A 112,860-nucleotide genomic window follows, 5' to 3' on the forward strand; every position below is an offset into this window, starting at 1 on the left:
TCTTCATGGACGGCGGGGTTATCGTGGAGTCTGGTTCTCCGGAACAGGTCATCGGGGATCCGAAGCATGAACGGACGAAGTCGTTCTTGGCTCGGGTGCTGAGTCCGAACGCTTGAGTTTTGCGGGAGGCCGCCCGGAGATTCTCCGGGCGGCCTTTTTACTGCCCTGAGCGCAGCTCGCTCTCCAGCTGCTGCACCTTATTCGCCATCTCCTGCGGCCCAGCGCCGGCCAGACTGATCCATCCGGACTTGTCCACGCCGAACAGCCTCGTTGCGCCGACGCTTCCCGCGACTGTCCCGGACCGCGATGTACAGCCGCCCAAAGTACGTATGCGGCTTATCAAGCCACTGCAGCACCTGCTTAGCGTCTCGAATACTCGGACTCGTCCGTCCGGACGGCTGTGAAGAATCCAGGTAATCGACCGTTCCGCGGAGAAATTCGTTGTACGCGGTGGTGGCGCGGTCCGCGGCCTTCGAGTATTCGGTCGTGACGGTGTCTGAACCCGGCTGGCCGAGCTGCGCGAACTGAAGTGCGATGGTCCGGGCCTTCGCGTACTCGTTGTCCAAGCTGTCCTCGAGCTGCCGGATGACCTTGTCCATCGCCTCCGGGTTGAATTCCCAGCCGCCGTTGGACGCAGCCGCCGCGAAGTCCGCCTTGGCCTGACCCGACCCGAGTGCTCCGAAATTCGGCGGAGGCGGCGGTTGAGGCGGCGGCACCGCCGCGTTGCCTCCCCGCACGGGCCGCGGTTCCTGGGTGCAGCCTACCCTCTGTTCTTGATCAGCTTCGCCGCGTGACCATAGCAGGCACGAACCGCCCAAGAAGGTGCTTATCGGAAGATCGTCCGGACAAGTGGATCACTTCGGTAGCCAACCACGCGCGTTCAGTAGCCACCGCGAAGGACGGTCGCGCACTACTCCACCAGGCCCCTTGCTCATCCGCCCTTGATCCGATTCCCTGAGGGCCGAACGATCGTGGGGAGAAGGGGCTCGTGCCGACCGATACGTCCTTGCCGCCGCTTGATCCGTTTGCCGGGGTTCCCGACAAGCGGTACGAGGTGAAAGCCGCGGACCTGCTGAAACCTGGCAGCAGCGGCCTCCTGCGCTGGAGACGGCAGGCCACCAACGCGCCGATCGTGCAGGTCGAGGACGCCTACATCACCGGCACGCTCGATCTTCGCGCCGCTGACCTCAATTTTCTTTTCCAATTCGAACGCTGCCGGTTCGAGCATCCGCCGGACGTGCGCGAGGCGACTCTTCTCGGGCTCGTTTTCCGGAAATGCTGGCTACCCGGGCTGCGGGCAAGAAATCTGCGCAGCCGGAATGACGTCCGGTTGATTCGCAGCGTTATCGAAGTGGCCGCGGACTCGTTCGAGCTCGAGACCACGACCGTGCAGCGCGGGGATGATCGCGAGCGCGGGATGCCGAACGCCGCGGTCAACCTCACCGACGCGGTGATCGACGGGTCGGTCGTGCTCACGAGGACCACGATCAGCCATCCGCACGGGAAGGCGATTCAGGGCGACCGGCTGGTGATCACCGGTGCCCTGCTGGCCTATCGCATGGTCGCGAAGGGCGAAGTACGGCTGCCGGGCATGCGGACCGGCGGTAACGTCAACTTCTCCGGCGCTACGTTCGACAACCCGGATGGCTTCGCGTTCAACGGGAACGGGTTGCACATCGGCGGCAGTCTGCTGTGCGAGGTCGACAACTACGGACCGGCCAGTGAGCGGAAACGGTTCTCCGCCAAGGGGGTCCTCTATCTCCCCAGCGCCACTGTGGACAGTGACATCGTCATGCGCGAGGCGCGGCTTCAGGTAGACCAGCGCGGGCCGATCGCCGTGGACGCCTGGAAATCCGGCGATCCGTACCTCGATCCGCGGCCGGCGTTGGTCGCGGACCGGCTGAAGGTCGACGGCAATCTCGAGTTGTCCGACGGGCTCCGGGCGTTCGGCACGCTCCGCATGGTCAACGCGCGCATCGGCGGGTCGCTCAGGCTCGCCGGCGCGGAGATCACCATGGTGCGCGGCCGCGCGACGCCGTATTACGACCGGGCGCTGCACCTTGACGGGTCCACGATCGGCGGCGACATCGAGGCGACCAACCTTCGCGTGCCGGTCGGGCAGCTGAGGCTCGCGGACGTCACGGTCGGCGGCAACTTCCTCGCCTGGAACTCGATGTTCCTCCACCCGGGGCGGGACGCCTTTTCCGCGCGGAGGGCCAAAATCTCCGGGAACTTCCAGCTGACCGACGCCACGCTGCAGGGCACGCTCCGGCTCCAGGGCGCGGAAATCGGCGGCAGCGTGAACATGTTCGGCACGTTGCTGACCGAGCCGGGCCAACGGAAATCAAGCAGCTTCTCCCTCGACATCCGCACTGCGCGGATCGGGCGTGACTTGGTGCTGACCGAGGACAAAGACCGGCCGTTCCTGGCTGAGGGCGGCGTAAACCTCGATGGCGCGCAGATCGCGCGCAGGTTGGACATGAACGGCGCGAAGCTGGGATCCCTTCCCCCGCACGGGATCGCGCTCGACGCCAGCGATGTCACGGCGGACGAATTCGTGCTGTCTCCCGCGGAACCGCCGACTGGGTCGGTACGGCTGCGCAGGGCGCATTGCGGTGCGCTGGACGACAACGAGGAGATCTGGAACGCCACCGACGGCCTGGAACTCGAGGATTTCCGTTACGACGCCTTGAAACACGGCATCGCGCTCGACGACGACAAAGCGCTGGACCATCGGATCGAGCTGCTCCGCAAGGCAATGCGCGGTTACCGCCCTGGCCCGTACGACCAGCTCGCCGCGACCCTGCGCGCAGCCGGAAACGAAGAGCACGCCTCGACGGTCGCTCTGAGAAAGCAGCAGTTCCGCTACGAAGCACTCGCCAAGGGCTTCAAGTTCTTCGGCCCCGGCGTCCGCGTCTGGAGCTGGCTGCAGCGATCGATGGTCGGCTACGGCTTCCGGCCGGTGCGCGCGCTCGGCTGGCTGTTGACGCTGCTGGTGCTCGGCAGCCTGTGGTTCGGGCTCGGCAAGGACGACTGCGTCAACGACCACACCGGCCGCTATATGACGAGCGGTCCGCGCTGCCTGGTCAACCAGCAGGACTCCGGCCTCCAGTGGAACCCGGTCATCTACACCGCCGACCTGCTGGTGCCGATCGTCGACTTCGGCAACAAGTCGCGCTGGTACATGCACGGGGCGGACAACTGGGTGGCGGCCGGTTTCACCGCGTCCGGCTGGGTCCTCGCGACGACCGTCGCGGCGGGCGTGAGCCGGATGCTGCGCCGGGAGTCCTGATCGCATACTCTGGGTATGTGAATCCTGATGCGACGGGGCAGATCGAGGTCAGCGCCGCTCCGGCGAAGGTGTACGCGCTGGTCAGCGACCCGGGCGCGCTGGCGGGGGCGGCCACCGAGTACTGCGGCCACCGCTGGCTCGGCGGTGCGACCGCCCCGGCGGTGGGTGCGAAATTTCGTGGCCGCAATCGCCGTGGCGTGCGGCGTTGGTCGACCACCACCGTGATCACGGCCGCGGACGAGGGACGCCGATTCGCCTTCGACGTCAAGCTCGGGCCGATCCCGGTCTCTCGCTGGGAGTACCTGATCGAACCCGCCGGCGACGGCTGCGTGGTCACCGAGAGCATGTGGGACCGGCGGCCCGGCTGGTTCACGCCGTTGACCGTGGTGGCCACCGGGGTCAAGGACCGTTCGGCGACCAACCGCGTCAACATCGAGGAGACGCTCGCGCGGATCAAGAGCGCCGCCGAGTAGCACTCACTCCACGAACCGCGACCAGAACTCCACGACCCGGACGTTCGCCGGTTGCTCCCCGAGCGGCTCCCCGCCGAACTCGTGCCGCAGGTAACTGCGCAGGTCCCAGCCGTAATAGACGACATCGGTCTGGTACACCGACAGCACCGGATACCCGGATTCCCCGGCCGCCGCGGGCAGATACCGGTGCCCGCACACCGGCACCAGTTGCGGCACCGTCGCCAGGTGCCGTCGCGCGACCGCCAGCGCGTTGCACATCGACCGCGGCCGGTTGCCCCATTCGGCAAGCCACAGGTCGTTGTTCTCGACGTCGTACAGGACACCGTCGACGGGCCAGTCCAGGCGTTTGCGCAGCTGGTCCGGGTCGCCGTGGCGCCAGTCCGGCCAGCGGTCGCCGACCGGCACGCCCGCGGTGAGGAAAATCCGGTGATCTTCGGAAAACGTGAACCCGAACTGGTCCTCGACGTCGCTCAGTTCGGCGGGCGTGAGGCCAGGCCGCAAGGGCTCGCCGAGATTCTGCTGCAGGACGCGGGCCTCCTCCACGGTGAAGGCTCCGGCCGGCTGAACGTGTGTCATGCCCGAAGCGTACGGAGCGCCAGGCCGCGTCCGCGCGTCCTTTTTCGCTGGAATGGGCTCCCTCGCCGGGGTGAGGTTCTTCTCTCCAGCCGTGGTTGACGGAACACTGCGTGACCGGATGTAGTTCACTCTCCCCGTGACTTCCTCACCGCAAGCCCGGCAAGCCCGCGTGCGCGCGCCCGAGCTGACCGGCGACGTCTGGCTCAACACCGGCGGCCGCCGGCTTTCCCTGGCGCAGCTGCGCGGACGCGTGGTGCTGCTGGACTTCTGGACCAGCGGCTGCATCAACTGTCTCCACGTGCTGGACGAACTGCGTCCGCTGGAACAGGAATTCGCCGACGTCCTGGTCACTGTCGGGGTGCACTCGCCGAAGTTCAGCCATGAGGGCGAGCGCGCGTCGATCGAGGCCGCGGTGCGCCGGTACGAGGTGCAGCATCCGGTGGTCAACGACCCGAAGATGGAGCTGTGGTCCCAGTACGCCGTGCGGGCCTGGCCGACGCTGGTCGTCGTCGACCCCGAGGGCTACGTCGTGCACGTCGCGGCCGGGGAAGGGCACGGGGAAGCGCTACGCCGCGTGATCGCCGACCTCGTCGCCAAGCACGAGGCGAAGGGCACGCTCCGGCGCGGCGGCAACCCGTACGTGCCGGTTGAGGAGCAGCGCACGGAACTGCGTTTCCCCAGCAAGGCCGTGGTCACCGCGGGCGGGCGGATTCTGGTGGCGGACACCGGACATCACTCGATCGTCGAGTTCGCTTCGGACGGCGAGACGGTCATCCGCCGCTTCGGCAGCGGGGTCCGCGGGACGCAGGACGGGCCGTTCGACCTGGCCCAGTTCGCCGAACCGTCCGGAATCGCCTTGCTGCCCAACGAAGTCGCGCAGCGTGCCGGCTACCACGCCGTGGTCGCGGACACCTCCGGACACCGCCTGCGCGGCCTCGACCTCAACACCGGCGAGGTGAAAACCATTGCCGGCACCGGAAAACAGTGGCGCGACGGTACCGACACCGGCAAGGCCCTGGACATCGACCTCACCAGCCCGTGGGACGTCACGTGGTGGGCTCCCGCGGGCGGCGTGGTGGTCGCGATGGCCGGAAACCACACGCTGAGCGTGTTCGACCCGGTCTCCGGCGACATCCGCCGGTTCGCCGGCACCACCGTCGAGGGCCTGCGCGACGGCGACGCGCACGAAGCGTTCTTCGCGCAGCCGTCCGGATTCGCCGTGGACGGCCAGAAACTGTGGTTCGTCGACGCGGAAACCTCGGCCCTGCGCTGGATCGAACCGGCGGGCGAGTCGTTCACCGTGCACACCGCGGTCGGCACGGACCTGTTCACCTTCGGCCACGCGGACGGCCCGTCCGATCAGGCGCTGCTGCAGCATCCGCTCGGCCTCGCGGTCCTGCCCGACGGCCGGGTCGCGATCGCCGACACCTACAACGGCGCGATCCGCCGCTACGACCCGTTCACCCGCGACGTCACGACGCTCGCCACCGGGTTCGCCGAACCGCAGGGCCTGGTGCGCCACGACGGCGAGCTGTACGTCGTGGAGTCGGCCGGCAACCGGGTTACCCCGCTCGGGGGCAATGGCCAGGCGACCGCCGTCGCGGGCAAGCGGCAAGCCGTACAGCGTCCGCCGACCGTGCTCGCTCCCGGCGAGGTCGAGTTCTCCGTCGTCTTCACGCCGCCGCCGGGCGAAAAGCTCGACGAGCGCTACGGACCTTCGACGCGGCTGGAGATCACCGCGTCGCCGCCGGAACTGCTCGCCGACGGAGCCGGGGTCGGCACCGACCTGGTGCGGCGGATCAAGTTCGCCGCGGGCGCGACCGAAGGGGTTCTGCAGGTCGTGGCACAGGCCGCGAGCTGCGACGACGGCGGCGAGCACCCGGCGTGCCGGATCACCCGGCAGGACTGGGGCGTCCCGGTGCGGTTCGAGGACGGAGGAGGCAAGGCGCTGAGCCTGATGATGGCGGGCGAGCCCAAGGCCCCGGCAACCGGTCAGTAGCATGGCGGGCGTGCCGGACACGCCGAAGCTCGAGATCCAGATGCTGCACGACCGCGTTCTCGTGCGGTTGTCGCAGGAGGAAGGCGAGCGCCGCAGCAGCGGCGGCATCGTGATTCCCGCCACCGCGCAAGTCGCGCGCAGGCTGCTGTGGGGTGATGTACTGGGTGTCGGCAACAGCGTGCGGAACGTCAAGCAGGGAGACCGGGTGCTCTTCAACCCGGAGGACCAGCTCGAGGTCGAGATCCAGGGCGAAGGCCATCTGGTGATGCGAGAGCGCGACATCCACGCGGTGGCCACGGAGCGGACCGAACACGGCACGGGGCTGTACCTGTAGCTCCCGTACCAGGGGAGGCAGGCGTTGCGTGAGGAAGACCGTTCGTCGGCGTCTTTCGCCGACGACCTGCTGAGCGACGAGCTGCTGAACGACCCCGCCCTGGTCAGCGAGCCGGATCTGGCCACGGAAATCTTCGCGGTGGCCGACGCGCCTCCGCCGCCGGACACGCCTTTCCGCCGCTTCCGCAAACGCGTCGGCCGCACGTTCATGATCGTCGGCTGTCTGCTCGGACTCTTCGTGCTGCTCTACAGCATCGACCTGATGACCAGCGCCGGCGACGTGCCGCGCGGCGTGCGGGTGGCCGGGATCGACGTCGGCGGCCTTTCCTACGCCGATGCAGAAGCCAAGCTGCACACCGAACTCCAGCCGCGGCTGACCCGTCCGGTGCCGATCCACGCCGGCGACGTCACCGCGACGCTCGTTCCCGCGGATTCCGGGCTCGGCCTCGACTGGCCGGGCACGCTCGCCCAGGCCGGACACCAGCCGTGGAGCCCGGTCACGCGGCTGCTGTCGTTCTTCACCACCCGCGAGGTGGGCGTCGTGACGCGCAGCGACCAGCTCGAGGTGGCAGACGCGGTCCAGCAGCTCGCCGGAAAGCAGCTCAACCATCCGCTGGTCGAGGGCAGCATCGGGTTCACGCCGAAGGGCTCCGACGGCGTGACCGCGTATGCGGTCGAGCCACGGCAGGGCCAGGAGCTGACCGACGTCCAAGCCGCGGTGCAATCCGTCGTCGCGGACTGGCTTTCGCCGCGCGGCGTGACGCTGAAGATGGCGGTGACGCCGCCCCAAACCACTTCCGCCGACGTGCACCGGCTGCTGGACACCGTGGTCGCGCCCGCGGTCTCCGCTCCGGTCGTGCTGCACGGACAAGGCAAGGACAGCACTCTGGAGCCGTCCGCGATCGCGTCGTCGTTCCAGTTCCAGCCCAACGGAGGCGGCGGTCTCGAACTGCGGATCGATCAGGAGAAGCTGCGCGCGGCCGTCCAGCCGGATCTGGCGTCCACCGAGGCGGACAGCAAGGACGCGCAGATCAGTCTCGACTCCGGCGTACCGACGGTCACGCCCTCCGAGGACGGGCGAAAGATCAACTGGGCCACCACTTTCAAGTCCCTCACCGACGTGCTCGCGAAGCCGGCCGGCCGCGATCTGCCGGTCGCCTACGACCAGAAGCATCCGACGCTGACCACCGACGGCGCGAATGCGCTGGGCGTCAAGGAGGTCATGGGCGAGTACACCACCGGCGGGCTCAGCGGTCCGGCCGCGGCGAACGTCGCCACACTCGCCGGACGCATCAACGGCGTCCTCGTGAAACCGGGAGACTCGTTCAGCCTCAACGACCATCGGGGCGACGGCTACGCGTCCGCGCCGGTTGACGAGGACGGCACCGGCCCGGCGGTGACCGGCGGCGGACTGTCGCAGCTTTCGTCCACTTTGTACAACGCGGCCTACCTGGCCGGCCTCGGCGACGGCGGCCACGCGGCGCACGACCATTTCATCAACCGCTATCCGGCGGGCCGCGACGCGGTGGCGGTGGACAGCTCGGGCAACGCCGTGGATCTCAAGCTGGCCAACACCGATCCGACCGGCTTCGTGATCCAGGCGAGTGTCAGCGGCGACTCGGTGACGGTGAAGATCTGGGGTACCAAGCACTATCGCGTCGAAGGCCGCAGCGGTGCGCCGTCGAACCAGGTGCCGCCGCCGGTGCAGGTCGGGCCTGGTCCGGACGGTCAGTGCCACGCCTCGCCGGGCGCGTCGGGGTTCACCGTCAGCGACACGCGGGTGTTCTACGACCTGGCCAGCGGCAGCGAGGTCCGCGAGGAAAGCCGCAGCACGACCTACTCGCCGCAGCCGATCGTCATGTGCTGAGCCGCGCCGGGGCTTTCGCCCGCCAGGACTCAGTGAGCAGTTCCCGCAGCTGCTGCGGATCGACGCGGTCGAGGTGCACGAGAATCGAGCCGTGGCCGTCGTAATGCGGCGTGGTGAAGAAGGCTGGATCGCCCGACGCGAGCAGCGCGGCCTTCTCGTCCAGACCGACGAACAGCACCAGCCCGCCTTCGGCCTCGGTGCGCAGCCGCGCGTACCCCTTGCCCGCCACCTTCAGCGCGGGCGTGCGGTACCAGGTCGCCACCTCGGTTTCCGGCAGCTCTGCCTGTGCCCACGCGGTGACGTCGTCCCAGGTCATCGTCATGCCGCCTATCGTGCCCTGCTTGTCCGCACGCGGTCTTGGAGAAACGAGAGGAGCCCTCGCCTGGTGGACGAGGGCTCCTCGGTGCTGCTGAGTTGCTGAGCTACGGACTTACGGAGTCGCGGTGATCCGGTCCGCGGGCGGCGGAGCGATGCCCGGGTGCGCGCCGAGATACGCGATGAACGCGTCCAGGTCCACCGGCCCGCCCGTGAGGTCGGTGCCCTTGGTGAACTCAGTGAACCCGTCGCCGCCGGCGGCGAGGAAGTTGTTCACCGACACCCGGTACTTGGCGGCCGGGTCGACCGGCGTGCCGTTGACCGTGATGTTCGAAACCCGCGAGCCGACCGGCGCGGACGCCGAGTACGTGTAGTGCAGGCTCTTCGAGATCTGCAGGATCTTGGTGCCGCCGGTCTGGCCCCACTGCTGTTCCAGCACGTTCTTCAGGTTCGCGCCGGTGAGCGTGATCGTCTGCATGATGTTCGAGAACGGCTGGACGCTGAACGCCTCGCCGTAGGTGACGACGCCGTCGCCTTCCCCGGCCGGCGACGACTTGTACGTCAGGTCGGCGCGGATGCCGCCCGGGTTCGTCATCGCGATCACGGCGTTGTTGGACTTGGTCGCTTCGAGCTGGCCGTCGGCGATCACGTCGCCGAGCGGCGATTCACCGGACGGCCCGCCCGCCGCGGGCAGGTCCGCGGTGATGGTGCCGACCTGCTTGTTCGCGATCGGCGCGGCCTTCGTCCTGGCCTCGTCGACGAGCTTCGTCACGGCCGGGTCCGGCGTGACGTCGCGGGTGACGATCTCGTTGTGCGCCTTGGTCTGCGACCGGACCACGTCACGCGTGCGGCGGTCGATCTTCAGGTCCACGACCGACAGCAGACGGCCGAAGGACGCGCCCTGGATCACCGGCCTCGGCTGGCCGGCCGGGTCGTTGATCACGCAGTTGTACTGCTGGTGGCTGTGCGCGGTGAAGATGGCGTCGACCTTCGGCGTGACGTTCTTCGCGATGGTCGCGGCCGCACCGTTCGGCTGCACCTTGCAGTCGTTCGGACCCGCGCCGGGCAGTGCTTCGTCGCCCTGGTGCAGCAGCACGACCTGGGCCTTCACCCCGAGCCGGTCGAGGATGTCCGCGGTGCGGTTGATCGCCTCGACCTCGTCGCCGAACTTGAGGCCCTTGATGGCTTCCGGCGTCACGACCGACGGCAGGTCCTTGAGCGTCGCGCCGATGACGCCGACCGGAACGCCGCCGGAGAACTGGATGCTGAACGGCAGCAGCGCGGGCAGTCCGTTGTCGAAGTACACATTGGACCCGAGCAGCGGGAAACGCGCGCCGTCGTAGGTCTTGCGGAACTGGCAGCCGTCGGTCTTGTTGCAGCCGCCGAACTGCATGCGCAGCAGTTCCTGGTAGCCCTCGTCGAACTCGTGGTTGCCCACCACGGACGCCTTCACGCCGAGTTCGTTGAGGAAGTCCATGGTCGGCTCGTCGTGGAACAGCGCCGAGATCACCGGCGACGCGCCGATGTTGTCGCCCGAGGACAGCACCATCGAATTGCGCACCTGCGCCTCGAGCTGCTTGACGTGCGTCGCCAGGTAAGCCGCGCCGCCCGCGTCCACCTTGGTCCCGTCCGAGAGCGTGATCCGGCCGCTCGATCCGGACGGCGGTTCGAGGTTCCCGTGCAGATCGTTGAGCGCGATGATCCGGACGTCGGTGGTCTGTGCGGCCTCGGCTGGCGCGCTCGTGACGGCCACGGTGGCCAGTGCGGCCGCGGCGGTGGCCGCGAGCCGGGTGAAGAGCTTCATTTTTCCTCCGGTGTTCGCGCCCGCCTGACCCCTGATGCGGACGCCCGGCGAAGGAGTCTGCCCAAATCGGACGGTACTGACCAGGGCAGAACGGCTAGTACCGGAGGAAATTTCGGTAACGTTCGGCCGCGCCTCGCCGATTTTGTGCGTGGGGCCGCCGAGGGAGGCAAATGGAACTGCAACTCGTCGTGCTGGTGCTCGGCGTGGTCGGTTTGCTGATCGGCGGCACCGTCTTCGCGGCCTGGCGCTCGGAGCGGGTGGACCGGGACGACGAACCGCCTTCAGGCGACGGCTGACCGATCGGTCGGCGGCTGCTCGGCCATCTGGCCGACCCGTGGTCCAGACCCTCCGGCTCTTCGACCGAAGTGCTCGAGCGGCAAGATCAATAGCGTTCGTGGCATGACGAACGCACAGGTCACCGCCCTGCAGTACGGGTTCATCGGGTTCCTCGCCGTCTGGGCGACGATCCTGATCCCGCAGCTCGTGCTCCAGTTCGCGCGGCACGGCCGCCTGCGGCCGCGCAGCCTGGCGACCACGGCGGCGGTCGTGTTGTACGCGTGCATGGCGCTGGCGGTCGTCTTCCTGCCGCTGCCCGGCCCGAACAGCAGGCGGCTGGAGCAGACCGTGCAGCTGGAGCCGTTCCAGTGGATCGCGGACATCCACACCGAGCTGGTGAAACACGGCCTTCCGGCGGCGGACTGGTTCACCACGCAGACGTTCCAGCAGGCCGCGATGAACGTGCTCCTGTTCGTCCCGCTCGGTTTCTTCGCCCGGGTTCTGTGGCGGCGGGGGCTGGTGGGCGCTCTGGCGATCGGCTTCGCGGCCTCATTGGCCGTCGAGATCACCCAGCTCACCGCGAACTTCGGGACCGCGCCGTTCGCCTACCGGATTTTCGACGTCGACGACCTCATGACCAACACCTTCGGGTCCGGTCTCGGCTGGCTGGCCGGGGCGCTGCTGCTCGCTCTCCGGCCGATCTCTTCAACCCTCCGCGTGGAGCCTGCCCGGAGCGAGCGGATCGACCTCGCCCAGACGCGCTAACCGGGCTCGTCTCGCGATCGCGGCTTGGCGCGCCGCGCGGCGGTCTTCCAGGATCACGATCAGCGAAGCTATGGCGATGATCAGTGCTACCAGGCCGAGCACTAGCCACAGTTGCATGTGCTCTCCTCATCGACGCCGTTGTGCGAGAGATCACACAGGCTACCGACCGGGGCGCCGAGTTGGCTACCCCGCGTCCGAAGGTCGTGCGGAGAACCAATCCCGGTCAGCGGTGACCCAGCGCTCGAACCTCAGCCCGGCCTGTTCGAGCGCGGGTTCGAGGGAGAAGTTTTCGCAGGTGAAGGGCTGTTTCCAGGTTCGGCCGCCGAGGGAGTAGACGACGGTGGCGGAGAGCCGGGCACCGTCACGGCGCACGTCTTCAAGAGCGATGCGCACGTCGCCCAGCCGACCGCCGGAACCGTCCGCGACCTGGTCGAACCAGGCGGGCGGATGCCATTCGACCAGCAGTTGCCCGTCAGCAGTCAGATGCCGCCGCACAGCCGCCAGCAGCTCCTTCCGGTCGGGCCCGTTGACCAGATGGCTGCCGAGCACGACGACTGGGAACCGCCGGTCCAGGTGAAGCTCGTCGATCCGGGCGCAGACGGTCTCCGCGCCTCGGACGTGAGCGAGCATCTCCGCCGATTCATCGACCGCGACCACCGGATGTCCGAGCGCGAGCAGCGGATGCGTCACGCGCCCGGTCCCGCAGCCGAGTTCGAGCACCTCCGCGCCCGGCGGAATCGCACCGTGAATCACCTCCGGCTCGCCGGCGGCGGGCAGCTCCAGATAGAGGTCGACCGGGCAGCCGTCAGGCGTCACGCTCATGCCGCCCAGAGTGCCGGAAACTGGACCCATGCCCGCGAAACCCACCAAGGCCGAACAAGCCGCCGCGCACGGGACCACCATCCCGGACGTCCTGGCCCCCAACCTGAACGTGCTCTTCTGCGGGATCAACCCCGGCCTCTACTCCGGCGCGCTCGGCCTGCACTTCGCTCGTCCCGGCAACCGCTTCTGGCCCGCCCTCCACGCCAGCGGCTTCACCCCGCGCCTGCTGGACCCGAGCGAACAGGACGAACTCCTCGACCTCGGCCTCGGCATCACCAACGTCGTAGCCCGGACCACCGCCCGCGCCGACGAACTGACCGACGACGAACTTCGCGAGGGCGGCCAGATCCTGGCCAAGAAGGTCGAGAAGTACCGCCCGCGCTGGCTGGCAGTGGTCGGAATCACCGCCTACCGCGTCGCGTTCGGCGATCGCCGCGCCGCGGTCGGGCCGCAGGACCGGACAATCGGGACGACTCGGGTCTGGCTTCTGCCCAATCCGAGCGGTTTGAACGCTCACTGGACCCCGAAAACGCTCGCCGAGGAGTTCGGTCGGCTGCGCGTACGGGCGGTCACCGGAGATTCACCCGAGCAGTTAAACCCTCAGTAGAGCTAACCCGAGCGGGCGGACCCTCGCTGCGCCGTCCAACCGCACCTCGAAGCCAATTTTCTACTCAGAGTTTGCTGCGACCAGCCGTTACGGCCATGAGGGGGAAACCGCGTCACAAGCTGCTCTCGGCGGAGTCGAACCAGGGACAAGGTGTCGTTCCCGTCCGGTTCCGGCAGGGGGGACCGGCGGGCACGCCGAGGGGGCGTGCCGGTCACCGGGAGCGACCATCGAGGACGGAGGCCCGAGATGCGTGGCATCGAGCCCCACCGAACGCCCATGTCGGCCGGTCAGCCAGCCGGCGGTCGAAGCCTGGGGGTCGCGGTCGTCGACCCGATCCCGATTTTCCGCGAGGGCATCGCGGCGATGGTGCACCGCACGCTGGGCCTGCACTGGTCCGGCCAGGCGGCGAGCCACCACGCGGCGATGCAGTTGTGCGAGCAGGTCCGCCCGGACGTCGTGATCCTCGACTCCGCGCTCGACCCCAACTGCCATCTCGCGAAGCTGCTCAACGCGGGCGACCCGGCACTCGTGCTGGTCACCCTCGTGCGCGACACCAATCGCACCCAGCAGTACCTCGCCGCGGCCATCGGCGCGGGCGCGCACGCCATCGTTCCGCGCGCGGTCGATTCCCGGCGGCTCGCCGAGGCGGTCCGGCGCGCGCACAACGACCGGCGCTACATCGACCCGGCGCTGTCCGCGCTCACCGCGCGGCCCAAACGCGAACCGTCGCCAAGAGCCGCTCCGGTCGACGGGCACCTCGTGCAGCCCAAGGGCGCCATGCCGCTTTCCCGCCGCGAGTACCAGGTTTTGCAGCTCGTTGCCGAAGGGCTGGAGAACTCCGGGATCGCGAAACTGCTCTTCCTGTCCGTGGAAACCGTGCGGACCCACGTGAAGAGCATTCTCCGCAAGCTTTCCGCCCGCGACCGGACACACGCGGTGACCATCGCGTTCCGCAGTGGCATCCTGGTCCCCCAGCTCGACGACAGTGCTGGTCCGCCGGCGGTGCAGGAGGCCGTGGCGCGCGGCACCCGGTGAGCCTGATCCCCTGGTTGTCCTGTCATTCCGAGCGAATTGCCACCCCTGGAAGGGCGGATTCGCTTGCTCTGGTTACTCGTAGGTAATATCCTGATGTTACCGGCGAGTAAGGGAACTGGTGCCCGGCCGGAAAGCCGAACACGACACGGAGTGACGACATGGGCCACTACAAGAGCAACGTCCGAGACCTGGAGTTCAACCTCTTCGAGGTACTCGGCGTGCAAGAACGGCTCGGCAAGGGCGTACTCGCCGAGTCGGACGAGGAGACCGCCCGCGGCGTGCTGTCGGAGCTGAACAACCTCGCCACCGGCCCGCTCGCCGAGTCCTACGCCGACGCGGACCGCAACCCGCCGGTGTACGACCCCAAGACGTTCAGCGTGACGATCCCCGATTCGTTCAAGAAGAGCTATCAAGCGCTCGTCGACGGCGAATGGTGGCGGCTGGGCCTCACCAACGAGCTGGGCGGCTTCGGTCTGCCCCCGACGGTGCAGTGGGCCGCGGCCGAGCTCATCCTCGGCGCGAACGCTCCGCTGTTCATGTACCTGGCGGGTCCGAACTTCGCCATGATCGTGGACAAGAACGGCACCGAAGAGCAGAAGCACTGGGCTCAGCTGATGATCGACCGCGGCTGGGGAGCCACCATGGTGCTCACCGAGCCGGACGCCGGTTCGGACGTCGGCGCGGGCCGCACCAAGGCGGTCAAGCAGGAGGACGGCTCCTGGCACATCGATGGCGTGAAGCGGTTCATCACGTCGGCCGAGAACGACATGGTCGAGAACATCATGCACCTGGTGCTGGCCCGTCCCGAGGGTCCCGGCATCGAGACCAAGCCGGGTACCAAGGGTCTGTCGCTGTTCCTCGTCCCGAAGTTCCACTTCGATTCGAAGACCGGCGAGCTGGGCGAGCGCAACGGCGCCTTCGTCACCAACATCGAGCACAAGATGGGCATCAAGGTGTCCACCACGTGCGAGCTGACCTTCGGCCAGCACGGCACCCCGGCCAAGGGCTGGCTGCTCGGCGAGGTGCACGACGGCATCGCGCAGATGTTCCAGGTCATCGAGTACGCCCGGATGATGGTCGGCACCAAGGCGATCGCCACGCTGTCCACCGGCTACCTGAACGCGCTGGAGTACGCCAAGGAGCGCGTGCAGGGCGCTGACCTGCCGAACATGCTGAACAAGACCGCGCCGCGCGTCACGATCACGCACCACCCCGACGTGCGTCGTTCGCTGATGCTGCAGAAGGCGTACGCCGAGGGCCTGCGCGCGATCTACCTGTACACCGCGTCGTTCCAGGACCAGCTGTGGACCGGCGAGGGCGACGAAGCTTCGCTGAGGCTGGCGCACGCCGTCAACGACCTGCTGCTGCCGATCGTCAAGGGCGTCGGCTCCGAGCGCGCCACCGAGCAGCTCGTGCAGTCGCTGCAGACGCTCGGCGGTTCCGGCTTCCTGCAGGACTACCCGATCGAGCAGTACATCCGCGACGCGAAGATCGACTCGCTGTACGAGGGCACCACAGCGATCCAGTCGCTGGACTTCTTCTTCCGCAAGATCGTCCGGGACAAGGGCCAGGCGCTCGCGTTCGTCGCGGGCGAGATCACCAAGTTCATCGAGTCCGAGGCGGGCAACGGCCGGCTCAAGAACGAGCGCGCGCTGCTCAAGCAGGCGCTCGAGGACACCCAGGGCATGCTGGGCTCGCTGATCGGCTACCTGACCTCGTCGCAGGAAGACCCGCAGAACATCAACAAGGTCGGCCAGCACACCGTGCGGCTGCTGATGTCGGTCGGCGACCTGCTGGTCGGCTGGAAGCTGCTGCAGGCTGCCGAGGTCGCGCTGGAGAAGCTCGACAACGGCGCGTCGGCCAAGGACAAGCCGTTCTACGAGGGCAAGCTGGCGGTGGCGTCCTTCTTCGCGAAGACCGTGCTGCCGGAGCTGACCTCGCGCCGCGCCATCGTGGAGGCCGCGGACAACGCGCTGATGGACGTGGACGAAGCCGCGTTCTGATCGCACTCGCTGGAAAAAATGCCCCGATCCGGACCCCGGACCGGGGCATTTTCCGTACTTCCAGTGGCGGTTACCCCAGTCGGGCGGTAAGCCGGGTTTGGCCCCCCGGGTTCCGGGCTAAACCGGTCGAGCCCGGTCCTCTCGGCAGAAGGAGTGTCGCCATGGCGGTTTCCGGCATTATCAGCGCGATCGTGATCGGCCTGATCCTCGGCTTGCTCGGCAAGCTGGTCGCACCTGGAAAGCAACCGATCCCGATCTGGCTGACGATCATCGTGGGCATCATCGCCGCGTTCGTCGGCACCGCGATCGCACGCGGGCTCGGCTATGCCAACACCAAGGGCATCGACTGGCTGGAGATCATCACCCAGGTCGTGCTGGCAGCGATCGGCGTGAGCATCGCCGCCGGCATGTACGGCAAGCGGAAGGTCAAGGGCTAGCTCAGTCGTTCAGCTCCGGCTCGAGCAGGCTCATCAGGTACATGTCGTGGTACTGGCCGTCCGGCCCGCGATGGCATTCGCGGTGCCTGCCGTCCTCCACGAACCCGACCTTGCGGTAGACGTGCCGGGCGCGCTCGTTCTCGGCGACCACCCAGAGCGCGATCAGGTGCAGCCGCATGACGTTGAATCCGTAGCGGCACATGAGTTTCAACGCCTCGGTGCCGTACCCGCCGTCCCAGTGATCGGTCTCGCCGATGTAGATGTCGAGCTCGGCGCGGCCGATCTCTGGGCGGGCGTCGCGCAGGTCGACGACGCCGATCAGCTTGCCCGCTTCGATCGACTCGATCCCGAGCACGACGTTTTCGTACTTGTTCACCGGGCGCTCTTCGCCCCACTTGCGCAGTTGCGCGAGCGAGCGCGGATGGTCGCCGGTCATGTACCGGCCGACCTCCGGGTCGTGGATCCACCGGTAGATCGATTCCGCGTCCGACGGTTCGATCGCCCGCAGCCGCACCAGCTTCCCCGTGAGCATCGCGCCCCTTATTCTCGTTTCAGCACAAGGAAATCCGTGACGCCGACCAGCCCGAGGAACTGCCGCACCCCCGGCGGCATCGGCCGGCGTGACTCATCATGCACGAGTTCCGGGTCCCGCACGCGGTATTTATGGCCGCGGGTGATCACCTCGGCCTCGCCCGCGGCGCGGACGTTGCGGACCCAGTCGGCGTCCGGTCCGTAGGTGAGCGCGACGACGAATCCGTCGTCGGTGCGGAAGATGTTGAGCGGGGTGCGGAACTCGCGGCCGGACTTGCGGCCGCGGTGCACGATCACCCCGAATCCGGGCAGTTTGTCGGCGAAGGGTTTCGTGACCCGGTTGGTGACCACGCGGTTGAACCGGGCGAGACGTTCGGGCAGCACCATGCGTCAAGCCTAATCCAACGTACGTGGAATTTCCTGCCGGAGACGCGCTGTGCACCTGAGCGAGCGGGTCTGGTGGGATGGGCCCGCAGCCGTACGCGAGGTGGGGAGCGGGCATGTCCGAGGAATGGCTCATGCGGCAGGAACCGCACGCGGCGGTGCTCGTCGCGCGGGGCCTGGTCGAGCATCCGGAGCGGCTGGATCACGTGCTGCTCGACGACGAAGAAGGCTGGTTCGTCAGCGACGGTTCGGAGTTCGGCGAGGACCCGGAGCTGGACGAGGAGCAGTTCGCCTCGATGTGCCTGCACGACGTGGTCGAACTGATGCCGCAGTTGACCGCGCTGGCGAAGCTGCCCGCCGGGATGGGCGCGGACTGGGACACCGGCGGCTCGACGTGGGTGCTGATTTCGCCGCTGGTCCCCAGCGACGACGAGGAAGCGCGCGCGTACCGGGAGGCCCGGATCGCCGCTTGGCCGCATGCCGGGTCGCCGATGGACGAGGTCAACCTCAGCCTCGGGCTGATGGAGATCAGCACGGCCCCGGACGCTCCGGCCCGCGGCGTGCGGTACGTCAGCCGGGAAGAGGACGGCACGTGGATGTTCGTCGGGTTCGAGGTCGCCGATCCGGACGAGGAGACCGAGGTCGAGGTCGACACGCTGGAGCTCGGGCACGTGGCGGAGCTGTACCCGGACGTGGTCGACCTCCTGGACGCGGAACCGGGCGAGGTGTTCTTCCGCGAGGCACCGGATGCCGAGTGGTTGCAGGTAATCGACGACGGGGAGTGAGCATGTCCGAACAATGGCCGCTGCGACAGGACCCGGAATCCCCGGTGATCATCGCGCACGAACTGGTCGAGCATCCGGAGAAACTGGCCTTCGTCGTCCTCGACGATGACGACGACTGGTTCATCAGCGACGGCGCCGAGTTCGAAGAGGACATGGAGGTCAACCGCCAGCTGTTCGGCGCGATGCCCCTGCGCGAGGCGGTGGCCCTGCTGCCGCACCTGGTCGCGCTGGCCGACGTGCCCGCCGGGATGGCCGCGGACTGGGATCCGGAGCGGCTCGCCTGGCTGCTCAGCTCGGTGTCGGATTCCGATGACGTGGACGAGGACCTCGCCCACCGCGACGCCCGGATCGCCGCCTGGACGCATCCCGGTTCGCCGCTGGAAGAAGTCCAGCTGAGCACCGGCCTGACCGAAATCGGAACGACCGCCGACGCTCCGGCGCGCGCGGTCCGCCAGGTCGTCCGGGAGCAGGACGGGACGTGGCTGTTCGTCGGCTTCGAGGTCCCGGAAGCGGAGGACTTCGAGGTGGAAGGCCTGGAACTGGAACACGTCGTGCAGCTGTACCCGGACGTCGTGCCGGCCTTGCTGGCCGCTCCGGGCCAGGTGTTCGACCGCGCCGAGCCGGGTGCGCCGTGGGAACTGGTGGAAGGCTGACGTCCTTTGTAGACCGTCTGAAATCGCAGACGCTTTCCCGTCGTCGTCGGTTGGGCGGCCGAGGGCGGATCGGTTCTACTGTGCCGACCCGCTCGCGCGCCGATGCGCGGCGGGCCGCCGATTTCGGGAGGTGCCGTCGATGACGACGAAGTCCGGGGATGGTTTGAGCCGCCGGTTGAACGGCAGGCACATCCGGTTCATCGCCTTGGGTTCGGCGATCGGCACCGGATTGTTCTACGGCTCCTCGGACACGATCGCCAAAGCCGGTCCGTCGGTGCTGCTCGCGTATCTCGTCGGCGGTGCGGCGATTTTCTTCGTCCTGCGCGCTTTGGGCGAGATGGCCGTCAACGATCCCGCGCCCGGTTCGTTCGGCGAATACGCGCGGAAGCACCTGGGTCCCCTGGCAGGCTTCCTGACCGGCTGGACCTACGCGTTCGAGATGGTGATCGTCTGCGTGGCCGACGTCACGGCTTTGGCTGTGTATATGGGTTTCTGGTTCCCCGATGTGCCACGCTGGATCTGGGTAGTGCTGACGATCCTCGTTATCGCGGCCGCGAACCTGGTCAGCGTACGGGTTTACGGTGAACTGGAATTCTGGTTCACGCTGGTCAAGGTAGTAGCCATCGTCGCGATGATCCTCGGCGGCGCGGCAATCCTTCTCTTCGGCACCGGCAGCTCTTCCGGTGGGGTATCCAACCTGTGGTCCCATGGTGGCTGGTTCCCCAACGGCATCGGCGGTTTCCTGGGATCGTTCGCCCTGGTGATGTTCGCCTTCGGCGGTACCGAGATTCTGGGCCTGACCGCGGCTGAGTCCGAAGACCCGCGCACCGCGATGCCCAAGGCGGTCAACACGGTCCCGGTTCGCGTTCTGCTTTTCTACGTGGCGACCCTGGCGATCATCATGATGCTGAACCCGTGGAACACGATCAGCACTTCGGGAAGCCCCTTCGTCCAAATCTTCGCCGGTCTTGGATTGCACTCCGCCGCAACGGTTTTGAACATCGTCGTGGTGACCGCCGCGTTGTCCGCGATCAACAGCGACATCTTCGGCGCCGGACGAATGATCTACGGCCTGGCTCGCCGCGGCCAAGCTCCTGCGGTGATGGCCCGGGTTACGCGCAATGGGATTCCGTGGATGACCGTTCTGGTGGTCGCTGCCGCTCTGAGTCTTGCTGTGGTGCTGAACTATCTGTTGCCGGACAGCGCTTTCCTGCTGATCGCGTCGGTAGGCACCTTCGCGACGGTGTGGGTCTGGTTCATGATCCTGCTTACGCACTACCGCTCTCGACGTCAGTTGTCTGCCTCGGATCTGGCTGGTCGTGAGTTCCCGGTGCCGTTTTGGCCGGTGGGCCAGGTTTTGACGATGGTGTTCATGGTGTTCATCTTCGTGGTGATGGCGTTCGCCGAGGACACCCGCCTGGCACTGATCGTCGGAGTGGCATGGCTGGCATTGCTGTGCGGCTTGTTCTGGTTCCACCGGAGGGCACGTTCATCGGCACCGAAGGAAGACGCGATGAGCGAGGCGCGATAGCCCACGTCGGTGCTGATCGTCGATAGTGTCGAGAAGCACCGAGCCAGGCCGCGCCGCTGGACAAGTCGATGCCCATCCTCGGCGGTGCGCAACCACATAGCGTCCATAGTGGACACCCCCTTCCGATTCCCGTGGCATACTCAACGAATGGCGCAACGCCGATCGCGGCTGCTGCAGTGGCTGCGTGCCGACCTGGCCAAGGCACCCGGCCTCCGAGGTGCCGCCCGCTCGATCCGGTCCGCTCCCGAGTTGCTCCTGTGGCTGCTTCTCTACCTGGTACTCGCCTACGGAGCCCTGACCGCGATCCTCGCTCTGACCGGCCAGTGGGCTGCTTTCCCGCACTGGTCGGCCTACCCCGGTCTGATCGCGGGCGGACTGCTCGGCGCTCGGCTCCCCCGAGAACGGAAATAGAGCTGCCGAATGGCGCCGCAGAAAAGCAGTAGGGGCGCTTCCCATTCCGGAAAGCGCCCCTACCGAGCTGCTAAAAACAGCCAAGAGAGCGGATGACGGGAATCGAACCCGCGTATTCAGCTCGGGAACCAGTCGTTAGGGCCTGAAAAGTGCCTCTGACCTGCTGCCCGGGTATGCGCCAGGCCCCCTGTGGACCGGGGCAAGTTGCCGGGAATTACCCCTAGCGACCCCGGGGCTGAGGCGATCTCTTCGGTGCCTTCCCCCTGACCTCCGAAGCGGTGCCTGGTCCAGGGCAGCGCCGTGCTCGCCGGAGGCATCTCACCCGCGCAGCTGATGTTGGAAGTCGCAGGCGGTTTGGTGAATCCGCGTCCGGAGGCTGTCGAGTTGCTGGTTGGCGTTCGCGACGTCGTCGGGGTTGACCGCGTGCCCGTTCATGGGATGGATGACCAGGTCGTTGAAGCTGCCCGGGCCGCCGTAGACGCCCAAAATCCGGGAGAGGCAGTGTGCATCGCCGTTCGCGATATCCGTCCGCACGGCCCTGGCCCAGCGTGCCCAGTGCTGCTCGTCGACGCGCTCGAAGAGAGCTAGCAGCGCGTCGATGTCGGTGGCGAGCTCGCCGATCGGGTCGGATGCCATGGACTTACGGTGGCACAGACCGTCCTGTGTACGCGGAGCGCAGGTGGTACCGAGTCCCGGAGATGCCGAGCATTTGCGCCGGACTGGCTGCGGCGTCATGCCGAGCTCGACGCAGCCCGGGACTGGTCGGACCGGCCGTGCGAGTGAAAATCGACGCCGGGTGTAACGGGAGCCTCATTTGATCGACTTCAGGATGAGCAGATCTGGGAGGCCAGGGTGGGGTTTCGGTACCGGAAGTCGTTCAAGCTGGCCCCGGGCGTGCGCATGAACGTCTCAAAGAGCGGCGTCGGCTACTCAGTCGGAGGCAAGGGCGTGCGGATGACCAAACGTGCGCGTGGCGGGGTCCAGACGACGGTGAACCTGCCGGGAACGGGCCTCGGCTACACGACTGGCAACGGCGGGCCGGCACCCGCCCGGCGGAAGCCGGGGCGCCGAGAAGCAGTCGCGTCCAGGCAGGCCGCTCGCAAAGCGGCTGTTGCGGAGGCGGAGCCGCAGAATGGCCAGCCGGTTTCTGTCCGCGCTCCTGGGAAACGTTGGGTTGCGGGCTCGTGGTACTACGTCGTGTTGGTTGGGACGGCGGGTACGTTCGCGTGGTTACCGTTCCTGCACGCGGCTATCCGCTTGAAGACGGCCAAAGCGCGGCGACTCGCCCTGATCTTCGGTGGCCTCGACTTGCTGGTTTACGTGCTCCTGGCCTTGACCCCCCAGAACAGCCAAGGCCAGGTAACCGACAGCCCGATCAGCACCATCGGCGGTTTGCTCGCGGCGGGAATCATCATTGGCGGTTGCATCGCGCTGACGCCGCTGCGGCGCATGGTGTACGGGGGTATGCCGGTCGAGGAACCAAGCCAGCAGCTTAGTGCCGACCCGGCCATTAACGCAGTACTGGTGGCACGTGCCCGACGGGACGAAGCCAGGAGCTTGGCGGCAGCCGATCCGCTGCTTGCACGCGAGCTGTGCGTCGGTCGGCCCGACCTGGCCCGCTCTTACGATGACGGCGGCTTGGTCGATCTCAACAGCGCGCCGGCTGAGGTCATCGCCGGGCTGTGCGGGGTTTCATCCGACGTGGCTGCCACTGTCGTTGCGGTTCGTGACCGTCGGGGCGTGCCGTTCGCCAACGTAGACGAACTGTTCGTGATGGCTGACATTCCGGTGGACGTGTGGGACCGCATCCGAGATCGGGCAGTGCTGATCCCATGACTTGGCGTCGACAGGGCCTTGGTCCGATAGAGCCAAGTTCGGCAGGAGTGCGATGTCGGTTGCTTGAACGGGCAGTTCGCCGATAGGTCCTCGAACCGTCGTGCCCCGCGCCTCGTCTGCTAGCACCTCAGTCGTCGACTGCCGTTAGTCGGCCATGTTGAGGAGTGACTAATGGCAATGAACTGGCAACCGAGACATCTTCGGGGTAGTTCATAGTTCCAGCCGTCCCGGGGCGAATCCAGCCACGTCGGCGATGCGCCAGCGCCCACCCTCCTTTGGAACAAGAAGGACACCAAAGGCAAACTTGCCTCATTCAGGGAGACAAACTCATACTTCGGGTGCTGCAGCTCGATCGCCAACTGGAGTTCCTGCCGGTACTTTCGGGCAAGAGTGGTGGTGCTGGGCGATCGAGTGATGCTGTTGGAAAGGTCCGCAGAATGCCAGTAGGGGCGCTTCCCATTCCGGAAAGCGCCCCTACCGAGCTGCTAAAACAGCCAAGAGAGCGGATGACGGGAATCGAACCCGCGTATTCAGCTTGGGAAGCTGATGTTCTACCATTGAACTACATCCGCAGTACTCCGCCAGCATACACAACCACGGCACCCCCACGTCCAGCGGGGGCATGCCTTGACGCTCCGCCAGCAAAGTGACAACACTTGTTGTCGAACCACGGTGCGGAGGTGCGCGATGGACGACCCCGAGATGTCTCCCGAGATGTTCCGGCAGGGCGGGTTTCGGCTGGCGGCCCGGACGCGGGGCGCCACCGCCGACGAGGGCCAGATCAAGCGGCTCCGGAGCTTCGCGCAGCAGGAGGACGCCTTGGCGGACGCGGTCGTCGAGTGGCTGCACCGGGAACCCCACAACCGGGACCTCGTCGACCAGGCGCTGGCCGGGAAACAAGGACCGCCGGAGATCGAAGCTTTCCGAGCGCACGTCGAAGCCACCCCGTACTGGGTCGATCACCGGCGGCTCGTCAGCGGCGCGAAGGCGATCACCCGGGCTGGGCTGCTGGGGCTCTTCCCGCTCGGCGACATGTCGCTCATGGGCGGCTACCTGGCCTCGCGGGCGACGAAATCGCTGGTCGGCACCGGGGAGATCGAACATCGGGCACCGCGGCGGCTGGTGGAGACCGCGGCGTGGTGGATTGACGTCACGACTCCGGGGGCGCTCGAGAAGCATGGCACGGGATACCAAGCCGCCTTGAAGATCCGGCTGGTGCACGCGCACGTCCGGCGTGCGATGAACAGCAGGCCGGACTGGGATTACGACCGGTGGGACCGGCCGGTCAACCAGGTCCAGACCGCGGGCACTCTCCTCCTCTTCTCGCTCGTCTATCTGTTCGGCACGCAGCTGCTCGGCCTCCGCTACACCGCCCGCGAGAAGGCCGACATCCTGCATCTTTGGCGCTACGTCGGCTGGCTGATGGGCGTCGACGACGAGCTGCTGCCCGCCGATGAGGACGACGCCTGGCGGTTGCTCTGGATGCTGGCCGCCACCGAGTTCATCCCGGACGACGACTCCAAGCGGCTCGCCCGCGCCCTCGTCGACGCGCACGCGGCGATCGGCGAGGGGCGCGGGGTCGCCGGGAAGGTGCTCGCGCAGGTGAACGTCGGCGTGCACTCCGCGATCAGCCGGCTCGTGCTCGGGCGCGACAACGCCGACTTTCTCGGGCTGCCGGACAACCCGGTCGCGCAGGCCGCGGTGCTCGCCGCCGCTGGGGTGAATTACGCGGCGGAGACGGTCCGGCAACTCGTGCCCGGCGCGACTGCGCTGCAGGAAGCGGTCGGCGCGTTCGGCCGCCGGCGGTACCTCAAGCGGATGGACGCGGTGTTCGGACGGAGGGGCGCCCCGGCCGCGCCTGCCCGCCCGATAGGCTGCATCCGTGCTGCTCAGTGACCGTGACCTCCGCAAAGAGCTCGACGCCGGCCGTCTCGGCATCGACCCCTTCGACCCTGCCATGGTCCAGCCGTCCAGCATCGACGTCCGGCTCGACCGGTACTTCCGGGTCTTCGACAACAGCAAATACACCCACATCGACCCGCAGCTGCAGCAGGACGAGCTGACCTCGCTGGTCGAAAAAGAGGGCGACGAGCCGTTCGTGCTGCACCCCGGCGAGTTCGTGCTCGGGTCCACGTTCGAGCAGGTCCGGCTCGCCGACGACCTCGCCGGACGGCTCGAGGGCAAATCCTCCCTCGGCCGCCTCGGGCTGCTCACCCACTCCACCGCGGGCTTCATCGACCCCGGCTTCTCCGGGCACATCACGCTCGAGCTGTCGAACGTCGCGAATCTGCCGATCACGCTGTGGCCGGGCATGAAAATCGGTCAGCTGTGCATTTTCCGGCTGTCCAGTTCGGCGGAATTCCCGTACGGCTCCAGCGAGGCCGGCTCCCGCTACCAGGGGCAGCGCGGGCCGACGCCGAGCCGGGCGTACAAGAACTTCCACCGCGTCGACACCTGGCGCTAGCCGCTCACGCGACCGGGGCCGCCCAGTCGATCCGGTGGTCCCACATGAACCGGTTCGGGTCGTCGGTGGCCGGTTTGCGCATCGCGCGCGTGAGGAAGAAGTCCCGCAGCACCCGGCCGACCGGACCGGGGGCTTTGGCGTCGCCGTTGCGTTTGCCTTGCGCGACAACGGCTTCCACCCGCCCCCGGCGCAACGTCTCGAAGGTCGTCAACGCGGCCGCCGGATCGGAGACGTCGCGCAGGCACATCGCGAGCGTCACCGCGTCCTCGATCGCCATCGCCGCGCCCTGACCAGCCGCCGGTGAGGTCGCGTGCGCGGCGTCGCCAATGAGGCCGATCCGGCCGCGGTGCCAGACCGGGACCGTCGGGAAGTCGTACGTCGCCCACGGTTCGTAGATGTTTTCGCTGGCCTCGATGATCGCGGTCGCCGGAGTGCGATCGGGGCGGACCAGGTCGAGCAGCCGCTTCCGCCAGCCGGGGCCGCGCATCGCGGCGAGCTCGGACTCCGTCGGCTCGCTGGCGTGCGGCACGTTCGCGAACCACCAGACCGCGCCGTCCGGGGCGAGCACGTGCGCGAAGAACGCCTTGCGGCCGAACACCATGTGCATGACGCCCGGCTCGTCGTCGAGGTCGAGGCCGCGTGCGAAACCGCCGGTGTTGAGCAAGGGCACGTACCGCGGCGATGGCGCGGAAGGATCAAGGATCCGGCGGACTGTCGACCGCAGACCGTCAGCACCGATCAGCACGTCGCCCTCGGATTTCGTGCCGTCGGCGAAGGCAGCGGTGACGCCGTCCGCCGTCTGCGTGGCGTCGGTCAGCCGCTTGCCGAACTCTGTGGCCACACCGCGTCTGGCCGCTTCGTCGCGCAGCGCCACGTAGAGGTCGGAGCGCAGCACGGTCTGGCTCACCGTGCCGTCCGGCAGCGGCCCGCCGAGCGGGAACTCGCTGAGCCGCCGGCCGTTGCCGAGCCCGAGCGTCATCCGCGGCGTGTCGAAGCCCAGGTCTTTGACCAGCGGTTTCAGTCCTAACGGCGTCAGTGCGTCGAGACCGTTCACCGCGAGCGTCAGGAACGCGCCGACGCCCTCCGCGCTGCGGTCGTATGCCTCGTACAGCACCGGTTCGTGCCCCACCTCGTGCAGCGCGATCGCGGTGATCGCCCCCGCGATGCCCCCGCCCGCGATCAAGACTCGCGCCATGGTTCGCCCTCTCGAATATCTTGGAAAGTAATTCGTTCTATCGAACTAAAGAGTCCGCTAGACTCCGGGGCATGTCAAGCGAACGCGAGGATCTGGTCGCTGAGCTGCTGCTTCGTGCTCGAAAGTTGTCGACCGAGACGGTCATGTTCCACACCGCGATCGCCGAGCAGAACGGGCTCTCCGCGGTCGAAAGCAAGGTCGCCGACTACCTCGCCCGGCTCGGTCCGCTCACGCCGAAGGAGCTGGCCGAGTACGCGGGGCTCGCGCCTGCGTCCGTCACCGCGCTGGTCGACCGGCTCGAGCGCAAAGGCATCGTCAACCGGATGCCGCATCCGGAGGACCGGCGGAAGGTTCTCGTCCGCGTCAACCCGGCGAACGTCGAACGCGCCGCTCCCCTGTGGGACTACATCGTCTCGGCGACCAAGGCGGTCGCGGCCGGCTACACCGACGAGCAACTCCAAACGGTGATCGGCTTCCTCGATCAGGCAGCGGCGATCACCCACGAGTCAACCGTGCGTCTCACTCATCGCTCAGCGGAGTGAGGTAATGCCACTGCCGGGTAGGAAATCGCCGCGGCATCACCGGATGGTGGAAAACTTGCCCGCATGGTTTCGGCCGGGATACGTCTGCTCTTAGTCCTCGGCCTGACGGCCACTCTTTTGCCCCCCGCCGCGCACGCCGCGAAAGCGGCGCCCGCCCGGCCGGTGCGGGATCTGCGGGTGACGGCGGTCGCCGAACCGCATCGGGTGCACGCTGGCGATCAGGTGACGTTCACGGTGAGCGTGACGAACCCGGCCGCGGACCCAGTGTCCGATGTGGAGGCGGTGGATGAGCGGAACCCGCAGTGCGGCAAGAAGATCGGCACCCTGGTTCCGGGTGCCACCGCGCGCTATCAATGCAGGTTCGCCGCGCCGGAGAAGGGCTTCGTCTCCACGGTCAAGGTGACTGGTGCGGGCCCCGACGGGGAGCAGCTGTCGGCTTCGGCGGGCAGCAACGTCGATGTTCTCCGCCCAGCCTTGGCGTTGAGTCAACAGGTCGACAAACCGGCTTACCGGGCGGGCGATCAGGCGATTTTCACGCTCAAGACCACCAACGCCGGCGACGTTCCGCTGCACGACGTGACCATCGGCGACCGAGGGGTCCAATCGTGCGCTCGCGCTCTCGGTTCTCTCGCGCCGGGGCAATCGGTGGTGGGCACCTGTACGGCGACGGTTCCGCTGCCGGACGGAACCAGCGCGACCGTCAAGGGGATCGACCCGCTGGGCAAGGTCGTCACCTCGACCGCGGAGGCGAAAGTCCCCCTGATCACGCCCGCGATCGCCGTCTCGAAGGAGGCTGTCCCGCCGGTGGTGCACGGCGGGGACCAGGTCACCTGGAAGGTCACCGTGCGCAACATCGGCGACAGCCCGCTCAACCCGGTCGTTGTCACCGACGACACGACTCCGGAGTGCTCCCGGTCCTTCGGCGCCCTCACACCCGGCACCCAGCAGACCTACTCGTGCACCGCGAAACCCACGCTCACCACCACAAACGGCGTCACCGCCACGGGTACTGACGCCACCGGCCGACCGGTGACGGCCAAGTCCTCGGCCACCGTAACGGTGATACATCCGGCCTTGGCGGTCACCGCGGCGGCCTCCCCCGCGCAGGTGCGCGAAGGGGACCGCGTCACCTTCACTGTCACCGTGCGCAACTCCGGCGACGTGCCGCTCGACGACGTCGCGGTGGCCGACGACAGTGTGGCCGGTTGTGTCCGCAAGTTCGGCACGTTGGCTCCCAACGCGGTCGAGACCTACAAATGCGAACAGTTAGCTCCGGCGGACGACGTGACGAATACCGTTGTCGCGACCGGCAAAGATCAGCTCGGCACCACACAGCGCGCAACCGCGGATGCGCGGGTCGACGTAATTCACCCGACGCTGGAGGCTGCCGTCACCGCCGCGCCCGCGCAGGTGCGCGAGGGGGACCGTGTCACGTTTACCGTCACGGTGAGCAACACCGGCGACGCCGAGTTCCACGACGTCACGGTGGCAGACGACCGGGTCGCGGAATGTGCGCGCTCTCTCGGAACCGTTGCTGCGCAAGGCAAGCAGACCTTCACCTGCAGCACGGTGGCCGGAGCGCAGGGCTTCCCGAACGACCTGGCCGTAACCGGCACCGACCCGACTGGCCGCTCAACCACCGCGAAGGCGAGCGCGTCGTTCACTGTGCAGCACCCAGCGGTCACCTTGACCGCGACTGTCCAAGGTGGACCGTTCCGCGAACACGACAACGTTGCGGTGCACGTGATCGTGGCGAACGCCGGTGACGTGCCGCTTACCGGTCTGGCCGTCACGACCATGGCCCGCGCCGAAGGCTGTGCACAACAGCACGACGCACTCGCCCCCGGATCCACCTGGACGTTCGACTGCACCACGACCGCGCCAGGCGCCGACGTCACCGAAGCACTGCAGGTCACCGCGAAACCGCCGGTCGGAGCGCCGGTGACCGCGGCGACCGAGGCAGCGATCGACGTGATCCATCCGTTCATCACGCTCGCGCAGAGCGTGGCGCCGACGGTCGTGCGCCCGGGTCAGCCCGCGACGTTCACCCTGACCGTCACCAACGCCGGTGACACCGAACTCCGCGACACCCAGGTCGCCGACTCTGCGGTACCGGAATGCGCCAAGCGGCTGGGAACTCTTGCCCCGCAAGCAAAGCAGACCTACACCTGCGTCCGGACCGCGACCGACGACTTGACCAGCGACGCGACGGTGACGGGCACCGATCCGTCCGGACGCCCGGTCACCGCGAACGCGAGCGCGCACATCGACGTCATCCACCCGGCGATCCAGCTCGCCCAGACTGTCGCGCCGAGGCAGGTGCGCGAGGGGGACCAAGTCACCTTCACCGTCACCGTGCGCAACAGTGGAGACGCCCCGCTGGCCAAGGTGTCCGTTGTGGACGAAAGGACGCCCGGCTGCGCTCGTGACTTCCCCGCTCTGGCTGCCGGCGAAGAACAGCACTACACCTGCACCACGAAGGCGGGCCACGACGGCTACTCGAATACCGTGAAGGCGACCGCCGCAGACCCGATCGGCGGCACGGTAACCGCCACGGCGGACGCTGCGTTCACCGTCGTGCATCCAGGACTGGCGTTGACGAAGACCGTCCACGGCGGCCCCTTCCGTGCAGGCGACCCGGTCACCTTCACCATCACGGCCACCAACACCGGTGACGCTCCGCTGACCGCCGTCAAGGTCACCGACCAAGGCCCCTGCGCGAAAGCCCTCGACACCCTCGCCTCGAAAGCGAACAAAACCTACGACTGCACCATCCCCGCCCCAGCCGACGACGCGGTCAGCACCGCACACGTCACCGGCACCCCGCCGGTCGGCCCGCCGCTCACCGCGTCGGCCGACGCGCACATCGATGTCATCCATCCCGCGCTCACCGTGATGACGTCGGCGAACCCGACCGTCGCGCGGGCTGGCGACACCCTCACCGTGACCGTCGCTGTCACCAACACCGGCGACGTTCCGCTCACCGGGGTGACCAGCACCGATCCCGGCTGCCCGAAGAAGTTCGACCGCCTCGAACCCGGTGCCGCGCAGAGCTACCAGTGCACGCTGAAGGCCAAGCCGGACGACTTCACCGTCCTCGCCACCCTGACCGGAACCGACCCGACGAACCGCCCGGTCACCGCGTCCGGTTCGGCGAAGATCGACGTCATCCACCCGGAAATCGCGATCATGAAGGACGCCCAGCCCTATGAGGTGCGCCAGGGCGACAAGGTCACCTTCTCGCTGCTGGTCCGCAACGTCGGCGACGTTCCGCTGACCGCGGTGTCCGTTGTGGACGATCGCACGCCAGCCTGCGCGCACCAGATCCCGAGCCTGGCCCCGGACGCCCAAATCGAATACCAGTGCACGATCACCGCGGGCGCGGCCGGGTTCACGAACACCGCGAAGGTGACCGGCACCGACCCGACCCAGCGGACGGTGAGCGGCTCCGCCCAGGCGTCGTTCAAGGTGAAAAACCCCGCGTTGACCGTCGCCAAGCACGCCGCCGGCAGCGCGTATCGAGCCGACGACCCGGTGCCGTTCGAGGTCGTGCTCACCAACACCGGCGACCAGCCGTTGCACGACGTCCGGGTGACTGACGACCCCGCCTGCGGGCACACCTTCGCCGAGCTGCCGGTCGGTGGAACCCAGCGCTACCAGTGCGTGGCGCCAGCAACCGCCGTCCAGGCGACCGCGACCGCGGCCGCTCCGTGGGGCCCGCCGGTCACCGCGACCGGAAGAGCGGATTACCCGGTGCTCCACCCAGCGCTAGACCTGCGCCGCGATCACCTGCAGCAGCCGATCCGGCCGGGTGACCCGGTGACGTACGTGAGCACCCTCCGCAACACCGGGGACGCGGCCTTGCACGACGTGACCGTTCGCGACGCGGACCCGGCCTGCTCGTTCACCGTCGCCCAGCTGGCCCCTGGCGAGCAGGTCACCCGTGCCTGCACGCTCTCGGCTCGCGCGGACGTCACCACGACCACCACCGCGATCGCGACTGACCAGACTGGCCGGACAGTCACCAAGGAGGCCACCACGACAACGAAGGTCGGGCCTTGAGGAAGGAAAAAGTAAAGGCAGAAGAGAACTCATCTCCCTGCCGTATTTAACCTATAACGCATCAGGGGGCTTGCCGCAAGACCCGGGTGGTACCGCAGAATCTCCAGCCGAAGCCGGCACCAGCGGAAACGCCGGTGCCGGCGAATCGGCTGCCGAACGAAGGCCGGGAACGACCACAGACGGGGGAAACGAACGAATGGGCAGCTACGTGCTCGGTCTCCAGGAGATCGACCGGGAGCAGGTCGCGATCGTCGGAGGCAAGGGCGCGCATCTGGGCGAACTCGCCCGGATCGACGGGGTCCGCGTGCCGCCTGGCTTTTGCGTGACGACGGAAGCGTTCGAGCGGATCATCGAGGGCGCGCCGGAACTGGCCGGACCGCTGGAGCGGTTGTCGAAGCTGAACCCGGACGACCGGGACGCGATCGTCGAGGGCAGCGCGGAGGTCCGGCAGGCGCTGGATGCGATCGTCATCCCGGACGACCTGGCCGCGGAGATCACCGACGCGCTGGTGGACGGACGCGCCTACGCGGTCCGGTCGAGCGCGACCGCGGAGGACCTTCCGGGAGCTTCCTTCGCTGGTCAGCAGGACACGTACCTCAACGTGCTCGGCGCGGAGGCGGTCCTGCGGCACATCAGCCGGTGCTGGGCGTCGCTGTTCACCGAACGAGCGGTGACCTACCGGCTGCGCAACGGCTTTGACCACCGGAAAGTCCACATGGCAGTGGTCGTGCAGCAGATGGTCTTCCCGCGGGCGGCCGGGGTCCTCTTCACCGCCGATCCGGTGACGTCCAACCGGAAGGTCGCCGTCGTGGAGGCCAGCTTCGGCCTCGGCGAGGCGCTGGTTTCCGGCTTGGTCAACGCTGACAACTACCAGGTGCGCGACGGCGTGATCGTCGACAAGGCGATCGCCGCCAAACAACGCGCCATCCTTGCCGTCGAGGGCGGCGGCACCGAAGAGCAGGAAATCGTCTCAGACCAGCAGGAACAGGCCGCATTGACCGACGAGGAGGTTCTCCGGCTCGTCGAACTGGGCCGCACGATCGAAGCGCATTTCGGCCGTCCGCAGGACATCGAATGGTGCTTGGCCGACGACGAGTTCCAGATCGTCCAGAGCCGCCCGATCACCACGCTGTTCCCGATCCCGGAGGGCGCCGACGGCGGAAACCACGTCTATCTCTCGGTCGGCCACCAGCAGATGATGACCGACGCGATGAAGCCGCTGGGCCTGTCGGTCTGGCAGCTGACGACCCCGCGGCCGATGGCCGAGGCCGGCGGACGGTTGTTCGCGGACGCCACCGCGTTGCTGTCCGCGCCCCAGAGCCGAGGCAGTTTCCTTGAAGTGGTGGGGAAAACCGACCCGCTGATGAAGGACGCGCTGGAGACCGTCCTTTCCCGCGAGGGCTTCCTCCCGCTGGCCGAGGACGACGGTCCCGGCGAGCGGGTCCCCGGCGCCGTACCGGCCACCATCGAGACCGATCCGGCCGTCGTCACCGAACTGATCCAGCACAGCGAGGCTTCCATCGCCGCGCTGCAACGCGAAATCGCCACGAAGTCCGGCAGCGAGTTGCTCGACTTCCTCTTCGAGGACATCAAGGAAATGCGCCGGATTCTCTTCGACCCGCGCAGCCACCAGGTGTTCACGGCGGCGATGCAGGCGTCCTGGTGGTTGAACGACCACCTGCAAGAGTGGCTCGGCGAAAAGAACGTCGCCGACACGCTCACCCAGTCGGTCCCGCACAACATCACGTCGGAGATGGGCCTCGCACTCCTCGACGTCGCGGACGTGCTCCGGACGCATCCCGAGGTCGTCGCGTTCCTGCAGGACGTCGAGGACAACGGGTTCCTGGACGAACTGCCGAAGCTGGCCGGCGGGGCGGAATCGCGCGCCGCGATCCAGGCGTACCTCGACAAGTACGGCATGCGCTGCGTCGGCGAAATCGACATCACCCGGCCGCGGTGGAGCGAACAGCCGGTCGCGCTGGTGCCGATGTTGTTGTCCAACATCAAAAACTTCGAACCGGGAGCCGGGAAACGCCGCTTCGAACAAGGCCGTCGGGAAGCGTTGGACAAGGCGCGGGAAGTCCTGGAACGCTTGCGTGCCTTGCCGGACGGCGAGGCGAAGGCCGAGGAAACCGAGCGGATGATCGAGCGTGTCCGCACGTTCACCGGATACCGCGAGTACCCGAAGTACGGCATGGTCAGCCGCTATTTCGTGTACAAGCAAGCCTTGCTCGGCGAGGCCGAGCGCCTGGTGCGGGCCGGGGTGCTCGACGAGCCGGAGGACCTCTTTTTCCTGCGGCTGCAGGAATTCCAGGAGGTCGTGCGGACGAACGAGGTCGACCGCGAGCTGATCCGGCAGCGCAGGGAAGCGTTCCAGTCTTGCGAATCGCTGACGCCGCCCCGCGTGCTCACGTCGGACGGCGAGGCCGTTTCCGGCAGCTACCGTCGCGACGACCTGCCCGAAGGCGCGCTGGGCGGACTGCCGGTGTCCGCCGGGACCATCGAAGGACGCGCCCGCGTCATCCTGGATCTCGCCGAGGCCGATCTTGAACCGGGCGACATCCTCGTCACGGCGTACACGGATCCGAGCTGGTCACCGCTGTTCGTGGCGATCACCGGCCTGGTGACCGAGGTCGGCGGCCAGATGACGCACGGCGCGGTGATCGCGCGGGAGTACGGACTGCCCGCGGTCGTCGGGGTCCAGAACGCCACGCGGCTGATCAAGGACGGTCAGCGGATCCGGGTCAACGGGACGGACGGGTACATCGAGGTGCTCGACGCTGGGTAGTGGATCTCCGGCCGCTGCGCCATTTGGAGGTAACCATCGTAATCAGTTCGTGATAGTTTCCGCGGCTGTGTCCTCCATTAGTGTGCGCGTCCGGGCTGTAGGTGTGACTCTCAGTGTTCTCGTCGGGGGTATCGGAGCAGCAGGCGGAACCTTCGCGCTGCGCTCCGGGCACCTCGGCACACTGAGCGTCGCTGTCCCGGAAACGCGCACCGACGGCGTATCCGCGGGTGCGCTGAGACCGTTCGCGGTGTCGCCGGCGTCCTCCACGTCGGCGACGCCGAGCACCACTGCGCCCGCGACCACGACGACGCGGTCGAGTTCAGCCACGCCCGCGCCGCCCCCGCCCCCGCTGCCGCCGTCCTCCACTGCAGAGTCCAAAAAGGACATTCCGACGAGCAGTAGCAGCAGCAGCCCGAAGCCGGCACCCCAGCCGCGCAGTACGCCGACGCTGGCGGGCCAGGTCCTCGCGCTGGTCAATGACGAGCGGGACAAGGCGGGCTGCGACCCGGTGACCGAGGAGTCGCACCTCGACAAAGCGGCGCAGGGGCACAGCGACGACATGTCCGAGCGCGACTACTTCTCCCACGACACCCCGGAAGGCGAGAGCTTCGCCGACCGCATCACCGCCGCGGGATATCCCCAGCCGGGCGCGGAGAACATCGCGAAGGGCGCGACCAGCGCGGACCAGGTGATGCAGATGTGGATGAACTCCAGCGGGCGCCGCAAGAACATCCTCAACTGCTCGCTGAAGAAACTGGGCGTCGGCGTCGCGACCGACGGCTGGTACTGGACCCAGGACTTCGGCTACTGATTCGGCCGCGGCGGAAGGCCGTACCGGGCCAGCACCGTCGCGCGCAGCTTGGGATCCGTCCGCGGAACCGGCTCGATGAACACCTCCGCGACGTCCGGGAACCGCTCGCTCAGTTCCTCCGCCATCCGCACGCACGCGCGTTCGAGGTCGGCGGCGCCGAGCGCGTCGTCGAAGTCCACGCGGGCGCACACCAGGACGTGGTCGGTGCCCATCAGCATGGTCTGCAGATCCACCAGCGCGTCGATTTCCGGCGCGGAACCCAGGTGGTCCCGGATGCCGCGGACCAGGCGCTGGTCCGCCTGACGGCCGATCAGCAGACCGCGGTTCGTGCTGCCCAGCAGGTACGCGACGCACGCCAGGAGCACGCCGATGAGGATCGACGCGATGCCGTCCCACACGTCCGAGCCGGTCAGCTGGTGCAGCCCGATCCCGGCGAACGCGAGCAGCAGCCCGACCAGCGCCGCCGAGTCCTCGAACAGAACCGTCTTCGGGGCCGGGTCGTCGATCATCCGCAGGTAGGCGAAGAACGTGCGCTGCTCGGCTTTCGCGTCGCGACGGACCTGGCGAACCGCCTGCGCCCACGACACCGATTCGAGCGCGAAAGCCAGGGCCAGCACGATGTAGCCGACGATCGGTTTCGTCTGCTCGGCGCCTTTCCCGAAAACGGTGGTGAATCCTTCGTACAGCGCGAAAACCGCACCGGAAGCGAAGATCGACACCGCGGCCAGCAGCGACCAGAAGTACCGCTCCTTGCCGTACCCGAACGGATGGCGGCGATCCGCCGGCCGCTCCGACCGTTTCAGCGCGGTGAGCAGCAAGACCTCGGTGATGGTGTCGGCGACCGAATGCGCGGCCTCCGAGAGCATCGCGCCGGATCCGGTGATGATGCCCGCGACGAGCTTCAGCACCGCGATCGCCAGGTTCACCCCGCCGGCCAGTACCACGGTGAGGGTGCTTTCGCCGCCGCCTTCCGATTCGTCGCTCACGCCGGAAAGCGTAATGGCCCCAGACGAAAACGGCCCTTCCAGCGCGAGGCTGGAAGGGCCGTTCTCAGTCTTGCTGACGAGTCAGTCGTCGCCCTCGGGCAACGGCGTTCCGGTCGGCTTCTCGTCGGACGGGACGTCCGGCTTGGCCGACAGCTCCGCGTCCGATTCGTCCAGCGACGGCGCGCCCGAGGCGACCAGCGCCGGCTCCGGCTTGCGCTTCACCGCGGTGAGCAGCAGCTGCGCGACGTCCACGACCTCGACCTTCTCGCTCGCGATGCCGTCGCTCTGGCGCGAGGTGACGCCGTCGGTGAGCATCACGCGGCAGAACGGGCAGCCGGTGGCGATCTTCGACGGAGCGGTGCCGAGTGCCTCGTCCACGCGCTCGACGTTGATCCGCTTGCCGATCTTCTCTTCCATCCACATCCGCGCGCCGCCCGCGCCGCAGCACATCGACCGGTCGCCGTGCCGCGGCATTTCGCGCAGCTGCGCACCGGACGCGCCGACGAGCTCGCGCGGAGCGTCGTAGACCTTGTTGTGCCGGCCCAGGTAGCAGGGGTCGTGGTAGGTGACGTCCTCGGCGACCGGCGCGACCGGCGTCAGGTGCTTCTCCCGCACCAGGCGGTTCAGCAGCTGCGTGTGGTGCACGACGTCGAACTGGCCGCCCAGCTCCGGGTACTCGTTGGCGAGGGTGTTGAAGCAGTGCGCACAGGTGACGACCACCTTGCGCGCCTTGCGTTCCCGGCCCTCGAACACCGAGTTCAGCACCTCGACGTTCTGCTGCGCCAGCATCTGGAACAGGAACTCGTTGCCCGCGCGGCGAGCCGGGTCACCGGTGCAGGACTCCTCCGAGCCGAGCACGGTGTACTTGACGCCCGCGATGTGCAGCAGTTCCGCGACGGCGCGGGTGGTCTTCTTCGCGCGGTCCTCGAACGCGCCGGCGCAGCCGACCCAGAACAGGTACTCGGCGTCGCCGAGGTCGCCGTCGAAGACCGGAACCTCGAAGTCGAGGTCCTCCGTCCACTGCAGACGGTCCTTGGCGTTCTGGCCCCACGGGTTGCCCTTGTTCTCCAGGTTCTTGAACATGCCGTTCAGTTCCGTGGGGAACGACGACTCGATCATCACCTGGTAGCGGCGCATGTCCACGATGTGGTCGACGTGCTCGATGTCGACCGGGCACTGCTCGACGCAGGCACCGCACGAGGTGCAGGACCACAGGACGTCCGGGTCGATGACGCCGCCGTCGTCGCCGACGAGCGCCTTCTGCGACTCGGCGATCGCGAGGACGTCGATGCCCGCGTACATGTTGTCGCCGGACAAGCCGATCTCGTCGCCGGCCATGTCGCGCTTGCCGCCCGCGAGCAGGTACGGAGCCTTCGCGTAGGCGTGGTCGCGAAGCTGCGTGATGAGCAGCTTCGGCGACAGCGGCTTGCCGGTGTTCCACGCCGGGCACTGCGACTGGCAACGGCCGCATTCGGTGCAGGTGGAGAAGTCCAGCCAGCCCTTCCAGCTGAAGTCCTCGATCGCGCCGACACCGAAGGTGTCCTCGTCCGGGTCGGCTTCTTCGAGGTCGAGCACCTTGCCCTTGCTCATCATCGGCTTGACCGCGCCGAGCGCGACGCCGCCGTCCGCCTCGCGCTTGAAGTAGATGTTGAAGAACGCGCTGAACCGGTGCCAGGCGATGCCCATCGTCATCGTGCGGGCCACGACGATCAGCCAGACCGTGGCGCTCATCAGCTTGATGAAGGCGAACACCGACACCAGCGCCGCGCTCGAGGGCAGCAGCTCGCTGAGCGGGTTCGAGACGAACGCGGCCCAGGTCGGCGTCTCGTGGACGTGCATCGCGGCCTTGCCCGCGCGCACGCCGATGATGCCGATGCCCTCGACGATCACCACGGCCTCGACGAAGTAGGCCCACTTGAAGTTCGAGCCCGCGAACCGCGACAGCCGGTCGGCGCGGCGCGGGTGGTTCAGCTGACGGATGATCGCGAGCGCGACGCCGCCGACGACCGTGCCGACGCCGAGCAGCTCCATCAAGAGGCTCCACAGCGACCAGTCCTCGAGGATCGGCCAGCCCCAGGTCGGGACGAACACCTCGCCGTAGGCCTCGAAGAGCGCGAGCGACCCGATCAGGAAGCCCCACATGACCAGCCAGTGCCACGGGGCGACCTGGCGGAACTTCGCCATGCGGGTGTGTGCCGCGAACTCCTTGATCAGGGTCATCAAGCGGGCCATGAACGGGCCGTTGCGCGTCGCGTCCGGCTGGCCGAGCTTGATCACCCGCACGAAGCGGGCAATGGTCGCGATGAACATTCCCCAGGCGACGATGCCCAGGAGGACGGAGATCCCCCCGAGCGTCAGCTGTACAGCGCCCATCGTCGGGTGCCTTTCGTCCGGTGTGGTGGTGCCGCCGCGCGAGCGCGCCGGTGCCGAGCAGGGTAACGCTTCTTACTGATGGGTAACCGGTCCGACGGTCCCAAGTCCCACCGATGTGGTGCACGCCTCGCTAGCAAGTGGGACGATCGTTCAGGTACTTTCTTCTGCTATGGGTGCTTACTTGTACCTCGCTTTGGCCATCGCCGCAGAAGTGACCGCTACGATTTCGCTCAAACTCTCGGAGGGCTTCTCGCGGCTGACGCCGTCGATCCTCGTGGTCGTCGGATACGGCTTGGCGTTCTTCGCGCTGTCGCGGGTGCTGAAGCTCGGACTGCCGATCGGGGTGGCCTACGCGATCTGGGCCGCGGCGGGCGTGGCGCTGGTCGCGCTGGTCGGAGTGCTGTTTTTGAAGGAGCCGATCAACCTCGCGATGATTTCCGGGCTCGTGCTCGTGATCGGCGGGGTGGTGCTCATCGAGGCCGGGAGCCAAGCGTGAAAATCCAGACCGACGGCCGCAAGGCCCGCGGCGAGAAGCGGCGGACCGAGATCATCGAAGCGACCCTGCGAGTGATCGAACGCGACGGCGTCGCCGGGGTCACGCACCGCACGGTCGCGGCCGAAGCGGGCGTGCCGACGACGTCCACGACGTACCACTTCTCCTCGCTGGACGACTTGCTCGTGGCGACCCTTATTTCGTGCGCGCGCGACATGGCGACCGAGGTGTACTGGATGATCGACCGCGCCCGCTCGCGTGGGAGCCGCGGCGCCGAAGAGGTGGCCGGCCTGCTCGCGGAGGCGCTCGGGCCTCGTCGCGGGCGCACGATGGCGGAGTACGAGCTGTACCTGCTGGCCGCGCGCAAACCCGAACTGCGCCCGGCCGCGCGGCGCTGGCTGGATGTGCTGACGTCGATGGTCCGGCACGACGACGAGGTCGCGTTCCGGGTGTTCCTCGCGGGTATTGACGGCCTGCTGATCCAGGGGCTGATCGACGACGAGCCGCCGTCCGCGGAGGAGTTGCGGCCGGTGGTGGATTACCTGCTCAAACCCGCCTGAATTCGGTGGAGCTTCCGGGACGCGGTCGGCTAGCTTGCCGGGCATGAGGGTCGTGGGTGAATACGAGGTCGACGACCGGCGGGAGCGGCTCGACCTCGACGTGCTGTGGGGATTCCTCTCCACCGAGGCTTATTGGGGCCGGTGGCGCACGCGAGAACAGGTGGAAGCGGCGGTCGCCGGGTCGTGGCGGGTGGTCGGCGCGTACTCGCGTTCGAGCGGCCGGCAGGTCGGCTTCGCGCGAGCCTTCTCTGACGGAGTGACCTCGGCGTATCTCGGCGACGTGTTCGTGCTCCCGGAGGCGCGCGGGGCCGGGCTGGGCAAGGAAATCGTGCGCGAGATGATCGACAACGGGCCGGGAGCGGGCTTCCGCTGGATGCTGCACACCGCGGACGCGCACGGGCTCTACCGGCAGTTCGGGTTCGCGGAACACGTGAAGGGACGGTTCCTCGAACGCGAGGGGGCTAACCGGGAGTCTCTTCGGTAAGTCCATTGTGGACGGAAAGGGCGGCGGCCACGACGTCGCGGATCAAGGTACGCGCGCTGCGGAACTGGACGAACGCGCGCCCCTGGGCGTTCAGGACGATCGCGCCCACCACGTCGGGTCGCGGTTGCGGTTCCGCCGCAACCGCGACCCCCGGCTCCCCCATCGGCAACGTCAGCCCTTGTTCTCGTAAACCGGCACCAACGTCGCTCGGCCCAGCGTGTGTCCGAACATGTTGAAGCCCAGGAACGCAGGCGTGGCGTCCTCCGGAACGTCCAACGTCTCCACGTCCAGCGCGTGCACCACGAAGAAGTACCGGTGCGGCCCGTGTCCGGGAGGCGGCGCGGCTCCCAGGAACTGCTTCACCCCGCCGTCACCCTTAAGCGTGACCGCTCCGTCCGGCAGCCCCGTCCCCGCGGAGTCACCGGCGCCAGCCGGCAGCGAAGTCACCGAGGCCGGGATGTTGAACACCGCCCAGTGCCAGAAACCGCTGGCAGTCGGGGCGTCCGGGTCGTACACCGTGATCGCGAAGCTGCGGGTGCCTTCCGGGAAGCCTTCCCACGCCAGCTGCGGCGAACGGTCCTCGCCGCCGGCGCCGAAGATGCCCGACAGATGCGCCTGGGCCAGCGTTTCTCCGTCGGCGATGTCCGTGCTGCGCAGGGTGAACGAGGGAACCGACGGCAGGTAGTCGTACGGATTGGGTGGCTGGGGCATGGGTTCCTCCTGATCCACGGGGCTCTCCGGCCGCCAGGTTAGGACCCTGGCCCTCCCGTCGCCGCCTCAGGGATGTTTCGGGGGGTTTACCGGATGTCCCCAGGGTGCCCCACCTTCTAACGTTTCTCGCGACAGCCGAGAGTGGTACTGGGGGGAACTGACATGGCACGCCCGCTTCTGGCACTGGCCGGCATCGCGGTGATCGGCGTTGGAATGGCGATCGGATTCGGCGGGTGGGGATTCGGGTCCACGGTTTCGCGGGACGCGACGCTGTCGCAGGAGATCCGCGGGGTGAAGCTCGAGAACGGCTCCGGTGACGTACGCATCCGCACGGCTCCCGGCGCGGCCCGCGTGCATCAGACCCTGCGCTACCACTTCAGCGGCCAGCCCGGCGACGCTTACCGCGTCGAGGGCGATCAGCTCGTCATCGCCGACTGCGGCCGCAACTGCACCGCCGACACGGAGCTGGTCGTCCCGGCCGGCATCCCGGTCACCGGCAGCTCCAATTCCGGCACGCTCGACTTCGCGGGCGTCGGCAGCGTCGACGTCACCGCCGATTCCGGGCGGGCTCAGGTGCGGGATGTCCCCGGGCTGGTCAAGCTGCAGATGGACAGCGGCGCGGCCGAACTGCACAACGTCGGCGAGGTGCGGGTGCACAGCCAGTCCGGCCGGATCGAGGGCGACGGCCTGCGCGGGCCGGTCGACGTCTTCGCGGGCAGCGGGCGCATCGAACTCGCGCTGGCCCAGCCCAACAACGTCAAGGCGCAGGCCGACTCCGGCCGCGTCGAGCTGACCGTGCCGCGCGGCGGGTCCTACCAGGTCACGGGCAACAGCGACAGCGGTCACCGGAGCATCGACGTTCCGCAGAACTCAGGTCCGGACGCGAAGACGCTCGAGGTCACCACGGACAGCGGCAGCGTCACGGTCAAGGCCGTCTGAAGGGGAGAACAGACACATCATGCGCAAACTCGAAACGCGGCTGCTGGCCGCGGTGCTGGCGGGCGCGGTGGGGGCGTTCGCGATCACCGCGGCAGTCGGCCACTCGCCTGAGCCGCCGGCCACGGCACCGGTCGCGGTCGTGGAAATCCCGGTGCAGCAGGGGGTCGTCCGGAACGCGGAGGCGGTCGTGCTCCGCACCGCGGCCGACGATCGGACGGCGCGCCGGGCATGAACCTGGCCGCTGCCGCGCTGACCCTGCTTCCGCTGGTCAGCGCGCCGACACCGGCGTTGACGTGGACGCCGTGCGGAGCTCGTCAATCCGGGCGGGCCGGGCGGATCCGGGGTCGGCTTCGTGCGCTTCGGCGGACTCGCCCCCAAGGTCATCGGCTCGGCCCGGAAACCGTTGCGAGACCGCTTCGACCTCATCGGCTTCGACCCGCGCGGCGTGTGGTTCAGCGATCCGAAGATCACCTGCGACCAGGCGAAGCTGTACGACCCGAAGATCGGCCTCTTCCCGAGCACGCGCCAGCAGTACGACGCCTTCGCCGCGCACAACCGCGCGGCGGGCGAGGACTGTCTGGCCAAGACCGGGCCGATGCTCGGGCACGTGGACACGCAGAGCGCCGCCGAGGACATCGACGCGATCCGCGCCGCGCTCGGCGAACAGAAGATCTCCTGGCTCGGCGTCTCGTACGGCACCGAGCTGGGCGCGGTGTACGCGTCGAAGCATCCGGACCGGGTGCGCACGATGGTGCTCGACGGTGCGGTCGACCATGCCCGGCCGATGCGTCAGGCGATGGTCGAGGAAGCCGCTGCCACCGAGGACGCCTTGCTGCGGTTCGTCGCGTGGTGCGACCGCTCGAGCGACTGTGCGCTGCACGGCAAGAACGCGCTCGCCCGCTACGACGACCTCGTCACCCACGGCGGGTACGCGAGAGCGCTGGGCCGCCAGGCGACCGGCGAGGAACTGGCCTCCGGCGCCTACGGCTACCTCTCTCTCCCCTCCCAGTGGCCGAACCTGAGCCGCGCGCTGGCGGACCTGGACGCGAGCGCGCTCGCGACGAACTCGCAGTTCGCGAGCGAGACGTATGGCGCGTACCGCTCGATCGGCTGCGAGGACTTCCCGTCGCCGTTCACCCGCTTGGCGGACCTGCGTGCGACAGCCACGACGATCCGCGCGGTCGCCCCGCACAGCTGGCGCTACAGCGAGTACTGGGACCTGTCCGCGGGCTCGCCGCGAGCATCGACGGATCGGCGCTGCTCATGTACTACGGCGACGGCCACACCGGGCTGCTCAACTCCGAGTGCGCGCGGCGTGCCGAGGCCAGCTACCTGGTGAGCGGCGTCACACCAGCGCGGGACGAATTCTGCGGGTGAACCCGGGAACAAGACCGGGAGGTTGCCCGTTATCCTGATATCAAGGTTGAGCGCAGTCGGCTCAAGTCTGCCAGACCGGGCCGAGCGCGAGACCGTGAGAACCTGCTAAGAAGGTACTCAAGAGTGCCTCGAAACCGCAGGTCACGAACATAGCAGCAACCCTGTCCAGAACACGAGAGGAAGCACCATGGCGCGAGCGGTCGGCATCGACCTCGGCACGACCAACTCGGTCGTCGCCGTCCTTGAGGGCGGCGAGCCGACGGTCATCGCCAACTCGGAAGGCTCCCGTACCACCCCGTCCATCGTCGCCTTCGCCAAGAACGGCGAAGTGCTCACCGGCCAGCCGGCGAAGAACCAGGCCGTCACGAACGTCGACCGCACGATCCGGTCCGTGAAGCGGCACATCGGCACCGACTGGAAGACCGAGATCGACGGCAAGGCCTACACGCCGCAGGAGATCAGCGCGCGCGTGCTGATGAAGCTGAAGCGCGACGCGGAGGCGTACCTGGGCGAGGAGATCACCGACGCGGTGATCACCGTCCCGGCGTACTTCGAGGACGCACAGCGGCAGGCCACCAAGGAGGCCGGCCAGATCGCGGGCCTCAACGTGCTCCGGATCGTGAACGAGCCGACCGCGGCCGCGCTGGCCTACGGCCTGGACAAGGGCGAGAAGGAACAGACCATCCTGGTCTTCGACCTCGGCGGCGGCACGTTCGACGTCTCGCTGCTGGAGATCGGCGAGGGCGTCGTGGAGGTGCGCGCCACCTCCGGTGACAACCACCTCGGCGGCGACGACTGGGACGAGCGCATCGTCACCTGGCTGGTCGACAAGTTCAAGGCCGCCAACGGCATCGACCTGACCAAGGACAAGATGGCGCTGCAGCGCATCCGCGAGGCGGCCGAGAAGGCGAAGATCGAGCTCTCCAGCTCCAACTCCGCCAGCATCAACCTGCCCTACATCACGGTGGACGCGGACAAGAACCCGCTGTTCCTCGACGAGACGCTGTCGCGCGCCGAGTTCCAGAAGATCACCTCGGACCTGCTGGACCGCACCAAGGCCCCGTTCAACAACGTCATCCGCGACGCGGGCATCTCGGTCGGCGACATCGACCACGTCGTGCTCGTCGGCGGTTCCACCCGCATGCCGGCGGTGGCCGAGCTGGTCAAGGAGCTGACCGGCGGCCGCGAGCCGAACAAGGGCGTGAACCCGGACGAGGTCGTCGCCGTGGGCGCCGCGCTGCAGGCCGGCGTGCTCAAGGGCGAGGTGAAGGACGTCCTGCTGCTCGACGTGACCCCGCTGTCGCTGGGCATCGAGACCAAGGGCGGCGTCTTCACCAAGCTGATCGAGCGCAACACCACGATCCCGACCAAGCGGTCCGAGATCTTCTCGACGGCGGACGACAACCAGCCGTCGGTGCAGATCCAGGTGTTCCAGGGCGAGCGCGAGATCGCCGCGGCGAACAAGAAGCTCGGCATGTTCGAGCTGACCGGTCTTCCGCCGGCCCCGCGCGGCGTGCCGCAGATCGAGGTCACCTTCGACATCGACGCCAACGGCATCGTGCACGTGACCGCTAAGGACCTCGGCACGAACAAGGAGCAGTCGATGACGATCACCGGCGGCTCCGCGCTGCCGAAGGACGACATCGAGCGCATGGTCAAGGACGCCGAGGCGCACGCCGAGGAAGACAAGAAGCGCCGCGAGGAAGCGGAAACCCGCAACCAGGCGGAGACGCTGGTCTACCAGACCGAGAAGTTCGTCAAGGACAACGACGACAAGCTGCCCGAGGACCTCAAGGGCAAGGTGAAGTCGGCGATCGACGAGGCGAACGAGGCGCTCAAGGGCACCGACTCGGCCAAGATCCGCGAGTCCATCGAGAAGCTGAACACCGCTTCGCAGGAGATGGGCAGCGCGCTGTACGCGAACGCGGGCGCGGCCGGTGCCGAAGGCGCCCAGGGTGCTGAGGGCGCGGCCGGTGCCGCGGGCGACGCTCCGAAGTCGAAGGCGGACGACGTGGTCGACGCCGAGATCGTGGAAGAGGACGAGAAGAAGTGACCCCCCGCCACTCCGAGACCGAGGGCACTGGCCCCGAGGAACCGGTAGTCGTGCGGGATCGGCGACGGGTGGACCCGCAGACCGGCGAGGTCCGCCCGCCGGCCGCGGAGGAAACTCCGGCTGGCGAGGAGCCCGTGGAGCACGCGGGCCCCTCGCTGGGCGATTCCGTGGACGAAGCCGTTCCGGCCGCCTCGGATGTAGAGAAGCAACTGTCCGAGCGCACTGCCGACCTGCAGCGTCTGCAGGCGGAGTACGCGAACTACCGCAAGCGGGTCGACCGCGACCGCGAGGCCGTCGTGCAGAGCGCGAAGGCGTCCGTGGTCGGCGATCTGCTTCCGCTGCTGGACGACCTCCAGCGCGCGGAGCAGCACGGCGACCTCACCGGCGCGTTCAAGTCGGTGGCCGACAAGCTGGTCAGCAGCTTGGAGCGGGCCGGCCTGGAGGCGTTCGGCTCCGAGGGCGAGGAATTCGACCCGAGCATCCACGAGGCCGTGCAGCACAACACGTCCCCGGACGTGAAGGGCCCGACGGTCACGGTGGTGATGCGCCGCGGCTACCGCTTCGGCGAGCGGGTGCTGCGGGCGGCGCTGGTCGGCGTGACCGACCACGAGCCCGGCGAGGCGCCCGCGCAGCAGCCGGTCGATCCGCCGGTGGGCGGCGAACTGCCGCTCGACGGTTCGGTCGATGAGTCCGGCCAGCAGTAACACTCGGTTCGCAGCGAAAGGAGGAGACACCCGATGAGTGCTCGGGAGTGGATCGGCAAGGACTTCTACAAAGAGCTGGGTGTCTCCTCCGACGCGACCACGGACGAGATCAAGAAGGCCTACCGCAAGCTGGCCAAGGAAAACCACCCGGACGCCAACGCGGGCAACACCGCGGCCGAGAACAAGTTCAAGGCCGTGTCCGAGGCGTACGGAGTGCTGTCCGATCCGGCCAAGCGCAAGGAGTACGACGAGGCGCGCACGCTCTTCGGCTCCGGCGGCGGGGGCGGATTCGGCGGCTTCCCCGGCGGTGGCGGCGCGGGCGGGTTCGACATGAGCGACCTGTTCACCCAGGCCGGCGCTGGACAGCAGGGCGGCTTCGGCGGGCTCGGCGACATCCTGGGCGGCATCTTCGGCCGTGGCCGGGGCGGTGCCGGCGGCGCCACGGCGAACCGGCCGCAGCGCGGCGCGGACGTCGAGACGGACGTGCGGATCGACTTCCTCGAGTCGGTCAAGGGCGCGACGCTGCCGTTGCGGCTGTCGAGCCCGGCCACCTGCTCCACCTGCGGCGGCAACGGCGCGCGGCCGGGCACCTCGCCGCGGGTCTGCCCGACCTGCAGCGGGTCCGGGCTGGTCAGCCGCAGCCAGGGCGCGTTCGCGTTCTCCGAGCCGTGCCAGGACTGCCGCGGCCGGGGCAGGATCATCGACGACCCGTGCCCGGAGTGCGCGGGCGAGGGCATCAGCACCCGCACCCGCACGCTCACCGTGCGCATCCCGCCGGGCGTGAAGGACGACCAGCGGATCCGGCTGGCCGGCCAGGGCGAACCCGGCCGAGGCGGCGCGCAGGCGGGCGACCTGTACGTGCGCGTGCACGTGGCCCCGCACAAGCTGTTCGGGCGCAAGGACCTCAACCTCACGCTCACCGTGCCGGTGGACTTCACCGAACTCGCGCTGGGCACGACCATCACGGTGCCGACGCTCGAAGGCAAGGTGTCGCTGAAGGTGCCCGCGGGTACCGCGAGCGGCCGAGTGTTGCGCGTGCGCGGAAAGGGCATTCAGAAGAGGGACGGCGCGCAGGGCGATCTGCTGGTCACCCTGGAGGCGGCGGTCCCGGCGAAGCTCGACGACAAGGCGCGGTCGGCACTCGAGGCCTACGCCGAGGCGATGAAGGGCCACGACCCGCGCCCTGAGATCACCGAGTTGCTCGAAGGCAGGTGAGGGTGATGTTCGGCGGCAATCCGGGACTCCCGCACGGCGCGGACGAGGACACCCCGGTGTTCGTGATTTCGGTGGCGGCCCAGCTTTCCGGGCTGCACGCGCAGACGCTGCGCTCCTACGACCGGCACGGCCTGGTTTCGCCAGGCCGCACCGCCGGCGGCGGACGGCGCTACTCGCTGCGCGACATCGCCCTGCTGCGCGAGGTCCAGCGCCTCTCGCAGGAGGAAGGCGTCAACCTTTCCGGCATCAAGCGCATCATCGAACTGGAGAACCAGGTCGACGCGCTGCGGTCCCGGGTGCACGAGCTGACCGAAGAACTCGCCGCTGCCTACGCGGCCGCCGAACAGGCCGCCGCCGCGGTGCACGCGTCCTATCGCAAGGATTTGGTGCCGCTGCGGCAGAACACCGCGCTGGTGGTCTGGAAACCCAAGCGCCGCTGAACACCTTGGGAGGGACGATCACGGTTCTCGCCCGTGGTCGCCACTCACGAGCCGAGCCCCTCCTGCTGCCGCGGGAGGGGCTTTTTGCTGCCTGGCCGGACCCCGCCTCCCCGGAGTACCGCACGGCAGGCTTTCGCATGGCCAGGTCCGCGAACTCGATGCGGGTGCCGTGAGTGTTTATGCCGGTTCTCACGGTGATCGCCACTCGCAAGCCCGCGTCTGTCCGCCGCTGGAGGGCCTTACTGTCCTGATTGGACTTCCGCGCCGAGCCTCCGCAGATCGGCGAACGCCTCGTCCAGGTAGTCGTCCAAGCTCCGCGACGGGTCGCTGATCCAAGCTTGCGTGGCGTGATGGAACGTCGCCCACCCAGCGTGGGCGGCCAGCCGGGCGAGCCGGTCCTCGACGCCTCGCTGCCGCAGTGCTTCCGCGAGTGCTTCGGCGAGCGTCGCGGCTTTGGCGAGGTTGCGTTCGCGCAGGGTCGGCGTCGCGGCGATCAGGTCGCGCCGGGGTTCGGCGAACGGGAGATTGCGCTCCATGATCCGCCCGGCCTTCCGGAAGGCGCGCAGCAGGATTTCCAGCGGCGCGAGGCCTTCCGGGGCTTCGGCGACCGACTTCGTCAGGTCGTCGCGCAGGTCGGCTTCGCCGTCGAAGAGCACCTCGCGCTTGTCCGGGAAGTGCCGGAAGAACGTGCGCTCGGTGACGCCGGCCCGGGCCGCGATCTCCGCGGTGGTCGTCTTGTCGAAGCCGTTTTCCCGGTACAGCTCCAGCGCCGCCTGTTTGAGGCGGCTGCGCGCTTCTGCTCCGCTCCGTGGCACGTCGTGAGCGTACCCGGAGTTTGCGCCAGTGACTGACACCACATTGCGTCAGTCACTGTCGGTACGCGTAGAGTCAGTGACTGACACTAAGGAGCCTTTCATGAATGTCTTCGTCACTGGCGGATCCGGCCAGACCGGCCCCGCCGTCGTCACCGAGCTGATCCGGGCTGGGCACACCGTCATCGGCCTGGCCCGGTCGGACGCCGCCGCCGCGCGGCTGGAGTCGCTGGGCGCGACGCCGCACCGGGGTTCGCTCGACGATCTCGACAGCCTCCGCCGCGGTGCCGAAGCCGCCGACGGCGTGCTGCACATGGCCCAAGGCGGCAGCTACGCCGATCCGGACGACTTGATCCGCCGAGACTGCGAGGCGATCGACGCACTCGGCCAGGCGCTGGTCCGCACCGGCAAACCGTTCGTCAGCACGTCCGGCACGCTGGTGCTGAAGGCCGACCAGGTCAGCACGGAACTCGACCCGGCGGATCCCCATTCTGTTGCGTACTTCCGCATTCCCGGCGAGCAAACCTGCCTCGGATTCGCCGATCGGGGTGTCCGTGCCAGCGTCGTGCGGCTCGCGCCGACCGTGCACGGGCCGCGCGACCACGGCTTCGTTCCGGCGCTGATCGCGGGCGCGCGCCGGGCGGGCGTCTCGGCGTACCTAGGCGACGGCATGAACCGCTGGCCCGCTGTCCATCGCGACGACGCGGCCGTGCTTTTCCGTCTAGCGCTGGAGAAAGCGCCTGCCGGGAGCATGCTGCACGGGGTCGGGGAAATCGTCACGATCAAGAGCGTCGCGGAGAAGATCGCGCAGCTGCTGGACATCCGCACGGCGTCCCTGACTGTCGAAGAAGCCGCTGAACATCTCGGAAACCCTTTCCTGGCCAGGTTCTTCTCGCTCGACGTGCCCGCCTCCAGCACGCACACCCAGCAGCTGCTGGGCTGGACACCGCACCACGCGACACTGCTGGAGGATCTCGAGACGGGCGACTATTTCGCACCCGAGGCCAGCGACCGCGCCGAGGCGGTCTGGCGCTAGGCCAGTTCTGGTCGGCCGCTGACCGTTACTTCAGGTGCTCCTCGAAGAACGCGGTGACGCGTCGCCAAGCGTCCGAATCGGACCGTTCGTGATAGCCCATCCCGGCGACTTTAGCGAGCGCGGCCAGCGGCGCGGGCCGGTAATGGTTCGCGAAGCCGTGGCCAGCGTCCGGGTATTCCTTGACGTCGTGCGGGATTCCGCGTTCGGCGAGGGCGGCTTCGAGTTTGGCCGCCGCGCCGCGCAGGGAAATGTCCTTGCCGCCGAAGCTGCCGACGATCGGGCACGCACCGTCCAAAACGGACAGATCTCTCGGCAGCTGTCCGTAGTACGGAGCGGACGCGTTGAAGTTCCGCGAGGCGGCCACCAGGGCGAATCCGCCGCCCATGCAGAACCCGACGACGCCGACCTTGCCGGTCGCGTCGTCCCGCCCGGCGACGAGCGCCCGCGCGGCCTCGATGTCCTCGAACGAGCGGCCTTCCCGGGTGAAGAGGTCCTGGAAGGTTCGCTTGATACACCGGATCATGCCGCCGCGTGAGAACAGATCAGGGCTCAGCGCGAGATAACCCGCGCCGGCGTACCGGTCGGTGATCTCGCGCGCGTCCTGGTTCAGCCCGAGCACGTCGTGGATCAGCACCACCGCGGGGAACGGCCCGTCGCCGTCCGGCACCGCCAGATAGCCGTCGATTTCGCCGTCCGCCACCGGAATCCGGATGTCCATGGCAGCCGACGATAGCGACGCGGGCCGGACAGCGCTCAGTCCGCGGTGAACGGGTCGTACTGGATCTGGTCCAGCGCACTGCCCGCGACCAGCATCCGCGACACCGTCGCGCGGATCATCGCGGGCGAACCGGACACCAGGATGTCGTGGTCCGGCCACGCGCCGTACCGCGTGACCGCCTCGGCGAGGGTGCCGTGTTCGCAACCCGGCAGATGGTCGCCGCGTTCGACGACCGGGGTGATGGTGAGCCAGGGGTTGGTCGCCGCGAGCGCGCGCAGTTCTTCCAGGTCGTAGAGGTCTTCCCGGGTCGGACCGCCGTAGAACAGCCGGGTCTTCGGGTTCTCGCCCCACAACGCGAGGTGGTCGAGGATCGCCCGCAGCGGCGCGACGCCGGTGCCGCCCGCGACCATCAGCACGCCGCGCGACTGTTCGCGGTTGACGGTCATCCGGCCCAGCGGCGGACCGAGCCGCCAGACGTCGCCCGCCTGCGTGTGGCTCACGATCGCCCGGGACACCCAGCCGCCGTCGACCGCCCGCACGTGGAATTCGATGCCGCCGTCCTCGCGCGGCGCGTTCGCCGGCGACAGATACCGCCACAACCGCGGTCGCTGCGGCACCTCGACGCTCATGTACTGGCCCGGCGAATACGGCACCGGCTGGTCCGGGATCACCCGCACCAGCGCGAGATCCCAGGTGAGCCGCCGGTGCTCGATCACGGTGGCCGACCACGACGCCGGGTTCTCGTCCGCCGCAGCGGCCTCCTGCATCGCGCGCGCGACGATGGTGAACGCCTCCGCCCACGCGCGCTCGACCTCCGGCGTCCAGTCCGGGCCGAGGTGGTTCTTCAGCGCGGCCAGCAGTGCGGTGCCCACAGCCTCGTAATGCTTGGGTGCGACGCCGAACTTGCGGTGGTCGCGGCCGAGCTGGCGCAGGAACGGGAGCAGGTCGTCCGGCCGGTCCACCATCTGCACGACGCGGGCCAGCGCCCGGATGATGCGCCCGCCCTGCACTTCCATGTTGATCGGGAAGAAATCGCGCGTGGCGGGCGCGAGCGTGAACAGCATCCCGTAGAAGAACTGCGAGATCTCCGGGGCGTACGGCTCCGATTTGGCCCAGGTGTCGCGGATGAGCTGCACCATCGCGACGACGGCCGCGGGCGCCTGCCGGGGCGCGGCCGAGGTCCGCGGGAGCGGGCTGATCGAATCGGCTGTCATCGGGCTGTCGTCGTTCATAGGGCGGAACCGGAGGCCGGGGGGTTGGGAGGGGAAGGTCACGAGAGCAGGGCGGCCGAGGTTGTCGGATTCGGCTCGCGCGGCCGCGCGGGGGAATTCGCCACTCCTGCTCCTCGTTGTCCACGACGTGCTCGCCGCGTCGGCATCGCGGGGCGTCTGGTCCGCAGAGTAGCCGCACTGAGGCGGATTGCCCGCATCGTTGCTCCGGTCGGGTTACCGGCCGGTCGGACGTGGGACAGCTCACCAATTAGATAGTTGTCCTACGCAACCTTTGAGCTTAAACTTGTAGAGTACAAGCAAGTGGGCACGGGCCCGGGAGGAACGATGAGCCCAGCTGACGATGTGCGGCTCGAACTGCTGCGGGAGCTGAAGGCGTCCGCCCAGCTCCAGCACCTGTGGATCATGCAGGCGTGGCAGAACGAGCCAGGGCTGCATCCGGCCTCGGCCATGCTGCTGTCCGACCTCGCCAAACACGGCGAGGCGCGCCCGTCCGAGGTCGCCAAGCGCAGGCTCGTCGACCTGTCGGTGATCAGCAGGCAGATCGCCCAGTTGCAGGCCGCCGGGCTGATCGAGCGCCGCCCCGCCCCCGAGGACGGGCGCGCGTCGCTGATCAGCGTGTCCGAGACCGGTCTCGCCCGGCTCGAACTCTGGCGCAAGCAGTACCTCGAGTTCTTCGAGACGGCACTGGGCGGCTGGGACGAGGACCGGATCGCCGGCCTCACGTCGCAACTCGCCGAATTGAACGAAGGTCTGCGCGCGACGCTCGGCCCGTCCGGGTACTGCGCCGGCGCACCCGCAGACGGGAAAGTGAAGTAGCGAAAGTGGAAACCACCGCATCCGGGCAGTCGATGACGCACCGGGAAATCCTCAAGGCCTTCACCGGCCTGCTGCTGGCCCTGCTGGTGGCGTTGCTGTCGTCGACCATCGTGTCCAACGCGCTGCCGACGATCCTCGCCGACCTGCACGGTTCGCAGAGCGAGTACACCTGGGTCGTCACCGCGACGCTGCTGACGTCGACCGCGACCACCCCGATCTGGGGCAAGCTCTCTGACTTGTTCAGCAAGAAACTGCTGTACCAAATCGCGATCGTCGTTTTCACCGTGGGTTCGGCACTGGGCGGGATCGCGCAGTCGATGCCCGAGCTGATCGCCTTCCGCGCGCTGCAGGGCATCGGGCTCGGCGGGCTGCAGGCGCTGATCCAGGTCGTGATCGCGGCGATGATCGCGCCGCGCGACCGGGGCCGCTACACCGGCTACACCGGCGCGGTGTTCGCTGTCGCGACCGTTTCCGGCCCGTTGATCGGCGGGCTGATCGTGGACTCGCCGCTCGGCTGGCGCTGGTGTTTCTGGGTCTGCGTGCCGCTGGCCGTCGTCGCGTTCATCGTGCTCGGCCGGACGCTGAAGCTGCCGGTCCTCAAGCGCAAGGTGCGGATCGACTGGCTGGGCGCGACCCTGCTGGTCGGCGGCGTCGCGCTGCTGCTGATCTGGGTTTCGCTCGCCGGCGGCAGCTTCGGGTGGGTTTCGTGGTCGAGCGCCGCGTACGTCGGCGGTGCGATTGTCGCGCTGGCGCTGGCGGTTCTCGTCGAATCGCGGGTCGCGGAGCCGGTGGTTCCGCTGCGGCTCTTCCGCAACCGCACCTTCACGCTGTCCGTGCTCGCCTCGCTGGCGGTCGGCACCGCGATGTTCGGCGGTTCGGTGTTCCTCGGGCAGTACTACCAAATCGCGCGCGGCTTTTCGCCGACGCACGCCGGGCTGATGACGCTGCCGATGGTGCTCGGGCTGGCCGTCGCTTCCACCGGAGCGGGCCAGGTCATTTCCCGCACCGGGCGCACCAAGCCGTTCATGATCGCGGGCGGGGTATCGCTCCTGGCCGGGCTGTTCCTGCTTTCGACGGTGGACCACGCGACGAACCTGACGCTGATGGGCGTCTACCTCGCGCTGGTCGGACTCGGCCTGGGCTTCCTGATGCAGAACCTGGTTCTGGTCGTCCAGAACACGGTCGCGATGAAGGACATCGGTTCGTCGTCCTCGGTCGTCACGTTCTTCCGGTCGCTCGGCGGCGCGGCGGGCGTGTCCGCGCTCGGTGCGGTGCTCGCCGCCCGCGTGGCTACGAACATCGCGAACTCCCTGTCGCAGATGGGTATTCACACTGGCGGCGCGGTTTCCGGCGGCGGCACGTTCGCCATCTCGTCGCTCCCGCCCGCCCTGCAGCCGGTGGTGCGCGGTGCCTTCGGCGACGCGACCGGCACGGTGTTCTTCGTCGCGGGCTGCATCGCCGTGGTCACCTTCCTCGCGGTGCTGTTCATCAAGGAGGTGCCGCTGCGCCGGACCCTCGACGCGGACGCGCCTGCACCGGCAGCAGTTTCGGCCGAGGCAGTCTCCGTTGTCGAAGCTCCAGTCGAGATGACCAGCGTGCTGCGCGGCCGGGTTCTCGATGCGGCCGGTCGCCCAGTGTCCGGTGTCGTGCTCACGCTCACCGACATGGCGGGGCGTCAGGTCGACGTCGGGCGTACGGGACGTACGGGCGCGTACGAGCTGTCGGCGAACACCGTGGGCGAGCACGTCCTTCTCGCGACAGCTGGTTCGACGCGGCCGGCGGTGTCGACCGTGCATCTCAACGGCAACGCGCGTTGGCACGACTTGCTGTTGGACAGCCAGGGCACCATCTCGGGCCGCGTACGCGTGGCCGGTCGGCACGCCGCCGTCGCAGGCGGCGGTGCTCATCCTCACCGACCGCTTGGGCACTGTCACCGCAACGCACATCGCGGGCGGCGACGGCGCGTACCGCTTCACGGGAATCGAACCGGGCGCGTACACGCTCACCGTCTCCGCACACGGATACACACCGCACGCGGAAACAATGACGGTCGGCGACGGTGCTGCGGCACAGCATGATGTCGAGCTGAGCCAAGCCGCCGAGCGAGAGTTCGTTAGGCACCAAGGAACACTCAGCGTCGACTAAAGGGGCTCGTGAGTGTCTGTCCCGGTTCTCACCGCGACAGACACTTACGTGCTTTCTACTGGGAGTGGCATTTGCCGTCCGGCGATGCGCCCTCCCGGCCCTGCCTCGTCCCCCTTCTCCGGAGGTAGCGTCGAATATGTGACGCGAAGCAGGGTCGCGATGTTGCTGGCAATGGGAATCGACAACTTCGGTTCCGGACTTTTCCTTCCGCTCGCACTGCTTTACGTGACGCGGGTGGTCGGAGTCCCGCTCGTCGAAGCGGGCACAGCGGTCACTGTGGGCACCACGGCCGGGCTTCTCATGCCGCCGCTGGCCGGGCGGCTGGTGGATCGCGCTGGGCCGAGAGCCGGAGTTCTTGCGGCGCAACTGTTGCAGGCTGCCGGAACGAGCGCGTACTTGTTCGCGCACGGCATCGGCGGCGTGGTGGTGGCCGCCGTCCTTCTCGGCGCCGGGCAGCAAATGTTCTACAGCTGCCTGTTCGCGCTCATCTCCGAAGTCGCCGGAGACGTGCCGAAGGATCGGCCGTTCGCCGAGGTCGGAATGGTCCGCGCGGGCGGATTCGGGCTCGGCGGGCTGATGTCGTCCGCATTGCTCACCTGGTTCGGCGACGGCGGTTACAGCGTCGCGCTGGTTGTGGACGTGCTGACTTTCGTCGCGGCGGCGGGCCTCGTCGCGGCGTTCATCCCTCCGGGCCGCCGGTTCGCGCCCGCGGCGCGCGTGCGAAGCGGCGTGCTGCGCAACCGGCCGTACCTGACGTTGATCCTGCTGAGCGGGCTGTTCGGGTTGTCGCTCGACTTCTTCCTCATCGGCACCCCGGTGTTCGTGCTCGACCGGCTGCACGCGCCGACCTGGCTGCCTGGCGCGATCCTGTTCCTGCTGACCGTGCTGACCAGCGCCGGCGGCACGGTCGCGCTCCGGCTCACCCGGGGCCTCAGCCGGATCAGCGCGATGCGGGCCGGGTCCGCGCTGTTCGCCGCGTGGTGCCTGACGAGTGTCGGCGTACTGCTGGTTCCGCGAAGCTGGCAGGTGCCGTACCTGCTGGCCGCCACGCTCGTGTTCGCCGCCGGTGACCTGGTGTTCGGCCCGCGCTCCGGCGCACTCGCCGAGGCCGCCGCACCGCCCGAGGCGAAGGGCCGTTACCTCGCCGCGTTCCAATACGCGTTCACTGTGGCTCAGGTGCTCGCACCGGCGGTCGTGTCGTTGTTCTCCGTGGCGGCTTGGTTACCCTGGGTTCTGGTCGGGGGTTGTGCTTGCCTCGCCACGCTCGGGCTCGGCAGGCTGGGCCCGAGGCTGCCCGCGGCCGCCGTGGCACCAATTCAGAGTTGAGCGGAACAGACTCAACTTTGCTGACGTTATAGCTATCGACGGGCCTTGGTCGGGCCGGTCACCAGGACTTTCCACGAACGCATGAGGTGAGGGATGGACGCTTTCAACCCGACCACGAAGACCCAGCAGGCGATCTCGTCCGCGGCGCAGGCGGCCACCGTGGCCGGCAACCCGCACGTGTCGGCCGCCCATCTGCTGGGCGCCCTGCTGGCGCAGGGTGACGGGACGACCGCACCGCTGCTGACCGCGGTCGGGGCGGACCCGGAGACGGTGCACAAGGAACTCGAGCCGATCATTCAGGCGCTGCCGTCGGCGACCGGCGCGACCGTGTCGACCCCGCAGTTCGACGCGCCCGCGGTCAAGTCGCTCACGCAGGCGCAGAAGCTCGCCACCGAACTCGGTGACGAGTACGTGTCGACCGAGCACCTGCTCGTCGGCCTCGCCACCGAAGGAGCCCAGGTCGCGGACCTGCTCAAGCGGCACGGCGCCACGCCGGACGCGCTGCGCGAGGCGTTCGCGAAGGTGCGCGGGTCGGCCCGGATCACCAGCGCGGACCCCGAAAGCACGTTCAAGGCGCTCGAGAAGTACGGCGTCGACCTGACCGAGCGCGCGCGTTCGGGCGAACTCGACCCGGTCATCGGCCGCGACACCGAGATCCGCCGCGTCGTGCAGGTGCTGTCCCGGCGTACCAAGAACAACCCGGTGCTGATCGGCGAACCGGGCGTCGGCAAGACGGCGATCGTCGAGGGCCTCGCCCAGCGGATCGTCGCGGGCGACGTGCCGGAATCGTTGCGCGGCAAGCGAGTCGTCGCACTCGACCTCGGGTCGATGGTGGCCGGGGCCAAGTTCCGCGGCGAGTTCGAGGAGCGGTTGAAGGCTGTCCTCAAGGAGATCACCGACTCCGCGGGCGAGGTCATCACGTTCATCGACGAGCTGCACACCATCGTCGGCGCCGGTGCGACCGGCGAGGGCGCGATGGACGCGGGCAACATGATCAAGCCGATGCTCGCCCGCGGCGAGCTGCGGATGGTCGGCGCGACCACGCTCGACGAGTACCGCCAGCACATCGAGAAGGACCCGGCGCTGGAGCGCCGTTTCCAGCAGGTGCTGGTCGGCGAGCCGTCACCGGAGGACACCATCGCGATCCTGCGCGGGCTGAAGGAGCGGTACGAGGTGCACCACGGGGTCCGGATCACGGACGCCGCGCTGGTCGCCGCCGCGACGCTGTCGGACCGCTACATCACCGCGCGGTTCCTGCCGGACAAGGCCATCGACCTGGTCGACGAGGCCGCGTCGAAGATCCGCATGGAGATCGACTCGCGTCCGGTGGAGATCGACGAGGTCGAACGGGCCGTGCGGCGCATGGAGATCGAGGAGATGGCGCTGTCCAAAGAGGACGACGCGGCTTCTCTCGAACGCCTGACCGCGCTGCGCGCCGAACTGGCCGAGAAGCGGGAGGAACTGACCGCGCTGACCGCACGGTGGCAGAACGAGAAGGGCTCGATCGAGACCGTCCGTGAGCTGAAGGTGCAACTGGAACAGCTGCGCGGCGAATCGGAACGCGCCGAACGCGACGGCGACCTCGGCAAGGCCGCTGAGCTGCGGTACGGCCGGATTCCGGCGCTGGAGAAGGAGTTCGAGGCCGCGATGGCCGCGAACGAGGCCAGCAAGCAGAACGTCATGCTGAAGGAAGAGGTGGGCGCGGACGACGTCGCCGACGTGGTCAGCGCGTGGACCGGCATCCCGGCCGGGCGTCTGCTGGAAGGCGAGACGGGCAAGCTGCTCCGGATGGAGGAGGAGCTGACCCGCCGCGTCGTCGGCCAGGACCAGGCGATCCAGGTCGTCGCGGACGCCGTGCGGCGGGCGCGGGCCGGAGTCGCCGACCCGGACCGGCCGACCGGTTCGTTCCTATTCCTCGGCCCGACCGGCGTCGGCAAGACCGAGCTGGCGAAGGCGCTGGCGGAGTTCCTGTTCGACGACGAGCGCGCGATGCAGCGGATCGACATGAGCGAGTACTCCGAGAAGCACTCGGTGGCCCGCCTCGTCGGTGCTCCCCCGGGCTACGTCGGCTACGACCAGGGCGGCCAGCTCACCGAAGCCGTCCGGCGCCGCCCGTACACGGTGGTGCTGCTGGACGAGGTCGAAAAGGCGCACCCGGACGTGTTCGACGTGCTCCTGCAGGTCCTCGACGACGGCAGGCTGACCGACGGCCAGGGCCGGACGGTGGACTTCCGCAACACCATCCTGATCCTGACGTCGAACCTCGGCTCGCAAGCGATCGCCGACCCGGCACTCGACGAACGCCAGCGCCGCGACGCGGTGATGGAGGTCGTGCAGCGGCAGTTCAAGCCGGAGTTCCTGAACCGGCTGGACGACATCGTGGTGTTCCACGCGCTCGGCACCGAACAGCTGACGTCCATTGTGGACATCCAGGTCGCCCGGCTGGCCAAGCGGCTCGCCCAGCGCCGCCTGCACCTCGAGGTGACCGACGGCGCCCGGGAATGGCTGGCGTTGAACGGCTTCGACCCGATCTACGGCGCGCGTCCGCTGCGCCGCCTGGTGCAGTCGGCGATCGGGGACCAGCTGGCGAAGCAACTGCTCTCCGGCGAGATCCGGGACGGGGACACCGTGCGGGTGGACCTGCCGGAGCTGGAGACCGGTGAGACGTTGAAGGTGTCGAAAGCCTGACGGCGGTCCGTGAAGGGCTCCTTGGGGGAACCAGATTCCCTCAAGGAGCCCTTCACGGCGTTTAGGCCCACGAGTCCACGGCGAGAAACCACGCCGCGCGAGTTTCTCACCAGCAGAACGACAAGCTGGGGACTGGGGTTGCGCCGCATCTCCAAGCCGCTGTTGCGCGAGCAGTAGGCAGGCCACTGCCTCACCGACCTTCACGGCAGGACTCAGGCCGAGCCCAGCTTCAAACACGAAACCGCCCGGCCGCAACACGCGACCGGGCGGTTTCCTGTCTCAAAGTCCTTAAGCGTTTTCCCCACGCTCCGGCTCCCCCGGCCGGCCCGGTGGAACCGCGCTCCCGCCCTGGCTGCCCGGCGGAGTCCGCGGCGCGGGCGGGGAAGGCTGCCGCTCCGTCATGCGGGTGTCCGCCGGAGAGGGAGCTGTCGTCTCGACCGCCCGCGTGTCGACCGGGCGGGTCGCCTGGGTGTCCGCTGGCGACGGAGCGCTCGTCGGGGGGCCAACGGGGGTGCCCGCGGAGGGCGTCCAGGTGCGGTTCGAGTCGTAGTCCTCGTCGAACGGGTCCACGATGTCGGCGATCTCGCCCAGGTCGCGCAGCAGCCGCTCGAGCCGCGACGGTCCCGCGCCCGGCACGACGCTGGCCAGGACCCATTCGTTCTCCAGCCAGGCCACGCCGACGTCGCCGCCCAGCTGGTCGGCCGCGTCGACCAGGTCCTGGGTGATGACCTGGCGCGCGCCCTCCGAATCGTCGGCGAAGGCGTAGCGCTGGCCGATCGGGCCGAGCATCTCCGGCATGTTCTCGCGCTGGAACGGCACGCTCGACAGCCACATCTCGACCGGCACCCGGTGCGTCTTGTTGCAGCGCACGGCCACGACCACCGCGGGCACCTGGCCCTGGGATTCGATGTCGAAGATGAACACCGGACGGCGGCCGTCGGAGGTGAAAGTGGAGCCCGCGACGACGTTCACCGCCGCGTCGGCGCCGAAGTAGCCGATCGCGCCCCCCGACCACTGCCGGGGCAGCCGTTCGTCCTCTTCCACGAACTGCCAGCCGCGCAACTGGGCCCAGCGCTGCCGCTCACGGTTGCGCGAGCCTTCCCTGGCCCGGTCCGCGAAGAGCAGGCCGAGCCCCGCCACCAGCGCGACGGCGGCGATGACGAACCAGATCCACGCCGAGATACCCACGCCGGTCAGGGTATCGCTGCCGGGCGCTCCGACCGGGACGGCAGCACCGTGTCGGCGCGCCCCGTTTGGCCGGAACCGTCCAGGTCGCGTCGACAAATCGGCTAATCGCCCGGATTCGGTGTCCCGTGCGGACGGGTTCCCGCTGACCGGAGGGCCCGCTGCGCCTATCCAGCGATCGGAGCGGACATCCAGGACAGGATTCTTGCCGGACCGCTCCGGGACCGAGTAGAGGTCGTTCGACAGCCTTTCCCGCCGCCGCCGACAGCAGGAAGGACACCCGCATGTCCCTCTCGAGAAGATCGGTTCTGGCCGGCACCGCGGCGGCGCTCGGCACGCTCGCGCTGCCCGGGGCCGCGTCGGCCCGGGAAGCGCGCGACTGGTCCCGTGCCGTCATCGACTCCACCATGAAGCGCTACCCCCCGGCGTCCATCGGCGGCTGGAGCTACCCGCTCGGCCTCTACTTCTACGGCCAGTACCTCTTCTACCGGCGCACGAAGGAACGCGAATACCTCGATTACGTCATCGCCTGGTACGACCGGTTCATCACCGACGACGGCATCTCCAACAGCTTCAGCAGCCTCGACTCGATGCGCGCCTGTCAGATGCTTCCGTTGCTGTACAACGAAACCGGCGACGCCAAGTACCGCAAGGCCGCCGACCAGCTGCGCAAACGCTTCGAGACCTACCCGCGCACGAGCGACGGCGGGATGTGGCACGCGGTCAGCCGTCAGCACCAGCTGTGGGGCGACGGCGTGTACATGGCGCAGCCGTTCCTCGCCTTGTACGGCAAGGTTTTCAACGATCCGGGCTACTGCTACGAGGAATCCGCCAAGAACCTTTCCGTCTACTTCGGACACCTCAAGGAACCCGCGAAGGGCCTGATCTACCACGCCTACGACGAAAGCGGCACCCAGCCGTGGGCGACCGGGCCCGGCAAGCACTCCAGCTTCCACTGGGCCCGCGCGGTCGGCTGGTTCGGGATGGCGGCGATCGACATCCTCGAGGTGCTGCCCGCCGACCATCCGCGACGGCCGGAGCTGGTCGGGATCGTCAAGTTCCTGGCGGAGGGGTACCGCCGGTTCCAGGATCCGCGGACCGGCCGGTGGTACCAGGTGGTCGACCACGGCGGCGACGCCGGGAACTGGCTGGAGACGTCCGCGTCCTCGATGTACGCGTTCACCGTTTCCCGCGCGATCGAGCGCGGATACCTGCCCGCGTCCTATGCCTCGGTCGCTCAGCGCGGGTATGCCGGAGTCCTGCAGAAGGTGTCCCTGGGTCCGGACGGGCTGACGAATATCACCGACATCTGCGAGGGGACGAACGTCGGGGACTTGCAGTTCTACTTCGCGCGGAAGCGGCTGACCAACGACTTCCACGGTCTCGGCGCGTTCTTGATCATGAACGAGCAGTTCACCCGATATCGACCCTGAAAAGCGCGAAGGGCCCCTTGAGCGAATCAAGGGGCCCTTCACCGCACGCCCGGTTTACGTCTCGCCGGTCGGGTTCGCGGGCTTGGCCAGCGGACCAGGCGACCAGATCCCGGAATGCGTCACCGACTTCTGATGCAACGCCGCCGAGGGCGGAAGCGCGCTCGAGACCTCGGGCTTCACCTCGTACAACGTCCCCCAGTCCCGGTCGACGTCGCCCTCCAGATACGTCGGCAACGCCTCCATCTGGGTACTCGCGTTCATCCAGGTGAACGGCCCGCCACCGGCCGGCGAGGACCAGTAGCGGCCGACCGTGCGCAGGTCGTCGCCCGCGCTGATCCGGTACTTCGGCATCTCGGCGATCCCGTTGTGAATCGACGACGGACGCAGGCACGGGTGCTGCGCGGCGGCGGCCCACTCCAGGAACACCGGGTCCTGCCCAACCACGTCGGTCATCTTCGCGATCTTCGGCGCCCGCGGCGCGCTGAACGCGAACCAGCCTTCGCTGCCGAGCCCGCGGCCCTTCGCCACGATCCGCACCTGGTCGGCGCCCGCGGGCACGCTGACCCGCGCGTCCCGCCAGTTGGTGTCCTTCTTCTTCGCGTCGAGCTGCTCGCGGCTGAGCACCTGGAACCCGGCGGGGGTGTTCCTGCCGAATTCGGCAGTCAGCGAGTTCGGGTCGTCGGCCTTGCCCGCGAGGGCGACCACGATCGGCACCGAGCCGTCGCGCGCCCGCTCCGGGATCGAGTACCACGGGGTGCGCAGGTCGCCCGCGCCGTCGCCGGACTTGTGGTAGCTGCCCCAGATCGGCGCGCCGTCCTTGCCGAACTGGTACGGCGGGTTCCATTGGTCGGCGTTTTCGGTCGGCAGGCCGCCGTTGGTCACGAAACCCTTCTGGGTGCTGGTCAGCCAGTCCTTCGGCGTGGTTCCGCGGTCGGCGTCGGCGGGCACCTGCCAGCCCGGCGCGGCGTTCTGCGGCTGCTGCGGAGCCGCTTCGAGAAGCCCGGCCTTCGGGTCGCGTTCGACCTTGATGTAGTCGGACAGCCCGCAGCTCTGCCCGGCCAGCTGCCGGATGTTGTCGGCACCCATGTTGTAGGTGTCCCAGCGCTTCTGGATGCCCTTCGCGATGCTGCCGACCTCGAACAGCACCAGAATCGCGCACACCGTCGACAGCGGCGCGAGTCCGAGCCGCAGCGCCCGGCCGCGGTTTTCCAGGTCGGACTTCGCCACCGGCGCGGGCGGTACGAACGGTTCGTGCTCGTTGTGCTTCATGTGCTCGATCGCCGCGATCGCCAGCGCGACCGCGGCCGCGACGAGCGCCATCGTGCTCAGCTTGATGCCGAAAAGCTGCGGCGGCAGGTCGAACCACGGCACGCCCCACGCCGAGACGTACCACCAGGCGTTCGGCCCGGTCGAGGCCAGCGCGACGATCACCATCAGCCCGGCGAAGAACGCCGACCGGTTGCGGCGCGACAGCAGCACGGTGGTGCTGGTCGACAACGCGGTGAGCGCGGCGAGCGGACCGCCGACCGCGACCAGCATGCCGAAGTGGTGCGAGTGCTTGGTCGGAGCGAGCGCGAGGACCACGAAGGACAGTGCGCTGATGCCGAGCAGGCGACGGCTCGGGCCGAGCGCGGCGCCGCGGATGTTCCCGCGCCGCAGCAGCACGACCGCGCAGGTCGCCAGGCAGAGGAAGATCAGCAGGACCGGGAACCGGCGCGTCATGGAGCCGTCCGGGCCGTTGCTGAACAGCATCGTGTACCGGTCCAGCTCGTTGTACCAGGCCCCAGTCGGCCCGAGCGAGGACCGAAGCCGCACCGATTCGAGCGTGCCGCTCAGCGTCTGGTCGCAGAAGATCAGCGCGAGGATCACCAGTCCGGAGGAGGCGATCGGCGCGAGCACCGGCACCCAGCCGAACTGGCGGGCGTGCCGGAGCACGATCTTCGCCAGCGGTTTCAGCCCGACCACGAACGGCAGCACGGCCATCAGCCCGTGCGGGTTGACCGAGACGCACAGCGCCGCGACCGTCAGCCCGATCGCCGCCGGGCCCATCCGCCGGGTCGCCACGGCGCGTTCGACGGTGCAGATCGAGATCAGCGACAGCAGGGCGACCAGGTTTTCCGGGCGCAGGCCGTTGTCGTAGGGCAGCCAGAAGGCCAGGAAGACCGCTCCCGCCGCCCAGCCGGCCGCGCTGCTGATCCGCACCTGCCTGCCGAGCCGGGGAAGCACGCCGCGGCTGATCAGCATCCAGCAGGCGACGCCCATCAACAGCGACGGCAGCCGCATCCACGGCGTGAGCGAACTGACCTTGGCCATCCACGAGTAGACGTCGACGAACCACGCCATCGGCGCGTCCGGCGCGGCGAACCACCGGTAGTACTCGCCGATGTACCCGGCGTCGCCGCGGACGCGCGCCATGGTCGTGAAGTAGCCGTCGTCGGCGGTCATCGCGCCGATCAGCCACCAGACGACGAGCGTGCCGAGCACGGCTATGTCCAGGAATTTCAGCTTCCACCAGCCGCGCGCGGCCAGGCGGGGCGCGCGCCGGCCGGAAAGCCGGTCCAGCCGGTACAGCCCGATCACCGCGCCGGCGAAGCAGAGCACCGACAGGACGATGGCGGCCAGCTTGATGGCGGTCGCGGTGCTGGCCCAGCGGTTGTCCACCTGCGCGGAGACCGAGAGGCCGTGCGTGTCGTCCTGGTTCGTCAGGTCGGAGAAGAAGCCGGTGAGCTGCGGCCGGTGGTCGTCGCTGACGTCGGCCAGCCGGGTCCCGCCGACGGACGCGGTCGTGTGCTTCGCGTCGGAGTGCACGGTGATCGTGCAGTCGCCCTCGCCTACCGGGGCCGAGCCGAGCTGCTGGCCCTGTGAGGAGAGCGTGAGCTGGCCGTCGCCGACCTGCAGGGCCATCCCGGTGACCGTGCCGATGCTGGAGCTCGGCGGGTTGGTGCTGAACAGCACGGCCTTGCCGTCGGTGCGCGCGTCTAGCGCCCGGGCGGTCGCGCACGGGACCTTCGCGTCGAGCGAGATCGGGGCCTGTGCGGTCAGCGGGGCGGACACCGCTCTGGTGCCCTGGGCCGTCGGCCAGTCGAGGGTGGTTTGCTCAAGCGTGACGGGCAGGAACGGGACCGCGATCGCGAGGATCGCGCCGGCGATTCCGAAAACCGCAGCGAGCAACCGCGCCCGACGCGCGGCTGGGCTCTTGCCGATAGCTGTCGGCGACGCCTTTTCGGCGGCAACGGATTCGAGGTCGACCACGCCCCGCAGGCTATCCAAGCGGATGCGCGCGTCCCGCTGGGGACTCTCTCGAAGGCGGCCCCACCTGGTCGAGCCCACATTCCTGCGCCGAATAACCACGGTGGGTAAAGGAAACCCCACCTCGCTTAAGACGAACGGGTGAAGGTCGGCAGCTCGCGGCGGCTCGCGTCGGGGGCCGTTTCACGATCCGGAAACGGTCCGGACTCGGTTGCCGAAAGCGGACTCGGCAGGTCGGTGAATTTAGCCGGGCGAGAAAGTGAACGGCGGCCCGGAAACTGTCCATCCGTTGTCAATGACCGGATTGCCCAGCGCCTCGGCGCCCACATGCTGACTCCGGGTAACCGGAATACCCAGGGTAGAAGCGGTGCTCGCGTGCGCCGCCGCGAGGTCCGCGGCCGACAGTTCGCCGTGGAACCCCTCCGTGCGGTCGGCGGTCGACTGGCTCGTCGCGGCCAGTGTGTGCACCGGGCCGAGGTCGCCGGAGACGCTGTGCCGCTGCGTGGACTCCAGCCGCGTCACGTCGAGCTTGCCGGTGAACTGGCCGAGCACGCTTTCGTCGGAGTTCGCGACCACCGAGCCCGCCGGGCCGAGGTCGACGGCGTCGGCGGCGGTGCGTTCGGCGCGGGTGCCGCTCATCAGGTCGCCGGAGAACCGCCCGGCCAGGCCCGTCTCGGCACCGGTCTTGCTGCTGGATAGCGCGTCGACGCCGTGCGGCAGCTGAACGCCGTGCCGCGTCGACTGGTCCAGACCGGCTACGTGCGCACCGTCGAACGGCTGAGTGTGGTGCACGCCGAGGTCGTCGCCGGCGAGCGCGCGGCCTGCCTCGCCGAGCCGCAGGTCGTGGGTCTGGGACTGGCCCGCGGTGTCCGGGCCGAGCGCCTGGTGCAGGTTCGACGCGGCGGACGCCGGGAGGTCGCGCGTCGCGATCGTCTCGTCGCGGGTGAACTGGAGATCGGAAGAGGAACCGTGCTGGTGCAGGTCGAGCGGCAATCCCCCGCGCGGGGTGTCCGCCAGCGCCGCGGCCGGGCCGGCGAGCAACAGAGCGAGGGGCGCCGCACCGGCGGCCATCCGGGGCAGATATCCGGGCGTCCGCTTGGTGTGCTTGCCCATGCGCCGGACGATACTGCGCCACCAGCGCAAACGCAGCTGAAAAACGGGTAGCTTCACCCACATGACCACCAGTTCTGTGATCACCGGAGCCACCGCGGGCATCGGCGCGGAATTCGCGCGCCGCCTCGCCGCCGACAAGCACGACCTCGTCCTGGTCGCCCGGGACGAGGAGCGGCTGGCCGCGCTGGCCGGGCAGCTTCGTGCGCAGCACGGCGTCGAGGTGACCGTGCTCCCCGCCGATCTGTCCGAAGTGGACGGCCGTCGTCGCGTCGCCGAACTGCTCGAAACACAGCCGGTCGACCTGCTGGTCAACAACGCGGGCTTCGGGCTGAGCGGCGAGTTCTGGGAGATCCCGGCCGAGGACCTGCAGCGCCAGCTCGACGTGAACGTGACCGCTGTGCTGCAGCTGACCCGCGCGGCGCTGCCGGGCATGGTCGAACGCGGAAGCGGCTCGGTTGTCAACGTCTCCAGCGTCGCCGGCTTCTTTTCGGGACGCGGCTCGACCTATACCGCCAGCAAGAACTGGGTGACCTCGTTCACCGAGGGCATCGCCATGTCGCTGCCGAAGGGCGTGCGGATGATGGCCCTGTGCCCCGGCTTCACCCGCACCGAGTTTCACCAGCGCGCCGGTTTGCGACCGGAGGGGCCGAAGGCGTTCTGGCTCGACGTGGCGCAGGTCGTCGACGAAGCACTCGCCGACCTGCGCCGTGGCAAGGTGATCTCGGTGCCGAGCCTGCAGTACAAAGCCCTGGTCGGAATTGGCGGACTGCTGCCGCGCCCGGTGCTGCGCAAGCTCGCCGGCGGGTTCGGCAACCGCCGCCGCACCTGAGGGGTAGGGGCAGCCCTACCCCGTCCCGGCGTGCGTGCCCCAGGGTGTTTTCCCCCGCCGGCCCCTAGCGTTTTCCCCATGGCGACTGGGGAAGCGGTGCGGCTCGAATCCGTACGCAAGGACTACGGCCGGGTCACGGCACTGGACGGGGTGAGCCTGTCCTTTCCGCGCGGCGGGTTCACCGCGGTGATGGGCCCGTCGGGCTCGGGCAAGAGCACGTTCCTGCACTGCGCGGCCGGACTCGACCGGCCGACCAGCGGTTCGGTCCGGCTGGACGGCCAGGAACTGGGCAATCTCTCCGAAACGCAGCTGACGAAGCTGCGCCGGGACAAGGTCGGGTTCGTCTTCCAGGCGTTCAACCTTCTTCCCGCGCTGACCGTCGAGCAGAACGTCGTGCTGCCGCTGCGGCTGGCCGGTCGTCGTGCGGACCGCCGCCGCGTCGCCGACCTGCTCGGGCACGTCGGCCTGAGCGACCGGCGCAAGCACCTGCCGGGTCAGCTCTCCGGCGGCCAGCAGCAGCGGGTGGCGATCGCTCGCGCGCTGGTCAGCCGTCCCGCGGTGCTGTTCGCCGACGAGCCGACCGGTGCGCTCGATACCCGCACCGCCGGCGAAATCCTTGGCCTGCTGGCGGAATCGGTGCGCGACGGCCTGACCGTCGTGATGGTCACGCACGACCCGGTCGCGGCCTCCTACGCGGACCGCGTCGTCTTTCTCGCGGACGGCCGCGTCGCCGGCGAACTGCTCCAGCCGACCGCGACGGCGGTCGCGGAACGCATGACGCACCTCGGCGCCTGGGCCGACCGGATGCCGGTAGGTGGTTTCTGATGTTCGGCCTTGCCTTGCGCACCTTGCGTTTCCGGACCGGCGGGTTCATCGCCGCGTTCGTGGCCGCGTTCCTCGGCGCGGTGATCGTGTCCGCCTGCGCCGGTCTGATGGAGACCGGGATCCGGTCCGCCGCACCGCCGCACCGGCTGGCCTGGGCGTCGGCTGTCGTTGCCGGACAACAGGATTTCGAACTACGGAAGCATTCCGGCAAGCCCAAAACGCAGTCGGTCGCGCTGCCGGAGCGGGTCCGGCTGGACCGGTCGCTCGCGGAGAAGATCCGTGCGACGCCTGGTGTGTCCACTGTGGTCGGTGAAGTGAATTTCCCGGTGTCGCTGGGCAAGCAGGCTCTGGTCGCGCACGGGTGGGAGTCCGCTCGGCTGCCCGGACCCGCGCCGCGTGCCGACGAAGTAGTGCTGCCCGCGGCCAGCGGCGTGTCGGCCGGAAGCACGGTTGACCTTGCGGTGCAAGGGAGGATCAGCCGCTACCACGTCGTTCGCACCAGTGCCAGTACCGAGGTTTTCTTCGCTGACGATGTGGCCGATCAGCTCTCCGGACATCCCGGCAAGGTCGACTACTTCGGTGTCGTCACTGACAATCCGGCCGCATTGCAGCTCGGTTCCGGGCTGTCCGTGCTGACCGGGGACGAGCGCGGTCTCGCCGAATTCCCGGAGGCGCAAGCGAGCGGCGGCCGGCTGATCCCGCTGGCCGGTGTCGCGGGTGGACTGTCCATTCTCGTCGCGGTGTTCGTCATCGCGAGCACGCTCATGCTGTCGGTGCGCCAGCGGCAGCGGGAATTGGCTCTGCTGCGCGCGATCGGCACGACGCCGCGGCAGCTGCGGCGGATGGTTCTCGGCGAAGCGCTGGTCATCGGTGTGCTCGCGACCGGTGTCGCGGCCGCGTTGGGGCCGGTGTTCGGTCGCTGGCTGTTCGACCAGTTCACGTCGGGCGGGTTCATTTCGCCCGTCGTGCAGTTCCACCAGGGCTGGATTCCGATGCTCATCGCGGCGGGCGCGACGCTGCTCGCCGTCGGGAGTTCCGCGCTGGTAGCCGGATTCCGCGTCGGCCGCATCCGACCGACCGAAGCGCTCGCCGAGGCCTCCGTTCCCCGAGGCTGGCTGACTCCGCTGCGGCTGATCGTCGCGCTGCTGTGCTTCGGCGGCGGGACCGCGCTGGGCATCGTCACGCTCGCGGTGATGACGGGACCCATCGCGGCGAGCACGGCGGGTCCGGCGGTGATGCTGTGGGCGATCGGCGTCGCGATGATCAGCCCGGGCGTCACGAAACTGACCGCGATCCTGTTCCAGGGCCCGATGCGCCTGGTCAGCGGCGTCACCGGCTGGCTCGCGATCACCAACACGCGCAACGCCGCCACCCGCGTGGCCGGCGCGGTCACGCCGATCATGCTCGCCGTCGGCATCGCGACCGCCAACATCTACCTGCAGACCACGACCACCGCCGCTTCCGCGCAGGCCTTCGCCGAAGACCTCCGGGCCGACGCGATCGTCGCGGGCCCCACCGGGATTTCCCCGGAAGCACTCGACCGCATCAAGCACGCGGACGGAGTCGCGGCGGCCTCGCCGTACGTCACCAGCCGTGCGTTCGTCACCGAGCCATTCGACGAAAACCAGACCAAGAAGGGCTACCCGGCGCTCGGCTTGACCGACGCGACGACCAACGCCGCCACGGTCGTGCGAGGCAACCTCGCCGACCTCACCGGCGACACGATCGCCTTGCCGGACACCGCCGAGGTGTCCCGGTCGGTCGGCGATTCCGTCACGCTCCGTCTCGGCGACGGGACCGATCGGACCCTTCGCATCGTCGCGATCGTGCATCAGCGGGCCGGGGCCGAACAGCTCCTGCTGCCCGCCGACCTGCTCGCCGGACACACCACCGCCGGGCTCGTCCGGCAGGTGCTCGTCCGCGCCGCGCCCGGCGTCGACCAGGCCCGGCTGACGCAAAGCCTGACCGCCGCGACCGCCGGTCTCCCGGTCTCGGTCGGCGACCGGAGCACGCTGGCCGCCGCGAACGCCAAGAGCGACGAGACCGGCGCGTGGGTGAACTACCTGCTGGTCGGCATGATCGTCGGGTACACGGTGATCTCCGTGGTGAACACCCTGGTCATGGCCACTTCGCGGCGGCGGAGGGAGTTCGGCCTGCAGCGGCTCGGCGGGTTCACCCGCGGCCAGGTCCTGCGGATGGCCGCGGGCGAAGGCGGACTGATCGCGGCGATCGGCATCCTCCTGGGCACCGTGGTGTCGGCCGGCGCGATCGTGCCGTTCTGTCTCGTCGCGACCGGTCGGGTGCTGCCGGACGGTCCGGTGTCGATCTACCTGGTGATCATCGCGACCGCGATCGTGCTCGCGTTGCTCGCCGCGGTCGTGCCCGCTTGGGTGGCGACGCGGACGCGTCCGGTGACGGCTGTCGCGACCGGGGAGTGACGCGCGGAAGTTGTCGGTGCCGTGTGTAAGACTCTCGGCCGTGGCGTACCCCGGGTTGGATCAAACTGCGAAGCTCGAACTGGCAAGGCTGGTCAGCGAACTGGCTGTCGTGCACGGCAAGGTCACCTTGGCCTCGGGCAAGGAAGCCGACTACTACGTCGACCTCCGGCGGGCGACGCTGCAGCACGCGGCCGCCCCGCTCATCGGCAAGCTCCTGCGGCAGCTCACCGCCGACTGGGACTACGTCGCGGCGGGCGGGCTCACCCTCGGCGCGGACCCGGTAGCGCTGGCGATGCTGCACTCCGCCGCGGCCGAGGGCGTGGTGCTCGACGCGTTCGTCGTCCGCAAGGCCATCAAGGAACACGGGATGCAGCGCCGGATCGAGGGCGTGGAGGTGCGCGGACAGCGGGTGCTGGCCGTCGAGGACACCTCCACCACCGGCGGCAGCGTGCTCACCGCGGTCGAGGCGCTGCGCGAAAGCGGGGCCACCGTGGTCGGCGTCGCGACGGTCGTCGACCGCGACACCGGTGCGCGGGAAGCCATCGAGAAGGCCGGGCTCGAATACCGGTACCTGCTGAACAAGGACGACCTCGGGCTCAACTGAGCGAGAGTGAGCACAGTCACCCACAATGCGTGCGTGACGAATTCCCGCCTCGCGGTGTCTCCCTGACGGAAGGGGATGCCGTGACCACGACAAGTGTGCAGCTTGACGACGCCACTCTCGTCAGCCGTGCGCGAGACGGGGACGTGCGCGCGTACGAACAGCTCGTGCTGCGTTATCAGGGCCCGATGTTCCGTCTTGCCCTGAAAATGCTGCACCACCGCGGCGACGCCGAGGACGTAGTGCAGGAAGCGTTCCTCGGCGCGTGGCGGAAGCTGGCGCAGCTCAACGACCCCAACGCGTTCGTCGGCTGGCTGTACCGCGGAACGACCAACCGCTGTCTCAATGTGATCCGGGCGCGCCGCCCGCAGGCCGACGTCGACCTCGACCTGGCCGAATCGCCGCGCCGCGACACGCAGCCCGAGCACGCGGCGCAGGTCAGCGGTCAGCTCGCCGCGCTCGACGAGGCGCTTCAGACGCTCACGCCGCAGCAGCGCGCGTGCTGGCTGTTGCGTGAGGTGCACGGCCGGTCGTACGACGAGATCAGCGAGATCGTCGGCGCGAACCCCACCGCGGTCCGGGGGCGGATCTCCCGGGCCCGTGCGCAGCTGGCGGAGGTGATGAAGCCGTGGAGGTGAACCAGGACTACGAATTGCCGTGCGGCCGGGAACTGGAGACGGTCTGGGAGAACCTGGACGAGGTCGACGACCACCAGGCGGACTGCGTCCACTGCCGCACCGCGCGGGAAAGCCTGCTGGCCCTGCGCTCGGCGACGCAGGAGCTGATCGACGAGCCCGACCCGACTCCGCCGGACCTGGTAGGCCGGATCATGTCGGCCGTCCGCGCCGAAGTGCGGCGCGGCCAGATGCTGGATCTTTCCGCCGCCGAACCGGGCTCCGTCGAAGTGAGCGAGCAAGCTGTCGCGGTCGTGCTCCGCTACGCGGCCGACTCCGCCGGCAACGTCCGCGCCCGCCGCGTACGGGTGCGAAAGGTCGGGGTCGACGACTCTGGTGCGGCTCAGGTCGAGGTCGAAGTCACCCTCGCGACGCGCCTGGGGAACACCAGCGGCGCGGACACGTTGGCCCGCGTACGTGAACTGGTGTCCGCCGCCGCGACCTCGCGGGTGGGTATTTCGTTGGTCAGCCTGAATCTGCTGGTGGAAGACGTGTACGAGGACGGGGAATGACCGCCGAATACATGATCGCCGGCCCGGTGATCGCGAGCGTTGCCGCCCGCGCGGCCGCCGAAACCGCCGGAGTCGTACGCCTGGAACCCGGCCTGCGCGGCTTGGCGACCGCCTGGACGCGCGCCGCCCGGCAACGCTGGAAGGGCCTGGAACCAGCCCCCGCGGACGGCGTCCGGGTCCGCACCCACGAGGACCGCCTGACGGTCGAGGTGGATGTGGTCATCTCGGGTGCGGACCAAGCCGCCGCCGTGGGCCGCGCCGTGCAACGGGCGGTGTTCCGGGAAGTCCTCGCGCAGACCGGCCGCTCCGTGGACGCCGTCCGAGTGTCCATTCTGGACATCGAAATGGGGCGGAAGTGACCGATCCGCGTGAGATGGCCGGAAAGCTCGCGGACGCCCTGTCCGCCGTCGACGGCCTCCGCCCGGCGACGAGCGCAGCAGCGGAGATCAGCTGGCTGCGGACCGATCCCGCTGGCGGATCGGTGGATCTGACCTCGGACGCGGTGGAGATTCGGCTGGTGGCTTTGCGATTGCCGCTGCCTCCCCTGTTGTCGGCTGCTGAGACCCAGGTGCGAGAGACGCTTGAGGGGACGGAGTGGGCGGGTGCTCGCATCCGCCTGGTGGTGACGGACATCGACGGGACCGCGTTCACTGGCTGAACGCTTCCCGCGGTCGTCACCGTCCGGTCGGTATCGTCGTGTTCGACCTACGGACGGGGCCTGCGGATGATCCGGATCCAAGTGACCAACAAGGACGACAAGCCTCGGACGTGGAACGTCGAGCCCTACGGCGACGAGGTTCGCCTCCAGGTCGATGACGTGCTCTCCATTGAGTTCGCGCACCCTGCTGACCTGACCTTCGAGGTGTCGCTTCACCCCGATTCCGAGGTCGTCTGGACGTCGGAGGCAGGCCCGAACGCGGGTGTCTCGCTGCCCGATGACCTGAAGCTCAACGATGTCAGTCTTTGGCCGGGCTTCGGCGGCAAAGGCTAGCCGCGATTGCGGCGCCCGGCGGTTTCGCGCGGCACCGGGCGGTCGCTTCCTTCCCGGTTGTCAACGGGGTTTCCGCCTCCTTTCTCGACGATTCGCATTCCGCGCCCGTGCACGCATTTACGTCGCGTCGGATCGCCCGTGGCAGGTGTCCGCGGCGGGTCTCCTACCCGGAGTGATCCCTCCGTTACCTGCCGGGTGAACCCGTTGCTCCGGTGGGTCGAACATCACATCGGGTCCCTCGATTTCCCGCTCCTGGCCCGGGTAATCGGAGTAACGTCGCTGGTAGGTGCACTGGGAAGGGGGCGAAGGTGGACACGACGGTCGCGCACGTTCTCGCCGATCTCACCGTGGCGGTGCACATCCTCGCCCTGCTCTTCATCGGCTTCGGCGGCTTCCTCGCGTGGCGGTGGCCGAAGGTTATTTTCGTGCACGTTTTCTTCGCGGTCTGGGGCGTGCTGGTCAATGTCACGCCGATCCCGTGCCCGCTCACCGCTCTCGAGGATTTCTTCCGGCACCAGCAGGGTCTCGGCGACCTGCCCGGCGGGTTCAACGCGTATTACCTCTACGGCACGGTGATCCCGCGCTCGCTGCTGCCGGTCGTGGTCGTAGTGGCGCTGGCGGTGCTGGTGATCTCGTACCTCGGGGCGTACCTGCGGTGGCGGCACCGCCACGACCAGACTCCGGCGCACGGCGTCAGCCTCGGCTGAGCGAGAATCGTCCTTCGTGACGACGGAACAGCCCGATGCGGGCCCCACCGAGTGGGTGAACCGCGAGGAGGTCGGCGTCGGTCCCTGGCCAGGCGCCTGGCCGGACGACCCGCGCTACGACCCCGAACTCCTGGCCAACGGCGACCGCCGCAACGTGGTCGACGCCTACCGCTACTGGCGCCGCGAAGCCATCGTGTCCGATGTGGACACCCGGCGGCACCCGTTCCACGTCGCGATCGAGAACTTCCAGCACGACCACAACATCGGCACGGTCGTCCGCACCGCGAACGCCTTCGCCGCCGCGGAGGTCCACATCGTCGGCCGCCGCCGCTGGAACCGCCGAGGTGCCATGGTGACGGACCGCTACCAGCATCTTCGCCACCACGAGGACGTCGCGAGCCTGCTGGAATTCGCCAAAGCCGAGGGTTTGACGGTGGTTGCCGTGGACAACACGCCGGGTGCCGAGCCGGTGGAAACCGCGGTGCTGCCCCGGAACTGCCTGTTGTTGTTCGGCCAGGAAGGCCCCGGCCTGTCCGAAGCGGCCCAGACCGACTCGGCGAAAGTGGTGTCCATCGCCCAGTTCGGCACCACGAGGTCGATCAATGCCGGTGTCGCGGCTGGGATCGTGATGCACGCGTGGATTCGGCAGCACGCGGACTTGTCCAAAGCCTGGTGACCCCCTGGTCCTCGTGAGTGGTGGCACCGGTGAGAACCGGTATAGCCACGCACGAGCATCCAGGCTTGGCGCGGCCTGAATCGCCTCGCCGAGTTGCCAGGCGGTGGGGGAAGCGGCGTGGAGAGGCAAGTTTTCCGCAGCGCAGGCAGAATCACCCCATGACCGCCGATTCAGCAGAGCCCAACGATTCCGCTGCACCCGGCGACGCAGCCCGCCCCGCCGCAGCGGCTGACGCCGCCGAGCATGCGCCAAGCTCCGCCGAGGGCCAGGCAGTTCCTGCCGATCGTGCGGCAGCGGCCGAGGGCCAGGCGGATCCTGCCGATCGTGCGGCGATGCCCGGTCGCGCGGCGAACGCGGCCGACGACGTAACCGATCCGGCCGAGCGCGCCGCGACCGCAGAACGGGCTGAAGAAGCGGCCGAGGGCGCGTCAGACCATGTCGGTCGCGCGGGGAAGAATGCGGCCGAGAACACGGGGGACGTCGCTGAGCGCGCGGCGGCGGGCGACCGCGCCACCAACCGGGCCGACGACGCAACCGAGCCGACCGAGCGCACCGGCACCGCCGAGCGGCCTGCAGAAACGGCCGATGGTGCGGCAGATACTGCTGATCGCGTGGGCAGCGAGGCCGAGGGCGCGGCGGATGTCGCTGGGCAGGCGGCGGGCGCTCGCGCGACGAGCCGGGCCAAGGAAGCGACTGTCCCGGCCGAGCGCGTCGCTGCCGATCGGGCGGCCGAAGGCGCGTCAGACCCTGCTGATCGCGCGGGCAGCCAGTCCGGGGGCGCGGCGGATGTCGCTGGGCAGGCGGCGGGCGCTCGCGCGATGAGCCGGGCCAAGGAAGCAACCGTCCCAGCCGAGCCCGCCGCCACCGCCGAGCGGGCGACCAGCCGGGCCAAGGACGCCACCAACCCGGTCGATCGCGCGGCGGCGGGCGAGCGGGCGACCAGCCAGGCGAAGGACGCCACCAACCCGGTCGATCGCGCGGCGGCGGGCGAGCGGGCGACCAGCCAGGCGAAGGACACCACCAACCCGGCCGATCGCGCGGCGGCGGGCGAGCGGGCCACCAGCCAGGCGAAGGACGCAACCAACCCAGCCGACCGCGCCGCGGCAGCCGAGCACGCCGCAGCAGCCGAGCGTGCCGCGGCAGCTGAGCGGGCGGTGTGCGCCAGGCACCTCCGCCGCCTCTGGGCCATCCCCGGCACCGTCCTCGGGCGTAGTGGTTGGCCGCCTACCTTGAGTCAGCGGTTCCACTGGCACTGGAACTACTGGTGGCAGGCGCACCTCCTCGACAGCCTCGTCGACGCGCAACTCCGCGGCCCCAGCCAAGAGCGCGCACGGCTGATCAACCGTTTCATCAAAACGGTGCACCGACGCAACTTCGGTTCCTGGGTCAACGACTACTACGACGACATAGCCTGGCTAGGGCTCGCGTTGCAGCGAGTGCGCCGGCTTCAACTATCCACAGTGGACGAAGCGCTCGAGGCCATCGGCAAACGGCTGCACGAAGGCTGGACAGAAGACCTTGGCGGGGGAATTTGGTGGCGGCGCGGCGACTCCTTCAAGAATACCCCCGCGAACGGTCCGGCGGCTATCTTTCACGCTCGGTCGGGTGATCAAGAACGCGCCCGCGCCATGACGCAATGGCTCACCGACACCCTCGTCGACACGGAGACAGGCCTTGTCTGGGACGGGATCCGGGCGGACACCGGTGAAGTGGTCAAGCACATTTTCTCGTACTGCCAAGGGGTTTACCTCGGCGCGTGCCTGGAACAGTCCCGGTGGGACGACGCGGCTCGCACCATTCAAGCGGTGGAGAACCATATGGCACCCCAAGGAATCCTCCCCGGTTCAGAAGGTGGCGACGGCGGGCTGTTCTCGGCGATCGCCGCCCGCTACCTGGCACTCGCGGCCAAGAACCTGCCCCGGCCGGAAGCGGAAACAGCCAAGAGGCTCGTACAGAAGTCGGCGGAAGCGTGCTGGAACGGGGCGGCACAAGAAAAAACCGGACCGTTGTTCAGTGCGGAGTGGGCAAGGCCAGCCCTGACGCCGCCCGGTCAAGCGGAGCGGGATCTGTCTGTCCAAATTGGAGGCTGGATGTTGCTGGAAGCGGCCGCCACGCTGTAAAACTCAGCAGCCGCACGAAGCACGGTGCAGGAAACGCGGCGCGAGCCGCACGGATTCCGGCCGCCGCTCCGGCTCGCGGCAGCGGGCGACCAGCAGCTGCACCGCCCGGCGGCCGATTTCCGAGATCGGTTGCGCCATCGTCGTCACGCCAGGGGAAACCGTGCGCGCCCAGTCCATGTCGCCGTAGCCGACAACCGCCAGCTCCGACCCGATCCGGATGCCGCGGCGGTGCGCTTCCCACTGCACACCGATCAGCATCGCTTCCCCGGCGACCACCAGCGCGGTCGGGGAAGGCCAGCCGTCCAGGAGTTTGGCCGCGGCGCGAGCCGCGCCGCCCGCGGTGGATTGGCCGGACGCCACCAGTTCCGGGTGGTACCGCAACCCGGCTCGGCCTAGGCCCAATCGGTAGCCCAGGGCGCGTTCTTCGCTGACGGTGGTGCCTTCGGTACCCGTGATCAGCGCGATCCGCCGGTGCCGTCGCGCGGCAAGATGCTCGACCAGCGCGGACATCGCTTGAAAATTCTCCGACCCGACCTGGTCGACGTCGTTGCGGCCGGCGATCCGGTCGACCAGCACGGTCGGCACGCCGGTCTGCACGAGCCCGTTCACGACCGCCTCGTCGCCGGGGGCGGGCACCAGAAGCACGCCGTCGACACGATCCGCCTGCAGTGCGCGCAGCACTTCGGCTTCCTCGCGCGCCGAATCACCGGTGTCGGCCAGCAGCAGGTCGCAGCCCGCCCGCGCGGCAGCGCCGCGGATGGCTCGCAGCAGCTGGTCGTGGTACGGGCTGGCGTGCCTCCCCAATGCCACCCCGAACCGATGGGTGACCGGCAGGTCCCAGTGGGAGACCTCCGGCGCCAGAACGGTCATGTCACATGGCCCTCGTCGTCGATACCTACCCAACAGTAGCCACTGCCGGGCCACCGGCGAGAGGGTCCGAGACGATCGGGTCCCGAGAATCACTGAGGTGAGTGAACGAAGCATCCGCTTGGTCACGCCGGGCAGTCGGCAGCAGAATCTACGCGCACCCGCACGAAGCCCGGTGCCGCAGGGTCGGCGGCAACCGCACAGTCTCGGCGGGCCGTCCGGGATCCGCCAGTCGAGCCAGCAGCAATTGCACCGCCCGGCGGCCGATTTCGTCGATCGGCTGGGCCATGGTCGTCAGCGGCGGGTCCACGAGATCGGCCCATTCGACGTCGTCGTAAACCACCACCGGCAGGTCCTCGCCGATCCGCAAACCCCGTCGCCGCGCCTCGTGCAGGACGCCGACCATCATGCTGTCGTTGGCTACCACCAGCGCGGTCGGCGGATCCGGCAACGCCAGCAGCGTGCTCAGCGCCAGGCCGCCGCCGTCCCGCGAAGAATGCCCGCACGCGACCAGATCCTGCGACCAGCTCAGACCTGACCGGCCGAGGCCGAGCCGGTAGCCCAGCACGCGTTCGTCGCTCGTCGTCAGCCCCGGTGCGCCGGAGATCATGCCGATCCGGCGATGGCCCAGCGACGCCAGATGCGCCGTCAGCGCCGACGTCGCCTGGATGTTCTCCGAACCGACCTGGTCGATGTCGGTTCGGGTGGTGAGCCGGTCCATCAGCACGGTCGGCACGTCCAGCGACACCAGTTCGCCCAGCACCGACCCGTCGCCGGGCGCGGGCGTGATCAACAGTCCGTCGACCCGCCGCGAGCGCAACGCGCGCACCACGTCCCGCTCGGTGCCCGCGGTGTCGTGCGTGTCCGCCAGCAGCACGGTGTATCCGTTTGCCGACGCCTCTCGCTCGATCGCATGCATCAGCGCCGCGAAGTACGGGTTCGCGACCAGCGAGATCGCCATCCCGATGGACCGCGTGCCGCCGGTGACCAGCGACCGCGCGATCGCGTCGCCGGTGTACCCAGTGGTCTCGATCGCCCGCAGCACCGCGGCTTTCGTCTCCTCAGCCACCGCCCGCGTGCCGTTGACGACGTGCGAGACCGTCGTGATCGACACGCCCGCCATTTCGGCGATGTCGCGCTGGGTCGGGCGGGCGGAGCGGGGTCGCGGCATGTCTGTCCTTCACCAAGAGTGCGAAACCAGGAGCGTTGGCAAGCGTTTGCGCAAACGCTTGCGTCAAGACATGAGTCTGTCTACGTTCCCGTCCATCGGCAAGCTCGCACCTCGATTCGGAGGGCATCTCCATGAGACACCGGAGTCTCACCGCACTCGCCTTGGCGGCCGCTGTCGCGGTCACCACCGCCGGGTGCACCGTCGAACGCCACTGGGGCGGCAGCTCCAAAACCGGCGGCAGCGGCAAGGCCAAGGTCGGCCTCGTCACGAAGACCGACACCAACCCGTACTTCGTCGAACTGCGCAACGCCGCCTCCGCCGCGGCGAAGGCCAACGGCGCCGACTTCAGCGCACTCGCCGGGCAGTTCGACGGCGACAACGACGGTCAGGTGCGCGCCATCGAGAACCTGATGCAGCAGGGCGTCAACACCATCCTGATCACGCCGAGTTCCTCCACCGGCGTGCTCAAGGCCATCAAGGACGCCCGTGACGCCGGCATCCTGGTGATCGCCCTCGACACCGCCACCGAACCGCCGGACGCGGTCGACGCCACCTTCGCCACCGACAACTTCGCGGCGGGCGAGCAGCAGGGCGCGTACGTCAAGGCGGCCCTGAAGGGCGCGGACCCGAAGCTCCTCATGGTCGACGGCACCGCGGGCAGTTCGGTCGACACCCAGCGGCACGGCGGGTTCCTCAAGGGCATCGGGCTCAAGGACGGCGCGCCGGAGATCAAGGGCCACACCAGCGCCAACGGCGACCAGAGCCTCGCCCAGCAGGGCATGGAGAACCTCCTGCAGCGCACCACCGATCTCAACGCGGTGTACACGATGAACGAGCCGATGGGCCGCGGCGCTTACGCGGCCCTGAAAGCGCGGGGGCTCAACAATCAGCTCGTCGTCGGCTCGATCGACGGCGGTTGCGAAGGCGTGCAGAACGTCAAGTCCGGCCAGTTCGCCGTCACCGTGATGCAGTTCCCGCGGAAGATGGCCGAACAGGGCGTGCTCGCGGCGGTCGAGTACGCGAAGACCGGCAAGAAGCCGAGCGGGTTCGTGAACACCGGCTCGACCGCGATCACCGACCACCCGATGCCGGGTGTTCCGAGCAAGGACACCGCCTGGGGTCTGCAGAACTGCTGGGGAGGCGGGAAATGACGACCGCTACGGTCACCAACCGCGAGCGCGAGACGCTCGGCGAGTTCTTCCTGCGCGCCCCGGCGATCGGTCCGGCGCTGGCGCTGGTCGTGGCGGTCGTGGTGTTTTCCTTCGCCACCGACACGTTTTTCGACCTGGACAATCTGTCCACAGTGGTCCAGCAGTCGCTGGTGGTCGGGACGCTCGCGCTCGGCCAGACGCTGATCATCCTGATCGCGGGCATCGACCTTTCCAACGCGTCGTCGATGGTCGTGGCGACGCTGGTGATGGCGAAACTGGCCGCGGTCACCAACGTCTTCTTCGCCTTGCTGGCCGGGGTCGCGCTGACCGTCGTCGTCGGACTCTTCATCGGCACCCTCGCGACGCGGATCAAGTTGCCCGCCTTCATCATCACGCTCGGCACGTTCACCGGCCTGACCGCGGTGGCGAAGCTGATCGCGGGCGGCCAGGCGGTTCCGGTGTCCGAGGGGCTGCTCACCTGGCTCGGCACGAAGCGCTACCTCTTCGGCGGCATCCCGATCACCTACGGCATGACGCTCGCGCTGCTGATGTTCCTCGCCGTCTGGTACGCGCTGACGAAAACCGCGTGGGGCAAGCACGTTTACGCGGTCGGCAACGCACCGGAGTCCGCGCGGCTGTCCGGGATCAAGGTCAACCGCACCGTGCTGTCGGTCTACCTGGTCGCCGGGCTGTGCTTCGGCATCGCCGCGTGGCAGGCGCTCGGCCGCACCCCGAACGCCGACCCGAACCAGTTCCAGCTCGGCAACCTCGACTCGATCACCGCGGTGGTGCTGGGCGGCACGAGCCTGTTCGGCGGACGCGGTTCGGTGCTGGGCACGCTGTTCGGCGCGCTGGTCGTCGCGGTGCTGCGCTCGGGTCTGACGCAGATGGGCGTGGACGGCAACTACCAGGACCTGGCGACCGGCGCGTTGCTGATCGCCGCGGTGGTCGTGGACCGGATCGCACGGAGGCAGCAGCAGTCATGACTTCCTCGAATTCGCAGCAGCCCACCCTTTCCGCGCGCGGCCTGGTGAAGCGCTACGGCCGGGTCACCGCCATCGACGGAGCCGATTTCGACCTCTACCCCGGCGAAGTGCTCGCCGTGGTCGGCGACAACGGAGCCGGAAAGTCCAGTCTCATCAAGGCGTTGTCCGGTGCGGTGGTGCCGGACGCCGGAGAGATCAAAGTGGACGGCAAGACGGTCCACTTCCGGTCCCCGCTGGACGCCCGGCACTACGGAATCGAGACGGTGTACCAGGATCTGGCGGTCGCGCCGGCGCTGGACATCGCGTCGAACATGTTCCTCGGCCGGGAAAAGCGGCGGAAGGGACCGTTCGGCATCGGGTTGCGCAAGCTCGACACCGCGACCATGCGCACCGAAGCGCAGCGGATCCTGGACGACCTCGGCATCAAGGTCAAATCCATTACCCAGCTGGTGGAAACGCTGTCCGGCGGGCAGCGCCAAGGCGTCGCGGTGGCGCGCGCGGCGGCGTTCGGCACCAAAGCGGTGATCATGGACGAGCCGACGGCCGCGCTGGGCGTCGCGGAATCCGCGAAGGTGCTGGAGCTGATCGGCCGGATCCGCGACCGCGGCCTGCCGGTGGTGCTGATCAGCCACAACATGCCGCACGTGTTCGAAATCGCCGACCGGATCCACGTGCACCGGCTCGGCAAGCGCGTCGCCGTGGTGTCGCCGAAGACGCACAGCATGAACCAGGTGGTCGGCTTGCTGACCGGTGCGTTGAAGCTCGACGAGAGCGGTGAAGTCGTCGAGGTCGCGTCCACCACGCACGCCGGGTTGACCTGACGTGCGAGTGCTGCTGGCGGGGTTGTGCACCGTCGATGTCGTGCAGCGGGTCGCGGAATTCCCGGAGCCGAGCGAGAAAGTGCAGTCGCTGCAGGTGGACGTCGCGGCCGGTGGGCCGGCGACGAACGCCGCGGTGACCGTCGCGGCGCTCGGTGCCGAAGCGACCCTCGTGACGGCTCTCGGTACACACCCGCTGGCCGCGCTCGCCCGCGCGGACCTCGAAGCCTGCGGCGTCGACCTAGTCGACCTCGCCCCGGAGCGCACGCAGGCACCGCCGGTCAGCGCGGTCGTGGTGCGGGACGGCGACGGCGAACGCACCGTCGTCTCCCGCAACGCCGCCGCCGACAAGCCGCTCGAACTGCCTGACCTCGCCCCGATTTTCGAGCGCGTGGACGCCGTCCTCGTCGACGGGCACCATCCCGAGCTAGCGCTTGCTGTCGCCCAGGAAGCCCGCACCCGCGAGGTGCCGGTAATCCTCGACGCGGGCAGCTGGAAACCGGTACTGGACCAGTTGCTGCCACTGGTTCACGTGGCGGCCTGTTCAGCGCGGTTCCGTGCTCCCGCACCGAGTTTGGCCGAACGCGGAGTGTCAGTGACGATCACGACGGCAGGCCCGGAGCCGGTCGCCTGGAGCACTACGGAAGACTCTGGGCAGGTCCCCGTGCCGCTCGTCGAAGCGCGCGACACCCTGGGGGCCGGAGACGTGTGGCACGGTGCGCTCGCGTACGCCGTGGCGACGAGGGAAGGCGCGGTTACCGACTGGATCGGATACGCGAACGCGGTAGCCGCGGAACGCGTCCGGCACGTCGGCCCGCGTTCGTGGACCACGCCGGTCGGGAAGCTGGCGAAGAGCAGAGAAGAGGGAGTGCGATGACGGCGTTCGAGGATCTGCTGGCGCGGGCCGAGAAGCTGGCCAAACCGCGGGAACGGCACGTGCTCGGCATCATCGGCGCGCCCGCCTCCGGCAAGACCACGCTGGCCTGGGCGATCGCCAACGCGCTCGGCTCTCGGGCCGCGGTCGTCGGGATGGACGGCTTCCACCTGGCCCAGGTCGAACTGCAGCGACTCGGCCGCACCGACCGCAAGGGCGCGCCTGACACCTTCGACGCGGCCGGCTACGTGCACCTGATCCGCCGGCTCGCCGAAGGCCGCGAGACGGTGTACGCGCCGGAGTTCCGCCGCGAGATCGAGGAGCCGATCGCGGGCGCGGTCCCGGTCGCGCCCGAGGTGCAGCTGGTCATCACCGAGGGCAACTACCTGCTGCTTCCGGACGACCCGTGGAGCGGCGTGCGGCAGTACCTCACCGAGGCGTGGTTCCTCGCCCCGGACGAGCCGGAGCGGATCGAGCGGCTGGTGTCCCGGCACCGGCGCTACGGCCGTTCGCTGGTCGAGGCCCGGCAGCGCGCGCTCGGCTCCGACCAGCGCAACGCGGACCTGATCGCGAACACCCGCGACCGCGCCGACCTGGTGCTCGAGAACCTGCCGCTGACGAATTTCGCCCTCTGACCAGGTGATGTTCGACGACCCGGCGACGACGGACCCCTACGCCGGCGCGGTCACCTGGGACCGGGCCGGCGACGCCCGGATCGCCGTGCTGTATCCGCCGTACGTCCCGCTTGTGCGCACGCATCTGAACGGGCTGCGGGCGCTCGTCGACCGGCGGCTGTCCGAGCCCGCGGCACCCGTCACGGACCCGAGGCTGGCGCTGCTGGTGGAGCGGATGCGCGAGACCACCAGCGAACCGCAGCGCGAGCCGGAGGTGCTCGCAGACGTCCGTACCCGGCTGGACTGGGCGTTGTCGGTGCTGCCGGAGCACGGCGGGGTCCTCGAACTGCACACGCCGACGCACCAATGGTGGTGGGGCCGCGCGCTGCTCGACGTGTGCACGGCGATCACCGCGCTGCTGGGAGCGTGGCTCCGGGGCGAAGCGGTCGACGGGCAGCACTGTCCGGACGACGCGACGTGGTGGATGTGGATGGCGCAGATGCGCTGGCTCGACGCCCAGTTCGTCGAACCGCTCAAACCAGGCCGAGGTGAGGAGTGACCTGTGGGGGTTTTGGTCGTCACCGGCGGCAGCCGGGGCATCGGCGCGGCGATCTGCGGATTGGCCGCGACTCGCGGTTGGGACGTGGTGGTGAACTACTCCGGCGACCCGGCCCCGGCTGAGGAGGTCGCCGAAAGGGTGCGTTCGCACGGTGCGCAAGCGCTTGCGCACCGCGCCGATGTGTCTGACGAACAGCAGGTCAGCGGCCTTTTTTCGGCGGCGGCCGAGCTGGGCCCGCTCGTCGGTCTGGTGAACAACGCGGGCATCACCGGCAACACGCCCGGCCGTCTCGACGAGCAGAGCGTCGAGACCGTGCGTCGCGTGCTTGACGTCAACGTCACCGGCGTTTTCCTGTGCTGCCGCGAGGCGGTGCGGCGGCTGTCGACGCGTTACGGCGGGCCTGGCGGAGCGATCGTGAACGTCTCGTCGACGGCGTCGCGGAACGGGTCATCGGGCGAATGGGTGCACTACGCGGCGTCCAAAGCGGCGGTCAACACGCTCAGCCTCGGCCTCGCGCGGGAGGTCGCCGACGAGGGAATCCGGGTCAACGTGGTGTCCCCCGGCCTGGTCGAGACCGGTTTGCACGCCGCCGCGGGGATGCCGGACCGGCTCGACCGGATCAGTGCGGCCGTCCCGCTCAAGCGCGCCGGCCAGCCGGAAGAAATCGCCGCGGCCGTGCTCTGGATGTTGTCCCCGGAGGCGTCCTTCACCGTCGGCGCGGTGCTTGAAGTCGGCGGCGGCCGCTGATCCATCTCGGACAGTGAGACGCCCGGCGACGGGCAGATCACGATTGACCCCGGAAGTCGGTCAACTCGCCCGTAGCGGTCGGCCCGGTATGCGAGTCTGGGGCGAGGGGTTGAAAGGACGGCCGCGAAAGTCATGCCCAAGCTCACGTCTGTGCACCATCTGGCGCTCACCGTGACCGATGTGGACCGAAGTGTTCCCTGGTACGTCCGGGTGCTCGACCTCGAGGAAAGCCATCGGCGCGAAGACCCGGAAACCGGGGTGCGCAAAGTAGTTCTGCGTTCGGCGGGAGACGGATTCTCCGTGGTGCTGGTCCAGCATCCGGACACCGAACGTCCCGCTTTCGACGAACGCCGCACTGGTCTGGACCACGTCGCGTTCTCGGTGTCGTCGCGCGCCGAGGTCGCCGAATGGGAGGACCGCCTGCGGGAGTACGGCGTGTCCTACCTGCCCGCGACGGAGTCGCAGACCTTCGAGGGTTCCGCGGTGATCGTGTTCCGCGATCCGGACGGCATCCAGCTGGAAGTCTGGTCCGACCCGGCGTGAGAACTCAGGCGTGCGCGTCGTCGGGTTCTTCGACCGGACGCCGCATTTCCTGGCGGTAGCGCAGCACGCCGTACGCGGTGCCGAACACGAAGAACGCGATGCTCACCCACAGTGCCGCGGTCTTCACCCAGGGGATGGCGTCGAGCAGGCCGGCTCCGTAGTAGCCGAGCAGCACCAGCGTCGGCACCCACAGCAGCCCGCCGACCGTGGTGGCCAGCAGGAACCGCCGCGCGTCCATCCGCGCGGCGCCGGCGATGAGCGGGGCGAGCGTGCGGATCCACGGGATCCATCTGGCCGCGACGATCGCGAAGAATCCCTTGCGGTCCAGGAAGGCTTGCGCGCGTTCGAGGTTGTCCCGGTTGAGCATCCGCCCGCCGCGCCGGGCGATCAGCGTGGTGCCCGCGCCGCGGCCGATGTAGTAGCCGATCTGGTTGCCGACCACGGCGGTGAGCAGCGCGGCCGCGGACAGCAGCCACGCGTTGAGGTCCGAGCCGTGCTGAGCGAGCACCACGCCCGCACCGAACAGCAGGGAATCGCCTGGCAGGAAGAGCCCGATGATCAGCGCGCATTCGATGAGCACGAACGACAGCACGATGACCCAGACGAGCACCGGGCCGGCGGTGTCCAGCCAGCTCAGGCCGATTCCCGCGGCGTGCGCGGGCTGGGCGGCGTCGAGGTTCACGCGAAGAGCCTACGTGGCTGGAACCGGCTGCAGTACGCAACCATCGAATCCTCCGCATACGGTGACTTTGGGTATTCCTGGGGTAACCAGACTGTTCACCCTTTTCGCCCAGGACAACGAACAGGCCGCCCGGAACGGTTCCCGGACGGCCTGGCGCGGTTTTTCCTAGAACTGCGGCAGGGACTCGCCCTGCACCGCCTCGATGTCCAGCTCGACCTTGACGGTCGTGCCGATCGCGGCCACGCCTGCCCGCACCATCGCGCTGTAGTTGATCGCGAAATCGTTGCGGTGCAATTGCGTTTCGGCGTGGAACGCGGCACGCACGCCGCCCCACGGGTCCGGACCGTGCCCGGTGTAGCGCAGGTCGAGCGTAACGTCGCGGCGTTCTCCGTGCAGCGTCAGCACGCCGCCCAGCGCCCAGTTGTCCGTGCCGAGCCGGGAAAGCCCGGTGCTTTCGAACGTGATGAGCGGATACGCGTCGACGTCGAGGAATTCGGCCGAACGCAGGTGGTCGTCCCGCATCTTGATGCCGCTTTCGATGCTGCCCGCCTTGATCTCGGCGCGCACCGTCGACCGCTCGACCGGCCGGGCGACCTCGATCCGCCCGGCCACGTCCGGGAACCGCACCTTGATGCTCGCGATGCCCATGTGCCGCGCGGTGGCGACCACCGACGAGTGCATCGGGTCGATCGTCCACGGCCCCTCGGGCGGCAGCTCGACCGCGCCGGAAACCGGCACGAGCGCGATGTCGCCGAGCAACCCGGCCCCATCGGAGCCGATCTGCACGGTACGGGCCAGCGGCGTGTAACCCGGTGCGGTGATCACGGCGGTGTAGACGCCCGGGGGCAGCGGGTCAGTGACCACTGCCCCCTTCGCGTCCGTGACCTGCCGCGCGACCTGGCGACCGTTTAAGTCGGTGACTGTGAGCACCGCGTTCTCGACCGGCCATCCGCCGTTCGAGCGCAGCTGTGCGCGCAGGCCCCCGCTCATGCGCGATCGACCAGCTCGTCGAGCGCCTGGTCGTAGCCCAGCCGCACGTCGTGCTGGGCTTCGCCGTCGTTCAGCGTCACCTGGCTGGTGGCGGGCGGGTAGCCGCTCGCCACGACCGTGTAGGAGCCGATCGGCAGGTCGCTGACCACGTACCGGCCCTCGCTGTCGGTGCGGGCCACCGCCGCGACGTTGCCGTTCGCGTCGAGCACGGTGATCCGCGCGTCCGGCACGATCCGGTCGCCCTCGGTGCGAGCGACGCCCTGGAGCAGCACCGCGCCGGCGAGTTCGACGTCGTGGCGCAGCACGCCGCTGTCCGGCACCGTCAGCGTGACCGCGACCGGGCGGTAGTGCGGGCCGCTCGCGACCAGCGTGTACTGCCCGGCACCTACGCCGCTGAAGGTGTAGACGCCGTCCTCGGCGGTGATGAACGCGCCGTTGACCTCGCCGCGCGAGTCGGTCAGCGTGACCGTCGCGTTCGCCAGCGGGGTCGCGGTGCCGATCGAACGGACCACGCCGGTCAGCTCGCCGGATCCGGTGAGCGTCACGTCCAGGTTCGCCGGGTGCCCGCCGACCACCACGCTGGAGGCCTGCGGCTGGTGCCCCGGAGCGGACACGATCAGCACGTACGTGCCCGGACCCTGGGTCGGGATCGAGTAGCTGCCGTCGCCGTTGCCGGTCGCCCGCGCCACCTGACGGCCCTGCTGGTCGATCAGGGTCAGCGCGGCGGCGCTCACGTGGCTGCCGTCCTGGCGGCGCACGTGGCCGGTGACCGGGACGCCGCCCGAGCCGGCGGTCGTGCCGAATTCGGCGTCGGCCACCGAGTTGGTGATCGGCATCGGCCGGGCGTCAGCCACCGCCTGTGCGTCGCCGTGGCCGTTGGTCAACGCGTGCTTCCCTCCTGCTCCGACGAGCACTGGCTCCTTCGGTCCTTCCTCGAACAGCGAACCCGCGGTCTTCAGCTCCGCGGTGTCGTCCGCGGCGGGGGTGGGCTCGTCCAGGCCTTCCAGCAGCGCCTCGCCGCCTTCGACCGCGGCCGCCGCCGGGTTCATGCCCGCCAGCGGGATCTCCTTCATGAACAGCAGCACCAGCGTGGCCAGCAGCGCGACGCCGCCCGCGGTGTAGAAGACCGTCGTGATGGACTCGGTGAAGCCGATCAGGATCGGCGTGCGCACCGCTTCCGGCAGAGTCTGGATGACGCTGGTGTTGCTGGACACGTCGCCGAGCTTGCTGCCCGCGCCAGGGGGCAGGTGCCCGCCGAAGGCCTTGGTGATGTTGTCCGGCAGCACGTTGAACAGAATCGTCAGGAACACCGCGACACCGGCGGTACCGCCGATCTGGCGGAAGAACGTGGCCGACGCGGTCGACACGCCCATGTCCTTGCGCGGGCCCGCGTTCTGCACCGCGATGATCAGCGTCTGCATGCACTGGCCGAGACCGAGGCCGATGATCAGCGCGGCGACCAGCGGGTGCCAGATCGGGGTGTCGTACTTGACCTGGGCGAAGAAGAACGCGCCCGCGGCGATCAGCAGGGTGCCGATGATCGGGAAGATCTTGTAGCGCCCGGTCTTCGACGTGATCCGGCCGGAGATGATCGACGCGGACATGATGCCGACCATCAGCGGCAGCATCAGCAGGCCCGACTGGGTCGGCGTGTAGCCCTGCACGACCTGCAGGTACTGCGGGATCATCGTGATCGCGCCGAACATCGCCACACCGACGATCACGCCGCCGATGATGGCGACGGTGAAGGTCGAGTTCTTGAACAGCCGCAACGGGATGAGCGCGGCGTCCTTCATGAGTTTTTCGACGACGATGAACAGCACCACGCCGACGCCGCCGATGCCGTACATCCAGATCGACTTCGTGTCGCCCCAGCCCCACTTCTGGCCCTGTTCGGCGACGATCAGGAACGGCACCACGGCGATGACCATGGTGAGCGCGCCCCACCAGTCGATCTTGTGGTCGTGGCGGTTGTGCGGGACGTTCAGCACCTTCGCGACGACGAACAGCGCGATGACGCCGATCGGCACGTTGATCAGGAACACCCAGCGCCAGCCGTGCAGGCCGCCGAGGGTGTCGAAGCCGGCGAAGAAGCCGCCGAGCACCGGGCCGAGCACGGTCGAAGTGCCGAACACGGCGAGGAAGTAACCCTGGTACCGCGCGCGTTCCCGCGGCGGGACCACGTCGCCGATGATCGTCATGGCCAGCGACATCAGACCGCCGGCGCCGAGACCCTGCACCGCGCGGAACGCGGCCAGTTCGTACATCGACGTCGAGGCCGACGCGGCCGCTGAACCGACGACGAAGATCGCGATCGCGGCGAGGTAGAACGGCTTGCGGCCGTAGATGTCGGACAGCTTGCCGTAGATCGGCGTGGCGATCGTCGACGTGATCAGGTACGCCGTGGTCGCCCACGCCTGCAGGTCGAAGCCGTGCAGGTCGTTGGCGATCCGGACGATCGAGGTTCCCACGATCGTCTGGTCGAGCGCGGCGAGGAACATGCCGCACATCAGGCCGCTGATGATCGTGACGATTTGGCGGTGAGTCAGCCGCGGACCGCTCTCGCTGTTTTCAGCGGGCGCTCCCCCTCGCGACTGAGGTTGTTTTTCAACGGTGGACGTCATGCGTTCGAGGCCCCCTTGGCCTGTGCCGTCCCTGCGGTGTCGGACAGGGACGGATTGTTCTTTTCGATACCTGTGTTGAGCCGCGCGAGAAGCTCGTTGAGCGTCTCGCGCTCCTCCTGGCTCCAATCGCCGAGTACTTCGGCCAGCCACCGGGCGCGGTGCTTGCGGTTTTCGTCGAAGACCCGGAGGCCTTCGGCGGTCGGGGCGAGCAAGCAGGCGCGGCCGTCCTCGGGGTCGGCCTGCCGTTCGACGAGTCCGTGCTGCACGAGCGAACTGGACTGCCTGCTGATCGTGGAGATTTCGGAGTGCAGGGACTCGGCCAGCTTGCTGGTGCGTTGCGGGCCTTCGTGGACGAGGCAGAAGAGGATCGCGTACGCGGCCCTTTCGATCCCGTCCGGCCCGTGCTTGGCGACCTGGGACTTCGCCTTGGTGATCAAGCGCATGAACCGGACCAGCTCGTGCCCGAGCTGGTCGGCAAGGTCGAGGTCGGCCTCTGGCCTGACGGCGGAGTTCTGAGGTGCCATGTGGGTCTTCCTTGGGGTGGAGCAAACCATTGGTTGGCGACTGCAACTAGTTGCCTTAAGCAAGAGTGTGCCCGTACGGCGTATTTCGCAAGCGGTCGGCCCATGGTTGTGTCACAAGACACTTTAGTTGCCGCATGCAAGCAGATTTAAACCGGAGGGGTAACGTCCGGTTTCTCCCGATTGGCGACGCCGCTGGTCATCCGGGGTGCGCGGCGGGAACAGATCCCTCGCGGCGGGCCTTCATAGGGGTATGACTGACGACACAGCGCTCTACGACCTCATTGCGGCGGGCAAGCAAGGCGTCCTGGCGACCCTGAAACGAGACGGCCGCCCGCAGCTGTCGACGGTGACGCATTACTTCGACCGCGACGCTCGCCAGTTGCAGGTGTCGATCACGGACACGCGCGCGAAGACGAAGAACATGCGCCGCGATCCGCGGGTGAGCTACCACGTGGCGTCGTCGAACGGCTGGTCGTACGCGGTGGCGGAGGGGCGCGCGGTGCTGACGCCGGTCGCTTCGTCGCCGGACGACGAGACGGTGGAGGCGCTGATCGCGCTGTATCGCAAGGTGGCGGGCGAGCATCCCGACTGGGCGGAGTACCGCGCGGCGATGGTGGCGGATCGGCGGCTGGTGCTGACGGTGGAGATCGAGCGGGTTTACGGGCTGGTTCGCTGAGTTTTCCCGGCTGGGTTCGGCCTCGCGGGATCGTGCTTGCCTCGATCTTCGGGCTCCGGTCCCGAGAGGAGGCTGCCGTGAACGGTCCCGGGCGAGGGTTGATCCGGCAGCCCTGAGGGTTCGCTTCGGCGGGGTGCCAGCCTGGCCGCCTTCAGCCGGTTTAGCTGGTGCCCCTGGGGCTTTCGGCTCGGCCTCGGGCCAGCCGAATCGCGCTCGTGCTTCGGTATGCGGGATGGCTCGGATTCGGGCTGCCTTCTCGCCGTGTCATCCCCCGGCGGCTCAGTCCTTGCGGCGTCCTGCCGCGACGGTCGCCGTGGCCGGTGCCCCGGCCTCGATCCGGTCCGCGATGTCCTCGATCTGCGCCAGCAGGCGGTCCGTCACCTCTTCGCCCAGCGCCGCGCGCATGTAGAGGCCCTCGCCGACCAGCATCACCAGCTCCGCCGTCACCGGATCTTCGACGTGCTCCAGCATCAGCTCGCGCGTGCGTTCGGTGCAGCGGCGCGACACCTCCGCCGCGACCGGGTCGTTGAGCACCAGGCGGAGCGCCGCCATCGTTGTGCGGTGCAGTGCCAGGTCGCGCGTGACGTCGGTGATCGACGAGCGCAGGTAGTGCCGGACCACGCCTTCCGGCGCGTTGCGCGCGCGTTCGAGGTCTTCGTCGGTCAGTCGCTCCAGGCGTTCGAGCAGGCCGTCGCGCAGAGCGTCCTTCGACCCGAAGTGGTAGAGCAGGCCGCCCTTGGACACCCCGGCGTGCGCCGCGACCGCGTCGAGCGTGATCTCGGCCGGGCCGCGGTCGGCGAGGATGACTTCGTACGAACCGAGGATGCGTTCGCGTGCTGAAGGTTTAGGCATCGCCTTGACTATACCGTCCAGACGGTTTACCTTCTACCTCAGGAACGAAACTGTACCGTCTGGACGGTACAAGAAAGGAAGAGTGCGCCATGGTGCGGCGCGGAGGCCAGTGGTGGGCTTTGGCAGTTCTGGTGCTGCCGGTCCTCTTGATCAGCGTGGACACGACAGTCCTGGGGTTCGCCCTGCCCTACCTCAGCGAGGACCTCGCGCCCACGGGCGCCGAGCAGCTGTGGATCGTCGACGTCTACTCGTTCGTCCTGGCCGGATTGCTGGTCTTCATGGGCACGCTGGGCGACCGGATCGGCAGGCGGCGGCTGCTGCTCATCGGCGGTGCGGCGTTCGGCGCGGCCTCGGTGCTGGCGGCGTTCGCCACGTCGCCGCTGATGTTGATTGTCGCGCGGGCCCTGCTGGGCGTCGGCGGTGCGACGCTGATGCCGTCCACGCTGTCGCTGATCCGCAGCATCTTCACCGAGGACCGCACGCGGCGCACCGCGGTCGCGATCTGGAGCGCGGCGTTCTCCGGCGGGATGGCGGTCGGCCCGGTCGTCGGCGGCTGGCTGCTCGAGCACTTCTGGTGGGGTTCGGTATTCCTGATCAACGTGCCGGTGATGGTGCTGCTGCTCGTCGCGGGACCGCTGCTGTTGCCGGAATTCCGCGACCCGAACCCGGGCCGCTTCGACCCGTGGTCGGCGCTGCTGTCGCTCGGCACCATGCTGCCGGTCGTCTACGGCGTGAAGATCGCCGCGACGGAGGGGATGAGCTGGTCGGCTGGTGCCGCGATGGTGCTCGGGCTCGCGCTGGGCGTGGCGTTCGTGCGCCGGCAGCGGCGGCTTGATCAGCCAATGCTGGACCTCGGGTTGTTCGCCAACCGCAAGTTCGCCGGTTCGGTGATCACAAACCTGCTGGGCGTGTTCGCCCTGGTCGGGCTGCTGTTCCTGCTGCCGCAATACCTGCAGCTGGTGCTCGGGCTGACCCCGCTGGTCGCAGCGCTGTGGATGCTGCCCGCGACGGTCGCCGGAGTCGTCGGTGCCCTCGCTGCCGCCTGGCTCGCCCGCCGAGTCCGGGTGCCGGTCCTGATCAGCCTCGGCCTGCTGCTCGGCGCGGCCGGCTTCCTGGTCCTGACCATGATCGGTGCCGACGCCGGACTTGCCGCGGTCGTGGTGGCGTTCGTCCTGGTCGGCGGCGGGGTGTCGCTGTCCGAAACCCTCACGAACGACCTCGTGATCTCCGCCGCCCCGGTCAACCGTGCCGGTGCCGCGTCGGCGATCTCGGAAACGGGCTACGAACTGGGCGGCGCACTCGGCACCGCCCTGCTGGGCAGCCTCGCCACGGCGGTCTACCAGTCCGGCCTGCCCGCCACCACCCCAGCCGCGGCCCACGACACCCTGGGCGGCGCCGTAGCCACCGCACACACCCTGCCCGCCGCCGAGGGCGCGGAACTGCTGAGCACCGCCCGAGAATCCTTCGTGACGGCACTGCACACGAGCGCGTGGGTGGGCGCCGCGATTCTCGTGTACACCGCACTGCAGGCGTACTTCCTGTTGGGCCGTCGGCGAAACCGCCCGCAGGAAGCTCAACCGGAGGAGCCCGCGATGTGCGCATGATCTGGTCCCGTCAGGCAGGCGAATGAGTCGCCTGCCTGACGGGCAGCACCCGCTGGCTACCTCGCCGGTGAGGGTTTCTGTTTGCCGCGCAAGGGAAATCCTCCAGACCGAGCGGCTTCCGTCACTGCTTGGCCGGTGCGGATCGCATGCCGCCTGAGCCATGACGGGCAGGAACGGCCGCCGGGACGCGTGTGGTCCGTGGTGACCTGTTTCGGCTCCTGCCCAGGCCGGTGCACTCGTCTCCGAGGCTTCTCCTGCGCGGCCGCCAGTGCTCTGCGGGAGTCGGCTCCTGGAGTCTCGTGCTGGTCGCGGTCTTCACCCGAGGACGAGTGTCGCCAGCCTGGCGGCCAGCGCGGGTTGGCTGCCGTGCGGGTGAGGGGATCTGGTTGCTGGGCATGGAATCCTTCCGATCGAGCGGCATCTGTCGGTGCTTGGCCGACAGGCAGGACGGTAGCCGGGATGCGTGGGTTCGCGGGAGCCCGTTTTGGTTCTTGCCCAGGCCGGTGCGCTCGTCTCCGAGGCTTCTCCTGCGCACCCGCCAGTGCTCTGCGTGAGTCGGCTCCTGGAGCTTCATGCTGGTCGCGGTCTTCACCCGAGGGAGATTCGCCAGCCTGACGGCCAGCGCGGGTTGCCTACTGCGCCGGTGAGGATTCTGGTTGCTGGGCATGGGCATGCTTCAGGCCGAGCGACTTCTGTCGGTGCTTGGCCGACAGGCAGGACGGTCGCCGGGACACGTGGGTTTGTGGCAACCCGCTTCGGCAGTTGTCCGGGCGCTCGTCTCCGAAGCTTCTCGAGCGCGGCCAGCAGGTAATCCTCCGGGGACCTGACGATCTTCCGGAAGGAACTTTGCGGTTCCGGCAAAGAACCTTGTCGTCCGGCTCAGTCAGCGGAATCGTGAACGGCGGAGGTGGTAACGACAATGGCTCCGTCCGGGGAATCCGAAACCACGCAGTTCTGGGAAGACCTCTACCGCAGCCGTGAGCAGGTGTTCAGCGGCGAACCCAACGGGGTGCTCGTCACCGAGGTCGAGGGGTTGCCGCCGGGGCAGGCGTTGGACGTCGGGTGTGGCGAGGGGGCCGACGCGCGGTGGTTGGCGGCGCGTGGCTGGCAGGTGACGGCTATCGACATCTCGCGCACCGCGTTGCAGCGGGCGGCCGCCGCCAATGCCGGGATTGCTTGGGTGTGTTCGGATCTGGCCGGGAGTCCGCTTCCGGCCGGGGCGTTCGACCTGGTCAGCGTCCAGTATTTCCCGCTCCGCAAGGACGACCGGGCGGTGCGGAAGCTGCTCGACGCCGTCGCGCCCGGTGGGACCTTTCTCTTCGCCAGTCACGATCCGCGGGACTTGGGACCGGAGCACTCCGGCTATTGCCAGCCTGACGACATCGCGCGGGTTCTCGGCGACGGGTGGACCGTCCTCGTCAACGAGAGCCGGCCGCGGGTGGCACCAGCCCCGCCGGGCACGGCGCACACGCGCGACACCGTGCTGCGCGCCCAGCGGACCAGGCAAGATCGGAATTAATATTCCGCACTGCGGAGATCTCGGTTTACCATGCGGAGATGAGCAACGACGCCCTCCTCCAGCGGCTCCGGGACGACCTCGGCCCGGCCGCGGTGCTCACCGACGCTGACGTCACCGACGCGTACGCGCGCGACATGATGCCGCTCGCTCCCTCGGGCAAACCGCTGGCGGTAGTGCTTCCGGCGGATACCGCGGGAGTGCAGGCGACCGTCCGTGCCTGTGCCGAAGCGAGAGTCCCCATCGTGCCGCGCGGGGCGGGCAGCGGGCTTTCCGGCGCGGCCAACGCGATCGACGGCTGTGTCGTGCTTTCGCTGACGAAGCTGAACGAGATCGTCGAGGTCGACCCGGGCAACCGGCTCGCCGTCGTGCAGCCGGGCGTCGTCAACCTCGACTTCCGGTCCGCCGTCGAGAAGCACGGCCTGTTCTATCCGCCCGACCCGTCCAGCTACGACTGGTGCACCATCGGCGGCAACCTCTCCACCAACGCCGGCGGCCTCTGCTGCGTGAAATACGGCGTGACCACCGATTCGGTGCTCGGCCTGGAAGTCGTGCTCGCCGACGGATCGCTGCTGAAAACCGGCCGCCGCACGGTCAAGGGCGTCGCGGGGTACGACCTCACCAAGCTGTTCATCGGCAGCGAGGGCACGCTCGGCGTGATCACCCAGGCGACCGTCTCGCTGCGGCCGCTTCCGCAGGCCCCGGCCACTTTCGTCGCCGGATTCAACACCACCGAGGCGGCCGGCGAGGCGGTCGCGCGGGCGGTGCGCGAGGGGTTGGTGCCGTCGCTGCTCGAGATCATGGACGCGGCGTCGATCAAGGCCTCCGAGACCTACCTCAACACCGACCTCGGCGCGGGCTCCGACTGCCAGGCCCTGCTGCTCGGCCAGTCCGACGCCGGCGGCGAGGCGGCCCGGCGCGAACTGGCGCTGCTCGAGCAGATCTGCACCGACTGCGGCGCCGACCTCGTCTACGCCACGGACGACCTCGAAGAGGGCAAGATGCTGCTGCAGGCCCGCCGCGTCGTGCTGACCGCGCTGGAGACCTACGGCGTCTGGCTCACCGACGACGTCAGCGTGCCCCGCACCCGGATCGCCGAACTGATCCGCGGCTGCGAACGGATCAGCGAAAAAGTCGGGCTCAAGATCGCCGTCGTCGGCCACGCCGGGGACGGGAACATGCACCCGACCATCGTGTACGCCCCCGATTCCGAGGACGAGTTCGCGCGCGCCCAGCAGGCGTTCGACGAGATCCTCGACGTCGGCCTGTCCCTCGGCGGGACGGTGACCGGCGAGCACGGCGTCGGCAAGATCAAGCGCGAATGGCTCGCCCGCGAGATCGGCCCGGTCGGGATCCGCGTGCACCGGCAGATCAAACAGGCCCTCGACCCGGAAAACCTCTTCAACCCGGGCTCGATGTTCTCGATGACCGACTGACCCTCCGCACGACCCCAGTACGACGAAGCGGCGTCCGGAAGTCCGGACGCCGCTTCGGTTTCAGAGCTAGGGAAAGTCAGTCGCGCACGCGCGGGATCTGCTGCGTGACATCGGCCGAATTGTCGGCGGCGCGAGCCTTCTTGCCGCGGCGGCCGCGCAGGTACTCGATGGCGATCGGCACCACCGACACCAGCACGATCAGGACGAAGATCGCGTCGACGTTGTCCCGGATGAACCCGATGTTGCCCAGCAGCGACCCCAGCACGGTGATGCCCGCGGCCCAGAGGATGCCGCCGATGACCGTGTAGGTGAAGTAGCGCTTCGGGTCCATCCGGCCGATGCCGGCGATCCAGGTGATGAACGTCCGCACGAACGGCACGAACCGGGCCAGCACGACGGCCTTCGGACCGTGCTTCTCCAGGAACGCGTGCGTCTTGTCGACGTACTCCTGTTTGAAGAACTTCGAGTCCGGCCTGCTGAACAGCTTCGGCCCGACGAAGTAGCCGAGGTAGTACCCGCCGACGTTGCCGACCAGCGCGGCGACCGTGACCAGCACGCACACCAGCCACAGCGGAGCCTTCAGCGTGCCGTTCGCGATGAACAGGCCCGCGGTGAAGAGCAGCGAGTCACCGGGCAGCACCGGGAAGATGCTGCTCTCGATGAAGATGATCAAGCACAGCACCGCGATCACGGGCACCGTCAGGCCGTTCAGCAGATGCTGCGGGTCCAGCCACGACGGCAGCAGGGACATGGTGGTCACTGTGTTCTGGGCGAGAATCACACCGAAAACGGTACAGGGTGACTCAGTGCGACCTCATCGGGCAAGGAATCGCAGGTCATCGGTGTGGGATCGGAGTGAAGAACTCGGCCCGGGAATGCCTTGCCGGAGCGGCCGTCCGGGCAAGCCGGGGCGGAACCGGCTCAGATCAGCGTCAGCAGGCCGATGACGGACCCGGCGGCCAGGCCGAGCAGCAGCGCCAGCAGCAGGACCCAGTGCGCGGGCAGGGGGCCGTTCTGCGGCGTCTGGGCGGGGCGGCGGACGGTCGTGTCGCTGGCCCCGACCGGCGGGATCGAGCCGGTGGTGCCGGGCGAGGTGTGGTCGGCCGCGTCGAGGGCGGCGCGTTCGCGGGCGAGCGAATCGGCGCCGGCTCCGGACAGCAGCCCGTAGTTGGGCGGCAGTTCGGTGGTCGGGCCGGTTTGCGACGGCGCGCCGGCATCGGCCGGGGCGCTGAACGACGCGGAGCCGAACGAGCCGGAGCCGGAGATGCCGGGCCCGCCAGCGGCTCGGAACGAGCCGGAAGCGCCGGGCTGGACCGCGCCCTGCGAGCCCGTGCCCGAAGCCCCGGAAGCGGCGTCGGAGCCAGCCTGCTCCTCGACCGGGTGCGGCAAGACGTGCGGAGCGAAGACGGCTTGTGCACGCAGCGCGTCGGCCAGTAACCGTTCCGGGTCTTTCGGCTCGCTCATCCGCTCCGTCCGCCTGTCGAAGTGCTAGCTCGTCACGTACTCAAGGTAGCCCGGCCCGCCTCGGCCACCCATTCGCCCCGGTGCAGGACCCGGGTCGGGCGCAGGTCGTCGTCCAGGATCACGGCGTCCGCGGCCAGGCCGGGACGCAGCGCTCCGGTGCGGTCGGCGATGCCGAGCAGTTCGGCCGGTCGCGCCGACGTCGCCCGGACGGCGTCCAGTACGTCGAGTTTGGCACCCTTCACCAGGTTGCGGAAGGCGTTGTCCATGGTCAACGTGCTCCCGGCCAGGGAACCGTTGTCCAGGGTGGCGACGCCGTCGTGGACGTCGACCTCGAGCCGGCCGAGGGTGTAGCGGCCGTCGGCGGCGTCGGTGGCCGACATGGCGTCGGTGATCAGCACGGTCCGTCCGCGGCCCGCGTGCTGCGCGGCCAGCCGCACGACCGTGGGGTGCAGGTGGACCAGGTCGCAGATCAGCTCGACCGTCACGCGCTCGTCGTCGAGCAGCACACCGACCGGGCCCGGCTCGCGGTGGTGCAGCGGGCGCATGCCGTTGAACAGGTGGGTAGCGACCGTCGCTCCGGCGTCGATGGCCGGGACCAGTTGCTCGGCGACCCCGTCGGTGTGGCCGATCGCGGCGATCACGCCGGACTCGGCGAGCTGCCGGACCGCCTTGACGCCGCCGCTGAGCTCCGGGGCGAGCGTGACCATCCGGATGGAGCCGTGCCCGGCGCGCAGCAGCTTCTCGACGGTGCCGGTGTCCGGTTCACGCAGAGTGTCCGGGTCGTGCGCGCCGCAGCGGGCGCGCGAGATGAACGGCCCCTCCAGGTGGATGCCCGCGAGGTCGCCCTCCTGCACGAGCTCGCGCAGCGCGGCGATCTGCTCGGTGAGCAGGTCGATCGGGTCGGAGACCAGGCTCGCGAGCATGGTGGTGGTGCCGTGCCGGCGGTGCGCACGGATGGCGGTGCGGATCTCGTCCGGGTCGAGCGTCGAGAACGACGCGCCGCCGCCGCCGTGGCAATGGGTGTCCACGAAACCGGGCACGACCAGCGCCCCGGCGACATCCACCGTCGCGGCATCCGGGCTGCTCGGGGGCGTTCCGGTGCCTACCGCGGCGATCTGTCCGCCGGACACGGCGAGCCAGCCGTCGTCGAGTACGCGGTCCGGGGCCACGACGCGGCCGCCCGTGATGACGAAGTCTCCGGGGTGTTTCACGGGGACCAGCATATATTGGTCTGGACCAGAGAGGGCCGACGCACGCGAGATTGGTCCGCCCAGGTCACTGTGGCGGCTGCATTGCCTTCTGCAATGCCTCCAGCGCACGGCTGGCGGTCGACTTCACCGTGCCCTTCGAAATGCCCGCGGCCTCGGAGATCTCCGCTTCGCTCAACCCGCCGTAGTAGCGCAGCACGAGCACCTCGCGCTGGCGTGGCGGAAGCTTCGACAGGGCGTTGACGACGGCCTGGTGTTCGCTGGAGAGCATGGCGAGGCTTTCCGCGGACCGGGCGTTCACCGCGTGCGGGGGCACGTACTCGCGGGCGGTCTTGCGGCGGCGCAGCACGCTGCGCGATCCGTTGACCACGGCGGTGCGCAGGTAGCCGACCGCCGCCGCGGCGTCGCGCAGCTTGCCCCAGTTGCGGTGCAGGCCGGTGAACGCCTCCTGCACGACGTCCTCGGCCGTGGCCGGCTCGTCGACCAGGAGGATGGCGAGGCGCACGAGCCGCATCCGGTGCTGCCGGTAGAGGTCCTCCAGGTTCAACGGGGCGGTCGGCGGCTGCGCCGGGACCGGCCCGTCCATGGTCCGCAGGTGGCCGAGGGTCGCCTCGACGCTGCGTTCCGCGTTCCCCTCCAGCATGTATCCCCGCCCGTCCTCGACGTGTCCGCTCCGCAGGCCCAACGCGTGCGCGATAGGCACAGCGTGCACACAGGTTCCGCCCGTACCTAGCCTATCGGGTTGGCCTCCCGCTGCCATCGCTCGCATGGTGCGTCCGCCCGGCCGTCACCGGTAGCGTCTGCGGCGTCACTGTCGTGCTCATCCCGGGAGTAATCGCATGGCCTGGTACCTCGTCGAAATCCGCTATGTCCAGGAGAAGCTGGCCGATGTCCGGCCTCGGCACCGCGACTACCTGAAAGAGCACGCCGCGGCGGGTCGCGTCGCGGTGGCGGGTCCGCTCGCCGACGACTCCGGCGGGGTGACGCTGTGGCAGGCCGAGGACGAGGCGGCGCTGGCCGAGCTGATCGACAACGACCCGTACGCGCTCGAAGGCGTCGTGGCGGAGCGGACGGTGCGCGAGTTCAAGCCGGTGCTCGGCGACTGGGTTCCGGCGCAGGGTTAAAGCTCCAGGACGGCGGGCCCGCGGTCGACGCAGATCCGTACGCGCCCGCCGTCTTCGGCCGCCACCTCGCAGGTGCCGCAGAAGCCCTGGCGACACGAGTACGGCACGTCGGGCAGCACCTCGCGCACCACGTCGAGCGTGGAGCGGTCGGCGGGCACGTCGAGGGTGAGCCCGCTGCGGCGCAGGACCACGCGGAATGGTTGGCCGTCCACGATCGGCGGCGGCGAGAACCGTTCGAAGTAGACCGCGGCGGCGCCCGTGCGGGCCAGGTCGACGCGGACGCCGGTGATCATCGGCATCGGGCCGCAGCAATACACCGATGCTCCGGTAGGCATCTCCTCCAGCAATTCCGCGCCGGACGCCGGAATGCCGAACTCCGTGTCCGGCCGGATCCGCACTCGCTCGGCCGGAAGTTCGTCGAGGAACGGCATCGACTCCCGGTCGCGGCCGGTGTAGACCAGCCGCCAATCCGCGCCGCTCGCTTCCGCGCGATGCACCATCGGCAGAATCGGCGTGATCCCGATTCCGCCCGCCACGAAGTGGTACGCGGGCGCGGCGACGAACGGGAAAGCGTTGCGCGGCCCGCGGACTGTGACGCGGGTTCCGGCGGTGAGCGCGTGCACCTCGGCGGACGCGGAACCGATGCGCCGCACGGCAATCCGGTAGTGCGACAGGTCGGAAGGCGAGCCGCACAGCGAGTACTGCCGCACCATTCCAGAAGGCAACAGCAAGTCGATGTGCGCGCCGGGACGCCAAGCGGGCAGCGGATTTCCGTCCGGACGCACGAGCCGAAGACTCACCACGCCGTCGGCCTCGGTGCGCACGGCCTCAACGACCAGCGGCAGCCGACGGTCGACCTCTCGCACCGGCGGACGGCGTCGCCCGGAAATTTCGGCCAGCCTTCGATAAGCCGCGCCGACCGCGACCAATGTGGACATTAATCGGTCGCGTCTGCCGCTGCCGTCGAGCCGGGGCGGGAACTGCGGTGCGGTCATCGCGGAGCGTCGGCGGCCTGGGCCGCGGGCGAACTCGCCAGGTACGCCACCGCCTGGTCGGTGTTGCCGGTTTCGGTCGGGTGATAGGACTTCCGGAAGTACGGCCGGATTTCGCGCAGCAGTTCGCGCGGTCCCGGCAGCAGTCCTTGGCGGGCGGCGCGCCGGTAAGCGCGCCAGCTGGTGCGGCCCGGGCGCGTCGGGTCGTTCTTCATCAGGAATCGGGTCCCGCGCACGAAAATCCACGCCAGCACCGGCGTCACCACGAGCATCGAACGCACTCGTCGGCCGTAACGGCCGTCGAGGTGGCAGAACAGGTCGTACGCCACCGAGCGGTGTTCGACTTCCTCCGCGCCGTGCCAGCGAAGGAGATCCAGCATCGTCTCATCGGCGCCGGCCGCGTCGAGTTCCTTCGCGTCGAGGATCCACTGGCCCAGAAACGCGGTGTAATGCTCGATCGCGGCGACCATCGCGAGCCGTTCGATCAGCCATTCCCGGCTCGATCCGGGCCGGTCGCCGAGCAGCCGCCGGAACATCCACTCCATCTGCGCGATGTACGGCCGCACCGCGACTCCGGCGGACTCCAGGTGCGCGGCCGCGCCGTCGTGTGCCTGCGCGTGCATCGCCTCCTGGCCGATGAACCCGAGCACGTCCTCCTTGAGCCGTTCGTCGCGGATCAGCGGGACGGCCTGCTTGAACACCTCGACGAACCAGCGTTCGCCCTCGGGCAGCGCCAGATGCAGCACGTTGATGCTGTGCGTGGCCTGCGGCTGCCCGGGAATCCAGTGCATCGGCAGCTTCGACCAGTCGAACTCCACGTCGCGCGCGTGGAGCACGATCTGCTCGTGCTCGGCACTCATGCCCGGCCGCTCAGCTCGTAATCGCTCGGCTCGACGCGCCGGGTCTCCAGCCAGTACCGCCACGTGAAGCCCGGCCAGATCGTCCGGTTGACGCCCTTCGAGTCGAGATACCAGCTCTTGCAGCCGCCCTGGGTCCACACGCCCTTGACGAGCTTTTCCTGGATCTGCTCCTGGAATTCGTCCTGCACCGACGGCCGCACGTCGAGCGCCGCCGCGCCGCGGGAGTCGGCCAGCCGGATCGCGTCGACCACGTAACGGGACTGCGATTCGATCATGAACACCACGGAGTTGTGGCCGAGCGCGGTGTTCGGGCCGAGCAGGAAGAACAGGTTGGGGAACCCGGACACGGTGATCCCCTTGTGCGTCTGGATCCCTTCGGTGGCCCAGGTTTTCGCGAGATCGCGGCCGCCGACGCCGGTGATGTCGAGGTACTCCAGCGCGTCGGTCACCTTGAAGCCGGTGCCGTAGATGATCGCGTCGACCTCGTGCTCGACTCCGGCGGTGTCGACGATGCTGTGCGCGCGGACCTCGGCGACGCCGTCAGTGACGACATCGACGTTCGGCCGGTCCAGGGCCGGGTAATAGTCATTCGACAGCAGGACGCGTTTGCAGCCCATCGTGTAGTCGGGCGTGACTTTCCGGCGCAGCGCGGGGTCTTTGATGCCCTTCGCGATGTGCCGGCGCGCGAGGATCTCGGCGGCCTGCATGAGTTTCGGGTGCCCGTTGAAGCCGATCGCGCGGGATTCGAGCATCCAGTACAGCGCGTTACGGTACAGCCGCTGCGTGCCGGGCACGCGCTTGAACAACTGCTTGGCCCAGCCCGGCATCGCGTGGTCCGGCTTCGGCATGATCCACGGCGGCGTGCGCTGGAACAGCGTCAATTCACCGACCTCGGGCGCGATCTTCGGCACGAACTGCACCGCGCTCGCGCCGGTGCCGATCACCGCGACCCGCTTGCCGGTCAGGTCGAATTCGTGGTTCCACTGCGCCGAATGCCAGGTCTGGCCCTTGAACTTGGAGATGCCGGGCAGTTTCGGGATCTGCGGAATATGCAGTCCGCCGACGCCGGCGACGACGAACTGCGCGGAAAACTCGGTGCCGCCCTTGGTTTCCACCGTCCAGCGGCGTTCGCCCTCGTCCCAGTGCGCGCCGGTGATCTCGGTGCCGAACCGGATCTTGTCGCGCAGCCGGTATTTGTCGGCGACGCCCTTGAGGTAGTCGAAGATCTCCGGCTGCGGCGAGAACGACCGGCTCCAGTCCGGGTTCTGCGCGTAGGAGAACGAGTACATGTGCGACTGGATGTCGCACGCGCAGCCTGGGTACGAGTTGTCCCGCCAGGTGCCGCCGACCTCGTCGGCCTTCTCCAGGATCACGTAGTCCCGGATGCCCGCTTTTTCGAGCTGGATCGCCTGGCCGAGCCCGGAAAACCCGGTGCCCACGATCACGACCTTGAACCGCTCGGTCATCTTGTCGGCCTCCGCTGCGCTGGGGGTCTGGCAGCGTTGATGTTACCTCAGGTAACAGTTACTCGAAAGTACTTCCTACTCGTCAGTACCACTCGGCAGGCGGTAGACCACCAGCGTCTGCTCCGGACGCTCGGCCACGTGGAACGCGGCGTGCGTCGCGGTGACCACGCCCAGCCGGGGATGCCGAAAGCGCTTGTGACCTGCGTGGCTGAACTGGATTTCGTAGTGCGGCCACCACTCGCGCACCTCGGGGCTCGCCTCGGTCAGCTCGGCCACCAGCCGGGTCACGCGCGGGTGGCCGGGATGCCGTCCGGCGATCGCCCGCAGCCGGGCCAGGATGTTGCGCGCCTCCTGTTCCCAGTCGACCAGGACCTCGCGGGCAGCGGGCTCGGTGAACATCCAGCGGACGACGTTCGCGCCCGGCTCGATGTTCCGGAACAGCTCCGCGGCGGCGTCGTTGCAGGCGAGCAGGTCGTAGCAGATGCCGGTGACGTACGCGGGGTTGTCGCCCAGCAATGCCGGGACGCCCGCGACCTCCGGCGCGGCCTCTTCGGCAGCGTCTTCAGGGGGTGCCCCGCCATTGGCGAGACGGCGCAGGTGTTCCTGCTCGGCGCTGGTCAGCCGCAGTGCCCGGGCCAGGGCGTCGAGCACCTGGTCGGACGGGCGGACGTCGCGGCCCTGCTCGAGATAGGTGAGCCAGGTGGCGCTGATCCCGGCCAGCAACGCCAGCTCCTCACGGCGCAACCCGGGCGTGCGGCGGCGTCCGGTGACCGGCAGGCCCGCGTCGGCCGGGGCGATCCGCTCACGGCGGCTGCGCAGGAACGTGCCCAGTTCGACGCTCACCCTAGAACCTCCAGTACCAGAATAACGCGATTCTGGATACCAGCTTAGCGGCGCGCGAGGCTGGATTCATGCGAGCTTGGACTGTTGACGCACAAGGCCTGCGCCTCTCCGAGGTGCCGGAACCCGCGCTGCGAGGCGGCGGAGTGGTCGTGGAGGTGCTTGCCGCGCACCTCCCGGCGTACACGAATGTGGTGGTGTCGGGAGGACGCGGCGACCTGCCGAAGCCGTTGATCCTCGGACCGTTGTGCATTGGCCGGGTAACCGCGGTCGCGCCGGACGTTTTCCATGTCGCGCCGGGTGATCTCGTGGTGGACACCGCGCTGCTCGATGCGGGCGACGGCGACGAGATCCTGGTCGGCTGGGTCGGCCTCGGCGCCTCTGGCGGCACCGCGCGCACGGACCGCATGCGCGAGGTGTGGCGCGACGGTGCCTTCGCGGAAAAAGCCTTGTGCGCCAAGGAAACGATAGTCAAGCTGCCCGGAGCCGAGAATTACCCGGACCCGGCGCGGCTGGCGTTTCTGCCGTGGCTCTGCGTGGCCGCCGCGGGCCTGCACACCGCTGGTCCGCTGGCCGGACGCGACGTCGCGGTGATCGGTGCGACCGGGCAGATGGGCGGTGCCGCGGTGCTGCTGGCGCTGGCCGAAGGCGCGGCAACGGTGACGGCGGTGGGCCGCAACAAGGTCGCGCTCGATCGGCTGGCCGAACTCGGTCCGCGCGTGCGTACTCACCAGCTGATCGGCGATCGCGCGACCGACGCGGCGGCAATCGGGCCGGTGGACGTGGCCCTCGACGCTCTCGGTGCCACGCCGACGGCGGACGCGACGATGGCCGCCTACGACAGCCTGCGGGTGCGCGGCACCCTGGTGCTCGTCGGCGGCGTACGCCAGGACTTGACCATTCCGTACGGCGAGTTCATGCACCGCAGGCTCACCCTGCGCGGCTCCTGGATGAGCGACGACGAAACGGTGCGGACGGTGTGGAACCTGATCCGCTCAGGCGCGCTGGACCTTTCCGCAGTCGAGCTGCTGAAGGTCGGCCTCGACGATCCGGAATCCGCTCTCGACCTGGCGGAACGCACGTCGGGCCTCAGCTTCGTCGCCCTCGTGCCCTAGTAGACGCCGCCGAGTTTCGAGTGGTCCCAGCTCGTGATCTTCGTCGGACGCAGGATCAGCCCGACCCGCTTCGGGGCCTGCCGTTCGACGAGGGTCCGCAGCTCGTCGGGCACCGGCGCGCCCGGCTCGACCCCGGAGTAGCGCATCATGAGCGCGGTCCCCATCGTCGTGACCTGGTCGGTGTCGTCGACCAACTCGACGTCCGCCTCGAAGGAAAGCCCGCGCAGCTGGTCGTACGAATCGCCGCTTTCGATCAGCACGGTCGCCTCGGGCAGCCGGCGCAGGTTCTTCGCTTTCTGCGAGGCGCCATAGGTCCACGTCGCGACCCCGCCCTCGTACGGGTAGTACCAGAGGGCGGTGAGGTGCGGCCTGCCGTTCGGGCCGATCGAGGCCACGTTGATGACCTTCTGCTCGGCCAGATAGGCCTGCACCTCGTCCGGCGTCATCCGGATCTGGTCGCGACGGGACATGGCTCTCCTCAGCTGCGCTTGGTGGCCGCGCGCCCGCCGTGGCCGTTGACCGACGACTCGAACGCGCCGCGTTCCTCGACGTCCTTCAGCGCGGCCCGGTCCGCCGCCGGCACCCGGGTCCGCGCGCCGAGTTCGACGATCGGCGGCAGGAACGAGCGCAGCAGCTTAAGGCCGCCGACCCAGCGTGGCACGTGGATCGTCCGGGCGCGGCGCAGAATCCCGGCCTCCAGGTCGTCGAGCGCGACGTCCAGCGGGTACGTCTTGCCGAGCAGGCCCGGCATCCCGGCCCGCAGCTTGCCGAACACCGGGTGCGCGTCGGCGCTTTCGACCAGGTCGGTGCGGATCCAGGTGGGGTGCGCGACCCCGACCTTCACGCCGAGGTGCGCGACCTCCGCGCGCAGGCTGTTGCAGAACGCCTCGACGCCAGCCTTCGCGGCGGCGTAGTTCGCCATGCCCGGCGCGTGCGTGATCGCGGCGAGCGAGGAGATGCCGAGCAGGTAGCCGCGGCGTTCGATGACGTGCGGAAGCGTGACGCGGAACGTGCGCCACACGCCGAGCAGATCGACCTCGATCACCCGCTCGAACGCGGCGCGGTCCACCGAGCGCACGAACCCGGCGGTCGCGATGCCCGCGTTGGCGATGACGATGTCGATGCCGCCGAAGTGCTCGACCACGCCCGCGGTGACGCGCTCGAGGTCGTCCCAGCTGGTCACGTCGGCTTCCCAGGACTTCGCGTTCGGCCCGATCCGCTTGGCGACCGCTTCCTGTTCGCCGGCTTCGAGCCCGACGAGCGCGACCTTGGCTCCGCGCGCGGCGAGCCGCTCGGCCAGGCCGGCTCCGATCCCGCGAGCGGCTCCGGTGATGAGCACGACCTTGCCGTCGACCTGCTTCTGCTGAGCCACGGTGCCCTCCTGAGCCGGTTTTTGCCTGTTCGGAGGGCACCGTACAACAACCTACCGGCAGTAAGCTACTACTCGGTAAGTATCAGCTCGACGCATCGCCCAAAGCGGTGAGTTCGGCGTCGGTCAGCGTCAGCTCGACCGAGGCGAGCAGATCGACGAGCTGCTCGGGGTGCGCGCGCTGGCGATCGGCGCGGCGACGGTCGGCTGCTGACGGAGCCATGCGAGCGCGACACTGGCGACCGAAGCCTGGTGCGCGGCAGCCACTTCGTCCAGTGCGGCAAGCACTCGTTCGCCCCGGGCGTCGAGGTATTCCAGCGCCCGTGGGGCGCGCGGCGAGTCGCCCGGCTCGTCCTTCGAACGGTACTTGCCGGTGAGGAATCCCTTGGCCAGCCCGAAATACGGCAGCGTCACCAGGTTCTCGCGGGCGACGAGCGGGGCCAGCTCGCGCTCGTAATCGCGCTCGACCAGGTTGTAATGCGGTTGCAGGGCAACGTATCGGGCGAGGCCGTTCTGGTCCGAAATGGACAGTGCGGAGGCGAGCCGGTCCGGTTCGTAGTTGGACGCCGCGATGTAGCGGACCTTGCCGGCGCGGACCAGCTGGTCGAACGCGGCGAGGGTTTCTTCCTGCGGGGTGTCGAGATCGTCGACGTGTGCGTAGTACAGGTCGATGTGGTCGGTTCGCAGGCGGCGCAAAGATTCCTCGACCGCTTCGGCGATGTTCTTCGCGCCGAGACCGGGTCGCTGGTCTCCCCCGCCTACCTTGGTGGCGATGACGATGTCGTCGCGGCGGCCGCGTTTGGCGAGCCAGGTGCCGATGATCGTTTCGGAACCGCCTCCGCCGCCGTAGACGTTGGCGGTGTCGAGGAAGTTGCCTCCGGCCGCGGTGTACGCGTCGAGAACACTGAATGACGTGGATTCGTCCGCGGTGTGGCCGAAGACGTTGCAGCCGAGGTTGAGGCCGTGGATATCCAGTTCCGTGGAGCCGAGCTTGGTCATGCTTTCGAACCTAATCCGGCCGGGGCGGGAGGAAAACCGGGTTCTCGTGCGTTGGGCGGGACATGGCTATCGAATTGGGCAAGCTAGGCGTGTGGCGGATGTCGGCCCAGGTGGACAGCGCGTTCGCCGCCGAGGTGGAGAAACTGGGCTACGGCACGATCTGGCTCGGCGGTTCGCCCGGCGGCGACCTGGCGATCGTCGACGAACTGCTGGCCGCGACCGACCGGATCAAGGTCGCCACCGGGATCGTCAACATCTGGGCCGACGCGCCCGAGGGCATCGCACAGGCGTTTCACCGCATCGAGGGCAAGCACCCGGGCCGGTTCCTGCTCGGCGTCGGCGCGGGACACCGCGAGCACACGCAGGAGTACAAGAAGCCGTACGCGGCGCTGGTCGAGTACCTGGACGCGCTCGACGCGGCCGGGGTGCCCAAGGAGTCGCGCGCCCTGGCCGCGCTCGGCCCGAAGGTGCTCGAACTCGCTCGCGACCGCACCGCGGTCGCGCACCCGTACCTGACCACGCCGGAACACACCCGGGCCGCGCGGGAGATCGTCGGCTCTTCCGCGGTGCTCGCGCCGGAGCAGAAGGTCGTCTTCGACACCGACCCGGAGCGGGCGCGCGCCACCGGCCGCAAGACCGTCCAGTTCTATCTCGGCCTGTCCAACTACACCTCGAACCTGCGCAAGCACGGTCTCTCCGAGGAGGACTTGGCCGACAGCGGCAGCGACCGGTTGATCGACGCGCTCGCCGTCCACGGCGACGGAAAAGCGCTGGCCAAGGGCGTGCAAGCGCACCTCGACGCGGGCGCTCAGCACGTCAGCGTGCAGTCGCTGGACGAGGATCCGTTCCCTGCCTACCGGGCAATCGCGGCCGAGCTGCTCTGAATCGCTCCAGTCGGTTTCGTCTCGTGTGAGGTAGGACCGGTCGGCTCGGCCGGTCCACCTCGTACGATGCCGCTGTAGAAGCCAGTCGTCTCGAGGAGGAACCGATGCCCATCGCCACCCCCGAGGTGTACGCGGAGATGCTCGACCGGGCGAAGAACGACGAATTCGCCTATCCGGCCATCAACGTGACCTCGTCGGAAACCGTGAACGCCGCGATCCGCGGGTTCGCCGAGGCGGAAAGCGACGGGATCATCCAGTTCTCCACCGGCGGCGCGGAGTTCGCGTCCGGGCAGAAGGTGAAGGACATGGTCACCGGCGCGACCGCGCTGGCCGAGTTCGCGCAGGTGGTGGCGGCGAAGTACGACGTCAACGTCGCGCTGCACACCGACCACTGCCCGAAGGACAAGCTGGACGGCTTCGTCCGCCCGCTGATCGAGATCTCCGCCGAACGCGTCCGCGGCGGCGGCCTGCCGCTGTTCCAGTCCCACATGTGGGACGGTTCGGCCATCGACCTGGACGAGAACCTGCAGATCGCGCAGGAGCTGCTCGCCAAGGCCGCGGCGGCGAAGATCATCCTCGAGGTCGAAATCGGCGTTGTCGGCGGCGAGGAAGACGGCGTCGCCCACGACATCAACGAGAAGCTGTACACCGCCGAAGGCGACTTCGTGAAGACGGTCGACGCGCTCGGCGCTGGCGAGAAGGGCCGCTACCTGCTGGCCGCGACGTTCGGCAACGTGCACGGCGTGTACAAGCCGGGCAACGTGAAGCTGCGCCCGGACGTGCTCAAGCGCGGCCAGGAAGTGGTCTCCGAGAAGCTCGGTCTCGCGCCCGGCTCGAAGCCCTTCGAACTGGTCTTCCACGGCGGCTCGGGCTCCCTCCCGGAGGAAATCCGCGAGGCGGTGTCCTACGGCGTGGTGAAGATGAACGTCGACACCGACACGCAGTACGCGTTCACCCGCCCGATCGCGGACCACTTCTTCAAGAACTACGACGGCGTCCTGAAGATCGACGGCGAGGTCGGCAACAAGAAGGTCTACGACCCGCGCAGCTACCTGAAGGCCGCGGAAGCCGGCATGGCGGCTCGCGTTGTCGAGGCCTCGCAGGCCCTGGGTTCGGCGGGCAAGAAGCTCGGCTGACGGAGTTTTCTGTCGAGGGAGGCCGCCTCGATCCTTTGGGTCGGGGCGGCCTTTCCGTTGTGAAGTCTCTCAAGCTTCGGCCCGAAAGGCCCCGACGGTCTGTACAACGCCGACCCGGACCACGGCATGAAACCGGCCATCGACTACTACCGCCGTCTTCTGTCCAGTCAGGACCGAACGACTCCCCACCACAGAAAATCCCGCGCCCGCGTAGCCGCGACGAGCCGTTGCCGGTTCCGCAGCTCGCGGTTTTCCTGCTCGGTGCCGGCTTCCTCCGGCTCCGGCCGCACGAAGTCCACGACCAGCACCGCCCGAAAGTCCAAGCCTTTCGCCTTGTGCACGGTCCCCGCGTACAGCCGGTCACCTGTTTCGCCGGTGTGCTGTTCGATCGGCCGGGTGGCGATACCGGCCGAGTCCAACAGCTTCCGGCACGTAAGCGCATCCTTGTTGCTGAACGTGATCAGCGCGGTCTCGCCGTGCGGAATGTCGAGGTCCCGCACCGCGGCGGCTAATGCGTCCGGAAGTTCGGATTCGGTGCCCTCCCATGACTTCGCGATTCCGCCGTCGTTGACCGCGGCCGCGTCGCGCAGCGCCACCCCAGCCGCGCCGTCGAGGTCGTCGACCTCGTTGAGCGCGGTGATCCGCCGGGCGAAATCCAGGATGCCGGTGCGGTTGCGGTAGTTGACCTTGAGCACCTCGCCGCGACCCTGAATGGGGATTCCGGCGTCGGAAAGCCGCCAGCCGCCCGGGTAGACCTGTTGCTGGCCGTCCCCGACGAGCAGCAGCTGATTCGGTCCGTCACCGGCGATCTTGCGAAGCAGGCGCAGACCGTTCAGGGTCATGTCTTGCACTTCGTCGACGACCACGGCGGCGTACGGCTCTTCGAGCGGTTGCCGTTCTAGCTCTTCCAGCGCCCGGGTCAGCAGATCGTCGAAGTCGTGGGCGTCTCGCTCCGCGAGATTCTTCTGGTAGTCCTGATACACCTGCCAGACCGTCGCGCGCTGACGGTTGTCGAGACGGCGTCGCCGTCCCCGCCGGATGACCCGCTGATACTCGGCGAGGGTTTTGATGCCCCGGCCTTTGATCACCCGGTGCACCTCGTCCGCCCAATAGCGCGGCACGTTGTCCGGCAGCTCGCTGCTGTGCGCTTTCCAAGCAAGGTTGAACGAGGTTTCGAACGAGATGTTCAGGCGGATTCCCCGGCTCGCCAGGAACGCGCTCGCCCATGAGTGCAGGCTGATGAACTCCGCTCGATCCGCCATCTCCGGGGCCAGCCGTCGAAACGCGGTCTCGTTCACCGGCGGCAAATTCCGCACGAAGGTCGTGAACAGCAGCGGGCCGGTGCTCCGCCGTCCCGCGTGCCGAAGCCGATGCAGCGCCACGACGGTCTTGCCCGTCCCGGCCGGTCCGCTGATCCGGGCAGGACCGCCGTAGTTCCGTGTCGCCAACGCCGCCTGGTCCGGGTGCAGGAACGTCATCCAGGTGTCGAACGGCCGCTCCACCGCTGCCGCCAGCTGATTCTCGGCGACGCTCTCCGCGGAGAGCAGCTCGAAGGGCTCCTCGTCCGCAGCCGGTATTTCGATTCGCGGCCAGTCGTACTCGTCCAGCAGCGGTCGCAACTCCTCGGCGATCTGGGTGACTTGTTTCGTGGTCAGATGCACGGCGTCGCGCCGGAAAAGCTGATCCAGCCGGGACGCGGGAAGCGACCAGAACGGTCCGGAATTGCGCGGTCCGGCCGCGGAGTTCGGGGCACCGATCACGACCGGGGTGACCGCGCTCGCGGCGACGCGCCGTCCGCCGGGAAGCGACAACGCGGCGAACCGTTCGTCGACCTGGCGCAGCACCGCCTGCATCATCTCGGCATCCGGTGCTGGATCAGCGACAACAATGGCGAACACACCGACCCGGCCGATCAGGTAAGCGTCCGCGGCCGAGGCTGGTCCGGTGTGCACCGCGAGCCGCCAGCCTTCGGCGGTGCGCGCGACCAGCTCGGTGAAGACATTGCGCTGCAAGGAAGTCAGCCTGGGATACCGCTCCGACACCAGGTTTGCGGCGAGCTGTCGCTTTCGGGCGTGCGAACTGAGCGCCACGGAACCCCCTCCCCGAGGTTACTGCTGGTATCCGCAGTATTCCGGAAAGGAATCAAACCCGGGGCGATCGTGATCGCGAATCACTCGAATGGCAGGCGTCCTATTCCGCGACTGCACGCCGCGAAGCCCACCATTCCTTTGCCGGACCAGCCCCAGCCCACAACGCGAACACCGCCGCCACAGCGACCAAAGCCGTCCAGTACGCGATCGGCGGCGCCGACTCCGTCTGCTGTTCCCCGAGCAGCCAAGGCCGCATTTGAGACTGCACCCAGAACGCGCCATACCCGAGCACGGTCACCAAAACCGATCCCGCCAGCGCAGGTCGCGGCAGCAGGAACGCCACATCGACCGCGAGCCCGACGGCCAGCAGGTAGAACGGCACCGTCGACACCGGGAAGCCCAGCGCCAGCAGCAGCGGCCACATCACGCACCGGTACGCGACATACGCGCCGGCCACGGTCAACCCGGCCCAGCGCCGTCCGACGGTCTTGTGCGCCACGACCAGGATCAGTGCCGAAACACCGATGCCCCACAGCGGGTACACCCACTCCGGGATCGGCATCGTGAAGTGCACCACCGCGGCCCGGTCGACCGGGTGGCCGATCTGGTTGGCCGCGAAGGAAAGCAGCGACGGCTCCGCCTCGGGCGTGCCGCGTTCCCAGGCACGCAGGCCGAGGATGCCGTACTCCTGCTGGCCGTTCGGGAAGAAGGTGTTCTCCAGGAAGAACGCCCACAGCGCGAGCAGCACTCCGGTGCGGAAGCGGCCCGGCGGCGCCAGCCGCAGCCAGCCGAGCAGGACGCCTGCCTGCATGATGCCCGTGCCGAGGTACAGCATCATGTGCGACGGGCTCCACGCGGTCAGGTCGAGGCCGTTCACCCGGTGGTTGATCACGTCGAGCGGCGCGGCGACCAGGAACACGATCAGCCCGGTCTGCATGAGCCGCAGCGAGCGCCGGTCGCAGCCGAGGCCGGTGTAGCTGTGGATGGCCACCAGCACGATGATGATCACCGTGCCGACGGTGTTGATCAGGTGCGGCGGGGCGAGGTCGTCGCGCAGCCACTTGAAGTGCCACGACATGTCCCACGACGACCCGACGAGCTTGAACGCGAACGCGGTCAGCCACGTGCCGTAGCAGAAGCGCAGCACCCACGCCGGGGTCGGCTGTCCCGGGGCGCCGCGGTGCCAGTGCGTCGCAAAGAAAAGCCTGGTCTTGCCCACCGGTCCGCGCGGGACCGCGGGGCTGGCGACGCCTTCAACCGCCTTCGTCATAGGCGCCATCATTCCCTGCCGCAAGAGCACGCGGCGGGAGAAGGGGCAAAAACCGGGGTTCACCCCTACGGGTGGCGGACTTGCCTTCGCGCCGCACGGCACGGCAAGGTGTCGGCCCATGATGCCGAAACGAGCCGTCGCCGCCGTGCTGATCGCCGCACTCGTGCTGGCCGGCGGAGGCGTGCTGACCAGCCTGTTCCTCTGACCGAGGGCACCGTGGGCACAATGGCGGCATGACGCACAACCTGCTGGGCCCCGAGCCCACGCTGCTGCCCGAGCACACCGACGCGCAGGCCGCGCTCGACTCCGGGACGGACCCGTCCGCCGTGGCCGCCGAACACCCCGACTACAGCGAAGCCTGGGCCGCGCTCGCCGAACGCGCGCTCGCCGACGGCGAGATCGTCGCCGCGTACGCCTACGCCCGCACCGGTTACCACCGCGGTCTCGACCAGCTCCGCCGCGCCGGCTGGAAGGGCTTCGGCCCGGTGCCGTGGGCGCACCGGCCGAACCAGGGTTTCCTGCGCGCGCTCGCCGCGCTCGGCATCGCCGCGGGCCGCATCGGCGAGTCCGAGGAGCACGAGCGCTGCAAGACGTTCCTCGCCGAGTCCGACCCGGCGGCTGCCGAGGCGACCGGCCTGAAGTGACGCGGGCCGCCCGGCGCGCCCCGGAAAACCGGGCGCGACCGGGCCGTCTGCCCACCTTCGGGTGACAGCTTGAGGTGTTCGCATTTGGTGACACCTACAAAGGCGGCCATGCGAGGCACGGCCATGCTCACCCCCCGGATCCGCACCCTCGGCACCGCGCTGCGCGAGGCCCGGATCGACGCCCGTTTCGGACTGCGCGAACTCGCCCGGCGAGTCGGCACCAACCCCGCTCTGGTGTCGAACTGGGAGCTGGGACAACGGGTTCCGGCGCTGGAGGACGTCGCGGGCATCCTCGGCGCGCTCGGTGTCGTGGGTGCGGAGAAACAACGGATCCTGCAACTGGCGCGCGGCACCGCCGAACCGGGCTGGGTCGCCCGCGGCAAGCAGTCCGACCCGGACCACCTCGGCGGGCTGCTCGCCTGCGAACGCGCCGCGACGTCGGTCGTCGAATGGCAGCCGCTCCTCGTGCCGGGGCTGCTGCAGATCCCGGATTACGCGCGAGCGCTGTTCCTCGCCGACGGTTTGCCGGTGAAGGACGCGGAACGCCAGGCGGAGATCCGGATGATGCGCCGGCCGCTGGTGGTCGGTCCCGGGGCGATTCCGTGCGAGGTGCTGCTGGGTGAGGCGGCGTTGCGCAATCCGATCGGCGGGCCCGCGACGATGGCCCGGCAGTTGCGGTTCCTCGCCGATCTGATGGCGACGTCGGCGAAGCTGTCGGTCCGCGTCGTGCCCGCGAGCAACGGCGGTCATCCGGGACTGGCCGGTCGGTTCTGCGTGTACCACGTGGAGGTCGGCGACCCGATCGTCTACTTCGAGCACCAGCACTCGGGGGCCTTCCTCCTCGACGAGGGGAACGACACCTACTGCGAGGTCGCGGACCGGATCCGCGAGGTCTCCCTGGACTCCCGCCGGTCGGCGGCGTTCGTGCAGCAGGTCGCGCAGGAGTTCCGGGAGATCGCGCAGGGGAACAAGCCGGAGGGGCCTAGGAATTCGTTCGGCTAGCCGGTCCGTCGATCACGCTCTGCAGCAGGTTCTTCGACACCGAGAAGCCGTGCCGCAGGTAGGCGGGAATCGCGCGATCCGAGGAATGCACGGTCACCCGCTCCA

106 protein-coding genes, 1 tRNA gene and 4 pseudogenes (2 of these 111 running past the window's edge) are annotated in these 112,860 nt (G+C 68.8%); 71 read left to right on the forward strand and 40 right to left on the reverse strand.

Annotated elements, in window-relative coordinates:
- Positions 1-116 carry the final stretch of an amino acid ABC transporter ATP-binding protein gene (locus tag ATK30_RS19570; protein ID WP_101436828.1) on the forward strand. Its footprint begins 658 nt before the window's first position, so the window shows 116 of its 774 coding nt (coding positions 659-774); its start codon lies beyond the left edge, outside the window; it ends in the stop codon at positions 114-116.
- 81 nt (positions 117-197) lie between these two features.
- On the opposite strand, the gene ATK30_RS46235 is transcribed toward ATK30_RS19570, so the two are convergent.
- Positions 198-737 (reverse strand): hypothetical protein, encoded by a 540-nt coding sequence (locus ATK30_RS46235; RefSeq protein WP_244194663.1) that lies wholly within the window; start codon positions 735-737, stop codon positions 198-200.
- Between the two features lie 251 nt (positions 738-988).
- Here ATK30_RS46235 and ATK30_RS19585 point away from each other — a divergent pair, with 251 nt between their 5' ends.
- Both ATK30_RS19585 and ATK30_RS19590 read left to right on the forward strand, forming a co-directional pair.
- Positions 989-3,292 carry an oxidoreductase gene (locus ATK30_RS19585; RefSeq protein ID WP_101436829.1) on the forward strand — a complete coding sequence of 768 codons (2,304 nt, stop codon included), beginning with the start codon at positions 989-991 and terminating at the stop codon, positions 3,290-3,292.
- Between the two features lie 17 nt (positions 3,293-3,309).
- Positions 3,310-3,765, forward strand: coding sequence for an SRPBCC family protein (locus ATK30_RS19590; RefSeq protein WP_101436830.1), 456 nt, complete (start codon positions 3,310-3,312; stop codon positions 3,763-3,765).
- A gap of 3 nt (positions 3,766-3,768) precedes the next feature.
- Here the strand turns inward: ATK30_RS19590 and ATK30_RS19595 are convergent, their stop codons facing one another.
- Entirely contained in the window at positions 3,769-4,341 is a 573-nt protein-coding gene (locus tag ATK30_RS19595) for a hypothetical protein (RefSeq protein ID WP_101436831.1), read from the reverse strand.
- A gap of 169 nt (positions 4,342-4,510) precedes the next feature.
- Between ATK30_RS19595 and ATK30_RS19600 the strand changes: the two genes are divergently transcribed.
- From ATK30_RS19600 to ATK30_RS19610, 3 genes are read left to right on the forward strand one after another with little or no spacing between them, the layout of a single operon-like run.
- Entirely contained in the window at positions 4,511-6,340 is a 1,830-nt protein-coding gene (locus tag ATK30_RS19600) for a thioredoxin-like domain-containing protein (RefSeq protein ID WP_101436832.1), read from the forward strand.
- A gap of 1 nt (position 6,341) precedes the next feature.
- Positions 6,342-6,674, forward strand: coding sequence for a GroES family chaperonin (locus ATK30_RS19605; protein WP_101436833.1), 333 nt, complete (start codon positions 6,342-6,344; stop codon positions 6,672-6,674).
- A 24-nt stretch (positions 6,675-6,698) separates the two neighbouring features.
- Positions 6,699-8,540, forward strand: coding sequence for a VanW family protein (locus ATK30_RS19610; RefSeq protein ID WP_101436834.1), 1,842 nt, complete (start codon positions 6,699-6,701; stop codon positions 8,538-8,540).
- Here the strand turns inward: ATK30_RS19610 and ATK30_RS19615 are convergent.
- Together ATK30_RS19615 and ATK30_RS19620 are read right to left on the reverse strand one after the other, a co-directional pair.
- Positions 8,530-8,862: an MmcQ/YjbR family DNA-binding protein gene (locus ATK30_RS19615; protein WP_101436835.1), complete on the reverse strand. Its 333-nt coding sequence runs from the start codon at positions 8,860-8,862 to the stop codon at positions 8,530-8,532. The genes ATK30_RS19610 and ATK30_RS19615 overlap by 11 nt on opposite strands.
- Before the next feature lie 108 nt (positions 8,863-8,970).
- Positions 8,971-10,659, reverse strand: a complete 1,689-nt coding sequence (locus tag ATK30_RS19620) for a bifunctional metallophosphatase/5'-nucleotidase (RefSeq protein WP_101436836.1) — start codon at positions 10,657-10,659, stop codon at positions 8,971-8,973.
- 170 nt (positions 10,660-10,829) lie between these two features.
- On the opposite strand from ATK30_RS19620, the gene ATK30_RS46885 reads away from it, so the two are divergent.
- Positions 10,830-10,955 (forward strand): hypothetical protein, encoded by a 126-nt coding sequence (locus ATK30_RS46885; RefSeq protein WP_279630005.1) that lies wholly within the window; start codon positions 10,830-10,832, stop codon positions 10,953-10,955.
- Positions 10,956-11,058: 103 nt separating this feature from the next.
- Positions 11,059-11,700: a VanZ family protein gene (locus tag ATK30_RS19625; protein WP_101436837.1), complete on the forward strand. Its 642-nt coding sequence runs from the start codon at positions 11,059-11,061 to the stop codon at positions 11,698-11,700.
- A gap of 183 nt (positions 11,701-11,883) precedes the next feature.
- Here ATK30_RS19625 and ATK30_RS19630 read toward each other — a convergent pair whose 3' ends face one another.
- Complete coding sequence (locus tag ATK30_RS19630; protein ID WP_244194664.1) at positions 11,884-12,522, reverse strand: class I SAM-dependent methyltransferase; 639 nt, start codon at positions 12,520-12,522, stop codon at positions 11,884-11,886.
- A 28-nt stretch (positions 12,523-12,550) separates the two neighbouring features.
- Between ATK30_RS19630 and mug the strand changes: the two genes are divergently transcribed.
- The 4 genes from mug to ATK30_RS19650 all read left to right on the forward strand — a co-directional run bounded on the left by mug (position 12,551) and on the right by ATK30_RS19650 (position 16,604).
- The gene (mug, locus tag ATK30_RS19635) at positions 12,551-13,129 is read left to right on the forward strand and encodes a G/U mismatch-specific DNA glycosylase (protein WP_101436838.1); all 579 of its coding nucleotides are present in this window, start codon (positions 12,551-12,553) and stop codon (positions 13,127-13,129) included.
- 246 nt (positions 13,130-13,375) lie between these two features.
- Positions 13,376-14,164 carry a response regulator transcription factor gene (locus ATK30_RS19640; protein WP_101436839.1) on the forward strand — a complete coding sequence of 263 codons (789 nt, stop codon included), beginning with the start codon at positions 13,376-13,378 and terminating at the stop codon, positions 14,162-14,164.
- 158 nt (positions 14,165-14,322) lie between these two features.
- Complete coding sequence (locus tag ATK30_RS19645) at positions 14,323-16,167, forward strand: acyl-CoA dehydrogenase (RefSeq protein ID WP_101436840.1); 1,845 nt, start codon at positions 14,323-14,325, stop codon at positions 16,165-16,167.
- Between the two features lie 161 nt (positions 16,168-16,328).
- Positions 16,329-16,604, forward strand: a complete 276-nt coding sequence (locus ATK30_RS19650; protein WP_101436841.1) for a GlsB/YeaQ/YmgE family stress response membrane protein — start codon at positions 16,329-16,331, stop codon at positions 16,602-16,604.
- A gap of 1 nt (position 16,605) precedes the next feature.
- Here the strand turns inward: ATK30_RS19650 and ATK30_RS19655 are convergent, their stop codons facing one another.
- Both ATK30_RS19655 and ATK30_RS19660 read right to left on the reverse strand, forming a co-directional pair.
- Positions 16,606-17,136: a GNAT family N-acetyltransferase gene (locus ATK30_RS19655; protein ID WP_101436842.1), complete on the reverse strand. Its 531-nt coding sequence runs from the start codon at positions 17,134-17,136 to the stop codon at positions 16,606-16,608.
- An 8-nt stretch (positions 17,137-17,144) separates the two neighbouring features.
- Complete coding sequence (locus ATK30_RS19660) at positions 17,145-17,522, reverse strand: nitroreductase family deazaflavin-dependent oxidoreductase (protein WP_101436843.1); 378 nt, start codon at positions 17,520-17,522, stop codon at positions 17,145-17,147.
- 113 nt (positions 17,523-17,635) lie between these two features.
- Between ATK30_RS19660 and ATK30_RS19665 the strand changes: the two genes are divergently transcribed.
- From ATK30_RS19665 to ATK30_RS19680, 4 genes are all read left to right on the forward strand, one after another.
- Positions 17,636-18,304 (forward strand): hypothetical protein, encoded by a 669-nt coding sequence (locus ATK30_RS19665; RefSeq protein ID WP_208637374.1) that lies wholly within the window; start codon positions 17,636-17,638, stop codon positions 18,302-18,304.
- Between the two features lie 2 nt (positions 18,305-18,306).
- Positions 18,307-18,957, forward strand: a complete 651-nt coding sequence (locus ATK30_RS19670) for a hypothetical protein (protein ID WP_101436844.1) — start codon at positions 18,307-18,309, stop codon at positions 18,955-18,957.
- A gap of 139 nt (positions 18,958-19,096) precedes the next feature.
- Entirely contained in the window at positions 19,097-20,488 is a 1,392-nt protein-coding gene (locus ATK30_RS19675) for an amino acid permease (protein WP_101436845.1), read from the forward strand.
- 147 nt (positions 20,489-20,635) lie between these two features.
- Complete coding sequence (locus tag ATK30_RS19680; RefSeq protein ID WP_101436846.1) at positions 20,636-20,899, forward strand: hypothetical protein; 264 nt, start codon at positions 20,636-20,638, stop codon at positions 20,897-20,899.
- Between the two features lie 318 nt (positions 20,900-21,217).
- Here the strand turns inward: ATK30_RS19680 and ATK30_RS19685 are convergent, their stop codons facing one another.
- Complete coding sequence (locus ATK30_RS19685) at positions 21,218-21,535, reverse strand: DUF6966 domain-containing protein (RefSeq protein WP_101436847.1); 318 nt, start codon at positions 21,533-21,535, stop codon at positions 21,218-21,220.
- A gap of 216 nt (positions 21,536-21,751) precedes the next feature.
- Between ATK30_RS19685 and ATK30_RS19695 the strand changes: the two genes are divergently transcribed.
- Positions 21,752-22,735, forward strand: coding sequence for a DUF4236 domain-containing protein (locus ATK30_RS19695; protein WP_220816649.1), 984 nt, complete (start codon positions 21,752-21,754; stop codon positions 22,733-22,735).
- A gap of 501 nt (positions 22,736-23,236) precedes the next feature.
- Here the strand turns inward: ATK30_RS19695 and ATK30_RS19700 are convergent.
- Positions 23,237-23,307, reverse strand: a tRNA-Gly gene (locus ATK30_RS19700).
- A 115-nt stretch (positions 23,308-23,422) separates the two neighbouring features.
- On the opposite strand from ATK30_RS19700, the gene ATK30_RS19705 reads away from it, so the two are divergent.
- On the forward strand, positions 23,423-24,631 hold the full coding sequence (locus ATK30_RS19705; RefSeq protein ID WP_101436848.1) for an oxygenase MpaB family protein: 1,209 nt from the start codon (positions 23,423-23,425) through the stop codon (positions 24,629-24,631).
- Positions 24,618-25,199 (forward strand): dCTP deaminase, encoded by a 582-nt coding sequence (gene dcd, locus ATK30_RS19710; RefSeq protein ID WP_101436849.1) that lies wholly within the window; start codon positions 24,618-24,620, stop codon positions 25,197-25,199. Before ATK30_RS19705 ends, dcd begins: the two co-directional genes overlap by 14 nt.
- A 4-nt stretch (positions 25,200-25,203) precedes the next feature.
- Here the strand turns inward: dcd and ATK30_RS19715 are convergent, their stop codons facing one another.
- On the reverse strand, positions 25,204-26,394 hold the full coding sequence (locus ATK30_RS19715) for an FAD-dependent oxidoreductase (RefSeq protein ID WP_101436850.1): 1,191 nt from the start codon (positions 26,392-26,394) through the stop codon (positions 25,204-25,206).
- 71 nt (positions 26,395-26,465) lie between these two features.
- On the opposite strand from ATK30_RS19715, the gene ATK30_RS19720 reads away from it, so the two are divergent.
- The 4 genes from ATK30_RS19720 (at position 26,466) to ATK30_RS19735 (ending at position 34,597) form a co-directional block, all read left to right on the forward strand.
- On the forward strand, positions 26,466-26,936 hold the full coding sequence (locus ATK30_RS19720; protein WP_101436851.1) for a MarR family winged helix-turn-helix transcriptional regulator: 471 nt from the start codon (positions 26,466-26,468) through the stop codon (positions 26,934-26,936).
- A 63-nt stretch (positions 26,937-26,999) separates the two neighbouring features.
- Positions 27,000-30,998 (forward strand): DUF7507 domain-containing protein, encoded by a 3,999-nt coding sequence (locus ATK30_RS19725; RefSeq protein ID WP_101436852.1) that lies wholly within the window; start codon positions 27,000-27,002, stop codon positions 30,996-30,998.
- Positions 30,999-31,194: 196 nt separating this feature from the next.
- Positions 31,195-33,786 (forward strand): rifamycin-inactivating phosphotransferase, encoded by a 2,592-nt coding sequence (gene rph / locus ATK30_RS19730; RefSeq protein ID WP_101436853.1) that lies wholly within the window; start codon positions 31,195-31,197, stop codon positions 33,784-33,786.
- 103 nt (positions 33,787-33,889) lie between these two features.
- On the forward strand, positions 33,890-34,597 hold the full coding sequence (locus ATK30_RS19735; protein WP_208637376.1) for a CAP domain-containing protein: 708 nt from the start codon (positions 33,890-33,892) through the stop codon (positions 34,595-34,597).
- On the opposite strand, the gene ATK30_RS19740 is transcribed toward ATK30_RS19735, so the two are convergent.
- Together ATK30_RS19740 and ATK30_RS19745 are read right to left on the reverse strand one after the other, a co-directional pair.
- Positions 34,591-35,583: a cation diffusion facilitator family transporter gene (locus ATK30_RS19740; RefSeq protein ID WP_101436855.1), complete on the reverse strand. Its 993-nt coding sequence runs from the start codon at positions 35,581-35,583 to the stop codon at positions 34,591-34,593. The two genes, ATK30_RS19735 and ATK30_RS19740, sit on opposite strands and share 7 nt — an antisense overlap.
- Positions 35,584-35,664: 81 nt before the next feature.
- Complete coding sequence (locus ATK30_RS19745; protein ID WP_101436856.1) at positions 35,665-37,956, reverse strand: (Fe-S)-binding protein; 2,292 nt, start codon at positions 37,954-37,956, stop codon at positions 35,665-35,667.
- A gap of 169 nt (positions 37,957-38,125) precedes the next feature.
- On the opposite strand from ATK30_RS19745, the gene ATK30_RS19750 reads away from it, so the two are divergent.
- From ATK30_RS19750 to ATK30_RS19760, 3 genes are read left to right on the forward strand one after another with little or no spacing between them, the layout of a single operon-like run.
- Positions 38,126-38,452, forward strand: coding sequence for a DMT family transporter (locus tag ATK30_RS19750; protein ID WP_101436857.1), 327 nt, complete (start codon positions 38,126-38,128; stop codon positions 38,450-38,452).
- Positions 38,449-39,009: a TetR/AcrR family transcriptional regulator gene (locus ATK30_RS19755; RefSeq protein WP_009085017.1), complete on the forward strand. Its 561-nt coding sequence runs from the start codon at positions 38,449-38,451 to the stop codon at positions 39,007-39,009. The genes ATK30_RS19750 and ATK30_RS19755 overlap by 4 nt, the downstream gene beginning before the upstream one ends.
- Positions 39,010-39,052: 43 nt before the next feature.
- On the forward strand, positions 39,053-39,493 hold the full coding sequence (locus tag ATK30_RS19760) for a GNAT family N-acetyltransferase (protein WP_101436858.1): 441 nt from the start codon (positions 39,053-39,055) through the stop codon (positions 39,491-39,493).
- A 171-nt stretch (positions 39,494-39,664) separates the two neighbouring features.
- Here ATK30_RS19760 and ATK30_RS19765 read toward each other — a convergent pair whose 3' ends face one another.
- Positions 39,665-40,204 carry a YbhB/YbcL family Raf kinase inhibitor-like protein gene (locus ATK30_RS19765; protein ID WP_101436859.1) on the reverse strand — a complete coding sequence of 180 codons (540 nt, stop codon included), beginning with the start codon at positions 40,202-40,204 and terminating at the stop codon, positions 39,665-39,667.
- Between the two features lie 162 nt (positions 40,205-40,366).
- Between ATK30_RS19765 and ATK30_RS19770 the strand changes: the two genes are divergently transcribed.
- From ATK30_RS19770 to ATK30_RS19800, 8 genes and pseudogenes are all read left to right on the forward strand, one after another.
- Positions 40,367-41,143, forward strand: coding sequence for a DUF4097 family beta strand repeat-containing protein (locus tag ATK30_RS19770; protein WP_101436860.1), 777 nt, complete (start codon positions 40,367-40,369; stop codon positions 41,141-41,143).
- Between the two features lie 19 nt (positions 41,144-41,162).
- On the forward strand, positions 41,163-41,375 hold the full coding sequence (locus ATK30_RS19775) for a hypothetical protein (RefSeq protein WP_101436861.1): 213 nt from the start codon (positions 41,163-41,165) through the stop codon (positions 41,373-41,375).
- Positions 41,376-41,495: 120 nt separating this feature from the next.
- Positions 41,496-41,960: pseudogene (locus ATK30_RS46240) on the forward strand (alpha/beta fold hydrolase); the annotation flags it as partial.
- A gap of 446 nt (positions 41,961-42,406) precedes the next feature.
- Positions 42,407-42,520: an alpha/beta hydrolase gene (locus ATK30_RS46245; protein ID WP_244194666.1), complete on the forward strand. Its 114-nt coding sequence runs from the start codon at positions 42,407-42,409 to the stop codon at positions 42,518-42,520.
- 187 nt (positions 42,521-42,707) lie between these two features.
- A complete protein-coding gene (gene dnaK / locus ATK30_RS19785; protein ID WP_101436862.1) occupies positions 42,708-44,573 on the forward strand; it encodes a molecular chaperone DnaK in 1,866 nt (621 codons plus the stop codon).
- The gene (gene grpE / locus ATK30_RS19790; RefSeq protein ID WP_101436863.1) at positions 44,570-45,277 is read left to right on the forward strand and encodes a nucleotide exchange factor GrpE; all 708 of its coding nucleotides are present in this window, start codon (positions 44,570-44,572) and stop codon (positions 45,275-45,277) included. Before dnaK ends, grpE begins: the two co-directional genes overlap by 4 nt.
- A 33-nt stretch (positions 45,278-45,310) precedes the next feature.
- The gene (gene dnaJ, locus ATK30_RS19795; protein WP_101436864.1) at positions 45,311-46,492 is read left to right on the forward strand and encodes a molecular chaperone DnaJ; all 1,182 of its coding nucleotides are present in this window, start codon (positions 45,311-45,313) and stop codon (positions 46,490-46,492) included.
- A 5-nt stretch (positions 46,493-46,497) separates the two neighbouring features.
- A complete protein-coding gene (locus ATK30_RS19800) occupies positions 46,498-46,932 on the forward strand; it encodes a heat shock protein transcriptional repressor HspR (RefSeq protein ID WP_101436865.1) in 435 nt (144 codons plus the stop codon).
- A 239-nt stretch (positions 46,933-47,171) separates the two neighbouring features.
- Here the strand turns inward: ATK30_RS19800 and ATK30_RS19805 are convergent, their stop codons facing one another.
- Entirely contained in the window at positions 47,172-47,747 is a 576-nt protein-coding gene (locus ATK30_RS19805; protein ID WP_101436866.1) for a TetR family transcriptional regulator, read from the reverse strand.
- 100 nt (positions 47,748-47,847) lie between these two features.
- On the opposite strand from ATK30_RS19805, the gene ATK30_RS19810 reads away from it, so the two are divergent.
- Positions 47,848-48,780, forward strand: coding sequence for an SDR family oxidoreductase (locus ATK30_RS19810; RefSeq protein ID WP_101436867.1), 933 nt, complete (start codon positions 47,848-47,850; stop codon positions 48,778-48,780).
- A 25-nt stretch (positions 48,781-48,805) separates the two neighbouring features.
- Here ATK30_RS19810 and ATK30_RS19815 read toward each other — a convergent pair whose 3' ends face one another.
- Together ATK30_RS19815 and ATK30_RS19820 are read right to left on the reverse strand one after the other, a co-directional pair.
- Positions 48,806-49,498, reverse strand: a complete 693-nt coding sequence (locus ATK30_RS19815) for a dienelactone hydrolase family protein (protein WP_101436868.1) — start codon at positions 49,496-49,498, stop codon at positions 48,806-48,808.
- A 35-nt stretch (positions 49,499-49,533) separates the two neighbouring features.
- Positions 49,534-50,712: a globin domain-containing protein gene (locus ATK30_RS19820; RefSeq protein ID WP_183123475.1), complete on the reverse strand. Its 1,179-nt coding sequence runs from the start codon at positions 50,710-50,712 to the stop codon at positions 49,534-49,536.
- A gap of 342 nt (positions 50,713-51,054) precedes the next feature.
- Between ATK30_RS19820 and ATK30_RS19825 the strand changes: the two genes are divergently transcribed.
- From ATK30_RS19825 to clpB, 5 genes and pseudogenes are all read left to right on the forward strand, one after another.
- Positions 51,055-51,546, forward strand: a complete 492-nt coding sequence (locus ATK30_RS19825) for a MarR family winged helix-turn-helix transcriptional regulator (protein ID WP_101436869.1) — start codon at positions 51,055-51,057, stop codon at positions 51,544-51,546.
- A gap of 32 nt (positions 51,547-51,578) precedes the next feature.
- Positions 51,579-53,288 (forward strand): annotated as a pseudogene (locus ATK30_RS19830) (MFS transporter); the annotation flags it as partial.
- A 157-nt stretch (positions 53,289-53,445) separates the two neighbouring features.
- Positions 53,446-53,691, forward strand: coding sequence for a carboxypeptidase-like regulatory domain-containing protein (locus tag ATK30_RS47130; RefSeq protein ID WP_341867351.1), 246 nt, complete (start codon positions 53,446-53,448; stop codon positions 53,689-53,691).
- 138 nt (positions 53,692-53,829) lie between these two features.
- Complete coding sequence (locus tag ATK30_RS19835) at positions 53,830-55,017, forward strand: MFS transporter (RefSeq protein WP_101436870.1); 1,188 nt, start codon at positions 53,830-53,832, stop codon at positions 55,015-55,017.
- A 93-nt stretch (positions 55,018-55,110) separates the two neighbouring features.
- A complete protein-coding gene (clpB, locus tag ATK30_RS19840; RefSeq protein WP_101436871.1) occupies positions 55,111-57,705 on the forward strand; it encodes an ATP-dependent chaperone ClpB in 2,595 nt (864 codons plus the stop codon).
- Positions 57,706-58,203: 498 nt separating this feature from the next.
- Here clpB and ATK30_RS19845 read toward each other — a convergent pair.
- Positions 58,204-58,893, reverse strand: a pseudogene (locus ATK30_RS19845) (hypothetical protein); the annotation flags it as partial.
- Positions 58,894-59,174: 281 nt separating this feature from the next.
- Between ATK30_RS19845 and ATK30_RS19850 the strand changes: the two are divergent.
- Positions 59,175-60,323 carry a glycoside hydrolase family 88/105 protein gene (locus tag ATK30_RS19850; RefSeq protein ID WP_101436873.1) on the forward strand — a complete coding sequence of 383 codons (1,149 nt, stop codon included), beginning with the start codon at positions 59,175-59,177 and terminating at the stop codon, positions 60,321-60,323.
- Positions 60,324-60,377: 54 nt separating this feature from the next.
- On the opposite strand, the gene ATK30_RS19855 is transcribed toward ATK30_RS19850, so the two are convergent.
- Together ATK30_RS19855 and ATK30_RS19860 are read right to left on the reverse strand one after the other, a co-directional pair.
- Complete coding sequence (locus ATK30_RS19855) at positions 60,378-63,575, reverse strand: arabinosyltransferase domain-containing protein (RefSeq protein ID WP_208637377.1); 3,198 nt, start codon at positions 63,573-63,575, stop codon at positions 60,378-60,380.
- A 240-nt stretch (positions 63,576-63,815) separates the two neighbouring features.
- Positions 63,816-64,685: a hypothetical protein gene (locus ATK30_RS19860; protein WP_101436875.1), complete on the reverse strand. Its 870-nt coding sequence runs from the start codon at positions 64,683-64,685 to the stop codon at positions 63,816-63,818.
- Between the two features lie 61 nt (positions 64,686-64,746).
- Here ATK30_RS19860 and ATK30_RS19865 point away from each other — a divergent pair, with 61 nt between their 5' ends.
- From ATK30_RS19865 to ATK30_RS47730, 12 genes are all read left to right on the forward strand, one after another.
- Positions 64,747-65,514, forward strand: a complete 768-nt coding sequence (locus ATK30_RS19865; protein ID WP_101436876.1) for an SDR family NAD(P)-dependent oxidoreductase — start codon at positions 64,747-64,749, stop codon at positions 65,512-65,514.
- Positions 65,515-65,592: 78 nt separating this feature from the next.
- Positions 65,593-66,339, forward strand: coding sequence for an ABC transporter ATP-binding protein (locus ATK30_RS19870; RefSeq protein ID WP_101436877.1), 747 nt, complete (start codon positions 65,593-65,595; stop codon positions 66,337-66,339).
- Positions 66,339-68,777 carry an ABC transporter permease gene (locus tag ATK30_RS19875; protein WP_101436878.1) on the forward strand — a complete coding sequence of 813 codons (2,439 nt, stop codon included), beginning with the start codon at positions 66,339-66,341 and terminating at the stop codon, positions 68,775-68,777. The genes ATK30_RS19870 and ATK30_RS19875 overlap by 1 nt, the downstream gene beginning before the upstream one ends.
- Before the next feature lie 40 nt (positions 68,778-68,817).
- On the forward strand, positions 68,818-69,381 hold the full coding sequence (pyrE, locus tag ATK30_RS19880; protein ID WP_101436879.1) for an orotate phosphoribosyltransferase: 564 nt from the start codon (positions 68,818-68,820) through the stop codon (positions 69,379-69,381).
- An 80-nt stretch (positions 69,382-69,461) separates the two neighbouring features.
- Positions 69,462-70,016: an RNA polymerase sigma factor gene (locus ATK30_RS19885; protein WP_101436880.1), complete on the forward strand. Its 555-nt coding sequence runs from the start codon at positions 69,462-69,464 to the stop codon at positions 70,014-70,016.
- On the forward strand, positions 70,007-70,564 hold the full coding sequence (locus ATK30_RS19890; RefSeq protein ID WP_101436881.1) for a hypothetical protein: 558 nt from the start codon (positions 70,007-70,009) through the stop codon (positions 70,562-70,564). Before ATK30_RS19885 ends, ATK30_RS19890 begins: the two co-directional genes overlap by 10 nt.
- Entirely contained in the window at positions 70,561-70,923 is a 363-nt protein-coding gene (locus ATK30_RS19895) for an Asp23/Gls24 family envelope stress response protein (protein ID WP_101436882.1), read from the forward strand. The genes ATK30_RS19890 and ATK30_RS19895 overlap by 4 nt, the downstream gene beginning before the upstream one ends.
- Complete coding sequence (locus tag ATK30_RS19900) at positions 70,920-71,222, forward strand: hypothetical protein (RefSeq protein WP_101436883.1); 303 nt, start codon at positions 70,920-70,922, stop codon at positions 71,220-71,222. Before ATK30_RS19895 ends, ATK30_RS19900 begins: the two co-directional genes overlap by 4 nt.
- Positions 71,223-71,288: 66 nt before the next feature.
- Positions 71,289-71,555, forward strand: coding sequence for a hypothetical protein (locus ATK30_RS19905; protein WP_101436884.1), 267 nt, complete (start codon positions 71,289-71,291; stop codon positions 71,553-71,555).
- A 308-nt stretch (positions 71,556-71,863) separates the two neighbouring features.
- Positions 71,864-72,262: a DUF2784 domain-containing protein gene (locus ATK30_RS19910; RefSeq protein WP_101436885.1), complete on the forward strand. Its 399-nt coding sequence runs from the start codon at positions 71,864-71,866 to the stop codon at positions 72,260-72,262.
- 16 nt (positions 72,263-72,278) lie between these two features.
- The gene (locus ATK30_RS19915; protein WP_101436886.1) at positions 72,279-72,938 is read left to right on the forward strand and encodes a TrmH family RNA methyltransferase; all 660 of its coding nucleotides are present in this window, start codon (positions 72,279-72,281) and stop codon (positions 72,936-72,938) included.
- Positions 72,939-74,092: 1,154 nt separating this feature from the next.
- Positions 74,093-75,058 (forward strand): glycoside hydrolase family 76 protein, encoded by a 966-nt coding sequence (locus ATK30_RS47730; RefSeq protein WP_101440942.1) that lies wholly within the window; start codon positions 74,093-74,095, stop codon positions 75,056-75,058.
- A gap of 3 nt (positions 75,059-75,061) precedes the next feature.
- Here the strand turns inward: ATK30_RS47730 and ATK30_RS19925 are convergent, their stop codons facing one another.
- Positions 75,062-75,928: a LacI family DNA-binding transcriptional regulator gene (locus tag ATK30_RS19925; protein WP_101436887.1), complete on the reverse strand. Its 867-nt coding sequence runs from the start codon at positions 75,926-75,928 to the stop codon at positions 75,062-75,064.
- A 148-nt stretch (positions 75,929-76,076) separates the two neighbouring features.
- Complete coding sequence (locus ATK30_RS19930; protein ID WP_101436888.1) at positions 76,077-77,096, reverse strand: LacI family DNA-binding transcriptional regulator; 1,020 nt, start codon at positions 77,094-77,096, stop codon at positions 76,077-76,079.
- Between the two features lie 131 nt (positions 77,097-77,227).
- Between ATK30_RS19930 and ATK30_RS19935 the strand changes: the two genes are divergently transcribed.
- The 8 genes from ATK30_RS19935 to ATK30_RS19970 all read left to right on the forward strand — a co-directional run bounded on the left by ATK30_RS19935 (position 77,228) and on the right by ATK30_RS19970 (position 83,388).
- Complete coding sequence (locus ATK30_RS19935; protein WP_101436889.1) at positions 77,228-78,247, forward strand: substrate-binding domain-containing protein; 1,020 nt, start codon at positions 77,228-77,230, stop codon at positions 78,245-78,247.
- Positions 78,244-79,233: an ABC transporter permease gene (locus ATK30_RS19940; protein WP_101436890.1), complete on the forward strand. Its 990-nt coding sequence runs from the start codon at positions 78,244-78,246 to the stop codon at positions 79,231-79,233. The genes ATK30_RS19935 and ATK30_RS19940 overlap by 4 nt, the downstream gene beginning before the upstream one ends.
- Positions 79,230-80,054 carry an ATP-binding cassette domain-containing protein gene (locus ATK30_RS19945; RefSeq protein ID WP_101436891.1) on the forward strand — a complete coding sequence of 275 codons (825 nt, stop codon included), beginning with the start codon at positions 79,230-79,232 and terminating at the stop codon, positions 80,052-80,054. Before ATK30_RS19940 ends, ATK30_RS19945 begins: the two co-directional genes overlap by 4 nt.
- A 7-nt stretch (positions 80,055-80,061) precedes the next feature.
- Positions 80,062-80,928 carry a PfkB family carbohydrate kinase gene (locus tag ATK30_RS19950; protein ID WP_101440943.1) on the forward strand — a complete coding sequence of 289 codons (867 nt, stop codon included), beginning with the start codon at positions 80,062-80,064 and terminating at the stop codon, positions 80,926-80,928.
- A complete protein-coding gene (locus tag ATK30_RS19955; RefSeq protein ID WP_009084950.1) occupies positions 80,925-81,560 on the forward strand; it encodes a nucleoside/nucleotide kinase family protein in 636 nt (211 codons plus the stop codon). Before ATK30_RS19950 ends, ATK30_RS19955 begins: the two co-directional genes overlap by 4 nt.
- Before the next feature lie 7 nt (positions 81,561-81,567).
- Positions 81,568-82,098: a hypothetical protein gene (locus ATK30_RS19960; RefSeq protein WP_208637378.1), complete on the forward strand. Its 531-nt coding sequence runs from the start codon at positions 81,568-81,570 to the stop codon at positions 82,096-82,098.
- Between the two features lie 3 nt (positions 82,099-82,101).
- Complete coding sequence (locus ATK30_RS19965) at positions 82,102-82,845, forward strand: SDR family oxidoreductase (RefSeq protein ID WP_101436893.1); 744 nt, start codon at positions 82,102-82,104, stop codon at positions 82,843-82,845.
- A 132-nt stretch (positions 82,846-82,977) separates the two neighbouring features.
- Complete coding sequence (locus ATK30_RS19970; protein WP_101436894.1) at positions 82,978-83,388, forward strand: VOC family protein; 411 nt, start codon at positions 82,978-82,980, stop codon at positions 83,386-83,388.
- A 4-nt stretch (positions 83,389-83,392) separates the two neighbouring features.
- On the opposite strand, the gene ATK30_RS19975 is transcribed toward ATK30_RS19970, so the two are convergent.
- The 4 genes from ATK30_RS19975 to ATK30_RS19990 all read right to left on the reverse strand — a co-directional run bounded on the left by ATK30_RS19975 (position 83,393) and on the right by ATK30_RS19990 (position 88,208).
- Complete coding sequence (locus tag ATK30_RS19975; RefSeq protein ID WP_101436895.1) at positions 83,393-84,070, reverse strand: DedA family protein; 678 nt, start codon at positions 84,068-84,070, stop codon at positions 83,393-83,395.
- A 165-nt stretch (positions 84,071-84,235) separates the two neighbouring features.
- Positions 84,236-85,060, reverse strand: coding sequence for a YceI family protein (locus tag ATK30_RS19980; RefSeq protein ID WP_101436896.1), 825 nt, complete (start codon positions 85,058-85,060; stop codon positions 84,236-84,238).
- Positions 85,057-87,684: an MFS transporter gene (locus tag ATK30_RS19985; RefSeq protein ID WP_101436897.1), complete on the reverse strand. Its 2,628-nt coding sequence runs from the start codon at positions 87,682-87,684 to the stop codon at positions 85,057-85,059. Before ATK30_RS19985 ends, ATK30_RS19980 begins: the two co-directional genes overlap by 4 nt.
- Complete coding sequence (locus ATK30_RS19990) at positions 87,681-88,208, reverse strand: MarR family winged helix-turn-helix transcriptional regulator (protein ID WP_101436898.1); 528 nt, start codon at positions 88,206-88,208, stop codon at positions 87,681-87,683. Before ATK30_RS19990 ends, ATK30_RS19985 begins: the two co-directional genes overlap by 4 nt.
- A 250-nt stretch (positions 88,209-88,458) precedes the next feature.
- Here ATK30_RS19990 and ATK30_RS19995 point away from each other — a divergent pair, with 250 nt between their 5' ends.
- Positions 88,459-88,884: a PPOX class F420-dependent oxidoreductase gene (locus ATK30_RS19995; RefSeq protein WP_101436899.1), complete on the forward strand. Its 426-nt coding sequence runs from the start codon at positions 88,459-88,461 to the stop codon at positions 88,882-88,884.
- 279 nt (positions 88,885-89,163) lie between these two features.
- Here the strand turns inward: ATK30_RS19995 and ATK30_RS20000 are convergent, their stop codons facing one another.
- A complete protein-coding gene (locus tag ATK30_RS20000) occupies positions 89,164-89,736 on the reverse strand; it encodes a TetR/AcrR family transcriptional regulator (RefSeq protein WP_101436900.1) in 573 nt (190 codons plus the stop codon).
- Between the two features lie 89 nt (positions 89,737-89,825).
- On the opposite strand from ATK30_RS20000, the gene ATK30_RS20005 reads away from it, so the two are divergent.
- The 3 genes from ATK30_RS20005 (at position 89,826) to ATK30_RS20015 (ending at position 94,292) form a co-directional block, all read left to right on the forward strand.
- Positions 89,826-91,340: an MFS transporter gene (locus ATK30_RS20005; RefSeq protein ID WP_101436901.1), complete on the forward strand. Its 1,515-nt coding sequence runs from the start codon at positions 89,826-89,828 to the stop codon at positions 91,338-91,340.
- Between the two features lie 919 nt (positions 91,341-92,259).
- Positions 92,260-92,859 carry a class I SAM-dependent methyltransferase gene (locus tag ATK30_RS20010; protein WP_101436902.1) on the forward strand — a complete coding sequence of 200 codons (600 nt, stop codon included), beginning with the start codon at positions 92,260-92,262 and terminating at the stop codon, positions 92,857-92,859.
- A gap of 38 nt (positions 92,860-92,897) precedes the next feature.
- On the forward strand, positions 92,898-94,292 hold the full coding sequence (locus ATK30_RS20015; protein ID WP_101436903.1) for an FAD-binding oxidoreductase: 1,395 nt from the start codon (positions 92,898-92,900) through the stop codon (positions 94,290-94,292).
- Between the two features lie 76 nt (positions 94,293-94,368).
- Here the strand turns inward: ATK30_RS20015 and ATK30_RS20020 are convergent, their stop codons facing one another.
- From ATK30_RS20020 to ATK30_RS20035, 4 genes are all read right to left on the reverse strand, one after another.
- Positions 94,369-95,073, reverse strand: coding sequence for a DedA family protein (locus tag ATK30_RS20020; protein ID WP_101436904.1), 705 nt, complete (start codon positions 95,071-95,073; stop codon positions 94,369-94,371).
- 140 nt (positions 95,074-95,213) lie between these two features.
- Complete coding sequence (locus ATK30_RS20025; protein WP_101436905.1) at positions 95,214-95,756, reverse strand: hypothetical protein; 543 nt, start codon at positions 95,754-95,756, stop codon at positions 95,214-95,216.
- Positions 95,757-95,788: 32 nt separating this feature from the next.
- Positions 95,789-96,979 carry an N-acetylglucosamine-6-phosphate deacetylase gene (nagA, locus tag ATK30_RS20030; RefSeq protein WP_101436906.1) on the reverse strand — a complete coding sequence of 397 codons (1,191 nt, stop codon included), beginning with the start codon at positions 96,977-96,979 and terminating at the stop codon, positions 95,789-95,791.
- Between the two features lie 52 nt (positions 96,980-97,031).
- Positions 97,032-97,607 carry a SigE family RNA polymerase sigma factor gene (locus ATK30_RS20035; RefSeq protein WP_101440944.1) on the reverse strand — a complete coding sequence of 192 codons (576 nt, stop codon included), beginning with the start codon at positions 97,605-97,607 and terminating at the stop codon, positions 97,032-97,034.
- Positions 97,608-97,803: 196 nt separating this feature from the next.
- On the opposite strand from ATK30_RS20035, the gene ATK30_RS20040 reads away from it, so the two are divergent.
- Positions 97,804-98,088 carry a YciI family protein gene (locus tag ATK30_RS20040; RefSeq protein ID WP_101436907.1) on the forward strand — a complete coding sequence of 95 codons (285 nt, stop codon included), beginning with the start codon at positions 97,804-97,806 and terminating at the stop codon, positions 98,086-98,088.
- On the opposite strand, the gene ATK30_RS20045 is transcribed toward ATK30_RS20040, so the two are convergent.
- The 4 genes from ATK30_RS20045 to ATK30_RS20060 all read right to left on the reverse strand — a co-directional run bounded on the left by ATK30_RS20045 (position 98,085) and on the right by ATK30_RS20060 (position 102,249).
- Positions 98,085-99,083 (reverse strand): PDR/VanB family oxidoreductase, encoded by a 999-nt coding sequence (locus tag ATK30_RS20045; protein WP_101436908.1) that lies wholly within the window; start codon positions 99,081-99,083, stop codon positions 98,085-98,087. The two genes, ATK30_RS20040 and ATK30_RS20045, sit on opposite strands and share 4 nt — an antisense overlap.
- Entirely contained in the window at positions 99,080-99,940 is an 861-nt protein-coding gene (locus tag ATK30_RS20050) for a metal-dependent hydrolase (RefSeq protein ID WP_101436909.1), read from the reverse strand. Before ATK30_RS20050 ends, ATK30_RS20045 begins: the two co-directional genes overlap by 4 nt.
- Entirely contained in the window at positions 99,937-101,406 is a 1,470-nt protein-coding gene (locus ATK30_RS20055; RefSeq protein WP_101436910.1) for a flavin-containing monooxygenase, read from the reverse strand. The genes ATK30_RS20050 and ATK30_RS20055 overlap by 4 nt, the downstream gene beginning before the upstream one ends.
- A gap of 75 nt (positions 101,407-101,481) precedes the next feature.
- Positions 101,482-102,249: a helix-turn-helix transcriptional regulator gene (locus ATK30_RS20060; protein WP_101436911.1), complete on the reverse strand. Its 768-nt coding sequence runs from the start codon at positions 102,247-102,249 to the stop codon at positions 101,482-101,484.
- A gap of 68 nt (positions 102,250-102,317) precedes the next feature.
- Here ATK30_RS20060 and ATK30_RS20065 point away from each other — a divergent pair, with 68 nt between their 5' ends.
- The gene (locus ATK30_RS20065; RefSeq protein ID WP_101436912.1) at positions 102,318-103,361 is read left to right on the forward strand and encodes a zinc-binding dehydrogenase; all 1,044 of its coding nucleotides are present in this window, start codon (positions 102,318-102,320) and stop codon (positions 103,359-103,361) included.
- Here the strand turns inward: ATK30_RS20065 and ATK30_RS20070 are convergent.
- From ATK30_RS20070 to ATK30_RS20080, 3 genes and pseudogenes are all read right to left on the reverse strand, one after another.
- Positions 103,358-103,831, reverse strand: coding sequence for a pyridoxamine 5'-phosphate oxidase family protein (locus ATK30_RS20070; RefSeq protein WP_101436913.1), 474 nt, complete (start codon positions 103,829-103,831; stop codon positions 103,358-103,360). The genes ATK30_RS20065 and ATK30_RS20070 overlap by 4 nt on opposite strands.
- Before the next feature lie 8 nt (positions 103,832-103,839).
- On the reverse strand, positions 103,840-104,733 hold the full coding sequence (locus ATK30_RS20075) for an SDR family oxidoreductase (RefSeq protein ID WP_101436914.1): 894 nt from the start codon (positions 104,731-104,733) through the stop codon (positions 103,840-103,842).
- 82 nt (positions 104,734-104,815) lie between these two features.
- A pseudogene (locus tag ATK30_RS20080) lies at positions 104,816-105,729 on the reverse strand (aldo/keto reductase).
- Between the two features lie 62 nt (positions 105,730-105,791).
- On the opposite strand from ATK30_RS20080, the gene ATK30_RS20085 reads away from it, so the two are divergent.
- Together ATK30_RS20085 and fbaA are read left to right on the forward strand one after the other, a co-directional pair.
- Positions 105,792-106,613: an LLM class F420-dependent oxidoreductase gene (locus ATK30_RS20085; RefSeq protein WP_101436915.1), complete on the forward strand. Its 822-nt coding sequence runs from the start codon at positions 105,792-105,794 to the stop codon at positions 106,611-106,613.
- A 104-nt stretch (positions 106,614-106,717) separates the two neighbouring features.
- Positions 106,718-107,749: a class II fructose-bisphosphate aldolase gene (gene fbaA, locus ATK30_RS20090; RefSeq protein ID WP_101436916.1), complete on the forward strand. Its 1,032-nt coding sequence runs from the start codon at positions 106,718-106,720 to the stop codon at positions 107,747-107,749.
- Between the two features lie 167 nt (positions 107,750-107,916).
- Here fbaA and ATK30_RS20095 read toward each other — a convergent pair whose 3' ends face one another.
- Complete coding sequence (locus tag ATK30_RS20095) at positions 107,917-109,761, reverse strand: UvrD-helicase domain-containing protein (RefSeq protein WP_244194667.1); 1,845 nt, start codon at positions 109,759-109,761, stop codon at positions 107,917-107,919.
- Positions 109,762-109,939: 178 nt separating this feature from the next.
- Positions 109,940-111,109, reverse strand: a complete 1,170-nt coding sequence (locus ATK30_RS20100) for a hypothetical protein (protein WP_208637379.1) — start codon at positions 111,107-111,109, stop codon at positions 109,940-109,942.
- 233 nt (positions 111,110-111,342) lie between these two features.
- On the opposite strand from ATK30_RS20100, the gene ATK30_RS20105 reads away from it, so the two are divergent.
- Positions 111,343-111,753: a DUF3151 domain-containing protein gene (locus ATK30_RS20105; protein WP_101436918.1), complete on the forward strand. Its 411-nt coding sequence runs from the start codon at positions 111,343-111,345 to the stop codon at positions 111,751-111,753.
- A 108-nt stretch (positions 111,754-111,861) separates the two neighbouring features.
- On the forward strand, positions 111,862-112,755 hold the full coding sequence (locus ATK30_RS20110) for a helix-turn-helix domain-containing protein (RefSeq protein WP_167441955.1): 894 nt from the start codon (positions 111,862-111,864) through the stop codon (positions 112,753-112,755).
- On the opposite strand, the gene ATK30_RS20115 is transcribed toward ATK30_RS20110, so the two are convergent.
- Positions 112,736-112,860, reverse strand: partial view of a GNAT family N-acetyltransferase gene (locus ATK30_RS20115; RefSeq protein WP_101436919.1) — the 3' end only. 370 nt of this gene lie beyond the right edge of the window; 125 of the gene's 495 nt are visible here — the last part of the coding sequence; its start codon lies beyond the right edge, outside the window; its stop codon occupies positions 112,736-112,738. The genes ATK30_RS20110 and ATK30_RS20115 overlap by 20 nt on opposite strands.

The sequence above is a fragment of the Amycolatopsis echigonensis genome, assembly GCF_002846615.1.
Lineage (GTDB): Bacteria > Actinomycetota > Actinomycetes > Mycobacteriales > Pseudonocardiaceae > Amycolatopsis > Amycolatopsis echigonensis.

Bases quoted from the DNA above. Each gene is read 5' to 3' on its own strand.
- ATK30_RS19595 (WP_101436831.1), bottom strand. From the start codon at position 4,341: ATGACACACGTTCAGCCGGCCGGAGCCTTCACCGTGGAGGAGGCCCGC.
- ATK30_RS19605 (WP_101436833.1), top strand. From the start codon at position 6,342: ATGGCGGGCGTGCCGGACACGCCGAAGCTCGAGATCCAGATGCTGCAC.
- ATK30_RS19615 (WP_101436835.1), bottom strand. From the start codon at position 8,862: ATGACGATGACCTGGGACGACGTCACCGCGTGGGCACAGGCAGAGCTG.
- ATK30_RS19620 (WP_101436836.1), bottom strand. From the start codon at position 10,659: ATGAAGCTCTTCACCCGGCTCGCGGCCACCGCCGCGGCCGCACTGGCC.
- ATK30_RS46885 (WP_279630005.1), top strand. From the start codon at position 10,830: ATGGAACTGCAACTCGTCGTGCTGGTGCTCGGCGTGGTCGGTTTGCTG.
- ATK30_RS19625 (WP_101436837.1), top strand. From the start codon at position 11,059: ATGACGAACGCACAGGTCACCGCCCTGCAGTACGGGTTCATCGGGTTC.
- ATK30_RS19630 (WP_244194664.1), bottom strand. From the start codon at position 12,522: ATGAGCGTGACGCCTGACGGCTGCCCGGTCGACCTCTATCTGGAGCTG.
- mug (WP_101436838.1), top strand. From the start codon at position 12,551: ATGCCCGCGAAACCCACCAAGGCCGAACAAGCCGCCGCGCACGGGACC.
- ATK30_RS19640 (WP_101436839.1), top strand. From the start codon at position 13,376: ATGCGTGGCATCGAGCCCCACCGAACGCCCATGTCGGCCGGTCAGCCA.
- ATK30_RS19645 (WP_101436840.1), top strand. From the start codon at position 14,323: ATGGGCCACTACAAGAGCAACGTCCGAGACCTGGAGTTCAACCTCTTC.
- ATK30_RS19650 (WP_101436841.1), top strand. From the start codon at position 16,329: ATGGCGGTTTCCGGCATTATCAGCGCGATCGTGATCGGCCTGATCCTC.
- ATK30_RS19655 (WP_101436842.1), bottom strand. From the start codon at position 17,136: ATGCTCACGGGGAAGCTGGTGCGGCTGCGGGCGATCGAACCGTCGGAC.
- ATK30_RS19660 (WP_101436843.1), bottom strand. From the start codon at position 17,522: ATGGTGCTGCCCGAACGTCTCGCCCGGTTCAACCGCGTGGTCACCAAC.
- ATK30_RS19665 (WP_208637374.1), top strand. From the start codon at position 17,636: ATGTCCGAGGAATGGCTCATGCGGCAGGAACCGCACGCGGCGGTGCTC.
- ATK30_RS19670 (WP_101436844.1), top strand. From the start codon at position 18,307: ATGTCCGAACAATGGCCGCTGCGACAGGACCCGGAATCCCCGGTGATC.
- ATK30_RS19675 (WP_101436845.1), top strand. From the start codon at position 19,097: ATGACGACGAAGTCCGGGGATGGTTTGAGCCGCCGGTTGAACGGCAGG.
- ATK30_RS19680 (WP_101436846.1), top strand. From the start codon at position 20,636: ATGGCGCAACGCCGATCGCGGCTGCTGCAGTGGCTGCGTGCCGACCTG.
- ATK30_RS19685 (WP_101436847.1), bottom strand. From the start codon at position 21,535: ATGGCATCCGACCCGATCGGCGAGCTCGCCACCGACATCGACGCGCTG.
- ATK30_RS19705 (WP_101436848.1), top strand. From the start codon at position 23,423: ATGGACGACCCCGAGATGTCTCCCGAGATGTTCCGGCAGGGCGGGTTT.
- ATK30_RS19715 (WP_101436850.1), bottom strand. From the start codon at position 26,394: ATGGCGCGAGTCTTGATCGCGGGCGGGGGCATCGCGGGGGCGATCACC.
- ATK30_RS19720 (WP_101436851.1), top strand. From the start codon at position 26,466: ATGTCAAGCGAACGCGAGGATCTGGTCGCTGAGCTGCTGCTTCGTGCT.
- ATK30_RS19725 (WP_101436852.1), top strand. From the start codon at position 27,000: ATGGTTTCGGCCGGGATACGTCTGCTCTTAGTCCTCGGCCTGACGGCC.
- rph (WP_101436853.1), top strand. From the start codon at position 31,195: ATGGGCAGCTACGTGCTCGGTCTCCAGGAGATCGACCGGGAGCAGGTC.
- ATK30_RS19745 (WP_101436856.1), bottom strand. From the start codon at position 37,956: ATGGGCGCTGTACAGCTGACGCTCGGGGGGATCTCCGTCCTCCTGGGC.
- ATK30_RS19750 (WP_101436857.1), top strand. From the start codon at position 38,126: ATGGGTGCTTACTTGTACCTCGCTTTGGCCATCGCCGCAGAAGTGACC.
- ATK30_RS19760 (WP_101436858.1), top strand. From the start codon at position 39,053: ATGAGGGTCGTGGGTGAATACGAGGTCGACGACCGGCGGGAGCGGCTC.
- ATK30_RS19765 (WP_101436859.1), bottom strand. From the start codon at position 40,204: ATGCCCCAGCCACCCAATCCGTACGACTACCTGCCGTCGGTTCCCTCG.
- ATK30_RS19770 (WP_101436860.1), top strand. From the start codon at position 40,367: ATGGCACGCCCGCTTCTGGCACTGGCCGGCATCGCGGTGATCGGCGTT.
- ATK30_RS19775 (WP_101436861.1), top strand. From the start codon at position 41,163: ATGCGCAAACTCGAAACGCGGCTGCTGGCCGCGGTGCTGGCGGGCGCG.
- ATK30_RS46245 (WP_244194666.1), top strand. From the start codon at position 42,407: ATGTACTACGGCGACGGCCACACCGGGCTGCTCAACTCCGAGTGCGCG.
- dnaK (WP_101436862.1), top strand. From the start codon at position 42,708: ATGGCGCGAGCGGTCGGCATCGACCTCGGCACGACCAACTCGGTCGTC.
- dnaJ (WP_101436864.1), top strand. From the start codon at position 45,311: ATGAGTGCTCGGGAGTGGATCGGCAAGGACTTCTACAAAGAGCTGGGT.
- ATK30_RS19800 (WP_101436865.1), top strand. From the start codon at position 46,498: ATGTTCGGCGGCAATCCGGGACTCCCGCACGGCGCGGACGAGGACACC.
- ATK30_RS19810 (WP_101436867.1), top strand. From the start codon at position 47,848: ATGAATGTCTTCGTCACTGGCGGATCCGGCCAGACCGGCCCCGCCGTC.
- ATK30_RS19815 (WP_101436868.1), bottom strand. From the start codon at position 49,498: ATGGACATCCGGATTCCGGTGGCGGACGGCGAAATCGACGGCTATCTG.
- ATK30_RS19820 (WP_183123475.1), bottom strand. From the start codon at position 50,712: ATGACAGCCGATTCGATCAGCCCGCTCCCGCGGACCTCGGCCGCGCCC.
- ATK30_RS19825 (WP_101436869.1), top strand. From the start codon at position 51,055: ATGAGCCCAGCTGACGATGTGCGGCTCGAACTGCTGCGGGAGCTGAAG.
- clpB (WP_101436871.1), top strand. From the start codon at position 55,111: ATGGACGCTTTCAACCCGACCACGAAGACCCAGCAGGCGATCTCGTCC.
- ATK30_RS19850 (WP_101436873.1), top strand. From the start codon at position 59,175: ATGTCCCTCTCGAGAAGATCGGTTCTGGCCGGCACCGCGGCGGCGCTC.
- ATK30_RS19860 (WP_101436875.1), bottom strand. From the start codon at position 64,685: ATGGGCAAGCACACCAAGCGGACGCCCGGATATCTGCCCCGGATGGCC.
- ATK30_RS19865 (WP_101436876.1), top strand. From the start codon at position 64,747: ATGACCACCAGTTCTGTGATCACCGGAGCCACCGCGGGCATCGGCGCG.
- ATK30_RS19870 (WP_101436877.1), top strand. From the start codon at position 65,593: ATGGCGACTGGGGAAGCGGTGCGGCTCGAATCCGTACGCAAGGACTAC.
- ATK30_RS19875 (WP_101436878.1), top strand. From the start codon at position 66,339: ATGTTCGGCCTTGCCTTGCGCACCTTGCGTTTCCGGACCGGCGGGTTC.
- ATK30_RS19895 (WP_101436882.1), top strand. From the start codon at position 70,561: ATGACCGCCGAATACATGATCGCCGGCCCGGTGATCGCGAGCGTTGCC.
- ATK30_RS19905 (WP_101436884.1), top strand. From the start codon at position 71,289: ATGATCCGGATCCAAGTGACCAACAAGGACGACAAGCCTCGGACGTGG.
- ATK30_RS19925 (WP_101436887.1), bottom strand. From the start codon at position 75,928: ATGACCGTTCTGGCGCCGGAGGTCTCCCACTGGGACCTGCCGGTCACC.
- ATK30_RS19930 (WP_101436888.1), bottom strand. From the start codon at position 77,096: ATGCCGCGACCCCGCTCCGCCCGCCCGACCCAGCGCGACATCGCCGAA.
- ATK30_RS19935 (WP_101436889.1), top strand. From the start codon at position 77,228: ATGAGACACCGGAGTCTCACCGCACTCGCCTTGGCGGCCGCTGTCGCG.
- ATK30_RS19940 (WP_101436890.1), top strand. From the start codon at position 78,244: ATGACGACCGCTACGGTCACCAACCGCGAGCGCGAGACGCTCGGCGAG.
- ATK30_RS19945 (WP_101436891.1), top strand. From the start codon at position 79,230: ATGACTTCCTCGAATTCGCAGCAGCCCACCCTTTCCGCGCGCGGCCTG.
- ATK30_RS19955 (WP_009084950.1), top strand. From the start codon at position 80,925: ATGACGGCGTTCGAGGATCTGCTGGCGCGGGCCGAGAAGCTGGCCAAA.
- ATK30_RS19960 (WP_208637378.1), top strand. From the start codon at position 81,568: ATGTTCGACGACCCGGCGACGACGGACCCCTACGCCGGCGCGGTCACC.
- ATK30_RS19970 (WP_101436894.1), top strand. From the start codon at position 82,978: ATGCCCAAGCTCACGTCTGTGCACCATCTGGCGCTCACCGTGACCGAT.
- ATK30_RS19980 (WP_101436896.1), bottom strand. From the start codon at position 85,060: ATGAGCGGGGGCCTGCGCGCACAGCTGCGCTCGAACGGCGGATGGCCG.
- ATK30_RS19985 (WP_101436897.1), bottom strand. From the start codon at position 87,684: ATGACGTCCACCGTTGAAAAACAACCTCAGTCGCGAGGGGGAGCGCCC.
- ATK30_RS19990 (WP_101436898.1), bottom strand. From the start codon at position 88,208: ATGGCACCTCAGAACTCCGCCGTCAGGCCAGAGGCCGACCTCGACCTT.
- ATK30_RS19995 (WP_101436899.1), top strand. From the start codon at position 88,459: ATGACTGACGACACAGCGCTCTACGACCTCATTGCGGCGGGCAAGCAA.
- ATK30_RS20000 (WP_101436900.1), bottom strand. From the start codon at position 89,736: ATGCCTAAACCTTCAGCACGCGAACGCATCCTCGGTTCGTACGAAGTC.
- ATK30_RS20005 (WP_101436901.1), top strand. From the start codon at position 89,826: ATGGTGCGGCGCGGAGGCCAGTGGTGGGCTTTGGCAGTTCTGGTGCTG.
- ATK30_RS20010 (WP_101436902.1), top strand. From the start codon at position 92,260: ATGGCTCCGTCCGGGGAATCCGAAACCACGCAGTTCTGGGAAGACCTC.
- ATK30_RS20015 (WP_101436903.1), top strand. From the start codon at position 92,898: ATGAGCAACGACGCCCTCCTCCAGCGGCTCCGGGACGACCTCGGCCCG.
- ATK30_RS20025 (WP_101436905.1), bottom strand. From the start codon at position 95,756: ATGAGCGAGCCGAAAGACCCGGAACGGTTACTGGCCGACGCGCTGCGT.
- nagA (WP_101436906.1), bottom strand. From the start codon at position 96,979: ATGCTGGTCCCCGTGAAACACCCCGGAGACTTCGTCATCACGGGCGGC.
- ATK30_RS20035 (WP_101440944.1), bottom strand. From the start codon at position 97,607: ATGCTGGAGGGGAACGCGGAACGCAGCGTCGAGGCGACCCTCGGCCAC.
- ATK30_RS20040 (WP_101436907.1), top strand. From the start codon at position 97,804: ATGGCCTGGTACCTCGTCGAAATCCGCTATGTCCAGGAGAAGCTGGCC.
- ATK30_RS20045 (WP_101436908.1), bottom strand. From the start codon at position 99,083: ATGACCGCACCGCAGTTCCCGCCCCGGCTCGACGGCAGCGGCAGACGC.
- ATK30_RS20050 (WP_101436909.1), bottom strand. From the start codon at position 99,940: ATGAGTGCCGAGCACGAGCAGATCGTGCTCCACGCGCGCGACGTGGAG.
- ATK30_RS20055 (WP_101436910.1), bottom strand. From the start codon at position 101,406: ATGACCGAGCGGTTCAAGGTCGTGATCGTGGGCACCGGGTTTTCCGGG.
- ATK30_RS20065 (WP_101436912.1), top strand. From the start codon at position 102,318: ATGCGAGCTTGGACTGTTGACGCACAAGGCCTGCGCCTCTCCGAGGTG.
- ATK30_RS20070 (WP_101436913.1), bottom strand. From the start codon at position 103,831: ATGTCCCGTCGCGACCAGATCCGGATGACGCCGGACGAGGTGCAGGCC.
- ATK30_RS20085 (WP_101436915.1), top strand. From the start codon at position 105,792: ATGGCTATCGAATTGGGCAAGCTAGGCGTGTGGCGGATGTCGGCCCAG.
- fbaA (WP_101436916.1), top strand. From the start codon at position 106,718: ATGCCCATCGCCACCCCCGAGGTGTACGCGGAGATGCTCGACCGGGCG.
- ATK30_RS20100 (WP_208637379.1), bottom strand. From the start codon at position 111,109: ATGACGAAGGCGGTTGAAGGCGTCGCCAGCCCCGCGGTCCCGCGCGGA.
- ATK30_RS20105 (WP_101436918.1), top strand. From the start codon at position 111,343: ATGACGCACAACCTGCTGGGCCCCGAGCCCACGCTGCTGCCCGAGCAC.
- ATK30_RS20110 (WP_167441955.1), top strand. From the start codon at position 111,862: ATGCGAGGCACGGCCATGCTCACCCCCCGGATCCGCACCCTCGGCACC.